The 115,343-nt window shown below is 70.2% G+C and carries 99 protein-coding genes and 3 tRNA genes (2 of these 102 only partly in view); 32 read left to right on the top strand and 70 right to left on the bottom strand.

Features of this window, described 5'->3' with window-relative positions; genetic code table 11:
* The 10 genes from smc to recG all read right to left on the bottom strand — a co-directional run.
* Positions 1–656 carry the 5' portion of a chromosome segregation protein SMC gene (gene smc, locus ACUKCB_RS26555; RefSeq protein ID WP_473038261.1) on the bottom strand. 2,890 nt of this gene lie to the left of the window's left edge, so only the first 656 of its 3,546 coding nucleotides appear in the window; the start codon lies at positions 654–656; its stop codon lies off the left edge, out of view.
* A gap of 416 nt (positions 657–1,072) precedes the next feature.
* Positions 1,073–1,261, bottom strand: coding sequence for a hypothetical protein (locus ACUKCB_RS26550; RefSeq protein WP_191274288.1), 189 nt, complete (start codon positions 1,259–1,261; stop codon positions 1,073–1,075).
* A 363-nt stretch (positions 1,262–1,624) separates the two neighbouring features.
* Positions 1,625–1,912, bottom strand: a complete 288-nt coding sequence (locus ACUKCB_RS26545; protein ID WP_473038260.1) for an acylphosphatase — start codon at positions 1,910–1,912, stop codon at positions 1,625–1,627.
* A 144-nt stretch (positions 1,913–2,056) separates the two neighbouring features.
* A complete protein-coding gene (gene mutM, locus ACUKCB_RS26540) occupies positions 2,057–2,911 on the bottom strand; it encodes a bifunctional DNA-formamidopyrimidine glycosylase/DNA-(apurinic or apyrimidinic site) lyase (protein ID WP_473038259.1) in 855 nt (284 codons plus the stop codon).
* A 3-nt stretch (positions 2,912–2,914) separates the two neighbouring features.
* Positions 2,915–3,664 (bottom strand): ribonuclease III, encoded by a 750-nt coding sequence (gene rnc, locus ACUKCB_RS26535; RefSeq protein WP_473038257.1) that lies wholly within the window; start codon positions 3,662–3,664, stop codon positions 2,915–2,917.
* A gap of 353 nt (positions 3,665–4,017) precedes the next feature.
* Positions 4,018–4,194, bottom strand: coding sequence for a 50S ribosomal protein L32 (gene rpmF / locus ACUKCB_RS26530; RefSeq protein ID WP_013151268.1), 177 nt, complete (start codon positions 4,192–4,194; stop codon positions 4,018–4,020).
* Between the two features lie 134 nt (positions 4,195–4,328).
* Positions 4,329–4,874, bottom strand: coding sequence for a YceD family protein (locus ACUKCB_RS26525; RefSeq protein WP_473038256.1), 546 nt, complete (start codon positions 4,872–4,874; stop codon positions 4,329–4,331).
* Between the two features lie 244 nt (positions 4,875–5,118).
* On the bottom strand, positions 5,119–5,607 hold the full coding sequence (gene coaD, locus ACUKCB_RS26520) for a pantetheine-phosphate adenylyltransferase (RefSeq protein ID WP_473038255.1): 489 nt from the start codon (positions 5,605–5,607) through the stop codon (positions 5,119–5,121).
* Between the two features lie 215 nt (positions 5,608–5,822).
* On the bottom strand, positions 5,823–6,389 hold the full coding sequence (rsmD, locus tag ACUKCB_RS26515) for a 16S rRNA (guanine(966)-N(2))-methyltransferase RsmD (protein WP_473038254.1): 567 nt from the start codon (positions 6,387–6,389) through the stop codon (positions 5,823–5,825).
* Between the two features lie 19 nt (positions 6,390–6,408).
* Entirely contained in the window at positions 6,409–8,628 is a 2,220-nt protein-coding gene (gene recG, locus ACUKCB_RS26510) for an ATP-dependent DNA helicase RecG (RefSeq protein WP_473038253.1), read from the bottom strand.
* Positions 8,629–9,354: 726 nt separating this feature from the next.
* Between recG and rpmB the strand changes: the two genes are divergently transcribed.
* Complete coding sequence (rpmB, locus tag ACUKCB_RS26505; protein WP_073704548.1) at positions 9,355–9,540, top strand: 50S ribosomal protein L28; 186 nt, start codon at positions 9,355–9,357, stop codon at positions 9,538–9,540.
* 102 nt (positions 9,541–9,642) lie between these two features.
* On the opposite strand, the gene ACUKCB_RS26500 is transcribed toward rpmB, so the two are convergent.
* Together ACUKCB_RS26500 and ACUKCB_RS26495 are read right to left on the bottom strand one after the other, a co-directional pair.
* Positions 9,643–10,296, bottom strand: a complete 654-nt coding sequence (locus tag ACUKCB_RS26500; protein ID WP_473038252.1) for a cellulose binding domain-containing protein — start codon at positions 10,294–10,296, stop codon at positions 9,643–9,645.
* A 202-nt stretch (positions 10,297–10,498) separates the two neighbouring features.
* A complete protein-coding gene (locus ACUKCB_RS26495) occupies positions 10,499–11,494 on the bottom strand; it encodes a thiamine-phosphate kinase (RefSeq protein ID WP_473038251.1) in 996 nt (331 codons plus the stop codon).
* Between the two features lie 152 nt (positions 11,495–11,646).
* Between ACUKCB_RS26495 and ACUKCB_RS26490 the strand changes: the two genes are divergently transcribed.
* Positions 11,647–11,880, top strand: a complete 234-nt coding sequence (locus ACUKCB_RS26490) for an Lrp/AsnC family transcriptional regulator (protein ID WP_191274267.1) — start codon at positions 11,647–11,649, stop codon at positions 11,878–11,880.
* Between the two features lie 31 nt (positions 11,881–11,911).
* Complete coding sequence (locus ACUKCB_RS26485; RefSeq protein WP_473041151.1) at positions 11,912–12,373, top strand: DUF3515 domain-containing protein; 462 nt, start codon at positions 11,912–11,914, stop codon at positions 12,371–12,373.
* 121 nt (positions 12,374–12,494) lie between these two features.
* On the opposite strand, the gene ACUKCB_RS26480 is transcribed toward ACUKCB_RS26485, so the two are convergent.
* Entirely contained in the window at positions 12,495–13,262 is a 768-nt protein-coding gene (locus ACUKCB_RS26480) for a DUF3105 domain-containing protein (protein ID WP_473038250.1), read from the bottom strand.
* 90 nt (positions 13,263–13,352) lie between these two features.
* On the opposite strand from ACUKCB_RS26480, the gene ACUKCB_RS26475 reads away from it, so the two are divergent.
* The 6 genes from ACUKCB_RS26475 to ACUKCB_RS26450 all read left to right on the top strand — a co-directional run bounded on the left by ACUKCB_RS26475 (position 13,353) and on the right by ACUKCB_RS26450 (position 21,397).
* A complete protein-coding gene (locus ACUKCB_RS26475; protein WP_473038249.1) occupies positions 13,353–14,066 on the top strand; it encodes a DUF305 domain-containing protein in 714 nt (237 codons plus the stop codon).
* Between the two features lie 228 nt (positions 14,067–14,294).
* Positions 14,295–15,740 (top strand): cytochrome ubiquinol oxidase subunit I, encoded by a 1,446-nt coding sequence (locus ACUKCB_RS26470; protein ID WP_473038248.1) that lies wholly within the window; start codon positions 14,295–14,297, stop codon positions 15,738–15,740.
* Between the two features lie 12 nt (positions 15,741–15,752).
* Complete coding sequence (gene cydB, locus ACUKCB_RS26465; protein ID WP_473038247.1) at positions 15,753–16,793, top strand: cytochrome d ubiquinol oxidase subunit II; 1,041 nt, start codon at positions 15,753–15,755, stop codon at positions 16,791–16,793.
* Between the two features lie 204 nt (positions 16,794–16,997).
* Positions 16,998–18,749, top strand: coding sequence for a thiol reductant ABC exporter subunit CydD (gene cydD, locus ACUKCB_RS26460; protein WP_473038246.1), 1,752 nt, complete (start codon positions 16,998–17,000; stop codon positions 18,747–18,749).
* A complete protein-coding gene (cydC, locus tag ACUKCB_RS26455) occupies positions 18,746–20,542 on the top strand; it encodes a thiol reductant ABC exporter subunit CydC (protein ID WP_473038245.1) in 1,797 nt (598 codons plus the stop codon). Before cydD ends, cydC begins: the two co-directional genes overlap by 4 nt.
* Before the next feature lie 9 nt (positions 20,543–20,551).
* Positions 20,552–21,397 carry an EI24 domain-containing protein gene (locus ACUKCB_RS26450; protein WP_473038244.1) on the top strand — a complete coding sequence of 282 codons (846 nt, stop codon included), beginning with the start codon at positions 20,552–20,554 and terminating at the stop codon, positions 21,395–21,397.
* 82 nt (positions 21,398–21,479) lie between these two features.
* On the opposite strand, the gene ACUKCB_RS26445 is transcribed toward ACUKCB_RS26450, so the two are convergent.
* Genes ACUKCB_RS26445 through ACUKCB_RS26430 form a run of 4 tightly spaced genes read right to left on the bottom strand, consistent with a single transcriptional unit; the run spans position 21,480 to position 25,767 of the window.
* Positions 21,480–22,601: a D-alanine--D-alanine ligase family protein gene (locus ACUKCB_RS26445; RefSeq protein ID WP_473038243.1), complete on the bottom strand. Its 1,122-nt coding sequence runs from the start codon at positions 22,599–22,601 to the stop codon at positions 21,480–21,482.
* Positions 22,602–22,661: 60 nt separating this feature from the next.
* A complete protein-coding gene (locus ACUKCB_RS26440) occupies positions 22,662–23,879 on the bottom strand; it encodes a trans-sulfuration enzyme family protein (protein WP_473038241.1) in 1,218 nt (405 codons plus the stop codon).
* A gap of 11 nt (positions 23,880–23,890) precedes the next feature.
* Positions 23,891–24,946, bottom strand: a complete 1,056-nt coding sequence (locus tag ACUKCB_RS26435; protein WP_473038240.1) for an NAD(P)H-dependent glycerol-3-phosphate dehydrogenase — start codon at positions 24,944–24,946, stop codon at positions 23,891–23,893.
* On the bottom strand, positions 24,943–25,767 hold the full coding sequence (locus tag ACUKCB_RS26430; RefSeq protein ID WP_473038239.1) for a lysophospholipid acyltransferase family protein: 825 nt from the start codon (positions 25,765–25,767) through the stop codon (positions 24,943–24,945). Before ACUKCB_RS26430 ends, ACUKCB_RS26435 begins: the two co-directional genes overlap by 4 nt.
* Before the next feature lie 207 nt (positions 25,768–25,974).
* Between ACUKCB_RS26430 and cofC the strand changes: the two genes are divergently transcribed.
* Positions 25,975–26,661: a 2-phospho-L-lactate guanylyltransferase gene (gene cofC, locus ACUKCB_RS26425; protein ID WP_473038238.1), complete on the top strand. Its 687-nt coding sequence runs from the start codon at positions 25,975–25,977 to the stop codon at positions 26,659–26,661.
* A gap of 144 nt (positions 26,662–26,805) precedes the next feature.
* Here the strand turns inward: cofC and ACUKCB_RS26420 are convergent, their stop codons facing one another.
* From ACUKCB_RS26420 to leuC, 3 genes are all read right to left on the bottom strand, one after another.
* The gene (locus tag ACUKCB_RS26420; RefSeq protein ID WP_014910144.1) at positions 26,806–27,087 is read right to left on the bottom strand and encodes an HU family DNA-binding protein; all 282 of its coding nucleotides are present in this window, start codon (positions 27,085–27,087) and stop codon (positions 26,806–26,808) included.
* Positions 27,088–27,436: 349 nt separating this feature from the next.
* Positions 27,437–28,027 (bottom strand): 3-isopropylmalate dehydratase small subunit, encoded by a 591-nt coding sequence (gene leuD / locus ACUKCB_RS26415; protein ID WP_473038237.1) that lies wholly within the window; start codon positions 28,025–28,027, stop codon positions 27,437–27,439.
* Between the two features lie 28 nt (positions 28,028–28,055).
* A complete protein-coding gene (gene leuC, locus ACUKCB_RS26410) occupies positions 28,056–29,462 on the bottom strand; it encodes a 3-isopropylmalate dehydratase large subunit (RefSeq protein WP_473038236.1) in 1,407 nt (468 codons plus the stop codon).
* A 177-nt stretch (positions 29,463–29,639) separates the two neighbouring features.
* On the opposite strand from leuC, the gene ACUKCB_RS26405 reads away from it, so the two are divergent.
* The 6 genes from ACUKCB_RS26405 to ACUKCB_RS26380 all read left to right on the top strand — a co-directional run bounded on the left by ACUKCB_RS26405 (position 29,640) and on the right by ACUKCB_RS26380 (position 35,995).
* Positions 29,640–30,326: an IclR family transcriptional regulator gene (locus tag ACUKCB_RS26405; protein ID WP_308428452.1), complete on the top strand. Its 687-nt coding sequence runs from the start codon at positions 29,640–29,642 to the stop codon at positions 30,324–30,326.
* Between the two features lie 186 nt (positions 30,327–30,512).
* Complete coding sequence (locus ACUKCB_RS26400) at positions 30,513–31,388, top strand: M24 family metallopeptidase (RefSeq protein WP_473038235.1); 876 nt, start codon at positions 30,513–30,515, stop codon at positions 31,386–31,388.
* Positions 31,385–33,118 carry an SDR family oxidoreductase gene (locus ACUKCB_RS26395; protein WP_473038234.1) on the top strand — a complete coding sequence of 578 codons (1,734 nt, stop codon included), beginning with the start codon at positions 31,385–31,387 and terminating at the stop codon, positions 33,116–33,118. Before ACUKCB_RS26400 ends, ACUKCB_RS26395 begins: the two co-directional genes overlap by 4 nt.
* A 59-nt stretch (positions 33,119–33,177) precedes the next feature.
* Entirely contained in the window at positions 33,178–34,125 is a 948-nt protein-coding gene (locus tag ACUKCB_RS26390) for a metal-dependent hydrolase (RefSeq protein ID WP_473038233.1), read from the top strand.
* The gene (locus ACUKCB_RS26385; RefSeq protein WP_473038232.1) at positions 34,122–35,222 is read left to right on the top strand and encodes a PDR/VanB family oxidoreductase; all 1,101 of its coding nucleotides are present in this window, start codon (positions 34,122–34,124) and stop codon (positions 35,220–35,222) included. Before ACUKCB_RS26390 ends, ACUKCB_RS26385 begins: the two co-directional genes overlap by 4 nt.
* 170 nt (positions 35,223–35,392) lie before the next feature.
* Entirely contained in the window at positions 35,393–35,995 is a 603-nt protein-coding gene (locus ACUKCB_RS26380) for a TetR/AcrR family transcriptional regulator (protein ID WP_473038231.1), read from the top strand.
* A 215-nt stretch (positions 35,996–36,210) separates the two neighbouring features.
* On the opposite strand, the gene ACUKCB_RS26375 is transcribed toward ACUKCB_RS26380, so the two are convergent.
* From ACUKCB_RS26375 to ACUKCB_RS26350, 6 genes are all read right to left on the bottom strand, one after another.
* A tRNA-Glu gene (locus ACUKCB_RS26375) sits at positions 36,211–36,283 on the bottom strand.
* A gap of 127 nt (positions 36,284–36,410) precedes the next feature.
* A tRNA-Glu gene (locus ACUKCB_RS26370) sits at positions 36,411–36,486 on the bottom strand.
* Between the two features lie 49 nt (positions 36,487–36,535).
* Positions 36,536–36,607 (bottom strand) — tRNA-Gln (locus ACUKCB_RS26365).
* 133 nt (positions 36,608–36,740) lie between these two features.
* Entirely contained in the window at positions 36,741–38,189 is a 1,449-nt protein-coding gene (gltX, locus tag ACUKCB_RS26360; RefSeq protein ID WP_473038230.1) for a glutamate--tRNA ligase, read from the bottom strand.
* A 100-nt stretch (positions 38,190–38,289) separates the two neighbouring features.
* The gene (locus ACUKCB_RS26355) at positions 38,290–39,189 is read right to left on the bottom strand and encodes a GDSL-type esterase/lipase family protein (protein ID WP_473038229.1); all 900 of its coding nucleotides are present in this window, start codon (positions 39,187–39,189) and stop codon (positions 38,290–38,292) included.
* 86 nt (positions 39,190–39,275) lie between these two features.
* Complete coding sequence (locus ACUKCB_RS26350; RefSeq protein WP_473038228.1) at positions 39,276–40,076, bottom strand: fumarylacetoacetate hydrolase family protein; 801 nt, start codon at positions 40,074–40,076, stop codon at positions 39,276–39,278.
* A 510-nt stretch (positions 40,077–40,586) separates the two neighbouring features.
* Between ACUKCB_RS26350 and ACUKCB_RS26345 the strand changes: the two genes are divergently transcribed.
* Positions 40,587–41,381, top strand: coding sequence for a DUF3152 domain-containing protein (locus tag ACUKCB_RS26345; RefSeq protein WP_473041150.1), 795 nt, complete (start codon positions 40,587–40,589; stop codon positions 41,379–41,381).
* Positions 41,382–41,578: 197 nt separating this feature from the next.
* Positions 41,579–42,049, top strand: coding sequence for a Rieske (2Fe-2S) protein (locus ACUKCB_RS26340; protein ID WP_473038227.1), 471 nt, complete (start codon positions 41,579–41,581; stop codon positions 42,047–42,049).
* A 69-nt stretch (positions 42,050–42,118) separates the two neighbouring features.
* On the opposite strand, the gene ACUKCB_RS26335 is transcribed toward ACUKCB_RS26340, so the two are convergent.
* The 12 genes from ACUKCB_RS26335 to ACUKCB_RS26280 form a co-directional block, all read right to left on the bottom strand.
* Complete coding sequence (locus ACUKCB_RS26335) at positions 42,119–43,519, bottom strand: ABC transporter substrate-binding protein (RefSeq protein WP_473038226.1); 1,401 nt, start codon at positions 43,517–43,519, stop codon at positions 42,119–42,121.
* Between the two features lie 41 nt (positions 43,520–43,560).
* Positions 43,561–44,466: a carbohydrate ABC transporter permease gene (locus ACUKCB_RS26330; RefSeq protein WP_473041149.1), complete on the bottom strand. Its 906-nt coding sequence runs from the start codon at positions 44,464–44,466 to the stop codon at positions 43,561–43,563.
* Complete coding sequence (locus ACUKCB_RS26325; RefSeq protein ID WP_473041148.1) at positions 44,466–45,455, bottom strand: carbohydrate ABC transporter permease; 990 nt, start codon at positions 45,453–45,455, stop codon at positions 44,466–44,468. Before ACUKCB_RS26325 ends, ACUKCB_RS26330 begins: the two co-directional genes overlap by 1 nt.
* Before the next feature lie 319 nt (positions 45,456–45,774).
* On the bottom strand, positions 45,775–47,385 hold the full coding sequence (cimA, locus tag ACUKCB_RS26320) for a citramalate synthase (RefSeq protein ID WP_191274204.1): 1,611 nt from the start codon (positions 47,383–47,385) through the stop codon (positions 45,775–45,777).
* Positions 47,386–47,739: 354 nt separating this feature from the next.
* Positions 47,740–48,360, bottom strand: a complete 621-nt coding sequence (locus ACUKCB_RS26315) for a hypothetical protein (protein ID WP_473038225.1) — start codon at positions 48,358–48,360, stop codon at positions 47,740–47,742.
* A 153-nt stretch (positions 48,361–48,513) separates the two neighbouring features.
* A complete protein-coding gene (locus tag ACUKCB_RS26310; RefSeq protein WP_452547263.1) occupies positions 48,514–49,629 on the bottom strand; it encodes a branched-chain amino acid aminotransferase in 1,116 nt (371 codons plus the stop codon).
* A gap of 203 nt (positions 49,630–49,832) precedes the next feature.
* Positions 49,833–50,897, bottom strand: coding sequence for a 3-isopropylmalate dehydrogenase (locus ACUKCB_RS26305; protein ID WP_452547262.1), 1,065 nt, complete (start codon positions 50,895–50,897; stop codon positions 49,833–49,835).
* A 586-nt stretch (positions 50,898–51,483) separates the two neighbouring features.
* Entirely contained in the window at positions 51,484–53,121 is a 1,638-nt protein-coding gene (locus ACUKCB_RS26300; protein WP_473038224.1) for a glycosyltransferase family 2 protein, read from the bottom strand.
* A 15-nt stretch (positions 53,122–53,136) separates the two neighbouring features.
* The gene (locus ACUKCB_RS26295) at positions 53,137–54,729 is read right to left on the bottom strand and encodes a glycosyltransferase family A protein (RefSeq protein ID WP_473038223.1); all 1,593 of its coding nucleotides are present in this window, start codon (positions 54,727–54,729) and stop codon (positions 53,137–53,139) included.
* Positions 54,726–56,582 carry a glycosyltransferase gene (locus tag ACUKCB_RS26290; protein WP_473038222.1) on the bottom strand — a complete coding sequence of 619 codons (1,857 nt, stop codon included), beginning with the start codon at positions 56,580–56,582 and terminating at the stop codon, positions 54,726–54,728. Before ACUKCB_RS26290 ends, ACUKCB_RS26295 begins: the two co-directional genes overlap by 4 nt.
* The gene (locus ACUKCB_RS26285; RefSeq protein WP_473038221.1) at positions 56,579–58,426 is read right to left on the bottom strand and encodes a glycosyltransferase family 2 protein; all 1,848 of its coding nucleotides are present in this window, start codon (positions 58,424–58,426) and stop codon (positions 56,579–56,581) included. Before ACUKCB_RS26285 ends, ACUKCB_RS26290 begins: the two co-directional genes overlap by 4 nt.
* Positions 58,426–58,803, bottom strand: coding sequence for a hypothetical protein (locus ACUKCB_RS26280; RefSeq protein ID WP_473038220.1), 378 nt, complete (start codon positions 58,801–58,803; stop codon positions 58,426–58,428). The genes ACUKCB_RS26285 and ACUKCB_RS26280 overlap by 1 nt, the downstream gene beginning before the upstream one ends.
* Positions 58,804–58,847: 44 nt before the next feature.
* Here ACUKCB_RS26280 and ACUKCB_RS26275 point away from each other — a divergent pair, with 44 nt between their 5' ends.
* Positions 58,848–59,075: a hypothetical protein gene (locus ACUKCB_RS26275; protein ID WP_473038219.1), complete on the top strand. Its 228-nt coding sequence runs from the start codon at positions 58,848–58,850 to the stop codon at positions 59,073–59,075.
* A gap of 140 nt (positions 59,076–59,215) precedes the next feature.
* On the opposite strand, the gene serA is transcribed toward ACUKCB_RS26275, so the two are convergent.
* The 7 genes from serA to gatB all read right to left on the bottom strand — a co-directional run bounded on the left by serA (position 59,216) and on the right by gatB (position 70,794).
* Positions 59,216–60,805, bottom strand: a complete 1,590-nt coding sequence (gene serA / locus ACUKCB_RS26270; protein WP_473038218.1) for a phosphoglycerate dehydrogenase — start codon at positions 60,803–60,805, stop codon at positions 59,216–59,218.
* 631 nt (positions 60,806–61,436) lie between these two features.
* Entirely contained in the window at positions 61,437–62,432 is a 996-nt protein-coding gene (ilvC, locus tag ACUKCB_RS26265) for a ketol-acid reductoisomerase (protein WP_473038217.1), read from the bottom strand.
* A 109-nt stretch (positions 62,433–62,541) separates the two neighbouring features.
* On the bottom strand, positions 62,542–63,066 hold the full coding sequence (gene ilvN / locus ACUKCB_RS26260) for an acetolactate synthase small subunit (RefSeq protein ID WP_473038215.1): 525 nt from the start codon (positions 63,064–63,066) through the stop codon (positions 62,542–62,544).
* Between the two features lie 17 nt (positions 63,067–63,083).
* The gene (locus tag ACUKCB_RS26255; RefSeq protein ID WP_473038214.1) at positions 63,084–64,844 is read right to left on the bottom strand and encodes an acetolactate synthase large subunit; all 1,761 of its coding nucleotides are present in this window, start codon (positions 64,842–64,844) and stop codon (positions 63,084–63,086) included.
* Positions 64,845–65,248: 404 nt separating this feature from the next.
* Complete coding sequence (locus tag ACUKCB_RS26250; protein WP_473038213.1) at positions 65,249–66,160, bottom strand: hypothetical protein; 912 nt, start codon at positions 66,158–66,160, stop codon at positions 65,249–65,251.
* Positions 66,161–66,233: 73 nt separating this feature from the next.
* The gene (locus tag ACUKCB_RS26245) at positions 66,234–68,939 is read right to left on the bottom strand and encodes a putative bifunctional diguanylate cyclase/phosphodiesterase (RefSeq protein ID WP_473038212.1); all 2,706 of its coding nucleotides are present in this window, start codon (positions 68,937–68,939) and stop codon (positions 66,234–66,236) included.
* Between the two features lie 361 nt (positions 68,940–69,300).
* Positions 69,301–70,794 carry an Asp-tRNA(Asn)/Glu-tRNA(Gln) amidotransferase subunit GatB gene (gatB, locus tag ACUKCB_RS26240; protein ID WP_473041147.1) on the bottom strand — a complete coding sequence of 498 codons (1,494 nt, stop codon included), beginning with the start codon at positions 70,792–70,794 and terminating at the stop codon, positions 69,301–69,303.
* A gap of 300 nt (positions 70,795–71,094) precedes the next feature.
* Between gatB and ACUKCB_RS26235 the strand changes: the two genes are divergently transcribed.
* The 3 genes from ACUKCB_RS26235 to ACUKCB_RS26225 all read left to right on the top strand — a co-directional run bounded on the left by ACUKCB_RS26235 (position 71,095) and on the right by ACUKCB_RS26225 (position 75,457).
* Positions 71,095–72,267 carry a thioester domain-containing protein gene (locus ACUKCB_RS26235; protein WP_473038211.1) on the top strand — a complete coding sequence of 391 codons (1,173 nt, stop codon included), beginning with the start codon at positions 71,095–71,097 and terminating at the stop codon, positions 72,265–72,267.
* Between the two features lie 396 nt (positions 72,268–72,663).
* Positions 72,664–73,893 carry a thioester domain-containing protein gene (locus tag ACUKCB_RS26230; RefSeq protein WP_473038210.1) on the top strand — a complete coding sequence of 410 codons (1,230 nt, stop codon included), beginning with the start codon at positions 72,664–72,666 and terminating at the stop codon, positions 73,891–73,893.
* Positions 73,894–74,233: 340 nt separating this feature from the next.
* Positions 74,234–75,457 (top strand): thioester domain-containing protein, encoded by a 1,224-nt coding sequence (locus tag ACUKCB_RS26225; protein ID WP_473038209.1) that lies wholly within the window; start codon positions 74,234–74,236, stop codon positions 75,455–75,457.
* Between the two features lie 297 nt (positions 75,458–75,754).
* On the opposite strand, the gene gatA is transcribed toward ACUKCB_RS26225, so the two are convergent.
* The 4 genes from gatA to ACUKCB_RS26205 all read right to left on the bottom strand — a co-directional run bounded on the left by gatA (position 75,755) and on the right by ACUKCB_RS26205 (position 78,320).
* A complete protein-coding gene (gene gatA, locus ACUKCB_RS26220) occupies positions 75,755–77,251 on the bottom strand; it encodes an Asp-tRNA(Asn)/Glu-tRNA(Gln) amidotransferase subunit GatA (RefSeq protein WP_473038208.1) in 1,497 nt (498 codons plus the stop codon).
* A complete protein-coding gene (gene gatC, locus ACUKCB_RS26215) occupies positions 77,252–77,551 on the bottom strand; it encodes an Asp-tRNA(Asn)/Glu-tRNA(Gln) amidotransferase subunit GatC (protein WP_191274162.1) in 300 nt (99 codons plus the stop codon).
* Between the two features lie 149 nt (positions 77,552–77,700).
* Positions 77,701–77,925, bottom strand: a complete 225-nt coding sequence (locus ACUKCB_RS26210; protein WP_473038207.1) for a helix-turn-helix transcriptional regulator — start codon at positions 77,923–77,925, stop codon at positions 77,701–77,703.
* Entirely contained in the window at positions 77,922–78,320 is a 399-nt protein-coding gene (locus ACUKCB_RS26205) for a hypothetical protein (protein WP_473038206.1), read from the bottom strand. Before ACUKCB_RS26205 ends, ACUKCB_RS26210 begins: the two co-directional genes overlap by 4 nt.
* A gap of 375 nt (positions 78,321–78,695) precedes the next feature.
* Here ACUKCB_RS26205 and ACUKCB_RS26200 point away from each other — a divergent pair, with 375 nt between their 5' ends.
* Positions 78,696–79,637: a hypothetical protein gene (locus ACUKCB_RS26200; RefSeq protein WP_473038205.1), complete on the top strand. Its 942-nt coding sequence runs from the start codon at positions 78,696–78,698 to the stop codon at positions 79,635–79,637.
* Positions 79,638–79,754: 117 nt separating this feature from the next.
* On the opposite strand, the gene ACUKCB_RS26195 is transcribed toward ACUKCB_RS26200, so the two are convergent.
* The 6 genes from ACUKCB_RS26195 to mnmA form a co-directional block, all read right to left on the bottom strand.
* On the bottom strand, positions 79,755–81,791 hold the full coding sequence (locus tag ACUKCB_RS26195) for a putative bifunctional diguanylate cyclase/phosphodiesterase (protein ID WP_473041146.1): 2,037 nt from the start codon (positions 81,789–81,791) through the stop codon (positions 79,755–79,757).
* A gap of 177 nt (positions 81,792–81,968) precedes the next feature.
* Entirely contained in the window at positions 81,969–84,218 is a 2,250-nt protein-coding gene (gene ligA, locus ACUKCB_RS26190) for an NAD-dependent DNA ligase LigA (RefSeq protein WP_473038204.1), read from the bottom strand.
* A 59-nt stretch (positions 84,219–84,277) separates the two neighbouring features.
* Positions 84,278–85,387 carry a methionine synthase gene (locus ACUKCB_RS26185; RefSeq protein ID WP_473038203.1) on the bottom strand — a complete coding sequence of 370 codons (1,110 nt, stop codon included), beginning with the start codon at positions 85,385–85,387 and terminating at the stop codon, positions 84,278–84,280.
* 68 nt (positions 85,388–85,455) lie between these two features.
* Entirely contained in the window at positions 85,456–86,106 is a 651-nt protein-coding gene (locus ACUKCB_RS26180; RefSeq protein ID WP_473038202.1) for an HAD family hydrolase, read from the bottom strand.
* A 9-nt stretch (positions 86,107–86,115) separates the two neighbouring features.
* A complete protein-coding gene (locus tag ACUKCB_RS26175) occupies positions 86,116–86,703 on the bottom strand; it encodes a DedA family protein (protein WP_473038201.1) in 588 nt (195 codons plus the stop codon).
* Between the two features lie 116 nt (positions 86,704–86,819).
* Positions 86,820–87,941: a tRNA 2-thiouridine(34) synthase MnmA gene (gene mnmA / locus ACUKCB_RS26170; protein ID WP_473038200.1), complete on the bottom strand. Its 1,122-nt coding sequence runs from the start codon at positions 87,939–87,941 to the stop codon at positions 86,820–86,822.
* 125 nt (positions 87,942–88,066) lie between these two features.
* Here mnmA and ACUKCB_RS26165 point away from each other — a divergent pair, with 125 nt between their 5' ends.
* The 3 genes from ACUKCB_RS26165 (at position 88,067) to ACUKCB_RS26155 (ending at position 93,170) form a co-directional block, all read left to right on the top strand.
* Entirely contained in the window at positions 88,067–89,251 is a 1,185-nt protein-coding gene (locus ACUKCB_RS26165) for a DUF695 domain-containing protein (protein WP_473038199.1), read from the top strand.
* A gap of 134 nt (positions 89,252–89,385) precedes the next feature.
* Positions 89,386–90,429 carry a hypothetical protein gene (locus ACUKCB_RS26160; protein ID WP_473038198.1) on the top strand — a complete coding sequence of 348 codons (1,044 nt, stop codon included), beginning with the start codon at positions 89,386–89,388 and terminating at the stop codon, positions 90,427–90,429.
* A gap of 380 nt (positions 90,430–90,809) precedes the next feature.
* Positions 90,810–93,170, top strand: a complete 2,361-nt coding sequence (locus ACUKCB_RS26155; RefSeq protein WP_473038197.1) for a tetratricopeptide repeat protein — start codon at positions 90,810–90,812, stop codon at positions 93,168–93,170.
* A gap of 125 nt (positions 93,171–93,295) precedes the next feature.
* On the opposite strand, the gene ACUKCB_RS26150 is transcribed toward ACUKCB_RS26155, so the two are convergent.
* From ACUKCB_RS26150 to ACUKCB_RS26110, 9 genes are all read right to left on the bottom strand, one after another.
* Complete coding sequence (locus ACUKCB_RS26150) at positions 93,296–93,613, bottom strand: hypothetical protein (RefSeq protein ID WP_473038196.1); 318 nt, start codon at positions 93,611–93,613, stop codon at positions 93,296–93,298.
* A gap of 154 nt (positions 93,614–93,767) precedes the next feature.
* Complete coding sequence (locus ACUKCB_RS26145) at positions 93,768–94,862, bottom strand: hypothetical protein (RefSeq protein ID WP_473038195.1); 1,095 nt, start codon at positions 94,860–94,862, stop codon at positions 93,768–93,770.
* Between the two features lie 176 nt (positions 94,863–95,038).
* The gene (locus ACUKCB_RS26140) at positions 95,039–96,454 is read right to left on the bottom strand and encodes a type IV secretory system conjugative DNA transfer family protein (RefSeq protein WP_473038194.1); all 1,416 of its coding nucleotides are present in this window, start codon (positions 96,452–96,454) and stop codon (positions 95,039–95,041) included.
* 13 nt (positions 96,455–96,467) lie between these two features.
* The gene (locus tag ACUKCB_RS26135; protein WP_473038193.1) at positions 96,468–97,658 is read right to left on the bottom strand and encodes a M48 family metalloprotease; all 1,191 of its coding nucleotides are present in this window, start codon (positions 97,656–97,658) and stop codon (positions 96,468–96,470) included.
* A 450-nt stretch (positions 97,659–98,108) separates the two neighbouring features.
* Positions 98,109–98,705 carry a DUF4913 domain-containing protein gene (locus tag ACUKCB_RS26130; RefSeq protein ID WP_473038192.1) on the bottom strand — a complete coding sequence of 199 codons (597 nt, stop codon included), beginning with the start codon at positions 98,703–98,705 and terminating at the stop codon, positions 98,109–98,111.
* 5 nt (positions 98,706–98,710) lie between these two features.
* Entirely contained in the window at positions 98,711–99,934 is a 1,224-nt protein-coding gene (locus tag ACUKCB_RS26125) for a zeta toxin family protein (protein ID WP_473038191.1), read from the bottom strand.
* 41 nt (positions 99,935–99,975) lie between these two features.
* Positions 99,976–100,293 (bottom strand): hypothetical protein, encoded by a 318-nt coding sequence (locus ACUKCB_RS26120; protein ID WP_473038190.1) that lies wholly within the window; start codon positions 100,291–100,293, stop codon positions 99,976–99,978.
* A gap of 661 nt (positions 100,294–100,954) precedes the next feature.
* The gene (locus tag ACUKCB_RS26115; RefSeq protein WP_473038189.1) at positions 100,955–101,461 is read right to left on the bottom strand and encodes a hypothetical protein; all 507 of its coding nucleotides are present in this window, start codon (positions 101,459–101,461) and stop codon (positions 100,955–100,957) included.
* The gene (locus ACUKCB_RS26110) at positions 101,458–101,646 is read right to left on the bottom strand and encodes a hypothetical protein (RefSeq protein WP_452547234.1); all 189 of its coding nucleotides are present in this window, start codon (positions 101,644–101,646) and stop codon (positions 101,458–101,460) included. The genes ACUKCB_RS26115 and ACUKCB_RS26110 overlap by 4 nt, the downstream gene beginning before the upstream one ends.
* A gap of 173 nt (positions 101,647–101,819) precedes the next feature.
* Between ACUKCB_RS26110 and ACUKCB_RS26105 the strand changes: the two genes are divergently transcribed.
* Positions 101,820–102,086, top strand: a complete 267-nt coding sequence (locus ACUKCB_RS26105; RefSeq protein ID WP_473038188.1) for a GntR family transcriptional regulator — start codon at positions 101,820–101,822, stop codon at positions 102,084–102,086.
* Between the two features lie 138 nt (positions 102,087–102,224).
* Here the strand turns inward: ACUKCB_RS26105 and ACUKCB_RS26100 are convergent, their stop codons facing one another.
* Positions 102,225–103,157, bottom strand: coding sequence for an ion transporter (locus tag ACUKCB_RS26100; RefSeq protein ID WP_473038187.1), 933 nt, complete (start codon positions 103,155–103,157; stop codon positions 102,225–102,227).
* A 515-nt stretch (positions 103,158–103,672) separates the two neighbouring features.
* Between ACUKCB_RS26100 and ACUKCB_RS26095 the strand changes: the two genes are divergently transcribed.
* Positions 103,673–104,224, top strand: a complete 552-nt coding sequence (locus ACUKCB_RS26095; protein WP_452547231.1) for a thymidine kinase — start codon at positions 103,673–103,675, stop codon at positions 104,222–104,224.
* A gap of 35 nt (positions 104,225–104,259) precedes the next feature.
* Here ACUKCB_RS26095 and ACUKCB_RS26090 read toward each other — a convergent pair whose 3' ends face one another.
* Genes ACUKCB_RS26090 through ACUKCB_RS26075 form a run of 4 tightly spaced genes read right to left on the bottom strand, consistent with a single transcriptional unit; the run spans position 104,260 to position 109,276 of the window.
* Positions 104,260–105,054 carry a hypothetical protein gene (locus ACUKCB_RS26090; protein ID WP_473038186.1) on the bottom strand — a complete coding sequence of 265 codons (795 nt, stop codon included), beginning with the start codon at positions 105,052–105,054 and terminating at the stop codon, positions 104,260–104,262.
* Between the two features lie 2 nt (positions 105,055–105,056).
* On the bottom strand, positions 105,057–106,229 hold the full coding sequence (locus ACUKCB_RS26085; RefSeq protein WP_473038184.1) for a C40 family peptidase: 1,173 nt from the start codon (positions 106,227–106,229) through the stop codon (positions 105,057–105,059).
* A 4-nt stretch (positions 106,230–106,233) separates the two neighbouring features.
* Positions 106,234–106,902 carry a hypothetical protein gene (locus ACUKCB_RS26080; protein WP_473038183.1) on the bottom strand — a complete coding sequence of 223 codons (669 nt, stop codon included), beginning with the start codon at positions 106,900–106,902 and terminating at the stop codon, positions 106,234–106,236.
* 40 nt (positions 106,903–106,942) lie between these two features.
* Positions 106,943–109,276: a TrbL/VirB6 family protein gene (locus tag ACUKCB_RS26075; RefSeq protein WP_473038182.1), complete on the bottom strand. Its 2,334-nt coding sequence runs from the start codon at positions 109,274–109,276 to the stop codon at positions 106,943–106,945.
* A gap of 724 nt (positions 109,277–110,000) precedes the next feature.
* Here ACUKCB_RS26075 and ACUKCB_RS26070 point away from each other — a divergent pair.
* From ACUKCB_RS26070 to ACUKCB_RS26055, 4 genes are all read left to right on the top strand, one after another.
* Positions 110,001–111,308 (top strand): hypothetical protein, encoded by a 1,308-nt coding sequence (locus ACUKCB_RS26070; RefSeq protein WP_473038181.1) that lies wholly within the window; start codon positions 110,001–110,003, stop codon positions 111,306–111,308.
* A 211-nt stretch (positions 111,309–111,519) separates the two neighbouring features.
* Complete coding sequence (locus ACUKCB_RS26065; RefSeq protein ID WP_473038179.1) at positions 111,520–112,026, top strand: VOC family protein; 507 nt, start codon at positions 111,520–111,522, stop codon at positions 112,024–112,026.
* A gap of 245 nt (positions 112,027–112,271) precedes the next feature.
* Positions 112,272–113,114, top strand: a complete 843-nt coding sequence (locus ACUKCB_RS26060; RefSeq protein ID WP_473038178.1) for a MerR family transcriptional regulator — start codon at positions 112,272–112,274, stop codon at positions 113,112–113,114.
* 210 nt (positions 113,115–113,324) lie between these two features.
* Positions 113,325–115,109 (top strand): protein kinase domain-containing protein, encoded by a 1,785-nt coding sequence (locus ACUKCB_RS26055; RefSeq protein WP_473038177.1) that lies wholly within the window; start codon positions 113,325–113,327, stop codon positions 115,107–115,109.
* A gap of 2 nt (positions 115,110–115,111) precedes the next feature.
* Here ACUKCB_RS26055 and ACUKCB_RS26050 read toward each other — a convergent pair whose 3' ends face one another.
* A protein-coding gene (locus ACUKCB_RS26050; RefSeq protein WP_473038176.1) for a hypothetical protein crosses the window boundary here: on the bottom strand, positions 115,112–115,343 show its final stretch. The gene runs 842 nt beyond the window's last position; only the last 232 of its 1,074 coding nucleotides appear in the window; its start codon lies off the right edge, out of view — the gene reads right to left on this strand; it ends in the stop codon at positions 115,112–115,114.

The raw sequence follows: 115,343 nt of genomic DNA, 5'->3' as shown, positions 1-115,343 counted from the left end.
TGGATGACGGCGGCTCTGCGGGCGAGTTCGGCCTGCCGGCCCAGGGGCTTGAGCTGGCGGCGCAGTTCGGCGGTGAGGTCGGTGACGCGGTCCAGGTTGCCCTGCATCGCGTTGAGCTTGCGGATCGCCTTCTCTTTGCGTTTGCGGTGCTTGAGGATGCCCGCCGCCTCCTCGATGAGGGCGCGGCGTTCCTCGGGCCCGGCGTGCAGGACGGTGTCCAACTGGCCCTGGCCGACGATGACGTGCATCTCGCGGCCGATGCCGGAGTCGCTGAGCAGGTCCTGGATGTCGAGCAGTCGGCAGGTGTCGCCGTTGATCGCGTACTCCGAGCCGCCGTTGCGGAACATCGTCCGCCTGATGGTGACCTCGGTGTAGTCGATCGGCAGGGCGCCGTCGGTGTTGTCGATGGTGAGGTTGACCTCGGCGCGGCCCAGCGCCTGGCGGGTGGAGGTGCCCGCGAAGATCACGTCCTCCATCTTGCCGCCGCGCAGGGACTTGGCCCCCTGTTCGCCCATCACCCAGGACAGGGCGTCGACGACGTTGGACTTGCCCGAGCCGTTGGGCCCCACCACACAGGTGATCCCGGGCTCGAAGCGCAGGGTGGTGGCCGACGCGAACGACTTGAAGCCGCGTAGCGTCAGATTCTTCAGGTACACCCGCGCCTCCCACGTCGGTCACCGTTCCTGCCACGGGCGGTCGCCACGGGGCCGACAACAAGGGTGCCACGAAGCGGTGACCGAGGGGCGGTGTTGGGAAGACCCGGGGCCGATGACCTGCACCACCGTCGGCCGGAGGCGAGCAGAGGCCCGGCGGGACTGAAGGAGGGGGGATATCCGGCGGACACGGAGGGTTGCGCAGGGGCCCGCCGGGTACAACGGTAAAGAAGCCGTAAGGGAAAGGAAAAGCGTACGGCGGATTTCCACTGGTTCCCGGTCCGCGACGACCGGGTTTCGTCAGTGATCCGGCCAGGGACGCCTGTGATGCGTTCGGCGTCCCCGTCAGTGGATCATCAGCGGATCAACGGTGTCGTGTACGGGCCACATCCCGCGACCCCACGACGGTGAAACGGAAATCAGGCGAGCGCGGGCTCGCGGTCGGTCGCGCCAGCGACGTCGGTGACGGCCATGCTGAGCTGGTCGTTCTGGGCCTGAAGACGGCTGATCTCGTCCTCAAGGTCGCGTACCCGCTTCTGGAGACGTCGCATCTCCGAGACCATACGCGGGTCGGAGCCGCCAACGTGGCCAAACAGAGCCTTCGCCATGGTGTGGGTCCTCCACAGTGAGTGACCAGTAGTGATGCGCGCGTACGTGACCCGTGTCCCTGCCGGTCCCACCTGCCGTGGGCCGACCACACGGGCAGAAGATGCGCGATGTATCTTCCAGAGTCTCACTCTGCGCGCCACTGGTCAAGATTGGATTACAACGGTCCGTAACGACCACAGCCCAGACGAAAACGCCCAGGGCATGTGGTATCGCACGGTACGAACATGATCCACCCCCGGCGGAGCCGGTACGCAGAGCCCGGAAACGGCTTGCGCGGTGGTCCGTGTGTCGCGGCGCCCGGCTACCGCTCGGCCGCGCCGCCCCACGGTCGATGCTCGGACCGCGTTACCCTTCCAGCATACTCACCGTTCGACGAAACCGTCGAAGGAACCCCCCGCCGGAGACCAGCGTTCGACCACGGAGTCCACCCGCCCGGGGGTTTCTCCGCTTCTCAGGTGCCCCAGGAGCCTCTCGCAGCCCTCCTTGGGCCCTTCCGCGACGACCTCGACCCGGCCGTCGTCCAGGTTGGTGGCGGCTCCGGTCAGACCCGACTCCAATCCCCGAGACCGCACCCACCAGCGGAAACCCACGCCCTGGACCCGTCCGCGCACCCACGCGGTCAACCGGACGGGCTCTTCCTCTTTCCTCACGGCCCCGAACTCTCCCTTACTTCACGGAGACACTTTCCTCACCGACACGCCCCGAAAGCCCTTTCGGGCACACGGTCGGACATATCGACCACTCCCGCGGGCCTCTCCGCCGGTCTGGGACCCGGGCCCGCAGGAACGCCCGCCTCAGGGACGCGGGCGCGGAGCCCGCTGGCAGCTCGGGCAGCTGAACGACGAACGGTTCATGAAGGCCTCGCGCACGATCGGTGTGCCGCAGCGCCCGCAGGGCCGGTCCCGCCGCCCGTAGGCGTTGAGCCCGCGTTCGAAGTACCCGCTCTCCCCGTTGACGTTGACGTACAGCCCGTCGAAGGTGGTGCCGCCCACCTCCAGGGCCTCGGTCATCACGTCGCTGACGTGGCCGAGCAGTTCCCTGGCCTGGTCGTTGGTCAGCCCCCGGGTGGACCGGGCCCAGTGCAGCCGCGCCCGCCAGAGCGCCTCGTCCGCGTAGATGTTACCCACGCCGCTGATCAGCGACTGGTCGAGCAGGGCCCGCTTGACCTCGGTCCGCTTGGCTCGCAGCGCCCGGACGAACGCCTCCGGGACGAAACCGGGGTCCAACGGGTCCAGGGCGATGTGGTCCACCGACGAGGGCACCTCGGCGTGCTCCCCCGCGTGGTCCACCAACAGGTGACCGAAGGTGCGCTGGTCGACGAAGCGCAGTTCGTTGCCGTCTGCCAGGGGCAGGCGCACTCGCAGGTGCCTCTCGTCCGGCTTGCCCTGCGGCTGCACCAGCATCTGCCCGCTCATCCCCAGATGGGCGAGGAGCATGTCACCGCTGTCCAGGACGAGCCACATGTACTTGCCCCGGCGACGGACCGCGGTGGGGATCTGGCCGGTCAGGCGTCCGGCGAAGTCGGCGGGGCCCGGCACGTGCCGGCGGACCGAACGCGGGTGCAGCACCTCGACGGGACCGATCCGCCGTCCCACCGCGTGCTCGCTGAGGCCGCGTCGGACGACCTCCACCTCGGGGAGCTCCGGCATTCCTCAGCCCTGCCCCTGGCCGGGGGCCTTGCCCTTGGCCTTCTCGGCGGCGTCCGCACGGGCGCGGATGGCCTTCCAGGCGGACTCGGCGGCCTGCTGTTCGGCCTCCTTCTTGCTGCGGCCCTCACCCAGGCCGTAGCTCTCCCCCGCCACCCGGACGGTGGCACGGAAGGTCTTCTGGTGGTCGGGGCCGCTCTCGTCGACGTGGTACTCGGGCACACCGAGCATCTGGGCGGCGGTGAGCTCCTGGAGGGAGGTCTTCCAGTCCAGCCCGGCGCCCAGCCCGGAGGCGGTGGCGATGAGCGGGTCGAAGAGGCGGTGCACGAACTCCGAGGCCACGTCGAGGCCGCGGTCCAGGTAGACCGCGCCGATGATGGCTTCGAGGGTGTCCGCGAGGATCGAGGACTTGTCCCGGCCCCCGGTACCCTCCTCACCCCGGCCGAGCCGGATGTAGGTGCCGATGCCCAGCCCCCGCGCGACGTCGGCGAGGGCACGCATGTTGACCACGGCGGCGCGCAGCTTGGCGAGTTGGCCCTCGGGCAGGTCCGGGTGCTTGCGGAAGAGGGTGTCGGTGACCACCAGGCCGAGCACGGAGTCGCCGAGGAACTCCAGGCGCTCGTTGGTGGGCAGACCGCCCTTCTCGTAGGCGTAGGAGCGGTGGGTCAGGGCTCGGAGCAGGATCTTGGGGTCGACCTCGACCCCGATCGCCTGATGGAACGACTTGGCTTCGGAGACGGAGAGTTGGCTGGCCACGCGAGTTCGCTTCCCTGTCGGGCGTGCCGGTGCGCGGCACGCGGAGGTGGAGGGGTCTCCGGTCCGGCCAGGACGCTCGAAAACGAGGTGATCGTCGCGGGAGCGGTCGCTCCCCCGGCGGCCACCACGATCTCGGGAGTCCGTACGGAACCCGGATCACCGGTGTTGGGGTGCCCCGGGAAGGTTTGTTCCCAGGGTTTTCCAGATCACTCTACAAAGCTCCGGGGCCGGGGGTCCCCGAGACAGCCCCTCCCCCTGACAGCGCTGCGGGGCGGACCCCTCAGTGGGTTCCGCCCCGATGCGCCTCGGGAGTACTGGATCGGATGCTGGACCCGAAGCCTGTCATCCGCGGGTTAGGCCGGGTTGGTGACCTGGCGGTTGTTGTAGGTGCCGCAGGTCGGGCACGCGATGTGGGGCTGCTTCGGGTCACGGCAGCGCGGGCAGTTGACCAGCACCGGGCGCGACGCCTTCCACTGGGAACGGCGGGTCCGGGTGTTGCTCCGCGACATCTTCCGCTTCGGGACGGCCACTTCAATCCTCCTGGGTCACCCCCGCGCGGTCGCGGGAGGTCGCTTATCTGGTCACCCCGCGCGCTGTGGCGGGGAGGGTGTGCTCCGGTCGTCAACGGTGCCCGGCGGGCACCGCGCGCGATCGGTTCACGAGCTCACTGCTGTTCGGGATCCTCCGCGATCGAGCGGAGCGCTTCCCAACGCGGGTCGACACCGTCGCCGTGACCGTGGTCGGGCCCGGCGTCGGCGAGTTTGACCCCGCACTCGGCGCACAGGCCGGGGCAGTCCGGGCCGCACAGCGGTGAGAGTGGGAGCGCGAGCACGACGGCGTCTCGGATTACCGGTCCGAGGTCGAGCAGATCGCCCTCTAGATAGTAGTCCTCATCCTCGTCGCCCGCGTCCTCGTCACTTCCGCCGCCCTCTTCCTCGTCGGCGGCGTAGCGGTACAGCTCCTGGAAGTCGGCCTCCAGCTCCTCGCTCAGGGGGTCGAGACAGCGGGAGCACTCCGCGTTGAGCCGCCCGTGGGCGGTTCCGGTGACGAGGACACCCTCCATCACCGCCTCCAGGCGCAGGTCCAGCTCGATCTCCTGCCCCTTGGGCACGCCGGCCATCGCCGTCTCGAACGCCTCGGGGACGGTCACGATTCGGTTGACGGTCCGCATCGACCCCGGCTGGCGGCCCAGCTGGCGGGTGTCGACCACGTACGGGTCGCGGGCATCTAGACGAGACAGAGTGATCGCGCTTTCAGAAGAGTTAACGGGTGCCGGGCACGCGGGCTCCGACGCGCTCGGCGTCGGTTGTCGCGGTGGTGCTGACCGGCCTGAGCGCACGCCGAAGACCGGCGACACCCATGGTCAAACCCAGATTCTACCTACCATGTCCCCGACCACCCAAATCAGCCCCCGAGGAGGGCTGCGCGGAGGCCGCCGGCGGGGCCGTCGACCCCTACCCCTGGTGGCGTTCGGCGTACTTCTCCCTGAGGCGGCCCTGGACGTAGGGCGTGACCAGACTGGAGACGTCGCCTCGGTGCTGGGCGATCTCGCGGACCAGGCTGGAGGACAGGAAGGAGTACTGGGGGTTGGCGGTCATGAAGACGGTCTCCACGCCGGAGAGCTGGTAGTTCATCTGCGCGATCTGGAGTTCGTAGTCGAAGTCGCTGACGGAGCGCAGGCTGCGGACGATCGTCTCGATGCCGTTCTCCCGACAGAAGTCGACGAGGAGCCCGTCGAACTCGCTGACCCGGACGTTGCCGAGCCCCGCGGTGCCCTCGGTGAGCATGTCGATCTTCTCGGGGACGGTGAAGAGCCCCCGCTTGTTGACGTTGTTGAGTACGGCGGCGATGACCTCGTCGTACTGTTTGGCGGCTCGTCCGATGATGTCGATGTGACCGTGGGTGACCGGGTCGAAGGAACCCGGACAGACGACTCGGCGCACGGTGGATCGCCCCTCTCAAGAACTACTCTCGGGTACCGCGATCGTAGGGGTTCACCCGTACACCAATTCGGGCAACACCCGCTTAGTGTTCTTTCCCCGGACAATTGTGTCTGTACTCACACCCAGGACGACCAGGGCCGGGTCGTCGCCACGGCACGCGCGGGTCGTCCGAACCTTCCCGCACAAAACACCGGAAACGCCCCTACCGCCGCTTCCTACCCGGCGGTGCGGGCGTACCAGAGGATCGCCTCGCCGTACCTGCGACTGCGGTCGGGCTCGATCCCCTCGGGCCAGACCGGTTCGGCACCGCGCTTGGAGCGCTCCACCACGAGGACCGCGTCCTCGGCCAGCCACCCGGGTCCGACCAGGGCGGACAACACCGAGGAGACCTCCTCGTCGGTGACCGCGTAGGGCGGGTCGGCCACCACCAGGTCGTAGGGGGCGCCGGGGTTCGCGCGCGCGAGGACCCGCTCCACCCGGTCCGCGGCCAGTTCGGCCCCCGGCAGCCGGAGAGTGGCGATGTTCTCCTTCACCACCCGGGCGGCCCTGCGGTCGGCCTCCACCAGCAGGGCGTGCGAAGCCCCGCGCGACAGGGCCTCCAGGCCGATCGCCCCGGACCCGGCGTAGAGGTCCATGACCCGGAGCCCGTCGAGGGAGCCGAGGTCGGACTGGACGGAGGCGAACAGGGCCTCGCGGGCCCGGTCGCTGGTGGGTCGGGTGGTACGGCCGTCTGGGGCGGAGATGCGCCGTCCGCCCGCGGCCCCGGCGATGATGCGGGTCATGGCACAACGGTAGTGCGGTTCAGGTCTTGTCGAGGTACTCCGCCCGCTCCTCGGGCAGCAGCGCGGCCAGCGCGTCGGCCAGGGGCGGGTGGCCCTTCAGCTCCGGGTCCCGGGCGACGAGGCGGGTGGCCTCCTCCCGGGCCCGGCCGATGAGCTCCTCGTCCCGGACCAGGGTGAGCATCCGCAGGCTCGAACGCGCCCCGGACTGCGCGTCGCCGAGCACGTCGCCCTCGCGGCGCATCTCCAGGTCGGCACGGGACAGTTCGAACCCGTCCGTGGTCGAGGCCACCGCGGCCAGCCGCTCGCGTGCGGGGGTCCCCTCCTCGGACTCGGTGACCAGCAGGCAGAGCCCGGGCAGCCGGCCCCGGCCGACCCGGCCGCGCAGCTGGTGCAGCTGCGAGATACCGAACCGGTCGGCGTCCATGACGGCCATGACCGTGGCATTGGGTACGTCCACGCCGACCTCGATGACCGTGGTGGAGACCACCACGTCGGTCCGCCCGGACGAGAGGCGGCGCATCACCGCCTCCTTGTCGTCCGGAGCCATCCGACCGTGCAGGGCCTCCACCCGCACGTCGGCCAGCGGGCCCTCCTTCAACCGGGCGAGCACCTCCAGCACCGCGAGCGGCGGGCGGGCCCCGGGCGGCGGCTCCTCCGGCGGAGCGTCGACCTCGTCACCGGCCTCTCCCCCGCCGGAGCCCTCGGAACCGTCGCCGATCCGCGGGCAGACCACGAACGCCTGGCGGCCCTGGCCCACCTCCTCCCGGATCCGCTCCCAGGCACGGGTGAGGAAGTGCGGTTTCTCGCTGGTGGGGACGATGTGGGTGGCGACGGGGGCACGCCCCGCGGGCAACTGGGTGAGGGAGACCACGTCCAGGTCCCCGTAGACCGTCATGGCGACCGTCCGCGGGATGGGTGTGGCGGTCATCACCAGTACGTGCGGCCGGCCGTTCCGGGCCTTCTCCCGCAGGGCGTCGCGCTGCTCCACCCCGAAGCGGTGCTGTTCGTCCACCACCACCAGGCCCAGGTCGGCGAAGGACACGTGCTCCTGGAGCAGGGCGTGGGTGCCCACCACGATCCCGGCCTGGCCGGAGGCGGACTCCAGCAGGGCCTCCCTGCGGGCCGCGGTGTTCATGGAACCGGTGAGCAGGGCGATACGGGTGGCGTTCTCGGCGCCGTCGAGCTGCCCGGCGCGGCCGAGCGCGCCGAGCATCGCGCTGATGGAGCGGTGGTGCTGCTGGGCGAGGACCTCGGTGGGGGCGAGCATGACGGCCTGGCCACCGGAATCCACCACCCGCAGCATCGCGCGCAGGGCCACCAGGGTCTTTCCCGCGCCCACGTCCCCCTGGAGCAGGCAGTGCATGGGGTGGGTGGCGTCGAGCCGTTCCGCCAGCCGATCGCCGACCTCGCGCTGGCCCTCGGTGAGGGTGAAGGGGAGCTGGGAGTCGAAGGCGTCGAGGAGGCCGCCGTCCGCGCCGGGGCGGGGGGTCGCGGGCAGCTCCCCGGCCTGCCGGCGGCGCTGGGCGAGGGCGAGCTGCAGGACGAAGGCCTCGTCCCACTTCAGGCGGCGCCGGGCGGTGCCGACCTCGGCCCACTCCGCGGGCCGGTGGATCCTGCGGAGCGCCTCGTGCACGCCGAGCAGCCCCTGGTCCGCGCGCAGCTCCGGAGGCAGGGGGTCGGGGATGTCCACGGCGTAGTCCAGGGCGACCCCGACCGAGCGGGCGATCGTGGCGGAGTCCAGGCCCTTGACCGCCGGGTAGACGGGGATGAGCTCGTTCGCGTAGGCGCGGGCGGCCTCGCCCTCGAGGCCGTCGTCGTCGAGGAGCACGTACTCGGGGTGGTCGAGCTGTCGGCGCCCCTTGAAGGTGGAGACCCGTCCGGAGAACATGGCCAGCCGCCCGGGGACCAGGGTGTTCTGGTGGTGGGAGCCCCGGTTGAAGAAGGTCAGGTGCAGGCGGGCGGTACCGTCGGTGACGGTGGCCTCCATCATGTCCATCCGTCGGCGCCCCTGACGGGCGGGGATGGTGCGCCGCCTGGCGTCCAGCACCTTGGCCTGCACGGTGACGTCCTCCCCCTCCCTCAGGAGGGCGAGGTCGGTGAGTTCGCCCCTGCGGTCGTAGCGGCGCGGGTAGTAGCGCAGCAGGTCGCCGAGGGTGTGCAGATCGAGTTTGTCGGCGAGTGCCTTCGCCGTCCTGCCGCCGAGTGGTCCCTTGCGCAGCGGCTCGTCCCAGGTGCTCACTGTGGTTCCCGTCCTGGCCTCGTGCATCGGTCTACGCCACGTTAGACCTCCGGTGCGACGTCCGGGGCCGAACCGGGACTGGCAACCGCCCCTCCCGGCAGGGGCGGTGGACTGTTCGCCGTTGAGTGTGCACGGGTGTGCGTGCGCGTGAACGGATCCGGCTGCGACGGTGATTTTGCGGGCGCCACACCGATGTAGTTACTATGTGTATGCGATCTGAGACGCCGGGTTTGGTGTCAGTGTTCGGGCCCCCTTGCCGCCAGCGCGATGGTCTGGGGCCTCCCGCACACCTGCGACCACGCCCACACGGCCGGATCGTGAGGAAACCGGCCTCCGGAAACGGACCACACAGGATGTGTGTCGCCGAACCGGGACCTGAGTACGCCGGGGATCCAGTGCGCCCAGGACCGTTCGGGGCGTGCGACTGAACGGGACCAATCCCGTCCAGTCCGCAGGAACGGTATACTCGTCAGAGTTCATCGCGTTTTCGCCATGCCTGCGTGGCTGATCTCGATGCTCCGGTGGGTGCGCGAGGCTTCGGCCGCACCGCGTTCCACCGTTGCGCGTACGGGTGCCTCCCAGTGGTCTGATTCCACCTTCGGGCATGTCTGCGTGTACTCTTCCACGGTTGGCGTCCTCGCCAGCCTGCCCGCCCGGCCTCTTCTGGTCGGATGACCTCTCGCGTGCGGCGACGTGCGCGATCCCGAGCACTTGAATGGAGTTACCGTGGCTTCCGTCTGCGACGTCTGCGGCAAGGGACCAGGGTTCGGTAACAGTGTTTCCCACTCGCACCGTCGCACCCGCCGCCGCTGGAACCCCAACATCCAGACCGTTCGCACCCGCGTGGGCGGCACGCCCAAGCGTGTGAACGCGTGCACCTCGTGCATCAAGGCTGGCAAGGTGGCCCGCTAGGGTCTCCCCCGCTGTCTTCGAAGAGCCCTCCGACTCCGGTCGGGGGGCCTTCTTCGTGTTTCCGGCCCCCTCTTCCACTCTTCCGCGGTGAGTGGGCCCCGCTCACAGCCGGCAGACGTGCCCGTTGAGGGAGCACCGGACGGGGCTCTGGGCGAGACCGACCGCGTCGAAGGTGAGAGAGGCCGAGGCTCCGGGTTCGAGTTGGCCCCCGACCCCGGACGGTCGGGCCAGGATCCCGTCCTCCAGGGGTTCCCAGTCAGCGTCGCGGACCTCGGTGACCTCGGCGGACTCGAAGGCCAGCGCCAGCTCCCACGTCTCGAGCCGGGTCTGTGAGGTGTTGGTGACGGTGACGCGGCCGGTGAAGCCGACCGAGGTCGTCTCCAGCACCTGGTAGACGACGGTGGTGGGTTCGGTCCCGGCCTGGACCTGCGGCCCGTCGCCGCCCTCCTCGGCGGAGGTGTCCCCGCCCTCGGGCGCCGGGGAGGCGTCATGGCTGGGTTCGGCGCCGTCCTGGCGGCCGGGGGCCTCCGTCGCGCCGGGGGTGCCGCCGAACTGGAGGTAGATCTGTGTGGTGCTGTAACCGAACAGGAGCAGCCCGAGGATCACCCCGGAGATGATGAGGACGTTGAGCAGTCTCGGGGGTTCGACCCGTTTGGGGACCGTGCTCTCGATGAGTCCGCCGATCCGCCGCAGGGCGCCGGCGTTCTCCGGTTCGCTGCGGTGGGCTCCACGACGAGGGCCGTGCCGACTAGCCATGCCGCCCCATATGCCGCCTCCCGACGCCGCTCCGCTGGCCTTCCTGCGCTCTCACCCGTCGGCTCCCGGATCAGAGGTGGTTCCTCGTGCGGACCTTCGCGGTTCCGTTTTCCAACGAGGCCGGGCGGCCGCCCGGTAGGCAGAGCTGGCCGCGTTGGCAAAGCCTAGCGTGATCGCCAAACAGGACAAATCCAAACGGGACTCACTCCTGCCGGAAATGATCCCATCCACCGCGTTCGACCACGACCCCGTCCAGGGTGACCGGGTGCTCGGAACCCTCCTCCGCGTCCCGAGGTGCCTCCGCCACGACCCCCACCGCATGCCAGTGCTCCGGGAGCCCGGTCTCCGGCGGGAAGACGGCCGCGAGCGCGTGGTCCTCTCCGCCCGACACCATCAGACGGCGGGCGGCCGCCACAGCGTTCCCCGCCGGGGCGCCCAGCACACGGACGGCCTCCAGGAGAGCGGGCTCGGGGCGGAGCGCGTCCGACTCCAGGTCGACACGGACCCCGCTCGCCCGGCAGATGTGCCCCAGGTCCTGGGCCAGGCCGTCACTGATGTCGAGCATGGCGGTCGCGCCCAGCACGGCGGCCTCGGGGCCCGCGGCGTAGGGCGGGCTCGGCCTCCGGTGCTCGGACAGGCAGTCCGCGGGGCCGTCGATCCCCCGCTCCAGCAGGGCCAGCCCGGCGGCCGAGAGGCCGAGGTGCCCGGTGTAGGCGACCACGTCCCCCGCGCGGGCCCCGTCACGGCGTACCGGCGCGCGCCCCTCCAGGTCACCGAGGGCGGTGACGGCGATGGTCAGGGTGTCCGAACCCACCATGTCGCCGCCGACCACGGCTCCCCCGGCCAGCGCGCACTCCTCGCGCACCCCGGCGGTGAACTCCTCGGCCCAGGCCAGTGGAAGGTCGGCGGGCGCGGCGAAACCGATGAGCAGCCCGGTGGGACGGGCGCCCATGGCCACGACGTCGGCGTAGTTCTGCGCCACGGCGCGGTGCCCGACGTCCCGGGCGGTGGACCACTCCCGTCTGAAGTGGCGGCCCTCGACGAGGAGGTCCGTGGTCGCGACCGTGCGCCCGTCGGGTGCGGCCACGACCGCGGCATCGTCGCCGGGGCCGAGGATTACATCGTCCGTACTGGGGAATTGGCTCGTCACACGTGTGATCAGAGCGAACTCACCAAGTCCCCCAATGGTGCTCAACACAGAGATCAGGGTACGGTGACGCTCCGGCTCAAGTGGTCCGGACCCGGCGGTCAAGCCCCACGTTCGTCATCCGTTCGTCATCAGCTGTGCCCTTCGGCCGGGGATGCGTTCGCTCGACCTCACACCCGGCACAGCACGAAGGAGAAGACACCATGGTGCAGGCGTACATCCTGATCCAGACCGAGGTCGGCCAGGCGGCAGAGGTCGCGAACCGGATCCGGGGGATCGCGGGGGTCGAGGAGGCACACGACGTCACCGGTCCCTACGATGTGATCGTTCAGGCGAAGGCCGACGACATCGACGCTCTGGGGACTCTGGTGGTGGCCCGGATCCAGCGGCTGGAGGGCATCGACCGCACGCTCACCTGCCCCATCGTCAACATCTGAAGCCGACCGGTTCGATGGAGCGGGGTTGACTGTGCGCAAGCGCTACTTCGGGGCGGCTCTGGCCGTCGCCCTGGTGACGGCCGGCTGCGGCGACCAGACCGTGCGGATACAACCGCCGGAGCCGGACGAGCGGACCGCCGAGGTCTGCGCCGCGCTGGTCGCCGACCTCCCGGACACCCTGCTCGACGCCGAACGCGCGAGTGTGCGGCCCGACTCGGAGCTCACGGCCGCCTGGGGCGACCCGCCCATCGGACTGCGGTGCGGTGTGCCCCGCCCCGCCTCCCTGCAGATGGACTCGGTTCTGCAGGAGGTCAACGGTGTGGCGTGGTTCTCCCCGCCCGAGGACGCCCCCTCCCTGCACACGGTGGTGGAGCGCGAGGCCTACGTCGAACTCACCGTGCCGCCCTCCTACGGTCCACCCGCGGCCGTGCTCGCCGAGGTGAGCGAACTGGTCGACGAGCACCTGGAGGAGCGCGCCGACAGCGGCCGGTGACCCCGCCGGATGCTCTTCCGCGCCCCGGACGGACGTGCGGGGCCGGAGGCGGTTCTCCGCCTCCGGCCCCGCTTCCGCGGCCCCGGGGACGCCGGGAGGAAGCGGGCCGGACGCCCCGCGCCTACTCCTGGTCCCCGGTTCCGGTGTCCTCGTCGTCGTCAGCGCCCTCGGAGCCGGAGTCCTCGTTCCCGGCCTCCTCGCTGTCCATTTCCGCGCCCTCAAGGGCCTCGGCGTCCTCACCCTGTTCGGCGATCTGGGCCTCGATCTCGGGAGCGGTCTCCTGGATGGCCCCCGAGCAGGCGGCGCCCGGCTCGGGAACGTCGCTGCCGCGCTCGTAGAACCGCACGTAGCGGGCGAGTTCCTCGTCGTCGGCGCTCTGAGCGGTGATCTGGCGACCCCAACTGGAGGCCACGATCGGCGCGGGCATCTCCCCGTCGTAGGGGCTGATGACCAGGTAGTCGCCGGGGTTGTAGAAGCCCTCCAGCGCCTCCACCTCCTCCTCGGGCAGCTCCGGGTCGTAGGTGATCCAGACCGCGCCGTGCTCCAGGGCGTGGACCGCGAACTCCGGCATCAGCGTGTCCGCGTAGACACCGCAGTTCTGCCAGCTACTCCAGTGCTGGCCGCCGACCGGCGGGGACTGGGCGTAGTCGACGCGCTGTCCCGTCTGGACGTGGTTGTACTCGTCGATGGCGTACTCCTGCACGCCCTGGATGTTGCGGGAGCGGAACTCCATGAAGATCGCGGTTCCCAGAAGACCCAGGACCGCGGCGGCGGCTACGCTGATCCCGGTGATCTTGAGGGCTTTGGCGCGACGTTCCTTCTTCCGCTGCTCCTCGCGCAGCGCGGCGGCGCGAGCGCGGCGCTCCTCCGCCTTCGACTTCTTGGCCACTGGGTCTCCTGGGGATGGATGTGGTCGAATAGGACTTTCCTACCCTCTACTTTGGCACCAGAGTTGTGCGATTTGACCAAGGTGGTTCCGATGGGGCATGTGACCGGCCCGGCGTCCGCGGACGCCGACGGCACCGAAGAAGCATCGAACGGGGACGGGCCGGACGGCCCCGAGGAGTCCTCCCCGGGCGGTGGGGGCGCCGCCGCGCGGGAGCGCACCGTCCCCCTCTGGATGGCCGCGACCCTGGTCGTGCTGGCACTGGTCGGCGGCTTCCTCGTGGGCCGGCCGTCCTATCCGCTCGACACCGGGGCCGACGCCGGTTTCCTGCGCGACATGAGCGCGCACCACGCCCAGGCCGTGGACATGTCGCTGATCATCATCGACAAAACCGAGGACGTCGAACTGCACACGGTGGCCACGGACATGGCCAGGACCCAGCAGGCCCAGATCGGGATGATGCAGGGCTGGCTGGCCGCGTGGGGGCTGAATTCGCGCTCGGCCGAACCCCCGATGGCCTGGATGGAGGGCCACGAGCACGGCGGCGGCGAGGGAGAGGTCCCCGAGACCATGCCGGGCCTGGCCACCAGCGAGCAACTCGTGGAGCTGAACGAGGCCGAGGGGGTGGAGGCCGAGGTGCTCTTCCTCGAACTGATGATCGCCCATCACATCGGCGGGGTCGAGATGGCCGAGGCCGAGGTGGACCTGGGCAACGAGGAACTCGTCACAAACCTCGCCCAGGGGATGATCGACGCCCAGCTGTCCGAGGTCGAGAACATGGAGCGCATGATCGAGCTCCGCGAGTAGGAGAGAAACGGCTCCACCTGCGAATACGTCGAATCTGACGCAGACGCGGCACCAAGGCGGCGCATCCCCGTTCCGGGGGTGCGCCGCTTTTGCGTGCGGGCCCCGGCGCAGGGACCACGCCGTCCGGACCCCCTCGGGCCGCCGGTACCCGGGGGGCGCCCTCCATTACGACGGCAAGTAGCACTACAGTTCGTAGTACTACCGGCAGTCGGTACCTGAGAGGCGGGCATGGAAGCTCTTGACCTGGCGAGGTGGCAGTTCGGGGTCACCACGATCTACCACTTCCTCTTCGTCCCCCTGACGATCGGCCTGTCCTTCATCGTGGCCGTGCTCCAGACCTTCTGGTACCGCACCGGACGGCACGAGTACCTCCAGGCCACCCAGTTCTTCGGCAAGCTGTTCCTGATCAACTTCGCCATGGGCGTGGTCACCGGAATCGTGCAGGAATTCCAGTTCGGTATGAACTGGAGCGAGTACTCACGCTTCGTCGGCGACGTCTTCGGGGCGCCCCTGGCCATGGAGGCCCTCCTGGCCTTCTTCCTGGAGTCCACCTTCATCGGGCTGTGGATCTTCGGCTGGCACCGGCTTCCACGCGGCATCCACCTGGCCTGCATCTGGGTGGTCGCTGTCGGCACCAACCTGTCGGCCTACTTCATCCTGGCCGCCAACGCCTGGATGCGCCGCCCGGTGGGCTACGACGTCAACCCCGAGACCGGCCGCGCCGAGCTCAACGACATCTGGGCCGTACTCAGCAACGACCAGGCCTGGTCCACCTACCTGCACACCGTCTCCGCCGCCTTCGTCACCGCCGGGCTCTTCGTGGTGGCGGTCAGCGCCTACAAGCTGTGGCGCAACACCAGGCACGACGACACCGGCGAGGCCGGCGTCACCCCGCCCGGACGGGACTTCGCACTGTTCCGCTCCACCCTCAGGACCGGCCTGGTCATCACCCTGGCCGCCGGGGCCCTCACCGTCTTCTCCGGCGACCACCAGGCCAAGCTCGCCGCCGAGTACGAGCCCATGAAGCTCGCCGCCGCCGAGGCCCTGTGGGACACCGAGGAGGGCGCCGCCTTCTCCGCCTTCGCCGTCGGCGACACCGAGGCGCGCCACAACCCCATCGACGTCACCGTCCCCAACGTCCTCAGCTTCCTGGCCACCGGCACCTTCGACGGCGAGGTGCACGGTATGAACAACCTCCAGGAGGCCTACGAGGAGTACTACGGACCTGGCGACTACATGCCCAACGTGTTCGTCGTGTACTGGTCCTTCCGGCTGATGATGGGGCTCGGGATGTTCGGGATCGCCGTCGCCGCCGTAGGCCTGTGGTGCACCCGCGGGCGCGGGCGGATGCCCAGGAGCCGGTGGTTCTACTACGCGGCCGTCGCCGCGCTGCCCGCCGCGCTGGCCGCCAACATCTTCGGATGGGTGCTCACCGAGATGGGCCGCCAGCCCTGGACGGTCCACGGCGAGCTGCTCACCGCCGCCAGCGTCTCCCCCGGGGTCGGCCTCGGAACGGTCGCCATGAGCCTGGGCCTGTTCACCGCCGTGTACGGGCTGCTGTTCGTCGTCGAGGTCGGCCTGCTCTGGAAGTACATCAAGAAGGGGCCCGCACACGTCGTTCCCGACCTGGAGAACGACGAGGACGAGTCCCGGATCCCGCACTTCAGCTACTAGGAGCCAACGACCATGGAACTGGCCGTCATCTGGTTCGCCGCCATCGCCGTCCTGTGGACCGGCTTCTTCCTCCTGGAGGGGTTCGACTTCGGGGTCGGGGTCCTCATGCCCTTCATGGGCAGGCGCCACTCCGTGGACCGCCGCGTGGCCATCAACGCCATCGGGCCGGTCTGGGACGCCAACGAGGTGTGGATGATCACCGCCGTCGGCGCCATGTTCGCCGCGTTCCCCGCCTGGTACGCGTCCGTGTTCAGCGGGTTCTACGTGCCGGTCTTCCTCGTCCTGATCGCGCTCATCGTGCGCGGGGTGGCGTTCGAGTACCGCCACAAGCGCGACAGCGACCGGTGGCGGGACTGGTGGGACCGGGCGATCTTCTTCGGCAGCGCCGTGCCCGCCTTCCTGTGGGGACTGATCTTCGCCAACCTCGTCCGGGGCGTGGCCATGGACGCCGACCACATCGTCACCGCGTCCCCGCTCGACCTGCTCAACCCGTACGCCCTGCTCGGCGGGGTGACCACCCTGGCGCTGTTCACCCTGCACGGTGCCGTCTTCCTGACCCTCAAGACCGACGGGCCGGTCCGGGTCCGCGCACGGAGGGCCGCCCTGGGCGCCGCCTGCGTCGCGGTCCCCGCCGTGACCGCCTTCCTGCTGTGGACCCAGTCCGCGCACGGCGTCCCGTGGACCCTGCCGCTCGCCCTGACCGCCGTCGCGACCCTGGTGGGCGGGGTCGCGGCGGCCCGCTTCCGCCGTGAGGGGTGGTCCTTCCTCGCCACCGCGGCGACCATCGTGCTCACGTTCGCCACGCTGCTCGGTTCGCTGTTCCCGAACGTGCTCCCGTCCACCACCGACCCGGCGTTCAGCCTGACCGTCGCCAACGCCTCCTCGGCGGACTACACGCTCACCCTGATGACCTGGGTCGCGGTGGTGTTCCTGCCACTGGTGCTGGGCTATCAGGGCTGGAGCTACTGGGTGTTTCGGCAGCGGGTCACCGGTGCACAGATCACCCGCTCCACCGTCACCACGGTCGGGGAGGAGCAGGAGCGGGCCGCCTGAACCCGCTCCCGTCTCCGGGACCCGTGCCCCCTGCCTCCCGAATCGCCCCGGGAGACGGGGGGTACGGCGTTCCCGACGGGCTCCCCGGGATACTGGGCCGACCCGCACCGTGTCCCGTGTCCCCCGCATCCGCCACGCCGGAGCCCCCTTCGGAACCGAACCCCGAGGGCCCGGTCGAGTCCCGACGCCACGAGGTACCCGCACATGAAACCGCTCGATCCGCGCCTGGTGCGCACCGCAGACGCGGTCCGGACACACCTGGCCGTCACCGTCCTCAGCGGCGTGCTGATCACCGGCCTGATCCTCACCCAGGCCTGGCTGCTCGCCCGGGTCATCACCGGGGCGTGGGCCGGGGAGGGCATGGACGCCCTCGGCTGGATGATCGCCGCGGTGGCCGCCGTCGCCCTCGCCCGCGCCCTGCTGTCCTACCTCGCCGAGGCCTCGGCACTGCACAGCGCCGCCCGCACCAAGTCGCAGCTGCGTCGCAGGCTGGTCGCGCACGTGACCGGTTCGGGCAAGGTGTGGTTGGCCGAGGGCGGCGACCGCGAGGACGGGGCGCCCAGGGCCGGTGAACTCGTCACCCTGGCCACCCGCGGCCTGGACGCCCTCGACGAGTACTTCTCCCGCTACCTGCCCCAGCTGGTACTGGCGTGCATCGTGCCGTTCGCGGTGCTGGCGGTGGTCTTCTGGGCGGACTGGATCTCCGGGATCGTCATCCTGGTGACCCTGCCGCTCATCCCGATCTTCATGGCACTGATCGGGATGCACACCCAGCAGCGCACCGAACGCCAGTGGCGACTGCTGAGCCGACTCGGCGGGCACTTCCTCGACGTCGTGGAGGGGCTGCCGACCCTGGCGGTCTTCCGCCGGGCCAAGGCACAGGCCGCCATCATCCGCGGGGTCGGCGAGGACCACCGCAAGGCGACCATGGGCACGCTGCGGATCGCGTTCCTGTCGGCCTTCGCCCTGGAACTGCTCGCCACCCTGGCGGTGGCGCTGGTCGCCGTCGAGGTGGGTCTGCGCCTGCTGGGCGGGCACATGGACTACCAGACCGCCCTCCTGGTGCTGATCCTCGCACCCGAGGCCTACCTGCCGCTGCGCGAAGTGGGTGCGCGCTTCCACGCGAGCATGGAGGGCGTGGCCGCAGCCGACCAGGTCTTCACCGAGCTGGACCGCGGACGGGACACGGCCGGGCCCGGCGGGACGGGGGACGAGGCGGCCGGTCGGGCCCCGGCCCCGACCGGTGTCCCCTCCCCCGCCGCGGCGGGCGACATCCGGTTCGAGGGGGTCGGCCTGCTCTACCCGGGCCGCGACGTCCCCGCCCTGTCCGGGCTGGACCTGACCGTGCGAGCCGGCGAACGCCTGCTGCTCACCGGGCCGAGCGGCTCCGGAAAGACCACCCTGCTCTCCCTGCTGCTGCGGCTCGGCGAACCCACCGAGGGCCGGATCAGCGTGCGGGCTCCCGGCGACGAGTGGACCCCCCTCGATCGGCTGCCCGCCGACGACTGGCGGCTCGGCATCGCCTGGGTACCGCAGCACCCCTACCTGTTCGACGTCTCCGTCGCCGACAACATCCGGCTGGGCGCCCCCGACACCGACATGGAGCGGGTCCGGGAGGCGGCACGGCTGGCCGAGGCGGACGAATTCGTGTCCGCTCTCCCCGACGGCTACGACACACTCCTGGGTGAGCGGGGTGCGCGGCTGTCCGCCGGACAGCGGCAGCGGATCGCTCTGGCCCGGGCGATGTGCCGGGACGCACCGCTGGTCCTGCTCGACGAACCCACCGCACACCTGGACCCGGAGAACGCGAAGGCGGTGCGCACCGCCGTGACCCGCCTGCTGGAGGGGCGCACCGCCGTGATCGTCGCCCACGACACCGGTTGGGCCGAGTCCGTGCTCGGGGAGAACCTGCGGACCGCCGCACTGCCGCTGCTGACCCGGGAGGCGCACCGATGAACGCCGCAACGACCGGGACCGGAGGGGACCCGACCGCCATGACCGGTGGGTTCGAGGTGGACGAGCGGGAGCGGCGCAAGGACCCGCTGCGCCGGATGATCGGGCTGGCCCGGCCCCGAGGGGGCCGGTTCGCGCTGGGTGTGCTGCTCGGCGCCGCCGCCACCGGCTCGGGTGTGGCCCTGCTCGGCGTCGCCGCCTGGATGCTGGCCACCGCCGCCGACCACCCCTCCATCACCGCGCTGAGCGTGGCGGTGGTCGCCACCCGTGCCCTGGGGGTCAGCAAGGGTGTGGCCCGTTACCTGGAGCGGCTGGTGACCCATGACGCCGCCTTCCGCACTCTCGCCGAGGTCCGGGTCCGGGTGTACGAGCGGCTGGCCGGGACCGAACCGTTCGGCCGCTTCCGCTCCGGCGACCTGGTGTCCCGTCTGGTCAACGACACCGAGGCCACCCTCGACCTGTTGGTGCGCGGGCTGGCCCCGCCGCTGGTGTCGGTGGTCACCGGCGGCGCGACCGTACTTTTCCTGACCGCGGTGTACGCGCCCGGCGGCCTGCTGCTCGCGGCAGGTCTGCTGCTCGCCGGGTTCGCGGTACCGCTGGCCGCGGCCGCCCTGGGCACCGGGCCGGGCCGCCGGGAGGCCGTGGCGCGCGGCAGGCTCTCCACCACCCTGGTCGACACCCTCCAGGGCGCACCGGACCTGGTCGCCTACGGTGCCATGGAACGCCAGGTGGCCCGGGTGTACGAGGCCGACACCGAACTCACCCGGGTGGCGGCGCGCGACGCCGCGACCCTGGGGCTGAGCGCCGGGGCGAACGCGCTCATCACCGGCCTGACCGTGTGGGGCGCGCTGTTCCTGGGCGTGCTCGCCGTGTCCGGGGGCTCGATCGGCCCGACCGCGCTGGCGGTCCTGGTGCTGACCACCCTCGCCGCCTTCGAGATCGTCGCCCCGCTGCCCGCCGTCGCGGCCAGGCTGGGGGCGATCCGGGCCGGCGGGGAGCGGTTGTTCGGGGTGCTGGACACCCCTGCGTCGGTGTCGGCGCCCGCCCGGTCCGGCCTGGAGATCGACCCGGAGGCCGACACCACGGTGCGGATCCGCGACCTTCGGGTGCGGTACGGGCCCGAGGAGCCGTGGGCACTGGACGGGGTGGACCTGGAGATCCCCGCCGGGGCGACCGTCGCGGTGGTCGGGCCGAGCGGTGCGGGCAAGAGCACGCTCGCCTCGGTCCTGCTGCGCTTCCGCGACCCGGACGGCGGCCGGGTGGAGATCGGCGGCACCGACGTCACCGACCACCCGGCCGACGAGGTACGGCGTGTGGTGTCCGGGGTTCCGCAGGACCCGCACGTGTTCGCGTCCACGCTCCGGGAGAACCTGCGGTTGGCCAGGCCGGGGGCCGGGGACGACGAGCTGTGGGCGGCGCTGCGCAGGGCACGGCTGGCCGGGGAGGTCGAGGCGATGCCCAGGGGCCTGGACACCCAGGTGGGTTCGCACGGCCTGGGGCTGAGCGGCGGGATGCGGCAGCGGCTGGCGCTGGCCAGGGCGGTGCTGGCGGGGCCGCGCGTGCTGGTGCTGGACGAGCCGACCGCGCACCTGGACCCGGACACGCGCGACGAGGTGGTCGCCGACCTGCTCGCCGCCGCCCGGGGGTTCTCCACCCTGCTCATCACCCACGACCTCACCGGCCTGGACCGGGTGGACCGGATCTACGTGGTCCGTGAGGGGAGGGTGCTGCAGTCGGGGACGTACGAGGAGCTCATCACGGAGGCCGGGTGGTTCCGCTCGGTCTCCGAGCGCTAGGGTTCGCCCGTGAGCGCTGTGAATGAGGTCTTCGGTGGTTTCGGTGTCCTGCTGCGCGGTCTGGGCATCGTGCTGCGCAAACCGCGCCTGTTCCTGTTGGGTGCGCTGCCCGCGCTGATCACGTCGCTGCTGTTCCTGGCGGCGCTGATCACCCTGGCCGTGAACCTGGCGGACCTGGTGACGTGGGCGACGCCGTTCGCCCGGGACTGGGACACCATCTGGCAGGAGCTGCTGCGCGGCGCCCTGTCCGTGGCGCTGCTTGCCGGGTCGGTCCTGGTCATGGTGGTGACGTTCACGACGGTGACCCTGGCCCTGGGCGCGCCGATCTACGACAGGATCGCCGAACTGGTCGAGCAGGAGCTCGGCGGTGCGCCCGAGGCCCCGGAGGAGACGCTGACGGCCTCGCTGATCCGGGCGGTGCGCCAGTCGGTGGTGATCGTGCTGGCCTCACTGACAGTGACGGTCTGCGCGTTCCTGATCGGGCTCGTCCCGCTGGTCGGCTGGATAGCCGGCCCCGTACTGACCGCGGTGCTGGGCGGCTGGCTGCTGGGGATCGAGCTGACCGCACCCGCTTTCGACCGGCGTGGTCTGCTGCGTATCCGCGACCGCCGCCACTCCATGGGCACCCGCCGTATGCGGACGCTGGGCTTCGCGGTCCCGACCTACTTCCTGCTGGCGATCCCGTTCGTGGCGGTGGCGGTGTTCCCGGCGGCGACGGCGGGCGGCACCATCCTCGCCCGGGAGCTGCTCCCCGGGCCCCCCGAGGGGCACCAGCCGCCCCAGGGACACCTCCACCCGGGCCAGGCGCCTCCGTGGGGACCCCAGGGGCCGCCTCCGGCTCCACCGCGGGCCTAGGGGCCCGCAGCGCCCGCGTCGAGGGGCGGACGACCGCGTGGTCGTCCGCCCCTCGTCGGTTCGGTGGTGCCGGTTTCGCCGGTCAGCGCAGTCCGGGATCGCGGCGCAGGGCGGTGGTGATCATCCGCTCCACGAGCGTCGCGTAGTCCACTCCGGTGGCACCCCACATCTGCGGGAAGGCCGAGGCCGGGGTGAAGCCGGGCATCGTGTTCAGCTCGTTGACGAGGATCCGGCCGTCCTCGGTGTAGAAGAAGTCCACCCGGGCCAGGCCCTCGCAGCCCATGGCCTCGAACACGTCGGCGGCCATCCTCCGCAGCCGCCCGGTGGCCTCCTCCGGGATCTCGGCCGGGATGGTGAGGCTGCTCGTGGACAGGTACTTGGCCTCGAAGTCGTAGAAGTCGAAGCCCTCCGCCACGTGCACCTCGGCGGGCAGGGAGACATCGGGGGTGCCGCCGTCCTCCGCCTCCAGGACTCCGCACTCGATCTCGCGGCCCACGACCTGCGCCTCGACCAGGACCTTGGGGTCGTGCTCGCGGGCGGCCTCGACCGCGGCGATCACGGCATCGGTGTCGGAGGAGTCCTTCACCCTGCTGATGCCGACGCTGCTCCCGGCGCGGGCGGGCTTGACGAACACCGTGGCGCCCAGCTCCGCGACGTCGTCCAACAGCCTCTTGCGCTCGTTGCGCCAGGTGCGCTCGGTGATGGCGACGAAGTCGCTGGTGGGAATACCGTTGCCGACCAGGAGGGCCTTCATGAAGATCTTGTCCATGGCCGCGGCGCTGGAGAAGACCCCGGCGCCCGCGTAGCGCACGCCCATCATCTCGAACAGGCCCTGGATGGTGCCGTCCTCGCCGAAGGGACCGTGCAGCAGCGGCAGCACGACGTCCACCTCGGCCAGGCGCCGGGGGCCCTGCTCCGGGGCCACGGTCATGAGCTGGCCGGCCGAGTCGAAGGGAAGCACCAGGTGGGTGCCGTCCTCGGAGACGGTCGGCAGGGCCTTGGTCGCCGCGTCGATGCGCAGGCTCTCGGGGTCACCCGAGGTCAGTACCCAGTTGCCGGTGGGGGTGATCCCGACCGGAACGACCTCGTAACGGTCCTGGTCGATGACGGACAGGACGCTGCCCGCGGTGACGCAGGAGATCTCGTGTTCGGAACTGCGTCCGCCGAATACGACGGCGACCCGAATCTTGCGCTGCTCGGACATGCTGCCTGACCCTATCTCGCCTACTGATGGAACCGGTACGGGGCGAAAAACACCCGTGTGTCACTTTCTCCCGTCGAGCGCCGCGAGGGCGTCGTCGATGAGGTCCCGGGGGTCCTCCAGACCGACGGAGAACCGTACCGCGCCCGGGGAGATGCCCGCGGCCGCCAGTTCGGCGTCGTCCATGTTCCGGTGCGAGGTGGAGGCCACGTGCCCGGCCAGCGTGTGCGTGCCCCCGAGGGAGGCGGCGATGGTGGCCACCCTGAGCCGGTCGGCGAAGGCCATGCCCTCGTCGACGCCACCACGCGGGTGGACGGTGACGACCGCTCCGTAGCGTCCCTGGTCGAAGAGCTTGCCCGCGAGCTCGTGCTCCGGGTGCGAGGCCAGCGACGGGTGGTCGACCCGCTCCACGAGGGGGTGTTCCGCCAGGGCCGCGGCGAAGGCCGCCGCGGTCTCGCACTGGCGCTGGACGCGCAGCGGCAGCGTCTCCAGGCCGCGGTGCAGCAGGTAGGCCTCGTCCGGGGCCAGGCACGGGCCCAGGTCGATCCGGGCCGAGCGGATTCGGTCGATCAGGTCGGGAGAGGCCACCGCCACACCGCCGGTGGTGTCGCTGTGCCCGCCCAGGTACTTGGTGGCGGAGTGCACCACGACGTCGGCGCCGAACTCCAGGGGGCGGCAGACCGCCGGGGAGGCGAACGTGGAGTCCACGACCAGGGCGGCGCCCGCCTCCCGGGAGATCTGCGCCAGCCCGGGCAGGTCCGACACGGTCATGGCGGGGTTGGACAGCGTCTCGGTGAAGACCACGCGGGTCTGTGGGCCGACCGCGGCGCGCACCGCGTCCAGGTCGGTGATGTCCACGAAGTCGGTGCGCACACCGAACCGGCGCATCAGCCGGTCCAGCAGCGAGTACGTGTTGCCGTAGATGGAACGGGAGGCCACCACGTGCGCTCCGGCCTCGGTGAGCGCCAGCAGCACGGTGCTGATCGCGGCCATACCGGAGGCGAAGGACTGGCCGCGCACCCGGTCCGGGAGCCCCGCACCCTCCAGTGCCGCGACCGCGTCCGCGAAGGCGTCCACGGTTGGGCTGTCGATACGGGCGTAGGAGTAGCCGTTCCGGGCGCCGGCCAGTACGTCCGCGAACCCCTGGGAGGTGTCGAAGGCGTAGGTGGTGGACCGGTGGACGGGCATCCGCATGGGGCGTTCGGCGGGAACCGGCGCCTCCGGGAGGGAGACCGCCCTGGTGTGCTCGCCCGCGCTCCCGGGACCAGGTGTGTGTGACATCGTGCTCGCTCTCAGACCCCGTAGCGCTCCGGCTTGGTGCTGCGTGACATGAACGCCACCAGCGCCTGGGCCGGGCTCAGGTCGTGGTGCATCATCTTGACGACGGACTCGGTGATCGGCATGTCGACCCCGTTGGCCCACCCGAGTTCGAGGATCGACTCGGAGGACTTGACCCCCTCGGCCGTCTGCTTGGTCTCCGCGACGACCTGTTCGAGAGTCTTGCCCGCGCCCAGTTTCTCACCGAAGGTCCGGTTCCGCGACAGCGGGGAGGAGCATGTCGCCACGAGGTCACCCATCCCGGCCAGGCCGGACAGGGTGTGCTCGTCCGCACCGAGGGTGACCGCGAGGCGGGTCGTCTCGGCCAGTCCGCGGGTGATCAGCGAGGCCTTGGTGTTGTCGCCGAAGCCCATGCCCTCGGCCACGCCGACCGCCAGGCCGATCACGTTCTTCATCGCGCCGCCGATCTCCACCCCCACGAGGTCGGTGCTGGTGTAGGGGCGGAAGTACGCCGACCGGAAGAGGTCCTGGAGCAGGACCGCGGTCTCCTCGTGCGGGCAGGCCACCACGGCGGTGGCCGGCTGGCGCTCGGCGATCTCCCGGGCCAGGTTGGGCCCGGACACCACGGCGATCCGCTCCTCGGGGAAGTCCAGGACCTCACCGACGACCTGGCTCATCCGCATGAGGCTGCCCAGCTCGACGCCCTTCATGAGGCTGACGACCACCGCGTCGGAGGGGATGTGGGGGCGCCAGGCCGCCAGGTTCTCCCGCAGGGACTGCGAGGGGACCGCGAGCACCACGACCCGGGCGCCGGACAGCGCCTCGGCCGGGTCCGTGGTGGCGCGCAGCCCCTTGTTGAGCGTGACCCCCGGGAAGTAGTCCGGGTTCTCCGAACTCTCGTTGATCGCGTCGACCACCGAGGCGCGGCGGCCCCACAGGACCACCTCGGTCCCGTGTCCCTCCGCGGTTCGCAGGTCCGCCGCGTCAGCGACGATGTTGGCGAACGTGGTCCCCCAGGACCCGCTGCCCAGTACCGCGACCTTCACTTCAGCGCCCATCTGGTCGGTCATGCCCCCGTGTTGTTCTTCCCGTTGTCGCCTTCGGTCCCGGCGTTCTCCGGCCGACCGTCCTGCTCCTCCAGGGCGCGCTCGGACCGCTTGGCCTCCGCGGCCTGCTGGCGGGCCCTCTTGAGGTCGAAGGGCTCGGCGGGCGGCTGCTCGCCGCGGATCCCGGCCTGGAGGGCGGTGATGTCGGCCATGATCGCCTTGGTCGCGTCCTCCAGGACGGTCGCGGTGAGCGGCTGGTCCCGGAAGGCGGACAGGTCCACCGGCGGGCCCGCGCTGAACTGGATCCGCTTGCGCGGGAAGAGGCTGGGCTTCTTGGACCCGTAGGGCAGGAGGTTCTGCTCGCCCCAGTGCGCGACCGGGACGACCGGCACCCCGGTGGTCAGGGCCAGCCGCGCCACACCGTTCTTGGCGGTCATCGGCCAGAGCTCGGGGTCACGGGTGCAGGTGCCCTCGGGGTAGAAGATCACCGAGGAGCCGTCCTGGGTGAGCGCCTTCTCGGCCTCGCCCAGCGCCTTGACCGCGTCGGCGCTGCCGCGTTTGATCGGGATCTGCCCGGTACTCCTGGCCACCGAACGGACCACGGGGATCTTCATGACCGCGTCCTTCATCGTGAAGGTCGGCCAGCGGCGCGCTCCGATGTAGAGGAAGTGCGCGACGGTCAGGGGGTCGGTCACCGACAGGTGGTTCGCCGCGATGATGACCCCGCCCTGGGCGGGCACGTTCTCCGTGCCCTTCCACTCGGGCTTGGTCACCATCCACAGGACGAACCGGACGATCCGGGACACGATCCACTGGACCCATCGCGATTCTCGTTGCTTGGCCACGGGACTCCTCACTTCTCGCTCCCGGCCCGGTCGGGACCACGGAAGCACAACCGACTCAGTTTAGGGTGCACTCCGCACGTGCGCTGATGCGCCGGGGGTGCGCCCGGGGCGGCCCCGGTCCGCCACACCCAGGGCGCCCGCGCCGCGCCGTACCCCGAACGCCTACCCTCGTCACTGTCGTCGCCGTATCAACGTCCCGGGGGAACCGTGACCGGCTTTGGAGAGCGCGGAGGGGCTTCGCGCGTCGGGGCGCGCTGGTCCCTGATCGTCCCAGTCAAGCACCTCGGTCTGGCCAAGACGCGACTGGCCCGGGCCGCCGGGGACCACCGGGAGGACCTGGCGCTCGCGATCGCCTGCGACACGGTGGCCGCCGCACGCTCCTGCGCGGCCGTGGGGGCGGTGTTCGCGGTGACCGACGACCCGCGCGCCCGAGCCGCGCTGTCGGACCTGGGCGCGGTGGTCGTCGGCGGCGAGCCGGGCGGCGGGCTGAACCCCGCCCTGGAGCACGGCGCGCGTGCCGCGCTCGGCCGGCTGCCGGGCTTCGGGGTGTGCGCGCTCTCGGCGGACCTGCCCGCACTGCGCCCGGCCGAACTGGCGAAGGTGCTGACGGCCGCCTCCGCCCACGGCCGGTCCTTCCTGCCGGACTCCCCGGGGGTGGGGACCACCCTGCTCGCCGCGACCCCCGGGCAGCGGCTCGACCCGGCCTTCGAGGGGGCCTCACGCGCCCGTCATCTGGCCGCTGGGGCCCGCGAACTGGTACTCCCCGGCGTGGAGTCGGTCCGCCGGGACGTGGACACTCCTGAGGATCTGACGGCCGCCCTGGCCCTCGGGGTGGGCCCGCGGACGCGGGAGCTCCTGGGGCGGGCGCCGGTGTGCGCCCGGTCCGCCCCCTGAACCCGTCCGTCGCGGGCGACCCCGTGCCCGCGGTCGCGGTCCGTCCGGGCGGGTCCGCCCCCCCGGCCCCGGACAGCACTCCGCCCGGGCTCCCTTGTGGGGAACCCGGGCGGAGTACGGCCTGCCCGCCTGGCGGCGGAGAGGCTACTTCTTGTCGCCGTTGACCAGAGCCTTGAAATCAGCGCCAGCGCGGAACTTCGGAACGAAGCTCGCGGGGACGTTGATGGTGGCGCCAGTGGCGGGGTTGCGCGCGGTGCGAGCCGCACGCTCGGACTTCTCGAAAACGCCGAAGCCCGTGATGGCGACCTTGTCGCCCGACGCCACGGTGGCCTGAATGGTCTCAAGCACAGCGTTGACCGCTTCGGTCGCGGTCTTCTTGTCTCCGAGACGGTCGGAGATCGCGTCGATCAGGTCACGCTTGTTCATAAGGTTCCTCCGGTTCCCCCTTGCTCGCACGAAATTAGGGGAAGCAGAGGCCCTTACACAAATACAAACGCCCGTGGACAAGGCGTGTCGGGCCCCTCCCGACCTGCAAGGTCACGCTCCGCAACGACCGGAGAGCAAGGGGCGGGTGCGGCAACCCAGTCCCTTTTGACCCCTTCTGTGAGCCTCAAAAGCCTACGTATAACCGGATTCCGGGCGTTGGACACGCCGTGCTTAAGGGCACAAAGACCGTAAGCGAACGCTCACGTCAAGTAAAGGTAAAATTATTCGGGATCGAGGGTGCGCTGTGTCACAACGACCCTCGATCCCGCTTCGGATCGGCGTTCCGGGGCTAGAGCGTGACCGGCTTCCAGGGCTCCCGGGTCGTCTCGAACGCACCGATCTCGTCCGTGTGACGGAGCGTCAGGGCGATGTCGTCCAGACCCTCCAGAAGCCGCCAACGGGTGTAGTCGTCCAGCTCGAACGGCTCCTGCACGCCCGGGGCGCGAACCTCGCGGTTGACCAGGTCCACCGTCACCTCGGTGGCGGGGTCGGCCTCGACCGCGTCCCAGATCCGGTCGATGACCTCCTGCGGCAGCAGAACGGTCAACAGGCCACCCTTGAGCGAGTTACCGCGGAAGATGTCGGCGAAGCGCGAGGACAGCACGGTCTTGAAGCCGTAGTTCTGCAGCGCCCACACGGCGTGCTCACGGGAGGAACCGGTACCGAAGTCCGGCCCGGCCACCAGCACGGACGCACCCTCGTACTCGGGGCGGTTGAGCACGAAGTCCGGGTCGGACTTGCGCCACTCGGCGAACAGGCCGTCCTCGAACCCGGTGCGGCTGACCCGCTTCAGGTAGACGGCGGGGATGATCTGGTCGGTGTCGACGTTGCTGGCGCGCAGCGGGACGGCCCGACCGGTGTGGACGTCGAACTTCTCCATGGGAGGACTCTCCTGACGGGGTCGGGGACTACTGGGCGTCCAGGTCGGCGGGCGAGGACAGGGTGCCGCGCACGGCGGTCGCGGCGGCGACCTGGGGCGAGACCAGGTGGGTGCGGCCGCCCCGGCCCTGGCGGCCCTCGAAGTTGCGGTTGGAGGTGGAGGCGCTGCGCTCACCGGGCTTGAGCTGGTCCGGGTTCATCCCCAGGCACATCGAGCAGCCGGCCTCGCGCCACTCGGCTCCGGCGTCCAGGAAGACCTGGCCCAGGCCTTCCTGGTTGGCCTGCTCCTTGACCCGCATGGAGCCGGGCACCACGAGCATCCGCACGCCGTCGGCGACCCTTCGGCCGCGGATGATCTCTGCGGCGGTGCGCAGGTCCTCGATCCGGCCGTTGGTGCACGAGCCGAGGAAGACCGTGTCCACCCGCACCTCGCGCATCGGCGTCCCGGCCTTCAGGTCCATGTACTTCAGGGCCTTCTCCGCGGCGGCCCGCGCGGAGGGGTCCTCGTAGGAGGCGGGGTCGGGCACCTCGGCGTCCAGCGGCACGCCCTGGCCGGGGTTGGTCCCCCAGGTGACGAACGGGCTGAGCTCGTCCGCGTCCAGGACGACCTCGGCGTCGAACTCGGCGCCCTCGTCGGTGCGCAGGCTCTTCCAGTGCTCGACCGCGGCGTCGAAGTCGGCGCCCTGCGGGGCGTGCGGGCGGCCCTGGACGTAGTCGAAGGTGGTCTGGTCCGGGGCGATCATCCCGGCGCGGGCACCCGCCTCGATGGACATGTTGCACACCGTCATGCGGGCCTCCATGGACAGGGCCTCGATGGCCTCGCCCCGGTACTCGATGACGTAGCCCTGGCCGCCGCCGGTGCCGATCTTGGCGATCACGGCGAGGATGATGTCCTTGGCGGACACACCCGGCTGGAGCGTGCCGTTGACCGTGACGGCCATGGTCCTGAACGGCTGCATCGGGAGTGTCTGGGTGGCCAGCACGTGCTCGACCTGGCTGGTGCCGATACCGAAGGCCAGGGCGCCGAACGCGCCGTGGGTGCTGGTATGACTGTCACCACAGACGACGGTCATGCCGGGCTGGGTGAGGCCGAGCTGGGGGCCGACCACGTGCACGACGCCCTGGTCGATGTCGCCCATGGGGTGCAGGCGGACGCCGAAGTCGGAGCAGTTCTTGCGCAGCGTCTCGACCTGTTTGCGGGAGACGGGGTCGGCGATGGGGGCCAGCAGGTCCGCCGTGGGGACGTTGTGGTCCTCGGTGGCGATGGTCAGGTCCGGACGGCGCACGGAGCGACCCGCCAGGCGCAGGCCCTCGAAGGCCTGCGGGCTGGTCACCTCGTGGACGAGGTGGAGGTCGATGTAGAGCAGGTCCGGCTCGCCGTCGGCACGTCGGACGACGTGCTCCTCCCAGACCTTCTCGGCCATCGTGCGTGCCATGGGCGATCGCCTCTCTCGTGTCTCGCGTCTCGGGCTCGTCTCGTGTGGTCAGCTCGTGCGGACCGCCGGCCTCGCGCACGGATGCGCGGTCGACTTGCATTCCATATTTCGAGACGGCAATATCAAGCCATGGACAACTCTAGCTCATCCAGCGGTGTCGGTGTCCTGGACAAGACGATGTCCGTCCTCGACGCCCTGGAGTCGGGGCCCGCGTCACTGGCCCAGCTGGTCCAGATCACCGGTCTGGCCCGCCCCACAGCCCACCGACTCGCCGTCGCCCTGGAGCGGCACCGCATGGTCACCAGGGACAGTCAGGGCCGGTTCGTACTCGGACCGCGCCTGGGCGAACTGTCGATAGCCACCGGCGAGGACCGGCTGCTCGCCGTGGCCTCCCCGGTCCTCGTCCAACTGCGCGACCTGACCGGCGAGAGCGCCCAGCTCTACCGCCGCCAGGGCGACCTGCGCGTGTGCGTGGCCGCGTCCGAGCGCAGCAGCGGCCTGCGCGACACCGTTCCCGTGGGCAGCGAACTGCCGATGAACGCGGGCTCTGCCGCCCAGGTACTGCTCGCCTGGGAGGACTCCGACCGCATCCGCCGCTCCCTGGTGGGCGCCCGCTTCACCGCGGCCAGCCTCGCCCAGGTGCGCCGCCGCCGCTGGGCCCAGAGCGTCGCCGAACGCGAGCAGGGGGTCGCCTCGGTCTCCGCCCCCGTGTCCGGCCCCGGCGGGCGGGTGATCGCCGCGGTGTCCGTCTCCGGCCCCATAGAGCGGCTCACCCGCTCCCCCGGCCGCATGCACTCGCAGGCCGTGGTGTCCGCCGCCGAGAAGATCAGCGAGTCCCTGCACACCTACGAGGGCGCACACTGACCCACCCGCCCCACCCGACCCGCCGATCCCCGATGCTCCTGCACGGAGGGCGGCACCCCACCACGGGGTGCCGCCCTCCGTGTCGTTTCCGTGCCGGATACCCGCCGCAAAGCACCCCGGACCGGCCCCCGTGAAAACCCGACCCCGACCGTGGACACTTACTGACAGCTTGTCTAACATGACAACATGTCTCACAAGAAAGTGACCGGAGACACATCCTCCGGGGCTGAGCTCGACGCCTTCCGTGAGCTCCAACAGCTCGCCTACCAGGCCGCCGACGACGTGGCCGCCACCCTCGAACCCGGCGTGACCGAACGCGAGGCCGCCCGGCGCATCCGCGAACACCTGGAGGCGCGCGGGGTCCAGGACTGGTTCCACACCCCTTTCGCGTGGTTCGGCGACCGCACCGCCTTCCGCAACTTCCGCGTCCCCCTCCAGTTCTTCCCGACCGGACGCAGGCTGGAGGAGGGCATGCCCTTCATCCTCGACTGCGCGCCGGTACGCGACGGCTACGTCGCCGACATCGGCTACTCCGGATACCTCGGCGAGAACCCCCTGCACGACCGCCTGATGGACGACCTGCGGGCACACCGAGGCCTCATCGTGGAGAAGGTGCGCGAGGGCCACACCCTCCAGGACGTCTACCGCGCGGTCGACGCCCTCATCCGTGAACAGGGCTATGACAACCGGCACCGGGTCTACCCCGGACGGGTGATCGCCCACCAGGTCGGCAGGGTCGAGTCCCGTCTGCCCAGGGCGATCGTCGCGGGCTTCGGGATCCGCTCCCTGCAGACCCTGTTCGGCGACCTCCTCGTCGAGCGCATGCACCACCGCTCCCCCCTGTGGGCGGACGGCGACATCTCCGCCCACCCCGCCACCCCCGGCCTGTGGGCGGTGGAACCCCACATCGGCTTCCGCGACATGGGGGTGAAGTTCGAGGAGATCCTCGTCGTCACCTCCGATGACGCCCACTGGCTCGACGAGGACCTGCCCCACGTGCGCCGCTGGGGAACCCGCTCCCCGGTCGGCGTCGGCACCAGCGAGGAGACCGCGACCGCATGACCACCGGACCACACCGCTACGTGACCGCCACCGACGGCCAGCGCCTGGCCGTCTACTCCGCCGGCGACAGGGCCGGGCCCACCCTCGTCCTCGTGCACGGCTACCCGGACAACGCCACCGTCTGGGACGCCCTCGTCGGCGAGCTCTCCGCCGACCACCACGTGGTCACCTACGACGTCCGGGGCGCCGGACGCTCCACCGCCCCCGAGGACCGCTCCGGCTACCTGCTGGGCCAACTCGCCGATGACCTGCGCACGGTCGCGGACGCCGTCAGCCCGGACCGGCCCGTGCACCTGGTCGCCCACGACTGGGGCTCCATCCAGACCTGGCACGCCGTCACCGAACCGGGGCACGCCCACCGCTTCGCCTCCTTCACCTCGGTCTCCGGGCCCGACCTGGACCACGCCGGGCACTGGCTCCGCAAGGCCCCCGACGGCCTCCGCAACGTCCTGCGCCAGGCCGTCCGCTCCAGCTACATCGGTTTCTTCGGCACCCCCGGCCTGCCCGAGGCCGCCTGGCTCACCGGGATCGGCGGCGCCGCCTTGGCCGGCCTGGAACGCATCGGCGGCGGCCACCGCGTGCCCGCCCGGCGCGCCACCCGCGACTACCTCAACGGGCTCTCCCTGTACCGCGCCAACATGTTCCGCCGCTTCACCCGGCCCGCCGGGCGCCGCACCGGCGTTCCGGTCCAGGTCCTGGCCCCCACCCACGACGCGTTCATGGTCGACCAGGTCCAGTCCAACGCCGGGCGCTGGGCGGACGACTTCCGCTTCCACCGCTTCCAGGGCGGCCACTGGTCCCTGCGCTCACGGCCCGGCCCCGTCGCCCGCCGCGTCCGCGCCCTCGTCGGGGAGATCGAGTCCGGCGCCCCGCGACCGGTCCGCAACCTCACCGCGCAACAGGCCCGACGCCACGGCGGCGCCTTCGCCGGACAGGTCGCCGTGATCACCGGGGCCGGCAGCGGCATCGGCCGGTGTCTGGCCTTCGAGCTCGCCGAACGAGGGGCGCGGATCGTCGCGGTGGACATCGACGCGCCCGCCGCCGAGCGCACCGCCGAACTCTGCGCCATGATCACACCCGGTGCCCGCGCCCAGCGGGTGGACGTCACCGACGCCGCCGCCGTGGACGGGCTCGCCGCGTGGGTGCGCGAGGAGTACGGAGTCCCCGACATGGTCGTCAACAACGCCGGGATCGGCGTGGCAGGCCCCTTCCTGGAGGCCACCACCGAGGACCTGGAACGGGTCGTCGACGTCAACCTGTGGGGCGTCGTCAACGGCGTCCGCGCCTTCGCCCCGATGATGGTCGAGAGCGGAGGCGGCGGCCGGATCGTCAACACGGCCTCCGCCGCGTCCTTCCTGCCCTCCCGCCTGTACGGCGCCTACTCGGCCACCAAGGCCGCCGTGCTGGGGCTGAGCCGCTCCCTGCGCGGAGAGCTCGCCGGGAGGGGCGTCAGCGTCACCGCGGTCTGCCCGGGCCTGATCAACACCGGGATCATCGCCAACGCCCGTGTCTCCGGCCTGGGCGAGGTGTCCGGCACCAAGGACAGACTCAACCGGCTGTACCGGCTGCGCGGCTACACCCCGGAGAAGGCGGCCCGGCGGATCGCCGACGCCCTCGAGTCCGCCCCAGAGATCGTTCCGGTGACCAGCGAGGCGCACATCGGCCTGGCCCTGTCCCGGCTCTCCCCCGCCGCGATCCGCGGCTACGCCCGCCTCGCCCCGCCCCTGTGACACCCCTCACCCCGGGCACCCCCCGCCCCACCCCCTCGCTCCCATCCAGGAGGCCGACCATGAGCAGCGACCACTCCCCCGTCCCCGGACCCGCCGTGGACGAACCCGACCGCCTCGTCCTACACGCCCGCGACGTCCAGTTCGACTGGAGCACGCTGGACCTGCACTGGATCCCGAACGAACCCTTCGCCACCCACGTCATCAACGTGCTGCACCTGCTGCTGCCCGAGGGTGAACGCTGGTTCGTGGAGGTCTTCAAGCAGGCCGTCCCGTACGTCACCGACGACGAACTCCGCGAACAGGTCCTCGGCTTCATCGGCCAGGAGGCCGTACACGCGGAGGCGCACGCGGGAGTCCTCGACCACATGGACGCGCACGGATTGGACCCACGCCCCTACGTGGAACAGATCGCCTGGCTGTTCCGCGTGGTGCTCGGCGACCGCGAACTCTCCGGCGCCCGCGAGTTCGCCTGGCTGCGGATGCGGCTCGCGGTCATCGCCGGGATCGAGCACTACACGGCCGTCCTGGGCCAGTGGGTGCTGGACGCCGACCGGCTCGACGAGGCCGGCACCGACCCCACCATGCTGGACCTGCTGCGCTGGCACGGCGCCGAGGAGGTCGAGCACCGCGCGGTCGCCTACGACCTGTACACGCATCTGGACGGCGGGTACCCGCGCCGCGCCCTCGCGATGGGGGTGGCCGCCGTGGCCCTGGCGTCCCTGTGGGTGCGCGGGGTCCGGTTCCTCATAGCCAACGACCCCTATCTGAAGGGCAGGATCGGGGGCCGCCGCCCCAGGGTCTCCTGGGCGCTCCGGGACGGGAGGCGGGGGCTCGTCCCGCACCTGGGCCGCCTGGCCCGGGCCGTCCCCGAGTACCTGCGCCGCAGGTACCACCCCTCGCACCACGGCTCCACCAGCCAGGCCGTCGCCTACCTGGCGGTCTCCCCCGCCGCGCGGGCCGCCGAGGCCGCCGAGCAGGAGGCCGCCCGGCAGGAGGGCCCCCGGTGACCGGCGGGAGCGAAGGGGTCAGGCACAGCGCCGAGTACTACGCGAACCCGCGTCCCCCGGTCGCCCTGTTCGGCCGCGGCGGTCAGCCGGACCGGTTCATGCTGGCCCTGGAGGGGCTGGCGGCGCGGCTCGAACCGCTCACCTCGCGGTGGCGGCCGGGCCACCCGTCCCCGGAGCCCGCAGGCGACCTGGCGGTCCGGGTCGCCACCGTGGAACACCCCGCGCCGGACGTCGCGGCCCTCACCCTCGTCCCCGCCGTCCCCGGCACCGTGCTTCCCCCCTGGCAGCCCGGCCACCACGTGGACGTGGTGCTGGGCGGCGGCGTGGTGCGGCAGTACTCGCTCACCGGCGACCCGGCGGACCGGTCCGGCTACCGGATCGCGGTCCGCCGGATCGAGGGCGGCACCGGATCGAGGCTGGTGCACGGACTCGCCGCGGGGGACACGGTCGGGCTGCGCGGGCCGCGCAACGCCTTCCCCTTCTCCCGGGCCGACCGGTACCTGTTCGTGGCGGGCGGCATCGGGATCACACCCATCCTGCCGATGGTCCGGGCCGCGCATGCCGCGGGCCGACAGTTCCGGCTCGTCTACACCGGCCGCGACCGGGAGAGCATGCCGTTCCGGGACGAGCTCCCCGAGGACGCGGACGTGTTCGTGCGCCCCGACGACGAGTACGGGGTCCCGGACGCCGACGAGCTCCTCACCGGGTTCACCCCGGGCACGGCCGTGTACGTGTGCGGCCCGGCACCGCTGATCAACGCCCTCCGGAGGCGGGTCCCCGGGGGGACCCCGTTCTTCTCCGAACGCTTCTCCCCGGCCCCCGTCGTGGACGGCCGCAGGTTCGAGGTGCAACTGGGCCGCTCCGGCCCGGTGCTCACCGTGCCGGAGGACGAGTCGGTACTGGACGTCGTGCGTCGGGTACGGCCGGAGACCGCCTACTCGTGCCGTCAGGGCTTCTGCGGCACCTGCCGAGTGGGCCTGCTGGCGGGCACCCCGGACCACCGCGACCGGCCCACCGGCGGCTCGCCGCGCGGCGGGGAGTTCGCCCTGTGCGTCTCCCGCGCCGAGGAGGACGAGCGGATCGTGCTGGACCTGTGAGCGCTTCCCCGAGGCGGTAGTTTCGGAGGAGGAACAGCCAGGAGCAGGCAGAGAGGGCTCGGGAGGTTACGACAACGGTGGTGTCCCACAGGGCCGACCGTCACCAGGCGCGGGTGACGGGTCCGGCGGTCCCGGCGCACCCGTCGGGAACCGGACGGCGGCCACGCCGCATGGCTCCGCACGAACGCCGCGAGGACCTGATCAGGACGGCGCTGCGCGTGTTCGCGCGGCGCCCGCCCGGTGACGTCACCCCGGAGGAGATCGCCGAGGAGGCCGACGTCTCCCGAGCCCTGGTCTACCGCTACTTCCCCAACATGGCGGAGTTGCGCAGGGCCGCGCTGGAGCAGGCCGTGTCCGAGCTCCTGCCGCGGCTGGCCCCGCCCGAGGACCTGCCCCCGCTGGAGCAGCTGCGGCTGGCCCTGCGTACCTTCGTCGACTTCGCGGACTCCTACTCGCCCTCCTACGCCGCCCTGCTGAACGGCGGCTCGATGGTGGCCACGGAGGAGACCGAAGCGGAGATCGACCGGGTCCGCCAGGGCGTGCGGAACCTGATTCTGCGGCGGGTGGGCGTCGAGGACCCCTCTCCCCGGCTGCTGATGGCCCTTCGCTGCTGGGTGGCGGCGGTGGAGACCGCGGTGATGTTCTGGCTGCGCGAGCGGGAGATGTCCCGCGACGAGCTGGCGGACTGGCTGCTCGACCAGCTGGTCGCCATGCTGGTCTCGGCGGGCGGGCCGAAGGAGGAATTGGACCGGCTGGTCGCCCAGACGGGCTGAGACCGGTGAGCGGGCCGAATTTTTCGCCGTGATCTTGCTACCAGGGGCAATTTCGGCGCCGAAGTTGCCCCTGGTAGCAAGATCACCGGGGTTTGGTCGGTTTCGGGCGCCACGGCCTCCCGAACCGGCCCCAGCGACATCCGAGGGCCCGCCGGCTCCTGGAAACGCAGAAGGCCCCACCCGGTTCGGGTGGGGCCTTCCTCACGTACTTCTCGTACCCCCGAGCGGATTCGAACCGCCGTTACCGCCTTGAGAGGGCGGCGTCCTAGGCCACTAGACGACGGGGGCCTGTTCGGTCAACAGAGGACCTTCGACCCGGGCCGGATCGCGAAACCGCGATACCCACCCGAACCGGACACCGGTGACATGCACCGGCCAGAAAGAAAGCTCCCACGGTGTGGAAGCGACTTCCCGTTGGTACCCCCGAGCGGATTCGAACCGCCGTTACCGCCTTGAGAGGGCGGCGTCCTAGGCCACTAGACGACGGGGGCGCACCTGGGTCGAAGACCCGTGCCGACCGTGGCGAACCACGGTCATGCGCTGGCCTACCAGGACTCGAACCTAGACTAACTGAACCAGAATCAGTCGTGCTGCCGATTACACCATAGGCCAATGCTTTCGGAGGACTTGGCAGCTCTTCGCTTCCCGGTCCCCCTCGGCGACGTGTTTAACTCTAGCGGACATTCTGAGTACTCGCGAACCGGAATCGGGGTGGCCGCGCCCACAGCCGGCCACCCCGACCGGGTCAGCCCTCGTCCGCGGCCTTCTCCTCGGCGCGCAGACGCTCCAGGGCGGCCTCCAGACGCGTCTGGACGCGTTCGCGGCCCAGCAGCTCCAGGGACTCGAACAGCGGTAGCCCCACGGTCCGCCCGGTGACGGCCACGCGCACCGGTGCCTGTGCCTTGCCGAGCTTCAGTCCGAGCGCGGCCCCGGTCTCCTCGGTGGCGTCCTTGAGGGAGTCCGCGGTCCACTCCAGTGCGGGGTCGGCGAAGCGCGCCAGGGCGGCCTCCACCATCTCCCTGCCGACGCCCGGCTTCATCGCCTTGCGCCAGCTCTTCTCGTCCTCCACCGGCTCCCGCAGGAACAGGAAGTCCACGTTCGGGACGATCTCGCTGAGCACCGCCACCCGGCTCTGGGCCAGCGGAGCCACGGCGGCGAAGACCGCGGGGTCGTAGTCGGCGGCGTCCCAGGGGGTGCCCTGGCCGGTCAGCCACGGCTGGCAGCGCTCGATGAAGTCCTCGACGCTCAACTGACGGATGTACTCGCCGTTGAAGGCCCGCAGCTTCTTCTCGTCGAAGAAGGCGCTGGAGCTGTTGACGTCCTGGATGCGGAACAGCGGCATCATCTCGGACCACGGCATGATCTCGCGGTCCTCGCCCGGCGCCCAGCCCAGCAGCATCAGGTAGTTGACCATCGCCTCGGCGAGGTAGCCCTCCTCCTGGTAGGACTCCAGGGCAACCTTGTCGCGGCGCTTGGACAGCTTCTTGCGCTGTTCGTTGACGATGACGGGCAGGTGCGCCCACACCGGCGGGGCCAGGTCCAGCGCCTCCCACAGCAGCTGCTGTTTGGGGGTGTTGGACAGGTGCTCCTCGCCGCGGATGACGTGGGTGATCCGCATCTCGACGTCGTCGAGCACGTTGGCCAGGACGAACAGCGGGGAGCCGTCGGCGCGGGCGATCACGAAGTCCTCGATCGAGGCGTGGTCGAACTCCACGTCGCCGCGGACCTGGTCGCGCACGACCGTGGGCCCGCCTTCGGGAACGCGGAAGCGCAGCGCGCGGCCCGGGCCCGGCTCCAGACCGCGGTCGCGGCAGAAGCCGTCATAGCCCAGGTTCGGGTTGTCGCGGCGCTCCTGCACCTGTTCGCGGGTGCAGTCGCAGTAGTAGGCGCGACCGGAGCGGTACAGCTCCTGGGCGGTCTCGCGGTGTTTGTCCACGTAGGCCGACTGGAAGTACGGGCCCTCGAAGTGCGGGTCGGCCTCGTCGATGCCGATCCAGGACATCGCGCGGATGATGCCGTCGGTCCACTCGGGACGGTTGCGGGCGGCGTCGGTGTCCTCGATGCGCAGGACCATGCGGCCCTCGGGCTGCTGTTGGGCCAGCGCCCAGTTGAAGAGCGCGGAGCGGGCGCCACCGACGTGGAACATGCCCGTGGGGGACGGGGCGAAGCGGGTACGAATCGGAGTCTCAGTCACGGACCCCAGGGTATCGGTGGCCCGGGATGACCTGTGGTAAGTCCCGGAGCGGGCGGGGGGTCAGCGGCGCCCGGGGCGACCCGGGCACCGGGACCGCCGGTCAGGTACTGGTCGGCAGCGGCCTCGGATAGGCCGGGCCCAGACCGAACTCGCGGGAGAGGGCGTCGGCGAAACCCGCGGCGATCTTCAGCTCCCCGCTGTCTGTGGGGTGGGTGCCGTCGTAGGTGTCCGAGGCGACGTCCCAGTCCTCGGCCCAGCCCAGGTCGAAGCTGACGACCGGGGACTGCTCCGTGGACATGTCCTCCGCCACGGTACGGAGCATCTCGTTGTACGCGTACACCCGCAGGGCGAAACCCTCGTCCTCGTCCGCCCGGGCGATGGGCAGCGCGCGGGCGAGGAGGATCCGGATCTCCGGGTTGGCCTCCCGGGCGCCCCCGACGTAGTCCCGCAGCAGCTGTTCCATCTCCTCGGCGGAGACCGGGAACAGCAGGTCGTTGAGGCCGATCATGGCGCACAGCACGTCCGGCCGGTGCGTCCGGACGTCATCCTCGATCGTGGTGGCGGCGTCGGCCAGGGTCCGGCCCCAGCGGGCGTTGTGGTCCTGGTCGAAGTCCGGGTCCCGGTAGTCGACCTCGTCAGGGTCGCCGTCATCGGGTTCACCGCCGGTGAGCTCAGGCGGGATGATCTGTTCGGGGGTGGCGGGCGAGGTGAAGGGCCCGACGAAGTCCAATCCCTCCACGTGGGGCTGAAGGTGGTTCCACAGGTGGAAGCGCCAGGTCCGGTCACCGTCGGAGCCGTGGGTCATGGAGTCCCCCGCCAGCATCACGCGTACCTGTGTCCGGCCGGTGTTCTCGGAGTCCGGGCCGGGATCTGCGGAGGGGCCCGGGGACGCCGGGTCGACCCTGGTGAACATCCACAGCCCGTACCCCACCAGTGCCAGGACCAGAGTGCACACGCCCGCGTAGAGAGCGGGTCGTGGGAGGCGGCTGAGTGCGGGCAACGGGTGGACCTTCCGTGGTGCGGTGTGGTGCGGGCCGGGCCCGGAACGGACCGTGCGCGGAAGCGCCCGCGCACGGTCGGCCGGGCTCAGTCCCGGGCGACCACCCTGTTGCGGATGGTGCCCAGGCGCTCCACGGTAACGGCGACCTCCTGGCCGACCTCGACGGGGCCCACACCGGCGGGTGTGCCGGTCAGGACCACGTCGCCCGGGAGCAGTGTCATGAAGGAGGTGACGTAGGAGATGATGCCCGGGATGTCGTGGAGGAACTGTGACGTACGCCCCTCCTGGCGCGTCTGGCCGTCCACGGTCGTGGTGACCGCCAGGTCCTGGGCCTCCTCGATGCTCAGGCCGGTGGTGATCCACGGCCCGATCGGGCAGAAGGAGTCGAAGCCCTTGGCCCGCGTCCACTGTTTGTCCGTCTTCTGGAGGTCGCGGGCGGTGACGTCGTTGGCCACCGTGTAGCCCAGGATCACGTCCTTGGCGCGCTCCCGGGGGACCTCGCGGCAGGGCCGGGAGATGACGATCGCCATCTCGCCCTCGAAGTCGACCCGCTCGGAGACCGAGGGGTAGAAGACCGGGTCGGCCGGCCCGGTGACCGCGGTGGACGGCTTGAGGAAGACGACCGGTTCGTCGGTGGACTCCCCCGTGATGTCCTTCATCTCCGCGACGTGGTCGGCGTAGTTCTTGCCGATGCACACCACCTTGGTGGGCAGGACCGGCGACAGCAGCCGCACGTCGGAGAGCTTGGCCCGCTCACCGGTCAGCTTGATGTCCCCCAACAGCGGGTGGCCCGTCAACCGCGCGACGAACTCCTCCCCGCTGTCCGTCTCCGTCTCGACCAGGCCGAAACCGACCTCGTCACCGGCCGCGAACCGTGCGATACGCACCTGATGCCTCCCAGCAGCCCTGCTTGACTCGCTCTTGCCGTGTGCAGCGTAACGGCGCGAAGGGCGCGACCGGACCCGGGCGGGGACGGCGCGCGGCCACCCACCGGGACGGGCCCGGGGCGCGACGGGGGGCCGGAGGGCCACGACAAACGCCCGAAGCCGGGACACACCCTCATTTCCCGGGGCGCCGCCTGGCCCGCCACGGGGGCGATCTCTGGCATGCTGGGGTTCGTTGCACCGAGCCCCCGGGAGCCGCCGTTCCGGGGGTAGGCGGCACCGCTCCCAGGTGAGCGGAGACACCGCCCAGGGTGACCGCCATGACATCCGGTCATCCCGTGGGGTCGCCTCCACCGGCCGCCCTGGCCGGAGCGGCCCCACGGCCGCCGGAAGGGGGCGGAGGCACAGCCTCCCGTACCCGGGCCGGCGGTACCACCGTCCACTGTCGAGAGGTTGAGCCTCGTGCCCGCTTCCGCTCCCCGCGCCAAGCACCGTCGGCGCCGCAGGTACCCCATGGGCCTCGCCCTGGGCCTGTGTCTGGTCTCGGGTGCCTCCGCCGTACTGATGGTCAGCGTGCCCGAAACCGACACCGCCCCGGGGTCCCCGGCGGAGACCTCGGCCACCGGCCCGGTCAGCGACGGGATCCCCGACGAGAGCGGTCGCGGACACCCCGCCACGGGGGAGGAGTCGGCCGCCGGGGCCGCCGCGGACCCGGGCAGCCCCTCCCCCAGTCCCTCGTCGGCGGAGGAGGAGACCCCGGTGCTGCTGCGCTCGGTGGAGGAGGAGGTCGACTCCGCCGACGGCGAGATCCGCGTGGTGGACGACGAGAGCGAGGTCATGGGCGAGGGCCCGCTGACCACCTTCGCGGTGGAGGTCGAGGAGGGGCTGCCCGGCGAGGACGAGGACTTCGTGGACGCCGTCGAGGAGATCCTGGGCGACCCCCGCAGCTGGGGCAACGACGGAGACCGGTCGTTCCAACGGGTGGACGGCGACGACGCCGACATCCGGGTCCTGCTCGCCGCTCCGGACACGGTCGACCGCATGTGCGCCCCGCTGAACACCAACGGGTTCGTCTCCTGCGCCAACGGCAACCGCGCCATCATCAACCAGAACCGCTGGGTGTCGGGGGTCGAGCACTTCGACGACGACCTGGAGACCTACCGGATCTACCTGATCAACCACGAGGTCGGCCACACCCTGGGCCACGGGCACGTGAACTGCCCCGGCGAGGGCGAGACCGCACCCGTGATGCAGCAGCAGACCCTGGACCTCCAGGGTTGCGAGGCCAACGGCTGGGTCCACCCCTAGGGTCCGGTCCGCCGCCGTGCCGTCACCGAGGTGGCCCCGGAGCGGACACGTCGGCGGATTTCCCGGACACGGGGGGTCTGCGCCGTGTTCCATGGAAACCGGCCCCTGTCGGACGGGGCCGTCCGCCGCCCGTGCGGGGCCCAGGTCCCCGCACGCGAGTCCGCCCCGCTCCGCGCCGGGCGAGAGAGTGAGGCCGCATGTGCGACTGCCGTGACACGCGTTCCGAGACCGTCCTGTCGGAGGTGACCCGGCGCTCCGTGTTCGGGGCCGCCGGGGGCGGGGCCCTGGTGGGGGTGGTCACCGCCTGCGGCGGAGGCGCCGACGGCGGGGCCGCGACGGACGGCGGGAACGACACCGGGGGCGGGGAAGCGGGCGACACCGAGGCGCCGGTCGCCGCCACAGACGAGGTCCCCGTGGGGGGCGGCACCATTCTCAGCGAGCACGAGGTGGTCCTCACCCAGCCCGAGGAGGGCATCTTCCGGGCCTTCTCCACCAGCTGCACCCACGAGGGCTGCCCGGTCGACCAGGTGGCCGACGGGCAGATCCAGTGCCCCTGCCACGGAAGCCGCTTCTCCGTCGAGGACGGATCCCCCGTCGAGGGCCCGGCGCAGAGCCCTCTGGAGGAGATCCCGATCCGGGTCGAGGGCGACGACATCCTCCTCGCCTGAACCGACGGACGGAGAGGGGGCCGCCGTGGAACACCACCGCGGCCCCGCGCACCGCCTGCCTCAGGTCGATCAGTCGCCCACCGACTCGTTGTACTCCCCGATGGTGCGGGCCACGCCGTCGGCCGCTTCGGACATGGCCTGCTCGGCGGGGACGTCACTGGTCAGGGCTTCCTCCCAGCCCTCCTCCGCGGCGACGCGGGCCTCGGACATCACGCCCATCATGCAGCCCGCGGTGTTCTCGTTGATCTCGGAGTCCGCAAGCTGGTCGGCCGCCACGGAGAACTGCGGGAACTCCTCGGCGCGCTCGGTGGCCTCCGGGCCGTCGTAGCCCTCGGTGTTGACCGCCAGGTACCCGGTCCCCGCGTGCCAGACCGACTGGGACTCGGGGGTCAGCAGGAACTGGACGAACTCCCAGGAGCCGCGGATCTCCTCGGGGGTGTGGCCCTCACCGTTGATCCACAGCGAGGCGCCGCCGATGATGGAGCCGCCCGGATCGTCCGCGCTGATCAGCGGGAAGTAGCCGGCTCCGACCTCGAAGTCGGACTGCTCGATGAACCCGCCCAGCGAACCGGTGGACTCCAGGGTCATCGCGGCGCGGCCGGAGGTGAACGCGGCCTGACCGTCGTCGGTGTTTCGGCCGATCTGGACCGCCAGGTCGTCCTCGATCATCTGCTCCCACCATTCGACGAGCTCGACGACCTTGGGGTCGTCGAAGAGCACCTCGGTGGCGCGGCCGTCACGGCCGTTGGCGTTGTCGCAGTACGGCACGGACGCGCGCGCCATGAACTGCTCGACGAACCACCCGTACACGGCGGCGCCGAACCCGTACTGGACCACGGTGCCGTCGTCGTCGGTGACGGTGAGCTGTTCGGCGGCCTCCCTGATCTCGTCGAGGTCGGCGGGCGGGGAGTCCGGGTCGAGCCCGGCCTCCTCGAAGGCGTCCCGGTTGACGTACATCAGCGGGGTGGAGTTGTTGAAGGGGAACGACCGCAGTTCGCCACCGACCGTGAAGTAGTTGAGCAGCGCCTCCTCGATGGGGGCGGTGTCGTAGCCGTCCTTGTCGACGAAGGACTGCGCGGGCACGGTCTGGGCGGAGTCGATCATGAACTGCGTGCCGAGGTCGTAGATCATGATCAGTTCGGCGGTCTCGCCCTGCTGGATGGCGGCGCGGTGACCGGCCAGGGCCTCGTCGTAGCCGCCCTGGAAGGATCCGGTGACCTGTACCCGGCCCTCGTTCCGGGAGTTGAACTCCTCGATCAACCCGTCCAGCACCTGGCCGTTGGTGGCGTCCATGCTGTGCCAGAACTCGACCTGGACCGCCTCGTCGAGGTTGTCCAGGACCTCCGGACCGGGGGCGGTGAGGTCTCCGCCGACGCCTTCGCCGTCACCGGAACAGGCGCTGAGGAGCAGGCCGAGGCCGGCGAGCAGCGCAGCGGCCCGAACACCGCGGCGTCTGGGGGATCGCTTCATGGTTTCTCGTCTCCACTAGGTGTCACTGGGTGTGTCGCGCCCTACTTGACCGCGCCGGCGGTGAGGCCCCGGACGATGAAGCGCTGCCCGAGGACCACGAGGGCGAGGGTGGGGATGACGGACAGGGCGGCGCCCGCGAGGACGAGGCCGGGGTTGGCCGCCTCGCCCACCTTGAGGCTGTTCAGACCGATCTGCAGGGTCTGCATCTCGGTGCTGCGGGTGATGATCAGCGGCCAGAAGTACATGTTCCAGCTGGTGATGAAGACGTACATGCCGACGGCGGTCAGGGCCGGCCTGCTCAACGGCAGCAGGATGGTCCACAGGAACCTGAGGTGTCCCATGCCGTCGATGCGCGCGGCGTCGTACAGCTCCCGGGGGAACTGTTTGAAGCTCTGGCGCAGCAGGAACGTGCCGAAGGCGTAGGCGAGGAAGGGCAGTACCAGTCCGGCGTAGGTGTCGCCCAGCCCCCACCCGGTGAGGGTGAGGTAGTTCGGGATGAAGGTCGCCTCGGCGGGGACCATCAGTGTGGACAGGAACAGTGCGAAGACGACCGCGCTGCCCCGGAAACGCAGGAACACGAACGCGTACGCGGCCAGCGCCGAGGTGAGCAACTGGCAGGCCGTGATGATCGCGGCCATGACCAGCGAGTTCGTGTACATGCGCAGGAGCGGGACCGCGTCGAGCGCGCCCTGGACGTTCTCCGGGTGGACGCCGGTGGGCAGCAGCCGGGGCGGGAAGGTGGACAGTTCCCCCGGTGCCATGAGGGTTCCCACGAACACGTAGTACACGGGGAACAGCACCGGGAGCAGGAGTGCCGCCAGGAGGGAGTACAGCAGGACCCGGCCGAGGACGGCTCCGGGACCGCGCCGGTGGCGCGTGCGGGCGCCCGGCTGCCGGGGGCGCACGGGTTGGTCGGCGGTGCCGCGGGCTGCGGCGGGCGTGCGGATCACGAGTAGTGCACCTTCCGCTCGACGGCGCCGAACTGGATCGCGGTGCACACCAGGACCACCAGCAGCAGGACGAGCGCCTGGGCGCTGGCGCGGCCGAAGTCGCTGGTTCCGTACGCGAAGGCGTCCTGGTAGATGGAGTAGACCAGGGTCGTCGTGGAACCGACCGGACCACCGGCGGTGAGGATGTGGATCTGCCCGAAGCTCTGGAGCGCGTTGATGGTGGAGATCACCACCAGGAAGAAGAGCTGGGGTCCGAGCAGCGGGACGGTGACGTTCCAGGCCAGACGCGGCCCGGTGGCCCCGTCGATACGGGCGGCCTCGTTGACCTCCCGGGGGATCGCACCGATTCCGGCGGCGAGCACCAGGACCCCGTACCCCAGGTTCATCCAGACCGTGGTGAGGGCGACCGACCACAGGGCCATCTCCTGGGAGGTCAGCCACGGGACCGGGTCCAGGCCCAGGCGGTACAGGACGCCGTTGAGCACGCTGTTCCCCGGGCTGTAGAAGACCGCGAAGATCACTGAGGCGCTGGCCACGGAGAACGCGAAGGGCAGTGCGAAGGCGCCGCGCAGGAACCTCTGGAGTGCCCCGCGGCCGCCGGCGGAGGACTCCGATCCGGTTCCTCCGACCAGGACTCCTTCCAGGAGGAGGACGATCGCGAGGGCACCGATGATCCCGGGGACGACGACGGCGAGGGTGAACACCAGTGTCGTGAGGAGGACCTGGGCGAACTCGGGCGAGGCCATCTCCGCGAAGTGGCTCAGGCCGACGAAGCGGTTGGGTTGACCGATGATGTCGTTGCCGTGCATCGACAGGTAGACGGTGCGCCCCAGCGGATAGACCAGGAAGAGCGCGAAGACCGCCACGGAGGGTCCGAGGAACCCCCAGGCGAGCAGGGTGTCCCGTCCGGGGCGGGCTCGTCGGGACCAGGACTCGGGGGATGACGGCGGTACGGAGCGGCGTCGGGCCACCCGGTCGGTGGTCACGCCGTTCCCCCCGCCCCGTCGGATGGTGGGTGAGGACACGCCCCGCAGTCTTCACGGGGCAGGTGACCTGCGGTTCGCGGTGAGGCGAACTGCGTGCCAACGCGGAGGCGCGTATCGGTTATGCCCCGCATCCGTCACCACCCGCACACAGACGACTCCAAAGTTCGCAGTATCGGGTGATCGGGGACACGCGCGCCATGGCCCCGTGGGCAGGACTGCCTTACTCACAGGCAACCCACAGTCGGGTGCTCCACAGACGGGACGCGGCCGCCCGATCCGCTGTCGGTCGGACGGCCGCGCGGCGGTACCGGGCCCGGGCTCAGCCCTGCGGGTAGCCCTGGCGCAGGAGCCCGTAGGTGATGGCCTGTTCCAGCGCGACCCAGGAGGCGTCGACGACGTTCGGCCCCACGCCCACGGTCGTCCACTCCTCGTTGCCGTCGCTGAAGCTGACCAGGATCCGGGTGATCGCGTTGGTGCCCGAGGAGCCTTCCAGGATGCGGACCTTGTAGTCGGTCAGCTCCAGTCCGGCCAGGGCCGTGTAGACGCTCTCCATCGAACTGCGCAGCGCCCGGTCCAGGGCGTTGACCGGACCGTTGCCCTCCGAGGTGGCAATGACCCGCTCGCCCTTGACCCGGAGCTTGACGGTGGCCTCGGAAAGGCTCTCGTAGTCGCTGGACAGGGGGCTGGTCCCGGCGGTCGGGCGGCGCTCGGTGATGACGCGCCAGGACTCGGTGTCGAAGTAGCGGACCGGTTCGCCGAGCTCCTCACGCAGCAGCAGCTCCAGGGAGGCGTCGGCCGCCTCGAAGCTGTAACCGGACAGTTCCAGGCCCTTGACCCGCTCCACGACCCGCCCGGACAGGGCCTTGTCGCCGGACAGGTCCAGCCCCAGCTCCTGGGCCTTGAGCTCGATCGAAGCGCGCCCGGCCATGTCGGAGACGAGCATCCGCATACGGTTGCCGACCAGTTCGGGGTCGGTGTGCTGGTAGAGGTCGGGGTCGACCTTGATGGCCGAGGCGTGCAGCCCCGCCTTGTGCGCGAAGGCCGACACCCCCACGTAGGGCTGGTGGGTGTCGGGGGCGAGGTTGACGATCTCGGCGATGGCGGTGGCCACGCGGGTCATCTCGGCCAGGCAGCCCTCGGGCAGGACCTCGTGGCCCCGCTTGAGGGTGAGCGCGCCGACCACGGAGAAGAGGTTGGCGTTGCCCACGCGCTCGCCGTAGCCGTTGGCGGTGCACTGGACGTGGGTGGCGCCCGCGTCCACCGCGGCCAGGGTGTTGGCGACCGCGCAGCCGGTGTCGTCCTGGGCGTGGATGCCCAGGCGGGCGCCGGTGGCCTCCAGCACCTCGGTGACCACCCGGGTGACGTCGGCGGGGAGCATGCCCCCGTTGGTGTCGCACAGGACGACCACGTCGGCGCCGGCGTCGGCGGCGGCCCGGACCACGGACAGGGCGTACTCGGGGTTGTGGTGGTAGCCGTCGAAGAAGTGCTCGCAGTCGACGAACACGCGCTGCCCGTGCTCGCACAGGTGCGAAACGGTGTCGGCGACCATGGCGAGGTTCTCGTCGAGGGTCGTGCGCAGGGCACGTTCGACGTGTCGGTCGTCGCTCTTGGCGACAAGAGTGACGACCGACGCGCCGCTGTCGCGCAGTGCGGCCACCTGGGGGTCGTCGGCGGCCCTCACACCGGCCCGGCGGGTCGCGCCGAAGGCGGTGAGTCGCGCGTGCTCCAGCGTGAGCTCTTGTGAAGCCCGCTGGAAGAACTCGGTGTCCTTGGGGTTGGCCCCGGGCCATCCGCCCTCGATGAACGCCACTCCGAAATCGTCGAGCAGCTTCGCGATGGCCAGCTTGTCGGAGACCCGGAGGTTGATCCCCTCGCGCTGGGCTCCGTCGCGCAGCGTGGTGTCGAAGACGTGGAAACTGTCGTTCCTCATGGGTGGAACTCCCGGTTGATGCTGTGTGTGGCGGGCCCGGCCAACAAAAAAGACCCCTCGTGGACACGAGAGGTCAGCGCGCTGGCAGGGTCCGGTTTCTTCCCTGCGGTACGCGGGAAGTCGTCAGCCAGCGCGCCCCAAAATAATGAGTACCTGGGACAGCATGCGGCCAGTGTGCCACACGGGCGGCGGAGAGACGCAGTTCGGGGCCCATATGTCTCACACTGCGAGATGAAAATTTCTTAGAACGGACAAAAGTGCAGCCCGGCACCCAGAAAGCGGTGCGGGCCGCCCAGTGGTTCCGGGCAGCCCTTCGTGCTTCGCGAGACGTGGGCCGGGGGCGGTTGTCAGGGGCTACCGGGCGTCAGGGGCCACTTCGTGGAACTCCGAGTAGTCGAACTCGGGCACCTGCACCACCACGTCGGCTTCCTCGGCCTCCCGTAGGGCGTCGAGCTCCTCCTGGGTGATCTGCGGTTCCATCGGCGGGCGCTCCTGCGGGGTGTTGAGCATCTCCTCCAGGATCTCCTCGCGGGGGTCGACCCACCCCGGGTCGCCCTCGGAGAGGGCTCCCGGGGCTCCTCCGCCGGTTTCAGGGGGCGTGGCGCCGCCCGAATCCTGTTGCCCTGAAGCCTGATCCGGGGTGTCCGCGGCGTGCTCGGCCGCCTGCTCGCCCTCGGCCTCCTCCTTGTGCTGGGGGTCCTCGGGCTCGGCGGTACCGGTCAGCGGGGTGGTACGGCGTTCGGAGGAACTCGCGTCCTCGTTCTCGGCCACGCTCCGGGCCGGGCCGGGCGGGGAGAGAGCGGCGGCCACCTCGGTGGCGGTGAAAGCCGCACCGCCCACCACCAGTCCGGCGGAGGCCACCAGGGCCACTCGGGCGGGCCAGGAGAAGGGTGTGCGGGGCGCGGTCTTCTCGTCCGCCGCGGAGGCGGCGGGTCCGTCGCTCCCGGGGACGGAGGAAGCGGTGGGTTCGGGCACGGAGGGCTCCTCGGGGGAAGGGGATGACGGGGTGCGGAGCGGGCCGGAGCAGGATATCCAGCGGGCAGGACACACGGAGGGCCGCCACCGGGTCTCGGTGGCGGCCCTTGCCGGGTCCTCGGCTCGCGTGGTTCCCAGAAGCCCGGTTTCGGGCTAGAAGCGGGTGATCCAGCCGTACTTGTCGCTGCGCAGGCCGGTCTGCAGGCCCACCAGCTCCTCGCGCAGGCGCATGGTGACCGGGCCGGGCTCGCCGTCACCGACGGTGAACTCGCCCTCGTCGCTCCTGACCCGGCCGACCGGGGTGATCACGGCCGCGGTGCCGCAGGCGAAGACCTCGGTCATCTCACCGGACTCGGCGGCCGCCTTCCACTCCTCGATCGACAGCGGCTTCTCCTCCGCCGGGATGCCCAGGTCGGGGGCGAGGGTCAGCAGCGACTCGCGGGTGATGCCCGGCAGCAGGGTGCCGGTCAGCGGGGGCGTGCGCAGGCGGGCGTTCTCCCCCTCGCCGAACACGAACCACAGGTTCATGCCGCCCATCTCCTCGACCCAGCGGTGCTCGCGGGCGTCGAGCCACACGACCTGGTCGCAGCCCTTCTCGACCGCCTGGGCCTGGGCGAGGAAGCTCGCGGCGTAGTTGCCCGCGAACTTCGCGGCCCCGGTGCCGCCCGGGGCGGCACGGGTGAAGTCCTTGGACAGCCAGACCGTCACCGGCTTGACGCCGCCGGAGAAGTAGGAGCCCACCGGCGAGGCGATGAGCAGGTAGACGTAGCTGCGCGAGGGGTTGTTGACCCCGAGGCCCACGTCGGTGGCGACCATGAACGGCCGCAGGTAGAGGCTGAAGTACTCCTTGGTCGGAACCCATTCCCCGTCGTGTTCGAGCAGGAGCTCGATCGACTTGAGGAAGAGTTCCTCGGGCAGCTCCGGCATGGCCATCCGGGCCGCGCTGCGGTTGAAGCGGGCCGCGTTGGCCTCCGGGCGGAACGAGGCCAGCGAGCCGTCGGGGTGGCGGTAGGCCTTGAGCCCCTCGAAGATCTCCTGGGCGTAGTGCAGGGAGGCCGTGGCCGGGTCCAGGCTCAGCGGACCGTACGGCTCCAGCTTGGCGTCGTGCCAGCCCTTGCCCTCCGTGTAACGGATGCTCACCATGTGGTCGGTGAACACCTGACCGAACCCGGGGTTCTCCAGCAGTGCCTCGCGCTCCTGCGGGGTCTTCCGCCGGTCGGAGAGCTGGATGTCGAACGTCAACCCAGTGGTGGTGGTGTTGTTGTTCATGTTGTCGGTGGTCCTCTCGGGTGCAACGGGTCGGCAGCGCCGCCGACCTGGGATCCAGTGTGTCGGAAGAGCGCCCCCGGTGCCAGACCGGAGCCGGACGGACAGCGGGCGCGCTGGAGTGTCTCCAGGCGCGCCCGATGGTGGTCACCGCCGGCTCCCGCCGTCGGCCGCGCCTCGAAGGGGCAGGGCCGACGGTGGTCGCGTCAGCCCTGCTCGGCTACTCGCGCGGCGAGGTCGTCGCCGATCTGGGAGGTGGAGCGGACCGCGCCGTCCTGGGCGCGGGTCTTCAGGTCCGCCGAGACCGCATCCTCGATACGGCGCGCGGCCTCGGGCACCCCCAGGTGGTCCAGCATGGTCGCGGCCGAGAGCACCGTGGCGGTCGGGTCCGCCTTGCCCTGGCCCGCGATGTCCGGAGCCGAACCGTGGACCGGCTCGAACATGCTGGGGAAGGTTTTGTCCGGGTTGATGTTACCGCTCGCGGCCAGGCCGATGCCTCCGGTGATGGCGGCGCCGATGTCGGTGATGATGTCGCCGAACAGGTTGTCGGTGACGACCACGTCGAAGCGGCCGGGCTGGTTGACGAAGAACATCGCGGCGGCGTCGACGTGGCAGTAGTCCACGCTGACCTGCGGGTACTCGGCCCCGACCTCCTTGACGGTGCGTTGCCACAGCTCGCCGGCGAAGGTGAGGACGTTGTCCTTGTGCACCAGGGTCAGCTTCTGGCGGGGGCGTTCCGCGGCCTTGGCGAAGGCGTAGCGGACCACGCGCTCGACACCGAAGCGGGTGTTCACGCTGTCCTGGGTGGCGATCTCGTGCGGGGTGCCCCTGCGCAGGACGCCGCCGGCGCCCGCGTAGGGGCCCTCGGTGCCCTCGCGCACGACCAGCATGTCGATGTCCTCGGGGGCCACGCCCGCCAGCGGGCTCTCCACCCCGGGGTAGAGGCGCACGGGGCGCAGGTTGACGTAGTGGTCGAAGTCGAACCGCAGGCGGAGCAGCAGGCCGCGCTCCAGGACCCCGCTGGGGACGGACGGGTCGCCGACCGCGCCCAGGAAGATCGCCTCGTGCCGGCGCAGTTCGGCGGCGACCGAGTCGGGCAGCGTCTCACCGGTGCGGTGCCAGAGCCTGGCGCCCAGTTCGTACTCGGTGGTCTCGATGGCCAGGTCGTACTGGGAGGACGCGGCCTCCAGCACCTTGAGGCCTTCGGCGACCACCTCGGAGCCGATCCCGTCACCGGGGATGACGGCCAGTTTCACGGTGCGCGCTGCCATACGGACTGCCTCTAACTCAGATGTGACCCCGCCATGACTTCTCAAATGGCGAGATCAGATGAACAGTAGGTGAGACAACTGTACCGGCCTCCGAGGACCGCCACCGCCGCCCCACCTCCCGTCCAGGACAAAGGGGCGCGAACCGCCCCCTAGTCGCGGCGGTTGATCGCGTCCTGGAGAGCGCGGGCGATCTCGTCCTCGGAGTCGGGCGTGGACGGGTACTCGATCATGTCGTACATGTGATCCTCCGGGTGCGGTACGTGACCGGCGGCGCGTACGAAACGGCCGCGGAGCTCAGGAAACGAGAGGCCAGACCACGGGGCCCGGTGGTCCCGGGCGGCGCGCTGGCCGCGTGGGCGGCGGTGGCCACGAAAGAGGACTACCCACCCCGGCGCGGGCCCGGTGGGGCCGGCGAAGCGGGAAACGGCGGCATCCGGCGGTGGAGCCGATGCCACTGACTCTTAGGACGACAGAATATCGGATGTCCAACTATCTGGCCAGGACATATCACATAGTGAGACTGATTTATGTTTCCTCAGTTCACAGCGGCGCAAACAAAGCGACTTAACGGACTAGTCGCCCGCGCTCACCTCCGCAGACCCCGCGTGCCGCTCCGGAGACCACAGAGCAGCAGCCACCCGCAGCGCCCCTGCGTCAGCGCCCGGATCCGCCGCTCCCACCTGTCGGACTCCTTCCGCCACCGCTCCGCGTCCCGCTCCGCCTTGCGCATCTTCCTGTGCCAGCCCTTCGGCGGCCTCTCCCCGTCCTCCTCGGCGGCGAGGACCTCGGAGCGGTCCAGCACGTGGACACCCCACAGTTCGGCCACGGCGGCGTCGCGATCCGCCGCGCCCGCTCCCAGGTGTCGTGCCCGGGCGAAGGCCGCCGTGCGCTCCAACCTCAGGGGGTGGGACCGTCCACCCGCACCCGGCACCCGGACGAGCCCGGCGCCCTCCCGGTCCGCCGCCCCCGTCAGGGCGCGCACCGCGCTCCGACTCGGGCGCACCCCGGGCGACAGCAGCAGCCTGAAGGGCACGTCCGGATCGGTCTCCGGCTCGGCCCCGGCGAAGACCACCCTCGGTTCGCACCGGTAGTTCTCGTGGATCAGCCGCACGTCCACCGCCGGATCGTCGATCGTGGCGTGCCGCCCCGGCACCACCAGCCGCCAGTCGCCCACCAGAGTGATCCGGATGTCGGCCACGTCACCGGCCAACAGCCCGTCCACTGTCTCGGTCACGTCGTCGAACCGGCGGCCGACCGTGTCGACCACCACGTCGACGAAGGGCACCTGCCAGGTCCGGCCGGGGGCCCTGCGGCGGGTGTACTGCCGGGGCAGCCGGTTCTCCACGAAGGGGCGCCGGTAGCGCGCCGCCTCCTCCCGGCGCCGCTCCGTCGTCGGCCGTCCCAGGTGCAGGCCGTGGGCCACGTGTTCGGGGACGAACACCGCGCCCCGTTGGGAGAGCCGGTACCCGAGCTCGCTGTCCTCCCCCATGACCAGGTCCGGCGACGTGCCGCCGGCGGCCTCGAACAGTTCTCGCGGCATCGAGGCCGTGGCCCCCGTGAACACCTCCCAGGCCCGGTGGCCCGCCGACCGAAGACCGTCGGTCCGCTCCAGCACCTCGGTGATCCACGCCATGTCGGCCGAGCCCTGGTCCAGGAGGTCGGCCGTCTCCGCCCGGCGCACGCGCTCGTACACCTCGGCGGGGGCGAGCCCGGTGCCCGGATCCTCGCTGTACACGACCCGGCCCATGACGACGAGGTAGTCGGCCAGGTGGTGCCAGCGCATCTGCGCCTCGACGTGTCGGCGACCGACGACCACGTCGGCGTCCAGCCGCAGCACGACCGGTGCCGTACAGGCCGCCACCCCCGTCCGCACCGCGTGCCCCGGCCCCCAACCCTCTTCCGGAGCGAGGACCAGGCGCGTGTGTTCGGGGCGGATCGGTGGCAGCCGCAGCGCCGGATCACTGCCGTCGTCCACCACCACGACCTCCATCAGGTCAGCCGGATAACTCTGCGCCGCCAACGACGCCAGGGTCAGATCCAGCTTCTCCTGCCCGCCGTAGGCCGGAATGACCACACTCACCGACAACTCGGGCCGCCACTCCCCCAACAGCGGCGGCTCCAACACCGAATAGTCGTTACGGCACAGCCTGGGTTGCCTGCCGGGCCCCATCCCCGTCGGCGCCCCGAAAACGGCCCCCGTGCCCCGTGCGTCCTTGCTCGCCATGCGCTGCCCCCGTCCTCAACCGATCATCCGGCGCAGGAGCCGGCCGGTGCGACTCCTGGTCAACCAGCGGAACCGGCCCTCCAGCCGTTCGGCCCGGGCCCGGTGCGCCTCGACCCTGGCCTGGGCCCGCTCCAACAGCACCCTCCAGTCCGGCGGGGGCTCCTCCACCTCTTCCTCCGGGGTGAACAGCACCGACTCGCCGTCGACCCAGTGCACCCCGAAGACCTCGTCCACCACGGCCTCCAGGTCGGCCTCCCCGGCCCCCAGCCGTCGGGCGCGGGCGAAGGCCGCCGTGCGCTCCAGCCGGGGCCCGCCCAGGTCGTCACCGGGCGCGGTGGCGCGTACCAGCCCCGCGTTCGCCTCGTCCGCCTTCGCGATCATCTGGCGCACCCCCTGCGGGGCCGGGGCCTGACCGGGAGCGAGCAGCAGCCGGAAGGGCACCTCCGGATCCGGTTCGGGATCGGCCTGCACGAACTCCACCCTCGGTTCGCACCGGTAGTTCTCGTGGAGGAGCCGTACGTGCACCGCCGGGTCGTCCAGGACCGCGTGCCGCCCGGGTGTCACCCGCCACCACTCGCCCACCAACCGGATCCGCAGGTCGCACACCTCACCGGTCAGCAGTGCGTCCACCGTCTCCGCCACCTCGTCGAACCGGGCCCGCGTGGCGTCGACCACCGCGTCGACCCGTGGCACCTGCCACTGCCGGCCCGGCAGGGCCCGGTGCTCCCCGATGAGGGGAAGCCTGGTCCCGACGAAGGGGCGGCGGAACCGGACTCCGTCCTCCCTGCGGCTCTCCATCTGCGGCAGGCCCAGGTGCCAGCTGCCGGCCTCCGTCTCGGGGACGAAGACCGCACCGTGCTGGGCGAACCGGTACCCCAGGTGGGTGTCCTCACCCAGAACCAGTTCGGCCGCGGCCCCACCGGACTCCTCGAAGAACGTGCGACGCACCGACCCGGTACCACCGATGAAGTAGCGGAACGCCGTGTGGCCGACGGTACGCAGACCCTTGGTCCGCCTGTAGGCGCGGCGCAGCCACTCCAGTTCCTCGCCCGGCCCATCGACCAGTGCCTCCGGCTCCCCCCGGCGCACCGCGTCGAGCACCCCGGCCGGTTCCAACTCCCCGAGCGTGTGGTCGACGCAGCGCAGATGGCCGGTGACGGCGAGGTAGTCGGCCAGATGGTGCCAGCGCATCTGCGCCTCGACGTGCTCCCGGAAGGCGATCATGTCCGCGTCGAAGAACAGCAGCACGTCGGCGTCGGAGACCGCGGCGCCGGAGTTCACCGCGTGTCCGCGCGCCCAGCCACCGGGCAGGCTCGGCACGATCCGGGTGTGCTCGGGGCGGATCGGTGGCAGCCGCAGCGCCGGATCACTGCCGTCGTCCACCACCACGACCTCCATCAGGTCAGCCGGATAACTCTGCGCCGCCAACGACGCCAGGGTCAGATCCAGCTTCTCCTGCCCGCCGTAGGCCGGAATGACCACGCCCACCGACAGCTCGGGCCGCCACTCCCCCAACAGCGGCGGCTCCAACACCGAATAGTCGTTACGGCGGATGAGCGGGCGCGGGGCGGACAGCGTCCGCACGGGGCCGCTCTGGACAAGCGTCATCGGTCGCTCCCCTGTGCTGTCGGGTCAGGTGTCGTCGTCTCCGGTGCCGTGGCGTCGGGTTCCGTGGTCGGCACGTCCCCGGGATCGGGCTCCAGCAGAGCGCTGGGCCGCCAGCCACGCCACTGGCGCTGGGGCTCCCGCAGGAAGTAGCCGGGCGCCTCGTGCCAGGTGTGGCCCGTTCTCCTGCGACGGATGACGCATCCCAGACCGTGGGTGCGGTAAATCGAACCACCCATGTCCCGTACGTCGTCGAGAAGGGCGTTGTCCTCACCGAGCCCCATCGGCCGGAAACCGCCGACCTCCTCCAGGACCGTGCGGTCGGTCAGCATCGCGGCGCCGGTCACGTGCCGGGCGAAGCGTTCGGAGGGGACCAGTCGCCGCACGGTGACGCCCAGCGGTTCCAGGTGGTGGTACTCCGTCGCACAACCGACCAGGTCGGCGCCGGAGTAGCGGCGGGCCAGCACCAGATCCGACAGGTGGTCGGGCCCGTACCAGTCGTCATCGTCCATCTTCGCCACCAACGCACCACTCGCCCGCGCGATCGCCCCGTTGAGCACCGAACCGAGAACCAGATCCTCACCCGGCTCCCACACCACGAGGGGGCGCCCGCTCCGCCGAAAGTCCGCGATCGCCTCCGCCACCCCCGGCGCGTCCGGCCCGAACCCGTGCAACGCCAGCACGACCTCCACGTCCACACCCCGCTGGCGGGCCACCTGCCGCAACGCGAACCCCACCATCTCCGGCCGCCGCGTACACAACACCACCGACACCGGAGGGTCCGGGGGCATCGGTGTGCCCCGCCGGAAGGAGAGACGACGGGCCCGCGCGTGCTGCCCGTGCAGCCGCAGCGCCGCCCGCCGCAACCGGATGCTGTGCTCCTCCCGCAGCAGTTCGTCGGCGAGTTCCTCCTCGCGCGACCAGGAGAGAAGGTCGTGGAGTTCCTCTCCCAGCGGCCGTGCCCACATCGGCGGTCGGGCGCTCACCAGGGGTATCCCCGCCGCGGCGAGTCCGGCCACCACCCGCACCGCAGCCACCGGCCCGCTGTGCCGACCCCACTCCACCCGCACCGCACGCAGATCACGCAGCGCAGCCACATCCACATCAGTCACAGCACCGTCATCCGGCACCCGCCAACGCACCCCACCGCCCACGGACAACACCCACCGGCCACCCCGCGAAACCAACCGCCCCACCTTGGGCTTCGCCGCCCTGGAGAACCCCACCGGATTCACCACCCGCTCATCCACCGCCGGAACATCCTCCACCGACAGACGGGGGGACACCACGGACCCGCTCACCGCTCCCGGCTCGCCCAGACACCGCCAGGACAGGGCGGCCACCGAACGGTCCTCCGTGTCGGACGGTGCGGGTTCCGCCGGGCTCCGAAGGCCCCCCACCAGCCCGCGTGCCAGCGCCGCCAGCACCTCGGCCGCCTCGACCGGGTCGGTGAAGGCGAACTCCCACAGCCAGCCCTCGTCCGGCAACCGGCGCGTCCGCGAGCCCAGCAGCCCCTCCCACTGCCCCAGGCCCGGCGGCGAGGGCAGGGGTGGGCCCTGGCGCGGCGCGGTTTCCAGTACGGCGACCGCGATTGCGGCTGCCTGAGGGAGCCCGCTGTTCAGGGGGACAGCCGCGCGCAGATCGGCCGGGGTCGCCGCGACGAGCACGACCAGGTCGACCGTCCGGCCCGGCCCACCGTCCGTCCCGGCTCCGCCCGGCCCCAGGTCCAGGGCCCGGACCCCGGCCGCCCGGGCCACCTCTTCGACGGCCCCGGCGGCGCCCTGCCCCACGTGGCCGACCAGGGCCGTCCGTGCTCCGTGCGCCCGCAGCGCCTCGACCAGCAGCGTCTCGATCACCGCACCGCCCCCACGGCACGGGCCCGCCCCTCGTCGAGTTCGGCCAGATCCGTCCAGGTACCGGCCGACCCGGTCGACGGCAGGTCCTCGGAGGCGGGTTCCAGCAGCGCGCTGGGCCGCCATCCCGGGAGCTGCTGCTGCCCGCACAGCCGTAGGAAGTAGCCCGCGTCGACACCCCAGGTGTGTCCGGACGCCTGGCGCCGGAGCACGTAGTTGCAGCCGTGCCCGCGGTGGATACGGCCGCCCATGCGCTGGATCGCCGCCAGCATCCGGGTGTCCTCGGCCGTGGGCACCGGCTGGAAGCCGCCCACCTCCTCCAGTGTCCGGCGGTCCGTCAGCAGGGTGCCCCCGGCGGACTTGTGATGGAGGGCCTCGGTGGTCCCGGCCAGGCGCACGGTCCGGTCGAGGGGTTCCAGGTAGACGAAGGAGGCGATGGTTCCGACCAGGTCGGCGCCGGAGTAGCGGCGGGCCAGCACCAGATCCGACAGGTGGTCGGGCCCGTACCAGTCGTCATCGTCCATCTTCGCCACCAACGCACCACTCGCCCGCGCGATCGCCCCGTTGAGCACCGAACCGAGAACCAGATCCTCACCCGGCTCCCACACCACGAGGGGGCGCCCGCTCCGCCGAAAGTCCGCGATCGCCTCCGCCACCCCCGGCGCGTCCGGCCCGAACCCGTGCAACGCCAGCACGACCTCCACGTCCACACCCCGCTGGCGGGCCACCTGCCGCAACGCGAACCCCACCATCTCCGGCCGCCGCGTACACAACACCACCGACACCGGAGGGTCCGGGGGCATCGGTGTGCCCCGCCGGAAGGAGAGACGACGGGCCCGCGCGTGCTGCCCGTGCAGCCGCAGCGCCGCCCGCCGCAACCGGATGCTGTGCTCCTCCCGCAGCTGCGGGTCAGCCATCCGCCGTTCCTCGGCGGAGGCGACGAGGTCCGACAGTTCCCCGCCCAGGCGCCGGGCCCATCCGGGCACCGGCCCGCTCACCAGGGGTATCCCCGCCGCGGCGAGTCCGGCCACCACCCGCACCGCAGCCACCGGCCCGCTGTGCCGACCCCACTCCACCCGCACCGCACGCAGATCACGCAGCGCAGCCACATCCACATCAGTCACAGCACCGTCATCCGGCACCCGCCAACGCACCCCACCGCCCACGGACAACACCCACCGGCCACCCCGCGAAACCAACCGCCCCACCTTGGGCTTCGCCGCCCTGGAGAACCCCACCGGATTCACCACCCGCTCATCCACCGCCGGAACATCCTCCACCGACAGGTCCAGCAGCGTGCCGCGCCCGGTCAACGCGCCGGGGCTGCCCAACCCCTCCCAGCTGGGTCCGGCGGCCACGGGAACGTCCGGGAACTCCTCTTGTGGCGCCGCCTGGTCCCGTCGGCCGCCCACCATTCCCTGGGCCACCGCCCGGAGGACCACCTGCACCTCCACCGGATCGGCGAAGGCGAAGGCGCACGACCACCCCCGGTCCGGCAGACGGTTCACCCTGAAGTCGAGCAGGCTCTCCCACTGCCCCAGCCCGGGGACCACCGGGAAGGGCGGTCCGCTGTGCGGGGCCGAGGCCGCGACCACCACCCTGACGTCGGTCGCCGACGGCAGGGTGCCGCTCAGGGGGACGGCCGCACGCAGATCCGCCGGGGTCGCCACGAGGACGGCGACACCCGTGACTGGATCCTCGAAGGTACGCCCGGCCGCGCTCCGCAGATCGACGACCTCGGTCCGCGGCTCCGGACGGGCGGGGCCCGCCGTACCCGCTCCGAGATGGCAGAGCAGGAGGTTCCCCGGCCCGCGGGCCCGGAGGGCCTCGGCCAGGGCCCCGTCCATCACGAGGCCGCCCGGGCGGGGACCGAAGCGCTCCCCATCACCTGGACGTCCGACACCCGTCCGCCGGGGTCCGTGCGCAGCTCGGCCACCGACTCGGCCACCGCGTCCAGCCGGTCGGCCAGGTCGTCGGCCCGGCCGAAGAGCTCGGCCCGGTTCTCGCCCGCGATCTCGGCGACCTCGCGCAGCTGCCGGTCGAAACCGCGGCGCAGCTGCCGCATCTGGACGCTGGTACGCCGGATCTGGACGGCCAGGAGCAGCACCAGCCCGCAGAGCACGGTCAGCAGCAGGAGCTGCGCCGCCGACCACACGTCGATCAGACGGTAGGCCAGCAGCAGGCCGAGCACCCCGGACACGGCGAGCACGGGAACGGTGGACAAAAGGACGTTACGCCGCCTCAGGAATCGCATTGCAAACCCCATCCATGTCGATGTGGGAACAGCGTTCCATCGAAATCGGGAACACGCTCACAGGACACGGGGAAGGCGTCGTTGTTTACCAATATCTGACCGGCCCTGGCCAGGCCAGTGCGACAACAGCGAAAGGATCGGACCCGGCAAAACGCATCGCATTCAATGCGATAAAAGCGAAAGTAGACCCTTTCCGAAAAGCGAAGAATCAGGAAAAACAAGACTTTTGCCGAAGGATCTGAAAATCCCGTGATCCCACGGCGCCACGGAGTCCGCCGACGACGTCACGGGCCGCCCGAAGGACGCGCACCGAACACACGGAGGCCCCGCACCCCACCGGCTGGTGCCGTGTGGGTCGCGGGGCCGTGCCTGTCGGAGGCTCCTAGTCCTCCAGGTCGATCTGACGGGCGATCTCCGCGTCGATCTCGGCGGAGATCGAACCGAGGATCTCGTCCGGCACCGCGGAGTCGACGGTCAGGGCGATCAGCGCCTTGCCGCCCTCCTGGTCCCGGATGACCTGCATTCCGGCGATGTTGACCTCGGCGTCGCCGAGCAGCGCGCCGACCTTGCCGACGATGCCCGGACGGTCCTCGTAGGAGAGGAAGACCATGTGCTCGTCGAGGCCGATCTCCATCGTGTAGTTGTTGATCTCCACCAGCTTCTCGGACTGGCGGGGGCCGGTCAGCGTACCCGACACGGACACGCGGGTCCCGTCGGACAGGACACCGCGCACGGAGATCAGGTTGCGCCAGTCGCTGCTGTCGTCGCTGGTGACCAGGTTGACCTCGACACCGCGCTCCTTGGCGAGCAGCGGCGCGTTCACGAAGGTCACGGTGTCCTCGACCACGTCGGTGAACACGCCCTTGAGCGCGGCCAGCTCCAGGACCTTGACGTCGTGCTGGGCGATCTCGCCGCGCACCTCGACGTCGATCCGGGCGGCGAGCGCACCGGCCAGCGAGGTGAACACCCGGCCGAGCTTCTCGGTCAGCGGCAGCCCCGGCTTGATCTCCTCCGCGACACCGGTGCCCTGCACGTTCACCGCGTCCGGAACGAACTCGCCCGACAGGGCCAGCTTCACCGACCGGGCCACCTGCGTGCCCGCTTTCTCCTGCGCCTCGGTGGTGCTCGCACCCAGGTGCGGGGCCACGACGACGTTCTCGAACTCGAACAGCGGGCTGTCCGTGGTGGGCTCCTTGGCGAACACGTCGATGCCCGCACCGGCCACCCGGCCGTCCTTGAGCGCCCGGTACAGCGCGTCCTCGTCGAGGATGCCGCCGCGTGCGGCGTTGATGACCCGAACCGAGGGCTTGACCTTGCTCAGCGCCTCGTCACCGATCAGGCCCAGGGTGTCCTTGTTCTTGGGCAGGTGGATGGTGATGAAGTCGCTTTGCTCCAACAGCTCGTCCAGCGTCACCATCTCGACGCCGATCTGCGCGGCGCGGGCGGGCTGCACGAACGGGTCGTAGGCAATGACCCTGGTACCGAAGGCCAGCAGGCGCTGGGCGACCAGGGCGCCGATCCGGCCGAGGCCGACGACACCGACGACCTTCTCGTAGAGTTCCACACCCGTGTACTTGGACCGCTTCCACTCACCGTTGATGAGGGCGTTGTGCGCGGGGGCGGTGTTGCGCGCGCTGGCGAGGAGGAGGTTGATGGCCTGCTCGGCGGCGCTGATGATGTTGGAGGTCGGGGCGTTGACGACCAGGACGCCGGCCTTGGTGGCGGCGTCGACGTCCACGTTGTCCAGGCCCACACCGGCACGGGCGACGACCTGGAGGCGGTTGGCCGCGGCGACCGCCTCCGCGTCGACCTGGGTGGCGCTGCGGACGATCAGGGCGTCGACGTCAGCCAGGGCCGGAAGCAGCTGGGACCGGTCGGCGCCGTCCACATGGCGGACCTCGAAGTCGTCTTCGAGGAGCGCGATTCCGGCGGGAGAGAGCTTTTCCGCGACGAGTACGACGGGTTTGGTCACAAAGGTTCCTTTACGGGTGGTATGACCCGTTCGCGCAGGTGGAGGCGCTGCCCGAACCGGGTCTGACGGCCGGTCAAAAGTCTACTAGCGGGGTAGGGAAGCCTGTCGGGCGGATCGGACGTAGCCGCCGCGCAAGAAGGGTCACCCTCCCCGCGAACGCCGTCGGGGCGGGGCACACGCCCCGCCCCGACGATTCTCCCACCGGCCTCGGCCGGTGGGGATGTTCCTGTCACCTCAGCCCACAGGGGGAGTGCCCCCGCTCACCTCAGCCGAAGAGGGTGTTCCTTTCCCCCTCGGCCGAAGAGGGCATTCCCGCCCTCTCAGCCACAGCAGGTGCGCCTTCCCACCCGCCTTCACCCCAGGGGGTGTTCTTTCGTTCGAGCGCCGGGGAGGGTTCTACAGGAGGAGTCAAGCCGCCAGCGAGGAACGAGCCAGGCGTAGACGAGTCCGAAGAATCCCTCCGCAAAGGCGCCGAACACGGGCCGAAGCGAAGCGGAGGCCCCAAGCAAGCAGGAACACGGTCCGAAGCGCCAGCGGAGGCCCCAAGCAAGCAGGAACACGGTCCGAAGCGCCAGCGGAGGACCCAAGCAAGCAGGAACACGGTCCGAAGCGCCAGCGGAGGACCAAAGAATTACGCCTTCAGCCAGCTCATCAGCGGACGCAGCTCGGCGCCCACCTTCTCGATCTGCTCGTTCTGCTCGGCCTCACGGCGCTTGGTGAAGGTCGGCTGACCGGCGTCGAACTCGTCCATGAGCTCCTTGGCGTAGCTGCCGTCCCGGATCTCGCCCAGGATCTTGCGCATCTCCTCGCGGGTCTGCTCGGTGATCAGGCGCGGACCGCGGGTGTAGCCGCCGTACTCGGCGTTGTCCGAGATGGACCAGTTCATCTTGGAGATGCCGCCCTCGTACATGAGGTCGACGATCAGCTTGAGCTCGTGCAGGCACTCGAAGTAGGCGATCTCCGGCTGGTAGCCCGCCTCGACCAGGGTGGCGAAACCGGCCTTGACCAGCTCCTCGGTGCCGCCGCACAGGACGACCTGCTCGCCGAAGAGGTCGGTCTCGGTCTCCTCGGTGAAGGTGGTCCTGATGACGCCGGCCTTGGTGCCGCCGATGCCCTTGGCCCACGACAGCGCCAGGTCCCAGGCCTGCCCGCTGGCGTCCTTCTCGACCGCGACCAGGCAGGGCACGCCGCGCCCGGCCTCGTACTGGCGACGGACCAGGTGGCCCGGGCCCTTGGGGGCGACCATGGCGACGTCGACACCCTCGGGGGCCTCGACGAGGCCGTAGCGGATGCTGAAGCCGTGGCCGAAGAAGAGGGCGTTGCCCGCTTCCAGGTTGGGCGCGATCTCCTGGGCGTACAGGTCGCGGTGGATGTGGTCGGGGACCAGGATCATGATGACGTCGGCCTCGCGGGTGGCCTCCGCGGGGGTGAGGACCCGCAGGCCCTCCTCCTCGGCCTTGGCGCGGCTCTTGGAGCCCTCGGCCAGACCGATCCGGACGTCCACGCCCGAGTCACGCAGCGACAGCGCGTGCGCGTGGCCCTGGCTGCCGTAACCGATCACGGCGACCTTCTTGCTCTGGATGAGCTCGAGGTCGGCGGCGTCGTCGTAGTACATCTGTGCTGCCACTTGGGGTTGCTCCTTGTTTCTCACGTTCTTCGGGGGCGGGGGGCGGGCCGTCCGGCCGTGTCCGGACAGCCTTTCAGTTCGGGCTCAGCTCGGTGCCGTTTCCGACACCTCAGGCGCTGCGGTCGACCGCCCGCAGGGAGCGGTCGGTGATCGAACGGGGTCCCCGTCCCAGGGCGACCAACCCTGACTTCACCAGTTCCCGGATACCGAAGGGTTCCAGGTTCTTGACCAGGGCATCGAGCTTCTCGGGGTCGCCGGTGGCCTCGATGACGACGACGTCCGGGCTGACGTCCACGACGTGCGCGCGGAAGAGCTCGGCCGTCTGAAGCACATGGGTGCGGCTCGACGCGTCGGCTTTGACCTTGACCAGGAGCAGCTCTCGCTGCACCGACGCGGTGGTGTCCATCTCCACGATCTTGACGACGTTGACCAGCTTGTTGAGCTGTTTGGTCACCTGCTCCAAGGGGTGGAGGTCGCAGTTGACCACGATCGTCATCCGGGACAGTCCGGTGTACTCAGTGGTGCTGACACTGAGCGAGTCGATATTGAACCCACGACGGGAGAAGAGGGCGGAGGCTCGGGTGAGGATGCCCGGAGTGTCCTCGACCAGAACGGAAAGCGTGTGACGGCTCATGGTGGTTCGGCCTTCTCCTAGTCCTGGTGTTCCCAGTTCGGCGCCATGTCGCGCGCGTACTGGATCTTGTCGTTGCTGACGCCGGGGCCGACCATGGGCCAGACCATGGCGTCGTGGTTCACGGTGAAGTCGACGACGACCGGGGCGTCGTTGATCGCCATGGCCTTCTCGATGGTCGCGTCGATGTCCTCGGGGCGCTCGCACCGCAGGCCGACGCAGCCGTACGCCTCGGCGAGCCGGACGAAGTCGGGGATGCGGACCTTCTCGTCCCTGGGCGAGGTCTGCAGGTCCGTGTTGGAGTAGCGGCCCTCGTAGAACAGGGTCTGCCACTGGCGGACCATGCCCAGGTTGCCGTTGTTGACCACCGCGACCTTGATCGGGATGCCCTCGATCGCGCAGGTGGCGAGCTCCTGGTTGGTCATCTGGAAGCAGCCGTCGCCGTCCACGGACCAGACCGTGCGGTCGGGGTCGCCGACCTTGGCGCCCAGGGCGGCCGGGACGGAGAAGCCCATGGTGCCGAGGCCGCCGGAGTTGACGAAGGAGCCGGGGCGCTCGTAGTCGATGAACTGCGCGGCCCACATCTGGTGCTGGCCGACGCCCGCGACGTAGGTGGCCTCGGGTCCGACGACCTGGCCGAGGCGCTGGATGACCGCCTGCGGGGACAGGCTGCCGTCGTCGGGGGTCTCGAAGCCCTTGGGGTAGCTGGTACGGAGCTGCTTGAGCCGGTGCCACCAGGCCTCGTAGTCGCCCTGGCGGCCCTTCTCCTGGTCGGAGCGGACGGCCACGACCAGGTCGGCGAGGACCTCACGGCAGTCGCCGACGATGGGCACGTCCGCGTGGCGGTTCTTGGAGATCTCGGCCGGGTCGATGTCGGCGTGGACGATCTTGGCGTCGGGGGCGAAGCTGTCCAGCCGGCCGGTGACGCGGTCGTCGAAGCGGGCGCCGAGGGCGACGATCAGGTCGGCCTGCTGGAGGGAGCCGACCGCGGCGACGTCGCCGTGCATTCCGGGCATGCCCACGTACTGCGGGTGGCTGTCCGGGAAGACGCCGCGGGCCATCAGCGTGGTGACGACGGGGACACCGGTGAGTTCGGCGAGGACGCGCAGTTCGGCTGCGGCCCCGGCGCGCAGGACGCCGCCACCGACGTAGAGGACCGGACGCTTGGCTTCGGCGATCATCCGGGCGGCCTCACGGACCTGCTTGCCGTGGGGCTTGGTGACCGGCCGGTAGCCGGGCAGTTCCAGGCGCTCGGGCCAGACGAAGTCGGTGACGTTCTGGAGGGCGTCCTTGGAGATGTCGACGAGCACCGGGCCGGGGCGGCCGCTGGAGGCGATGTGGAAGGCCTCAGCGATGGTGCGGGGGATGTCCCGGACGTCCTTGACCAGGAAGTTGTGCTTGGTGATCGGCATGGTGATGCCGCAGATGTCGGCTTCCTGGAAGGCGTCGGTGCCGATCATCGGGGAGGCGACCTGACCGGTGATGGCGACCATCGGAACCGAGTCCATGTGGGCGTCGGCCAGGGGCGTGACGAGGTTGGTGGCTCCGGGGCCGCTGGTGGCCATGCACACCCCGGGTCGGCCGGTGGCGTAGGCGTAGCCCTCGGCGGCGTGCCCGGCCCCCTGCTCGTGCCGCATGAGGATGTGGCGCACCTTGGCCGAGTCGTAGAGGGGGTCGTAGGCGGGGAGGATGGCGCCGCCGGGAATCCCGAAGACAGTGTCAACGCCGACGTGCTCCAGGGACCTGATCAGCGATTGGGCGCCGGTCATCTGCTCGGTCATCTCAAGATCCTTCAGCGAGGGTCCAGAGCGGTACAGCAGCTCTGGGGATGGTGGTTCCGGTTCTCGGCCTTGGTGCGGCAATAAAAAAACCCCCACCGCCCGGTGGCGGTTGAGGGGTGGCGCGCAGCAGAAGAAACTCAGTGGGCTGCGCGCCGACCAAGTACGAGAATCAGGGAGTTGCTCTGCACGTTGACAACATTGGCCGACAGAGCGGTGGCCCGTCAACCAGAACTTAATAATGTCTCACCATGTGAGACCAAAATGTCAGAATGCGGTGAGACCCTTCCAGAGAAGACCGCCCTGACCTGCACATACAGCAACAAGATCCTGGCTTCGTGTAACGCAGAACACGTTGCAGGGGTCTGACGTTTCATTCGTAAGCAGGACTTAACAGCTCATACCGGCTAGCCCTCGAAGAGTTCCTCGGCCCGCTCGATGTCGACGGACCTGCGCAACAAGGCGTCCAGCACAGCGATGTCGGTCGTACCGGTGATCCGTTCCCGAGCCGCCTCGGGTACGTCGATCCCCCGGGCCTCCAGGAACCCCAGAAGCGCCTCGACGCGTCCCTCGACGCGTCCCTCGACGCGTCCTTCCTCACGGCCCTTGGCCTCACCCTCACGGAAGGGGCGTCCGATCATCTCGGTCTTGAACTCGTAGTCCTTCAGCTTCATCAGCTTCTCCAAAGATCCGCGGGCCGTGGCCGACAGAGCCGCGATCACATAGTCAGAGTACAGCGAGGAGGACGAGTCATCGAGGCTTTTCAGGGCCATGAGCAGCGCATCCAGCGCTGCCTCGTCCTCGGTCGGGTTGTTGGCGAGACCCAGAACGGTCAGTATCGGCCGGGCGGCGGCCGCCTCCGGGTCCGTGACGGGCGTGAGGGTGTCCAGCGCCAGCACCAGTGGGCGTACCTCACCGCAGCCCAAGTCGATCGCCCCGGAGAAGTAGCTGGCCAGCCCCGAGGTGGGGGTGAGCACCAGGAGAACCACCGGACACTTCAGGCGGAGGCGGGTGTTGGCCACGTACGCGGGCCAACTGAGGAACTTGTGGTCGTCCCTGCCGTTCTGGGGTTCGACGATGATCCCCAGGACCGGAACCGGGTCCTCCCCCTTCTCCCAGGGGCGGGGCGGACGTTCGCAGACCACCACCGAGTCCGAGGTCAGGCAGTTGAGGGCCGTACTGGTGGCCTCGGCCGCGTCGCAGCGCACGCGGGTGTACTCCGGCAACGGCTTTCCAGTGATCTCCTTGAGGAGTTCGACCGCGGAACCCGGAACGTTGCGGATCAGGTCGAGAGGGAACTCGTGTTCGAGCGAAGGCATGCCGGAAAAGTAGCGAACGCACCATCATTCCCGCAGGTGAACGCCGCTATATCCGCATTGGCCCCGGATCGCCCTAGAGGTTCGCCCCGGCCTCGCCGCCGACGAGGGACTCCACACCGCTCGCGGGCATGGGGCGGGCGACCAGGAAGCCCTGGCCGTGGTCGCAGCCCATCACCCGGAGCTGCTCCAGCTGCTCGGGGCGCTCGATGCCCTCGGCGACCACCTGGACGCCCAAGTCGCGGCCGAGCTGGATGATCGTGTGCGTGAGCAGCGTGACCGTGTCATCGCGTCCCAGGTCGGCGATGAACGACGGGTCGATCTTGATGGCGTCCACGCTCAGCTCGCGCAGGTGCGCCAGGGAGGCGTACCCCATGCCGTAGTCGTCGATGGCCAGCCGCACACCCAGTTCACGCAGCTCCCCCAGGCGCTCCACCGAGTCCTCCTCGGCGTCGAGAAGGAGCTCCTCGTCGACCTCCAGGGTCAGCGCCCCCGCGGCCAGACCGGACTCGCCGAGCACGCCCTCGACCGTCTCCACGAACCGCGGCGACAGCACCTGCTTGACGGACAGGTTCACCGACAGGCCGATGTCCCAGTCCGAGACCCGCCACACGGCGACCTTCTCGCAGGCCTCCCGGAGGATCCACTCCCCCAGCGGCACGATCAGGCCCGACTCCTCGGCGGGGCCCAGGAACTCGTCCGGACCCACCGTCTCACCGTCGCGGTCCCAGCGCACCAGCGCCTCCACCGCCCGTACCTGGGAGGTCCCCAGGTCCACGATCGGCTGGTACTCCAGGTAGAACTCGCCGCCCGCCAGCGCCTCGCGCAGTCGGATCTGGAGTTCGAGCCGGGACACGACCATGTCGTGCATGTGTGCGGCGTAGACCTCCACGTTCCCGACCCCGCGCTCCTTGGCCCTGGTCATCGCCACGTCGGCGTTGCGCAGGAGTTCACCGCTGTCCGTGGCGGGTTCGGCGAAGGCCACCCCGATACTGGCGGTCAGCACGATGTCCCGGTCGGCCACCTGGAAGGGTTCGGAAGCGATCACCCGGCCCAGCCGCTCAGCCAGGTCCACCACCTGCTGGGCCCTGGGCACGTCCTCGACCAGAACCGCGAACTCGTCTCCGCCCCACCGCGCCAGGGTCGCGTTGGTGCCCAGCTCACCGCGCAGGCGCCGGGCGGCCTGGCCCAGCATGTGGTCACCGCGCACGTGGCCGGCGGAGTCGTTGACCGCCGTGAACCCGTCCAGGTCCAGGAAGATCACCGCCACGTCCCCCGGGGACTCCTCGCTGATCGCGCGGTGCGCGAGCACGTCACTGGCCCGTTCCTCCAGGTAGGCCCGGTTGGGCAGCCCGGTCACCCCGTCGTGGAAGGTCAGGTGCTGCACCTGGTCCTGCAGGGCGACCTGGGCGCTGATGTCACTGGTCGTGACCAGCAGCCGATCGGGTTCGCCCGGCTGCTCGTACAGGGAGACCGTCGAGGAGGTGTGCCGCCAGGTCCCGTCCGCGGCGCGCACCCGCAACCGCAGGTGTACCCCCTGGCTGGCGCGCTCGGTGAACAGGTCCGTGACGGCCTTGGTCCGCCCCAGGTCCTCGGGGTGGATAAGAGTGGTGACCGGAGCCGCGAGGACGTCTTCCAGCCGGTAGCCGAACGCTTCCGCAGTGCCCGGGCTCATGTAGTGGACGCCGCCGTCGCGGTCCAGTACCAGGATGACGTCGCCGCTGTTACGGGCGAGCTCGTTGAAGTGCCCCTCACGGTTGCGCACCATGCGGGCGAGCGTGGAGTTCTCCTCCAGCAACCCGATCACGCGCAGCAACAGGACCAGTACCGCGGTACCGGCGGCCAGCGGCAGCACCGGGGCGACGTCGGGCAGCCGCAGGGCCGAGACCGTGAGCACCAGCGTGGCCGCGAAGACCGCGCCCACGGCGGCGATCTCCGGGGCGAACCGGTACAGCCCGCGGCCGGTGATCCGGCGCGGGGCGGCGCCCGGCCGGTGCTCCACCAGCCAGGGCAGTGCGCCCAGCAGGCCGAAGCCGAGGAAGCGCACGGGCTGTTCGAGACCGCCCGCCACCGGTGGCCCGGTCAGGCGGGTCACCGCGCCGAGCATGTCCGATCCGGCGATGACGACGAGCGCGCCGATCGCGACGAGCACCGCGCGTCGGGTGCTGTGCGGGGACATGAAGACCAGCGGTATGAGCAGGCACAGCACCACGATGTCGGCGACCGGGTAGACCAGTGCGAAGCCGAGGAAGCCGGCCCCCTCGCCCAGCTCACGGTAGAACGGGGAGAACAGCAGGACCCACACCACCGAGAAGACCGCGGCGGCGCACACGTAGCTGTCGATGATGTGCCGTACGGCGGTACGCAGGCCCCCGGGCCAGGGGGCGAACCGGGTGAAGCCGATCACGAAGAGTGGCAGGGCCGCCAGCGCAAAAAGGTCACCCAGGGTGAGAGAGAGGACCGAGGATCCGCTGAACGACCGGGTCACGGCGTGAGTGAGACCACCCGCGCACCAGGCCAGCGCGGCCAGTCCGAGGAACCGCAGCGCCGCGGATCCGTCCGCCCCGTCCACGTGGGCGGCCCGGTCGGCACCGGTCCGCGCCCAGCGCCGCGAGGCGTACAGCAGGGATCCCCCAGCGGCTCCGGCGACCACTGCGGTGGGCCACTGCCCCATGGCGGCGGCCAGCGTGGACTCGCCCACCCGGACCAGGGTTCCCAGAAGGTAGACCAGGAAAAACGCACCCAACCCGAACAACCACAAGCGGCGTGCCCTCATACCCATCACTGGCCTCCCAGCGGGTGCGTCGCGAACCGCGCGGCCCTGGGCCGCCGTCGCGCTCTCTGCTCGAACATGGAGCACCCACCTCGTGATCACTCGAATCAGGACGCGGCGCCGTGCCGCACCGCGGGTTGCCGCCCAGGATTCTCGCGGGACCGGGACGAACGGCAGCAGGCGGATTCTGCCCGGACCGCCCACCCCCCGTGCGTGGACACCCTACGCAACCAAGGTCACACAGCGATTGAGGACCGGATGAGAGATGACGACAGAACCGTCACTCCGAGTGATCATCATGCGTTCAGGCATGGGAACGCCGCACCGCCAGGCGCCCCCCGGCTCGCGCCGGGGGGCGCCTGGCGGTGCGCTAGCCCGAAAGCTTCTCCAGAATGAGTTCCCGGGCGCGGCCGGCGTCGGCCTGCCCGCGGGTGGCCTTCATGACGGCGCCGACCAGGGCCCCGGCAGCGGCCACCTTGCCGCCCCGCACCTTGTCCGCGGCGTCGGGGTTGTTGGCGATGGCCTCGTCCACGGCGGCACCGAGGGCACCGTCGTCGCTGACGACCTTCAGACCGCGGGACTCCACGACGGCGTCGGGCTCACCCTCGCCGGCGAGGACACCCTCGACCACCTGGCGGGCCAGCTTGTTGGTGAGCGTGCCCTCGGCTACCAGGGCGATGACCCGGGCCACCTGGGCCGGGGTGATGGGCAGGGAGGCCAACTCGACCTCCTGCTCGGTGGCGCGGCGGGACAGCTCGTTCAGCCACAGCTTACGGGCCTCCGCCGAGGGCGCACCCTCGGCCACGGTCGCCTCGACCAGACCGATGGCGTCGGCGTTGACCAGGTCGCGCAGCTCGGTGTCGGAGAGGTTCCACTCGGCCTTGACCCGGGCGCGCTGGGCGGCGGGCAGCTCGGGCAGGGTGGCACGCAGCTCCTCGATCCACTCCTCGGACGGGGCGACCGGGACGAGGTCGGGGTCCGGGAAGTAGCGGTAGTCCTGGGCCTCTTCCTTGGAACGGCCGGAGGTGCTGCGGCCGAGGTTCTCCTGGAAGTGGCGGGTCTCCTGCACGACCCGCTCCCCGGCGTCGAGGACACCGGCCTGGCGCTCGATCTCCGAGCGCACGGCGCGCTCGACGGAGCGCAGGGAGTTGACGTTCTTGGTCTCGCTGCGGGTGCCCCACTCGTCGGCGCCGCGCTCGTTGATCGAGACGTTCACGTCGCAGCGCATGGAGCCCTCCTCCATGCGCACGTCGGAGATGCCGAGCGAGCGGACCAGGTCGCGCAGCTCGGCCGCGTAGGCGCGGGCGACCAGGGGCGCGAGGTCGTCGGTGCCGGTGATCGGCTTGGTGACGATCTCCAGCAGCGGGATGCCCGCGCGGTTGTAGTCGACGTTGGAGTGGCTGGCGCCGTGGATACGGCCGGTGGAGCCGCCGACGTGGGAGGACTTGCCGGTGTCCTCCTCCATGTGGACGCGCTCGATCTGCACACGGAACTCGCGGAGGCCGTCGGGTGTGTCGACGGTGACGTCGAGGTAGCCGTCGACGCAGATCGGCTCGTCGTACTGCGAGATCTGGTAGTTCTTCGGCATGTCCGGATAGAAGTAGTTCTTCCGGGCGAAACGCCCCCAGGGGGCGATGGAGCAGTTGAGCGCCAGGCCGAGCCGGATCGCGCCCTCCACGGCCTTCTCGTTCACCACCGGGAGGGAACCCGGGAAGGCGAGGCAGACCGGGCACACCTGGGTGTTGGGCTCGGCGCCGAACGCCGTGGGGCAGGGGCAGAACATCTTGGAGGCGGTACCCAGCTCGATGTGGGTCTCCAGCCCGAGCACGGGTTCGTACCTGGTCAGCGCCTGCTCATAGGCCACCGGGGTGGGGTCGCCACCGGTCTTGGCAGGGCTAGGAGTTACCGCGTGGGCCATCGCCGCAAACCCGTTTCCGTAGAGGACATACCTTCCAGGTCAGCCTACCGAGGCTGAGAGGCCCGCCGGCCCCGTTCCCGGGTGTGGCACACCTGACGGATGTTACGGCCAGTGCACGATTGGGCCGCTGTAGAGGTGTTCTACCGGTGCAGGAAGTGCCGGACCGTTAGTCTTGATTGCTCAGGAACACGATTTCGCCGGTAGGGGCTTCCGCCTCTTCCACCCATCGCACAGGAGCGCCCGAGCATGTCCGGCATACTGCGTCGGTGCGTCGCGCTGCTCACAGCCTCCGCACTGATCGGCTCACTGGCCTCAGCGCCGGCCGCAGCCGACGACTTCTCCCGAGTGGACCGCGACCCGGTCGCAGGCTCCCCCCTCGTACTCTCCGACGGGGCCGAGACCGACACGGCGCTGTTCAGCCTGCGCGTGGCCGACGAGGACTCGGTGCGTGCCTACGCGCTGGTCGTCGACGAGGAGCTGCGCCCGCGCACCGCCTACGTGGAGTCGGCGTGGGCCGACCGCCCGGGGTGGACCCGGGCCGGCGGTACCGCGGCCCCCGCGGACCGGGCCAACTGGATCGTGACCAACTCCTACCCCAACCTGGACCTGCCGGACCTGGCAACAGACTTCGGCTCGGCGGACCTGGAGGAGGCGCACGCCATCGCGGCGACCCAGGCCGCGCTGTGGAACGTGTTGGAGGGGGTGGAACTGGACCCGGACAACAACAACGAGGACGTTCTCGCCCTCTACACGCACCTGGTCGAGGGCAGTGCTGACGCCGAGGGCGGCGCTACCGCCCGTTCCCTGGAGGTTTCCCCGGCGCAGGTGGAGGTGGTCGCCCCCGAGGAGCCGCTGGGACCGCTGACGATCTCCACCCCGAGCGAGGCGCCCCTGCGGCTGTCCGTGAACGGGGCCCCGGCGTCATGGCTGGTCGACGCGGAGGGCCGGGAGGTCTCCGAGGCGTTCGACGGGGACCAGGTCTTCCTCGACGTGGACCCGTCGGTCCCGGCCGGAGTGGCCACCCTGCACGTGCGCGGCGACCGGGTTCCCCTGGAGGAGGGCCGCCTGTTCACCGGCAGGGAGGGCGTGCGGACACAACCGCTGATCACCGCGGAGGCGGGTTCGGCGACGAGTTCGACCACCGCGACGTTCACCTGGCGCCGCGAGGAGGCCGCCGAGGTCCCCGAGGTGACCGAGCCGGAGACGACCGAACCCGAGGTGCCCGAGGCGCGCGGCCGGACCTCGCCCGAACCCACGGTGGAAGGGGAGGTGACCACCCCGGAAACGGATGACCACAACAACTCCGCGGGCGGTCTGGCTTTCACCGGCACCTGGCTGTCCGGCCTGTTGGTTATCGCCGGAGCGTTGGTTGTATCTGGCCTGCTCATCCTGGTTCTGGGCCGTAAACGGCGCGACTGAACGCTTGCGAAGGACGCGTTGAAGCGCTTTCAGTTGCGCTCCAAAAGGGCACAATTTGGTCAATCTGTGAAGTGATTTTTTTCTGACCAGATCGCGGCATTTTTCGACGAAACGGGTTGGAAGCACCCACGGGGATCGCTAGTATCAGTCCAGCGTTGGCACCCACAGCGAGTAGCCCGTTCCCCTGGCACCCTGAGCCGTCCTGCGCGATCGAACCCACGTTTGCGCAGCGACGCTTCGAATGCCTCGTGGTGACCCATCGAAGACCGCAGAACACTCCATGCGGTACCGACCCCCGCAATCGCAGTGCTGTGGCCCTCGCTCTTGTTCCTCGGCTGCGCACAGCCGTGCGAACGAAAACCATCCGGTTACCCCTAGAACACACCGGGATACGACTTGAGTACTTTCTCCCTTCCCCGTACCGCCGGACGCGCTGGCTTCGCCGCCTCCGCCGCGGCGCTCCTCGCCCTCGGTCTGGCCGCTCCCGCGGCCGCCGACGAGGAGGTGGAGACCTACGAGGGTTCCGTCGAAGGCCAGTACATCGGCAACGCCGAAGAAGGCCCGACGGTCCACATGGACGGCGCCTCGGCCCCGACCAGTCTCTTCAATCTGCAGCTGAAGGACCAGGACACCGTCCTCACCACGTACTGCATCGACTTCCAGACCGACATCCGGTGGAAGGCCTGGTACAAGGAGGACGACTGGGCCAACTACCCGGGCAAGGGCGAGTTCGCCCAGCCCAGCAAGGTCCACTGGATCCTGCAGAACTCCTACCCGAACGTGAGCGCCGGCGACCTGGGCGCGGCCGCGGGTGTCGAGGGCCTGAGCGACGAGGACGCCCTGGCGGGCACCCAGGCCGCCATCTGGCACTTCAGCAACGACATGGGCCTCGGCGACGGCAACAGCGAGGCCGTCGAGAAGGTCTTCGCCTACCTGACCGAGAACGCCAAGGAGCTCCCGCAGACCGAGGAGCCCGAGGCCGCCCTGAGCATCACCCCGAACGAGGCCACCGGCGAGGCCGGCGGCACCGTGGGCGAGTTCGTCATCCAGACGAACGCCTCCGACATCCCGGTCATCCTGGGCGACGACCTCCCCGAGGGCGTCGAGCTGGTCGACGTCGAGACCGGCGAGGAAGTCGACTCCGTCAGCAACGGCGACACCGTGGGCTTCTCGGTCCCGGCCGACGCCGACGAGGGCCAGGCCTCCTTCAGCCTGGAAAGCACCTCGACGGTCGAGACCGGCCGCCTCTTCCAGGGCAAGGACCCGGACAAGCCCACCCAGACGCTGATCACCGCCGAGGGCGGCAGCACCACCGCCTCCGCCTCGGCCACCGCCTCCTGGACCGAGGGCCCGGGCGAGACCCCGCCCCCGACCGACGAGCCGTCCGAGACGGACGAGCCGTCGGACGAGCCCACCGAGCCGGAGGAGCCCACCGAGGAGCCGACCGAGCCGGGCGATGACAAGCCGACCCCGCCCAAGGACGACGAGCCGACCCTGCCGGTGACCGGTGGCGCGCTCGCCGGACTGGTAGCGGCCGGCGTGGCCGCCCTGGGCGCCGGCGGTGGAGCCATCTACCTGAGCCGCAAGCGCAAGGCAGCCGCCGGCGACAGCGAGACCGACGTCTAAGGGACCACCCCCAGACCGGTCCCGCCCAGCGGGCACTACCAGGGCCCGCCTCCGTGAAACCTCACGGAGGCGGGCCTCTGCCGTTTCCGGGAGCCGGCGCGCCCGCGCCCTGCGGCCCCGGGCAGGGAGGACACCGGAGACACGAACATCACCTCGGAGCAGACTTGGAGGCCACTGAACAAATCAGTAATATCGGTCAGGCACAAACCACTCCTGCTGTGCCATCGGACTCATCCGAGATCCGAAGCCGCTCCGGCCCCTCCCGAGCGTGCCCTCCTCCCTGCCCGCTGCCGCACTCCCCCAGGGCTGTGCGGCACAGCACACCACGACAGGACACGACGTGAAGCACTCCCCCATCACCCCCTCCGCGGGTCGCGCGGGTCTCGCACTCTCCGCCGCGGCCCTGCTGGCCTTCGGCATGGCCGCTCCGGCCGCTGCGGAGCCCGTGGAAACCTACGAGGGCTCCGTTCGCGCGCAGTACGTCGGAAGCCACGAGTCCGGCGAAACCGTCACGATGAACGTCGACACGGTCGGCACGAACCTCTTCAGGCTCCGCCTGGAGGACGGCAGCGAACTCATCACCTACTGCATCGACATCGAGACGGGCGTCCGTTCCTCCGCCTGGTACCAGGAGGGCGAATGGGCCAACTACCCGGGCAAGGGCGAGTTCGCCGAGCCCGGAAAGGTCCACTGGATCCTCCAGCACGGCTACCCGAACGTGAGCGCCGAGGACCTGGCTGAGGCCGCCAACGGCGCCAACGCGGCCCGGGTCACCGACGCCGAGGCGCTCGCCGCCACCCAGGCCGCCATCTGGCACTACAGCAACGGCGCCGACCTGAACCGCGGTCGCGGCAACGTCAAGGGGATCTACGACTACCTGGTCGAGAACGCCGAGGCCATGGCCCAGGAGCCCGCCCCGACCCTCAGCGTGACCCCGGACAGCGCCACCGGCCAGGCCGGTAACACGGTGGGTGAATTCGCCATCTCCACCAGCTCCGCCGAGGTGCCGATCGCTCTGGACGCCCCCGAGGGCGTCGAGCTGATCGACCTGTCCACCGGCGAACCGGTCGGCGAAACCGTCAACGACGGCGCCAAGGTCGGCTTCGCCGTCCCCGAGGACGCCGAGGCGGGCGAGGCCTCCTTCTCCCTGGAAACCACCGCCACCGTCCAGCAGGGCCGCCTGTTCAAGGGCGAGGACAGCCACAAGGCGACCCAGACGCTGATCACCGCCCAGGACAGCGAGGTAACCGTCGACGCGACCGCCTCCGTCGAGTGGTCCGAGGCCGACGAGCCCGCCCCGGAGCCGACCCCGGAGCCCACCCCGACGCCGGAGCCCGAGCCCACCCCGACCGACGAGCCGGACCCGAAGCCCACCCCGACCGGGGAGCCGGGCGATGACAAGCCGACCCCGCCCAAGGACGACGAGCCGACCCTGCCGGTGACCGGTGGCGCGCTCGCCGGACTGGTAGCGGCCGGCGTGGCCGCCCTGGGCGCCGGCGGTGGAGCCATCTACCTGAGCCGCAAGCGCAAGGCAGCCGCCGGCGACAGCGAGACCGACGTCTAAGGGACCACCCCCAGACCGGTCCCGCCCAGCGGGCACTACCAGGGCCCGCCTCCGTGAAACCTCACGGAGGCGGGCCTCTGCCGTTTCCGGTGGTTGGGAGCGGGAAACCCCGCTGGGGTAGAGGGGGCTGCGCGGGTGCTCCTTCAAACGGTCTGTGATTAGGCTTCAAGACCCCCCACACCACAACGGGTCTTGAACCCCAACCACAACCCCCAAACACGCGAAAGCCCCGCGCCCCCATCCGGGAGCGCGGGGCTTTCGGCGCTTACGTGCGCCGGGCCGCGTGTCCGACCACTGTCAGGCGACCGCGTACGGGCTGCGGGCGATCAGCGAACCGTCCCGCTCGGTCAGGGCGCGCTCGACGGCGGCCGCGACCCGGTAGGTGCGGTCATCGGCCAGCGGGGGCGCCATGATCTGGAAGCCGACCGGCAGGTCGTCCTCCGGGGCGAGGCCGCACGGCACCGACAGCGACGCGTTCCCGGCCAGGTTGGACGGGATGGTGCACAGGTCGGCCAGGTACATGGCCATCGGGTCCTCGGAGCGCTCGCCGATCGGGAACGCGGTGGTCGGTGTGGTCGGCGAGACCAGCACGTCCACGTTCTCGAAGGCGGCGTCGAAGTCGCGCTTGATCAGCGTGCGCACCTGCTGGGCGCTGCCGTAGTAGGCGTCGTAGTAACCGCTCGACAGGGCGTAGGTGCCCAGCATGATGCGGCGCTTGACCTCGGGGCCGAAGCCCTCGGCACGGGTGAGCGCCATGACCTCCTCGGCGCTGCGCGTGCCGTCGTCGCCGACACGCAGGCCGTAGCGCATGGCGTCGAAGCGGGCCAGGTTCGAGGAGGCCTCGCTGGGCGCGATGAGATAGTACGCCGACAGGGCGGCGTCGAAGCTCGGGCAGGACACCTCGACGACCTTGGCGCCCAGGGACTCCAGCAGCTCCACGGTCTCGCGAAAGCGCTGGCGCACGCCGGGCTGGAATCCGTCGCTGTCCAGTTCCTTGACCACGCCGACGCGCAGGCCCTCGACGTCTCCGAGGCGGGCGGCGTCCGCCACCGCGGGCACCGGAGCGTCGATGGAGGTGGAGTCGCGCGGGTCATGGCCGGAGAAGGCTTCGTGGAGCAGGGCGGCGTCCAGCACGTTGCGCGCGAACGGGCCCGGGGTGTCCAGGGAGGAGGCGAAGGCGATCATCCCGTAACGGGAGGAGCCGCCGTAGGTCGGCTTGCCGCCGACCAGGCCGCACACGGCGGCGGGCTGGCGGATGGAGCCGCCGGTGTCGGTGCCGGTGGCCAGGGGTGCCTCGAAGGCGGCCACGGCCGCGGAGGAGCCGCCGGAGGAGCCGCCGGGGATGCGTCCGGTGTCCCACGGGTTGCGGGTGAGGTGGTAGGCGGAGTTCTCCGTGGAGGAGCCCATCGCGAACTCGTCCATGTTGGTCTTGCCCAGGATGACCAACCCGGCCCCGCGCAGGCGCTCGGTGACGGTGGCGTCGTAGGGCGGCTGCCAGCCTTCGAGGATCTTGGAGGCGGCGGTGGTGGGCATGTCCTTGGTGGTGAACACGTCCTTGTGCGCGACCGGCACACCGGCGAGGGGGCCCAGGTCGGCACCGGCGGCGCGCTTGGCGTCCACCTCGCGGGCCTGGTCGAGGGCGGTCTCACGCCGCACGTGCAGGAAGGCGCCGATGTCGCCGTCGACCGACTCGATCCGGTCCAGGTAGGCGGTGGTGGCCTCCTCGGAGGAGACCTCACCCGCCTTGATGGCCGCGCCGAGGTCTGCGGCGCTGAGCCTGATGACGTCGCTCATCTACTCTTCCTCCCCAAGGATCCGCGGAACCCGGAAACGCTGGTCCTCCACCGCGGGGGCGCCGGCCAGGGCCTGCTCGGGGGTGAGGCCGGTCCTGGCCTCGTCGGGGCGGTAGACGTTGGTCAGCGGCAGGGCGTGCGAGCTCGGCGGGATGTCGCCCTGGGCGACCTCCTGCACCTTGGCCACGGCGGTGAGGATGTCACCGAGCTGGGCGGCGAGCGTGTCGAGCTCGCTCTCGTCGAGCGCCAGCCGCGACAACCGTGCGAGGTGCGCGACCTCATCGCGGGTGATGGCGGTCATCAGATGAGAACCGTTTCTTCGGCGGACGGATGATCAGCCCAATCCTATTGGCCCCAGCCCGGTCCGCGGGCCCGCTCCCCGTCACCTGAGGCCCATGACACCCGGTTCGCCGTCAATCCTGTTCAGGTCCCCGACCGAGTCGAGGCCCGCTAGTCGGGGCGGACGAGCTCGAGGTCCTCCGGGTCAGGGGTGAAGATCTCCTCGATCACCACGCCGAACACCGCTGACAGGCGCATCGCGACCTTCAACGTCGGTTCGTACCGGCCCTTCTCCAACGACACGATGGTCTGACGCGACACGTTGATCCGCTCCGCGAGCTCGGCCTGGCTCCACCGGCGTTCTGCACGCAGCACCGGCAGGCGATTGGCGATCACTCTGCCTCACCGCCCGGCTGGCGCCACACGAACACGGTGACCCACACCAGCCCCGCGGCGGCGGCAGGTACCGCGGCCGTCACCCGTGGCAGCCCGGCGAACGCCTCCAACAGCGCGTACCCGAGCCCCGCGACCACGACCACCAGCACCGTGACCATCGAGGCCCGCGCCGCGTCCTGACGTTCGACGCCCTCCGTGTCTCCGCGCAGCAGCGCCCGCACGGTCGTCGTGACCAGCACGACCAGTCCGAGGATCGCGACGACCGCCAGAACCCATCCCGTCCACGACGGCAGCGCGTCGAGCGCGTGCAACGCTCCGGCCACCACCGACGCAGCGAAGAACGCCACCGTCCCAGCGACGATCAGGACCCACTCACGCACACTTAATTTCGTCATACCCACGACTGTAAAGTGTGCTTGTCTATATGACAAGTACGCTTAACAAAAAGCCTGATGTGATGAGCGGCCTCCACTCGAGGCGGCGGGGAGGCGCACCCGTCCCCGCCCGGCGGGTACCCCGCTACAGGGCAGGACCGATCGCTAGACGGGGTACCGGTTCACGTGCGCCTCGGCCAGGGCCACACCGAGGAAGCGGAGGCGTTCGACCTCCCCGGTGGCGGCGTGAGCCGCTGGGGCGCGCGGAGCAATGTGTTACCGGTCGTGTACTTTTCGAATGCGATGGTCATCCTCGATCGCCCCCTGATCCCCGAGCCCCCTCCGGAACATTGATCGGAAGGAGCCGCGCCCGGCATTCGTGGGCGAAAAGACCTCATGAACCTCACTAAGACCCCCCAGGCCTTCGCCGTTTTCGGAGTCGTCACGAGTCTGGTGCTCACCAGCTGCTCCAACGGAAACGATTCGGACTCCCCTGCGAGCGCGGAGTCGTCCGGTACCGTTTTCGAGTTCCAGTCCGAGGGCGTCGAGCCCTCGAACGAGTTGGTCGTCCGCGTCCCCGACGATCTGCGCGAGGCAATGGGATCCGATGCGGAGGACCTCGCCGTCGACGAGATCCTGATCACCGCACGCGAGGTCGACGGCGTCGAATACTGCGCCGCGGACCTCGCCATCACGTACGGCACCGACGGTGCCGAACGGCTCCTCGAACCGAGCTCCGCCGAAGCCCGCAGAGCAGCGGAGGAGGAACGAATCATCGAGCAGATCAACGGGGCGTTGCCGGACGAGACCGTCTCGTCTATCGACGAGGCCATCGTGATTGTCGACGAGGTGATCGAGCGCGGCGTCGAAGAGGGCCGCAGCGAAAGCGACATACAGAAATCACTCTCGGTGTGGGCAGTGCCATTGTTGACCAGGGAAGTCGCCAGTCGATACGTGGATGGTGACACCGGGCAGACCATGATCGACCGCCACCTCGACTCCTTCGAAGAGCACGAGGAGCCGGAGGCCACCCGCCTGATCGGGGTGTTCGACCTCCCCAGCCCCAGTGACGGAGCCCGTCCCGTGTCGGACTTCGACGAGTCCGCACCGGAGTTCGGCTCCTACGTCAGCGACGACCTCTCCACCGTCGTCGCCGTCACCAGCGGCTGCGCCGCGTCGGCGAACGACCCGGACAACGCCATCGAGATGACACTGCCGGTCCCCGGCGAGGCGAGCGCCCAGCTTCAGCTCTCCGTGATGACCGATGGCACGATCGGAGTCACGGGCACGGTCGAGGGCTATGTGCGGGACGCAAACGGCTCGTGGATCTCCGACTGATCCGTACATCCGCACCGCACCACATCACGGCACCCCGGGAGGACCAGGCGCTCTCGGGGTGCCGTCGTCCCGACCTGCGACCAGACGCCCTCTTCACGATGAGGGCAGGACCGGTCGCTAGACCGGAGTACCGGTGTCGTGGGCGGACATCCAGGCGGGGACGTCGCGGGCCTTCATCGGCCGGGCCAGGTGGTGGCCCTGGGCGGCGTGGCAGCCGGTGTCGCGGGCGGCCTCGGCCAGGGCCCGGGTCTGTACGCCCTCGGCGGTGGTGCGCATGCCCAGGGCGTGGACCAGGGCGATGGCCCCGTGCACCACGGTGCGGCCGTTGGCGGTGCCGTCGACCAGGCGGGCGGTGAACGACCCGTGGATCTTCACCTCGTCCAGCGGCAGCCCGGCCAGCTGGGCGAGGGTGAAGTGGCCGGTGCCGAAGTCGTCCAGGGCCAGTCCCACGCCGAGGGAGCGCAGGCGTTCGACCGCCCCGGTGGTGGCGTCCAGGTCGGTGATGAGGGTCTGTTCGCTGATCTCCAGGACCAGCTGCTCGGGTGGGACGCCGTGCTCGCGCAGCGCCGCCGCGACGGTCTCGGGGAGTTCGGGGTCCAGGAGCTCTCGGACGCCCAGGTTGACCGCGACGGGAAGGGTGAGCCCCGCCTTCCGCCACTGGGCGAGGCGGGCCAGGGTGATGTCCAGGACCTGCCCGGTGAAGGCGCGGAACAGGTTGGAGTGCTCGATCACCGGCATGAACTCGTCGGGGGTGAGCAGGCCACGGTGCGGGTGGCGCCAGCGGGCCAGGGCCTCCAGGCCGATCGGCCGCTCGTCGGCCAGGGACACCTTGGGCTGGTAGTGCATCTCCAGGGCGCCGTCGGCCAGGCCCCTGCGCAGCTCGCTGTACATGCTGAGCCGTGCGGTGGAGTTGCGGTCCTTGCCGGGGTCGTAGCTCTCCACCCCGGTGCGGTCGGCCTTGGCGACGTACATGGCGACGTCGGCGCGCTGCATGAGGAGCTCGAAGTCGGGCGCGTCGTCGGGGTACAGGGCGATACCGGTGCTGACCTGGAGGTCGAAGTCCATGCCGTCCATCCGTACCGGTTCGGACAGCGCGCCCCGCAGGCGCAGGGCCACCTCGCGGGCGGACGCGGTGTCGCGCACCTGGGGCAGCAGGATCGCGAACTCGTCGCCGCCGAGCCGGGCCACCAGGTCGGCGGGGCGGACGCTGTGCGTGAGGCGACGGGCGAGGGTCTGCAGGAACCGGTCCCCGGTCGGGTGGCCGAGGGTGTCGTTGACCTCCTTGAACCGGTCCAGGTCGAGCAGGAGCAGACCGACCCGGGTGCCGCGCTGGTGCGCCTGGGCGACCTCCTGGCGGGCACGGACGGTGAGGAGTTTGCGGTTGGCCAGGCCGGTGAGTTCGTCGTGGTTGGCCTGGTGATCGCGTTTCACCGACAGCAGGGCGCTGGTGTAGAGGGCGCCGAGGGGGAAGGCGAACAGCGGGACGTAGAGCACCGAGTGGGTCATCGCGATGACGATGAGCGGGGACAGGCTGAGCAGGACCGTGTTCACGTAGACCTGCTGGCCCAGGCCCTTGAACATGACCTGCTGCAGGGGCACGCGCTCGTGCATGGCCACGGCGGACAGCACCAGGACCCGGTTGACCAGGAACGACGCCGCCCCGGCGAGGGCGATGGCGACGAGTTCTCCCCCGGCGGGCAGCCAGGGGGAGGTGACGATCCCGGGGAGTGTCAGGCGCAGCACCGCGTCGGCGGTTCCCAGGGTCAGGACGTACTGGGCGGCGTTGAAGGCGGTGCGGTGGGGCGCGTGGCGGCGGGCCGCCCCGGCGACGACGGTGGCGGCGCACTGCAGGAGGGCCGCGACGGGCAACCCGTAGAAGATGACCAGTGCGAAGGTGAAGGGCAGCGAAGTGGGCGCCCCGCTGCCGGGCGCCTGGCCGGGCATGGCGATCGGCCTCAGCTCGCCGAGGGTCACCATGCACAGCAGCACCCATACCAGGGGCTCCCCCGCCAGGTTGGCGAGCTGCTCGAGGCCGAGTTCGAGGCTGGAGAAGGCGAGCAGCGCCGCCCCGGCGGTGGTGGCGGCCGCCATGTAGAGCCAGAGCGGCGTCCCGACCCGGGGGCCGATGTCCCGGGTGCCGATGGGGTCCTTCATCAGAATCCTCATGACCGATATCCGAGATATGTCTGTGTCCATATCCGGAGCGTTGTTGCACAGCTTACGGGCTTTCGTCACCAACTGTCGCCCGACAGGAACTATCAGTTAACCCTCTTGTAAGCCGGAAAGGGCAGGGATCCGCCGGATCCCTGCCCGCGCGCCCGGACCGTCCCCCTACTCGGGCTCCTCCACGGGGTTGGTGCGGAGCTTCTCCGCGGCCTCCGGCCCCTGGGACAGCAGCACCCGGAACCCGGCCTCGTCAAGCACGGGGACGCCGAGCTTGACCGCCTTGTCGTACTTGGAACCGGGCGCGTCGCCGACCACCACGAAGCCGGTCTTCTTGGAGACCGACGCGGTGGAGCGGCCCCCGCACTCGGCGACGGCCTCCTTGGCGCCGTCCCGGGTGAACCCCTCCAGGGAACCGGTCACCACGACCGTGACGCCCTCCAGCACCCGCGACCCCGGCGCCTGCCCCTCGTCCTCCATTCGGACCCCGGCCGCCGCCCACTTGCGGACGATCTCGCTGTGCCAGTCCACCGCGAACCACTCGCGGATGGACGTGGCGATGGTCGGGCCGATCCCGTCCACCGACGCCAGCTCCTCCTCGGTGGCGCTGCGGATCGCCTCCATGGACCGGAAGTGGCGGGCCAGGTCCTCGGCGGCGCGCGGGCCGACGTGGCGGATGGACAGGGAGACCAGCACCCGCCACAGCGGCTTGCTCTTGGCCTCCTCCAGCTGCTCGAACAGCTTCTCGACGGTCTTCTTCGGCTCGCCCTTCATGTTGGCGAAGAAGGAGACGACCTTGGGTTCACCGGTCCTGGGATCGGTCTTGGGCTCGGTGGTGTCCGGGTCCAGGACGTGCGTGCGGATCGGCAGCAGCTGCTCGACGGTGAGGTCGAACAGGTCGCCCTCGTCCCTGAGCGGCGGCTCGGCGGGCTCCAGCGGCTGGGTGAGCGCGGTGGCCGCCACGTAGCCGAGCGCCTCGATGTCCAGGGCCTTGCGCCCGGCGATAAAGGCGATGCGTTCGCGCAGCTGACCGGGGCAGGAACGGGCGTTCGGGCAGCGCAGGTCGACGTCGCCCTCCTTCTGCTGGCCGAGTTCGGTGTCGCACTCGGGGCAGCGCTGCGGCATGACGAACTCGCGTTCGGAGCCGTCCCGCAGGTCCGTCACCGGGCCGACGATCTCGGGGATGACGTCGCCCGCCTTGCGCAGGACGACGGTGTCACCGATCAGCACCCCCTTGCGGGCGACCTCCTGCGCGTTGTGCAGGGTGGCGAACTCGACCTCCGAACCAGCCACCACGACCGGCTCCATCACGCCGTAGGGGGTGACCCGACCGGTGCGGCCCACGCCCACCTTGATGTCGACCAGCTTGGTGGTGACCTCCTCCGGCGGGTACTTGTACGCGATCGCCCACCGGGGCGCCCGGCTGGTGGAGCCCAGTCGGCGCTGGAGGGCGAAGTCGTCCACCTTGACGACGATGCCGTCGATCTCGTAGGCGGGGTCGTGTCGGTGCGCCTGGTAGTACGAGACGTACTCGCGGACCTCCTCCATGGTGGACACGACCCGGTAGCGGTCGCTGAGCGGCAGCCCCCACTCGCCGAGGAGCCGGTAGGTCTTCGACTGGCTGGTGAGTTTCACTTCCTCCGGCGCGCCCGCCGGGGCGTCGACACTCCACCCCCCTTCCGCCTCGCTGTACCCGGCGGGGACGTAGGCGCCGACCCCGTGCACGATCATCGACAGCGGCCGGGTCGCGGTGACCCTGGGGTCCTTCTGCCGCAGCGAGCCGGCTGCGGCGTTGCGCGGGTTGGCGAAGGGCGCGTGGCTGCCGTCCTCGGTGATGCGCCGGTTGAGTTCGGCGAAGTCCTCGACCGGCAGGAAGACCTCGCCGCGCACCTCCAGCAGTTCGGGGGCGGGCCGCACGCTCTCGTCGAGCTGTTCGGGGACCACGCCGATGGTGCGGACGTTGAGGGTGATGTCCTCACCGACCCGGCCGTCGCCCCTGGTCGCGGCCCGGATCAGGCGGCCCTTCTCATAGACCAGGTCCACGGCCAGACCGTCGATCTTGAGTTCGCACAGGTAGGCGTCGACGGGCACCTCGGCGGAGGCGCGGTCGGCCCAGGCATTCAGCTCCTCGGGGTCGAAGGCGTTGCCCAGGCTCTCCATCCGGACGAGGTGTTCGACCTCCGCGAAGTCGACGCTGATGGGCGCGCCGACCTTCTGGGTGGGCGAGTCCTGGCTGACCAGGATCGGATACCGGTCCTCGATGTCGCGCAGTTCGAGCATGAGCCGGTCGTACTCGGCGTCGGAGACGATCGGTCTGCCCAGGTAGTACCGGTAGCTGTGGTCGTCCAGCTCACGGCACAGCTCGGCGTGGCGGGCGCGTACCTCGTCGGGGACGGTGGTGTTGTCGGGCGCGCTCACAGCCTGCCTTTCATCGTTGCTTTCGCGGAGGGGCCTGTGGGGGTCCGGTGTGGAGGGGGCTACTTGCGGGGCTCGTCCCTCAGGACCCTCGCCCCGGCTCGGACGGCTTCGAGTGCCGCTCTGGCGTGCCGGGGTGAGGCCCCCGCCAGACCGCAGGTGGGTGTGGTGACCACCGCGGCCGACAGCAGGTCGGGGCTGAACCCCAGCCGGTTCCAGAGCTCGCGTACGGGGTCGACGATAGTCGCCGGGTCCGACATTCCGGGGACCTGAGCGGGCCCTGAGGGGCGGGTTCCGGCAGGGGACGCACCGGGTTCGGCGGCCGAGCCGGAGACGGGCGGGTCCGTGGCGGGGACGGTCCCCAGCAGGAAGCCGACGCCGTCCTCCACGGCGTCCCCCACCATCTCGTCGTGTGCCCGCTCCAACAGGAGCGCGTTCATGCTCAGGGCGCGGGCCCCGCTACGGCGCAGGAGGTCGATGGGAACCCCGGGCGCGCAGCAGTGCGCGGCGGGCACGGCCCCGGCCTCGGTGATCGCGGCGAAGAGCGTGCGCAGGACCGCCTCGACCTGGATCCGGTCCACGGCGGGCAGGACGCCGAGACCGCTGGCGGTGGGGAGGGAACCGAGCAGGACGGACGGCAGGGAGGGCTCGTCGATCTGCACGAGGAGCCGGGCCCCGGGGACGCGCCTGCGCACCTCGGCGATGTGCGCTAGGGCGCCCTCCAGGTGGGACTCGGCGAGGTCGCGGTGGGCGCCGGGGTCCGAGACCAGGCGCTGGCCGTTGCGGAGTTCGATCGAGGCGGCCAGGGTCCAGGGCCCGGCCAGTTGGATCTTGAGCGGCCCCTCGTAGGTGTGGGCGTGGTCGGTGAGGGCGTCGAGGTCGTAGGAGAGGAAGCTTCCGGCGCGGGCGAGGTCTCGGCCGGGGGTGTCCGCGACCCGCCAACCGGTGGGCTGGACCTCGACGGGTAGGTCGACGAGGAGGCCCGCGGTACGGCCGATCATGTCGGCACCCGCACCGCGGCCGGGGAGTTCCGGTAGGTGCGGCAGGTCGGGGAGCTCGCCGAGGACGGTACGCATCGCTTCGTCGGGGTCCTCCCCCGGCCAGGATCCGACACCGGTGGAGGACGCGACGGGCCAGGGGTAGGACTGCTGCTGTTGACTCACGTTGCCCAAGGTTAGAGCAACCGGGGACGGGCGGTGCTGCGGCCGACACGCGCCCGGGCGCCCCGCCCGGGCCCGGGTCAGGGTGTGCTGAGGACCAGGCCGTCGGGGCCGGTCTCCAGGGAGCACCGGGTGAGGTTGTCGACGACCTCGGTGGCGCCGAGCCCTTCGAGCTCGAAGCGCTCGTGGGAGGTGGCCACGGCCAGTACGTCGGCCCCGGCGGCCAGGCCCGCACGAATCCCCGCCGGGGCGTCCTCGACGACCAGGCAGCGGGCCGGGTCATGGCCGAGCCGGGCCGCGGCCCTGAAGTAGCCCTGCGGGTCGGGTTTGCCAACGGTGACGTCGTCGGCGGTGACGAGTACGCCGGGCACGGGCAGGCCCGCGGCCTCCAGACGGGCGGTCATGAGCCTGCGCGTCCCCGAGGTGACGGCGGCCCAGCGCGTGGCGGGCAGTGCGGCGAGGAGTTCGGCCGTGGCGGGGAGGGCGGTCACGCCGTCGAGGTCGGCGAGTTCGAGTTCCTCCAGCTCGGCGGTGGCCTCGGCCACCTGTTCGTCGGGTAGGAACATCGCGATGGTGTCCTCGGAGCGCCTGCCGTGGGAGACCTCCAGGATCTCGTCCGGGTCGGTGCCGTGGGCCTCGGCCCACAGGCGCCAGGTCCGTTCCACGGCACCGGTGGAGTCCACGAGTGTGCCGTCGATGTCGAACAGGACGGCGTCTACGGAGATGCGCATGGTCCCACGCTAGCGATTGGGACCCTCGGCGGTGATCCTGCCCGTGCCGCGGGTCCGGTCGGACGGCCCGGTTTCCGGCGCGGCCGCCGCCTCGGAAGCGATCGCGGCGGCTCCGGGCACGGCCCGGGGGCGGTGGGTCAGCCGGGCGCGCAGCACCAGGGCGCCGACGGCCAGCACGGCCGCCGCGATCACACCCGTCGCGGTCCACGGCGACCGGAGAAAGAGTTCCAGCCAGGTTCCGACCAGCCCGGCGATGACCGTGCCCCACAGGCCCGCCCAGGCCAGACCGCCGACGAACACGGCGGCGAAGTACCGGGGGAAGCGCATACGCACGGCCCCGGCGGAGAAGTTGATCGCCGTCTGCATGCCCACGGTGAAGAAGCTGAGCGTGACCACGGGCGCGCCATAGCGGTCGATGCGCCGTTTGGCGGCGTCCAGCTTCGGTCCGAGGCGCTCGCCCATGCGGCTGCGGGTGACACCGGCGCCCAGCCCCCGGCCGATCCAGTAGGTCGCCGGGGCCCGGAGCAGGATCACCACGAGCAGCGTGCAGTAGATGACCCAGAAGGGCTGACCCTCGAGAAACGCGAACTGCGGCATGGACCGGACCCCTTCAACACCTCGACCCCCCCAACTTTGCATTGCCTTACCTAACTTCGGCAAGGGGCGCGGGACGGAAAAGGCGTGTGGTGCGTCCTACCGCGACCGGTTCACCGTCACGCCGGAGCGCTGCGCGAACCCGCCGTGTCCGAAGCCGCCTCCCGCGAACGCGCGGTCGAGCGGATGGTCGCCGAGCCCAGCACCGTGTCACCGTCGTAGACCACCACGGCCTGGCCCGCGGCCACACCCTTGGCGGGCTCGGCCAGTCGGACCAGCAACTCCGGGCCGTCCTCGGCCTCGCGCTGCACGACCGTGGCCGGGTACACCTCGCCGTGCGCCCGCAGCTGGACGCGGCACTCGGTGGGCTCGGCGAGCGGCTCGCTGCCGCTCCACACCGGCCGGGTCCCCACGATCTCGTCCACCCGCAGCGACTCGCGCGGGCCCACCGTCACCGTGTTGTTCACCGGCTCGATGGAGAGCACGTAGCGCGGGTTCGGAGCGCCGCCCAGGCCCAGGCCCTTGCGCTGGCCGACCGTGAACGCGTGCGACCCCTTGTGGCTGCCGACCACGTTGCCGTCCTCGTCCTGGATCGGACCCGGCTTCTCGCCGAGCCGACTGTTCAGGAACCCCGCGGTGTCGCCGTCGGCGATGAAGCAGATGTCGTGGCTGTCCGGCTTGTCCGCCACCGAGAGCCCGCGCCGCTCCGCCTCCGCGCGCACCTCGTCCTTGGTGCAGTCCCCGAGCGGGAACATCGCGTGGGCGAGCTGTTCGGCGTTGAGCACACCCAGCACGTACGACTGGTCCTTGCCCTCGTCGACGCTGCGCACCAGGCGCCCGTCGAGCTTGCGGACGTGGTGGCCCGTGGCCACGGCGTCGAAGCCGAGCGCGACGGCGCGGTCGAGCACCGCCTCGAACTTGATCTTCTCATTGCAGCGCAGGCACGGGTTGGGGGTGTTGCCCGCCTCGTACTCGGCGACGAAGTCCTGGACCACCTCGCGGTCGAACTCCTCCGACATGTCCCACACGTAGAAGGGGATGCCGATGACGTCCGCGGCACGGCGGGCGTCGTGGGAGTCCTCCACGGTGCAGCAGCCCCGCGCACCGGTTCGGTAGGACTGTGGGTTCTTGGAGAGGGCCAGGTGAACGCCGGTGACGTCGTACCCCGCCTCGGCCACACGGGCCGCGGCTACCGCGGAATCGACCCCGCCGGACATGGCGGCCAGTACACGCAAAGTCATAACGCCCCCAGCCTATGCGCCCCGCGGAGGGCGGGGCCACGGCACGGTCCGCACGGGGGTGTGCTTTGGGACGCGCCCGGCCCCGGGGGGACGCGGTGGTCGTCCGGTTCTGCGAAAATCGGGGTATGGCTCTGTTCCGTCGTCGCCGCTCCGCCGGCTCCTCCGACTCCGCCGAATCCACGGCCGCCGTCACCGCGTTCTGGGACGCCTGGCCCGCCGTTCGCTCGGCCCTGGCCGACTCCGTCGAGTCCGGGACCCCCGCCCCCGCAGAGGTGTCCGAGCAGGTCTCCGCCCTGGTCAGGGAGATCCACCCCGACCTCGACTGGGAGGTGGGGCAGGCGCCCCGGCCCCAGGGCGGGCTGGACGAGTTGGACCTGTCCCCGGACGTCGACCCGGCCAAGCTCCTGGAGCAGCTCGCCGCCCTGGACGACCCGTCCGGGCTCACCGATGCGCCCTCCTACGCGATGACCCTGCGGCCCGGCCCCTCCGAGGAGGCGCGCATCCAGTCCGAGCGCTGGTTCCGGTCCGCCCCCGAGGACACCGAGTGGCGGTTCCTCCCGGTGCGCCCCGCCGACCACGAGCAGCTGGGCAGCACGGTGCGCTGGGACGACCACGAGCTGGACCTGTCCCACGTGTCGGTGTCGATGCGGGTCGACCAGGGCGCCGGCAAGATCGAGGTGGGCGTCTACCACCCCGACAACATGTTCCTGTCCGGTGAGGCCCGCCAGGGCGTGGCCGACCACGTCACGATGCTGGCGCTCGGCGAGGACGAGGTGGTGCGCTGGGTCGGGAAGGTGATGTCGCTGGACGAGCGGCCGCTGGACCCGCTCCCGCCGACCTCCATGCCCGCCGTCGCCAAGCAGATGGGCGACCTCCTCGGCGGGACCGACGGCTGGGTGACCCTGCACGGCAGGCTTCCGTTGCAGGGCCCGGTGGAGATCCTGCTCCGTCACCCGGTGACCCGCCGCGACCTGCCCGCGCTGTCCCTGTTCGTCCAGGTCCTGGTGCCCTACGCCGACGCCGACGCCGACCGGCTCCCCGAGGAGACCTCGGCGGCGGCCCTGTCCGACCTGGAGGCTCGGCTGTCCGGGATCCTCGGCGAGAACGGGGCGCTGTTCATGCAGCAGACCGCGGGCGGGCAGCGGATGTACGTCTACTACCTGGACCCGGACTCCGGTGTGCTCCCCGAGTTCGAGAACGAGCTGATGGACTGGCCCGAGGGGAAGGTGCAGCTGCGCACCCAGATGGACCCGAAGTGGCAGCAGTTCAACCTGGCCCGCCGCCCCTACGTGCGCAAACTGGGCCTCTAGTGCGGTGACCGCGGGGGCGACCGCCCCGGTCCGGGACCCGCCGACGGGTCAAGGTCGATTCGGCGGTTCGTGCATCTGGCGCCCAAGCGACAACAGGCGTAACGTGTCGTCCCCGCTCAGGAGGTTGGGGTCTGATGGACGGCGTGCTCCCGCGAACGCCCGCGGGCCGGCCCCGGGCAGCCGCGGCCGGCGCGATCCTCGTCCTGTGCCTGTTGGCCGCCCCACTGATGTCGCTGTTCCCCGTCGCTGTCTGGGACCTGACCCACACCCTGACCACGGACGGGGCCGGATACGAGTCGCTGCTGGTCGCGCCGGTGGCGGTCGGCGGCATCCTGCTGATGCTCCTCCTCTGCGCGTACTGGCTGAGGAGCGCCGGGGTGGCCCATCCGACCTCCTGCGCCTCCCTGGCGGTCGGGGTCTCGATGGCCACACCCGTGGTGATGGGTTTCCTGGCGCCCGCGTTCACCCCTCTGCCCGGCGGCCTCGTGGCGAACATCGCCGCGGTGAGCGCCCTGTTGTCGACCGCCGCGCTGGGCGTGTGCGTACTGTCCAGCCGCCCGGAGGGGCACCGCCAGCCCGGGGTTCTGCCGGGAGCGGCGGTGGCCGTCGCCGCACTGCTGGTACTGCCGTTGGCGTCCGAACACATGCGCGGCCGGTTCACCGAACAGCGGTCGCTCGCCCAGATCAACGGCTTCGAGTACACGATCGCCGTGCTGGACTCCCCGCGGTGGGTGCCGGTGCGGGTGCACGAGGTGCATGACGGCCTGCGGATGACCTACGTCCGCGACGGCGGAGCGGAGGGGGCGCCCGATGCCGAAGAACGTGGCGGGGCGGACCCGGGGTACGGGCCGGAACCGGAGGACGGCGAGGGGGCCACGGCCGTCCACGTGCTGAGCTGGACTCGGGAGCGGGCCGCCGAAGGGCTCCGCGACGACTGCGGGTTCCCCGAGGTGGAGTGCTCGCAGGAGGAGGGCCTGCTGGCCGTGTACCGGGACGCGGACGGCCGGGACGGCAGTGGCCCGAGCGAGGTTCGCACCAGGCTCGACGACGGGACCGTGGCGAGCGTGCACCCCGCCGGCTCCCTCCCCCCGAACCAGTTGTTCACCGTGGCTCGCTTCCTGCGCGCCGAACACCCCGGTGAGCGCAACACCCTGGTCGACACCGTCCTCCGGCGCTGATCCCGCTCCGGGCCCGGGCCCCGTGGCACTTGGCCGAAGCGTGTCGGCCCCGGTCATGCCAACCCCGGCCGCAGGGGCCCCTCAGCCGCCCCGGGCCGGAGCCCGCCGCCCGTGGACCGTTCGGCGTGGCCGGGGGCGCCCCCTCCGATCCCCCGCACGGGTCGGGAACGGATTCCCGGGGGTCTCGGACAACCCCGGAACCAACCTCGCAGCACTGACCTGGGATAGCGCAAACGATGGGGTTGACTCCCCTCTGTGATGGGAACTGGATCGTCCGAAACCCCTTTGCCCCCGGGGTTCCCGACACACGGTCGGGGCATACGACACGTAGGTGCGATGGGCGCGCGCGGCTCCCCCAGACCCCGGGAAGGGTGTGGCTGTTGAACTCTGGCCACGAACACGGCAACGGCACGACCGCGGACGGCAACCCCCTCGGTCCAGGCCCCAACCACTCGACCCCGAGGGGCACCCCCTCCCAGGAGGACGACTTCCACACCAGCCGAAACCCGGTGAACTGGCCGATCAGGGTGGGGTTGGTCCCGGAGCCCGCAGCACACCTGCGGCGACGCTCCCTCTCCGACGTCCTCGACGAGGCCCTCTCCTGTTTCGGCGGCCCCGCAGCGCACCAGGTCCTGTCCGGGGCCGGCGGTGTCGGCAAGACCCAGCTCGCCGCCCAGCACGCCCGTTCCCTGCGCGAACACCCCGATCCCAAACAGCGCCCGGAGGTCCTCGTCTGGGCGGACGCCGCCACCCGCGAGGGGGTGGTCTTCGCCTACGCCCAGGCCGCCCGCCAGCTCTTCGCCCGGGTCTCCGACGACGCCGAACTGGCCGCCGGGCAGTTCCTCGCCTGGCTGCACGAGCCCGTGGACGCCGAGGGCCACCGCTGGCTGGTGGTGTGGGACGACCTCACCGACCCGGCGGAGGTCGAGGACCTGTGGCCGCCACCGGGTACCGGCCACGGCCGGACGGTCGTCACCACCCGCCGTCACGACGGCACGCTCGACCCGCGCGGCCGGCGCCTGGTCACCGTGCACGGCTTCTCCGCCCCCGAGGCGCACGCTTACCTGCACGCCTCGCTGGTGGAGGCCGAGATCGAGCACACCGACGACGACCTCCGCTCCCTCACCGCCGACCTGGGCCACCTCCCCCTCGCCCTCGCCCAGGCCGTCGCGTACATGGCGGACCTGCAGCTCTCCCCCTCCGCCTACCTGGCGCTGTTCCACGAGCGCACGGCCGGGCTCGCCGACTCCTTCCCGCGCTGGGCCACCCGCTCCCCCGCTGCCGCCACCTGGGAGCTGGCCGTGGAGCGCGCCGACGCCCACCGCCCCGAGGGGGTGGCCCGCCCCCTCATGGGCCTGATCGCCCTCCTGGACTCCGCGGCCGCCCCCGAACAGGTCGTCGTCTCCCGGCCGGTCCGCAACTACCTGGGGCGCCGCACCTTCCCCGCGCGCACCCTGACCAGGCACGAGGTCCGGCTGGCGCTGGCCTCCCTGGAGCGCCTGAACCTGGTCACCCGGGACACCCCGCTTGTGATCGGCGCCCACCACCTCACCCAGCGCGCGGCCCGGGAACACACGCGCAGCCGCCCCACCCGGGAGGCGGTCCGCACCATCGCGGACGCGCTGGTGGACGTGTGGCCGGACACCGCGCGCGACTCGGCTCTGGGGCGCCGGCTGCGCTCGAACACGGCGGTGCTGCGCGAGCGGACCGCGGGCCGGGTCCGGGTGTGGAGCTGGCTGTGGGAGGAGGGCATCCACCCGGTGCTGTTCCGGGCGGGCCGCGGCCTGGACTCGTCCCGGCAGGTGGAGTGGGCAGTGACGTACTGGGAGGTGCTGGCGGAGGCGGTCGCGCACGCCCTGGACCCCGAGCACCCGGAACACCCCGGCCGGTCCGGGACACCCGTCAACGTCGACCCCCTGGCGTACTGGACCGGGGCGACCGGAGACCTGTCGCAGGCCCAGCGATTCTTCGAGGAACTGTACGAACGCCAGCTCCGGGTGCTCGGCCCGGATCACCTCGACACCCTGCGTACCCGGCACGGGCTGGCCTACCTTCGGTCCCGGGCGGGGGACACCGCCGGCGCGATCGTCCGGTACCGGCACCTGCTGTCGGACCTGGAGCGCGTGGTGGGCGCGGACCGGGTGGAGACCCTGAGCACCCGCGGCAACCTCGCGGTGTGCCGGGCCGAGGCCGGGGACCTGTCGGCGGCGGTCCAGGCATCCCAGGAACTCCTCGCCGACCAGCGCGCACACCTGGGCCCCGACCACCCGAACACCCTCAACACGCTGCACAACCTCGCCCACTGGCGCGGGGTCGCAGGGGACCCGGAGGGTGCGGTGGCGGGGCTCCGGGAGCTGGTCGCCGTCCAGGAGGACGTGCTGGGTCCGGAGCACCCGAGCACCCTGGTCAGCCGACACAACCTGGCCTGTTGGCGGGCCCGGGCCGACGACACCGGCGGCGCCGTCCGCGCGTTGGAGGACCTGGTGGAGGACCGCAGCCGGATCCAGGGTCCGGGGCACCCCGACACCCTCACCAGCCTGCGGCAGTTGGAGCGGCTGCGCCGGGAGTTCCGGGACCGCACGCGGAGCCGTCCCAGCGGGCGGGCCCCGGACGACAGCGGCGCCCGCGAGAGCGAGGCCCACGGGAACGGGAACGGCAACGGTGGAAACGGGGGTTCCCACGAGGTGGATCCCAACGATGAACCCACCGGCCCCCAGGCCCTCAACCAGTCCTGGGGTTAGGGGCGGGAGGAGGTGACAGGCCTCGGAATCGGCCGGCCGACACGGTTCGCCCTGCACGAGCGGGGCGGGCCGAGCGGGGCCCGCGTAAGTCCAGGAACCGAGGGGCCCGGCCAGGGGCCCGCGGTTCACCTGCCGTACTTGGCCTTGAGCTGGTGCGCCAGCTTCGGGTACTCCTCCAGGATCCGTTCCTGTTCGGCCACGGGCAGCAGGAAGACGGTCTTGGCCACCTCGCTGTGGTGGCGCCAGAGTTCGTCGAACTCGCTCCACTCCTGCGAACCGCGTTCCGCCCGGTACCGCAGCGACTGGTAGATGCGCCGAACCTCGGTCACGCACCCCTCGAGCCGTTCACGGCGCTGCAGCCTGGCGACGTGATCCCGGTATTTGCGGTCCCGGTCTCGCTGTCTGGGGGTCCGGCCGTCGTCCTCTTCGGGCTCAGCGCTCATCAGTGTCCGCTCTCTCAGGGGCAGGTGTTCAGGCGGGCGGTCTCTCGGGGCCCCTGGGGTTCGGGGCCCTTCTGATCTTCGCACCCCTGATGTTCTTATCCCGATTCCAGGGTTGGGAACAGAGAAAACCCGAGATCGAAGCCTGCGTGCGACCTCACGGCCGCCACTCGGGTCCGCCGTTCTCTCCCAGGGCCACACTGCCGCCGACCTCGACGTCCACGGTCACGGTGCGCGCCTGCTCGTCGAGGATCGCGTAGGTCACCGACGCCCTCCCCGGGTTGTCGGTGGTCACCTCGATGCTCGACCGACCCTCCCCCTGCACGGACCCCCTCGGGGTCAGGGACACCTCCGGCATACTCTCGATGTCCCACTCCGCGTCGCCCCGCAGCGGAAAGAAGTGTCCCGGGTCATGGTGCAGCGGGCACCGCACCGGCCTGAGCTCCGTGGTTTCCTCTGCGCAGGCGTTGATGTGATTGTGGATCTGTTCGAGGACCGCTTCCTCGGTATCGGCGCGGACGGCCCCGACGGGGAGGGCGAGCCTCGTGTCCTGGTCGGAGCGCACCGTCACCGTCTCGGAGGCCGGTTCGAACAACGGGTGCTCGTAGGTGACCGTGTAGGTACCGACCACCGCTGTCGCACGATTGGTCCCCCCGGTGACAAGCCCGGGGGCATCCGGCTCGAGAACCACCCCTCCGATGACCAGGGGACCGTTCGGCTCGTGGGGCAGCACGAGCCGACCGACCACCGCGAAGTACGAGTCCGGCAAAAGCTCCCAGTCCCGGATCCACCCCGTGTCCTCTCGGATCGTCCTCGCCGCGGCGAGCCAGCCGTCCTCCCCCTCTTCCTCTCCGAACCGGAGCTGGGTCGCGTACGGCCTGGGGGCGTTCCTCCCGTACTCCTCCCCCGGGTCGGGGTGCCAGGGGCCGGTCTCCTGTGCCTCGCCCAGAGTGATCTCCGGGAGCTCCCATCCTTCGGACAGGGTCTCGGAGGTGAGTAGACCGCGGTCGTCAGGTGCCCGGACCCCGGTGAACCACTCTTCATGCTCGTGGTCGAGATCCACCAGTCCGATCAGCTCTTCCGCGTCCCCTGACTCCAGGGCTGCCACAAGCTCCTCCACCGGTGCGCGCGGGTCGGTGGCCAAGGACGCGGGCACTCGGATCGCAGCAGCCACCACGAGCAGGAGCACCGCCCCGAGCACCACCCACCGCCGCGATCTGCGCGCCTCCGGTAGCCGCTCTCCGCACGCCACACAGAACAACGACTCCGCGCGTGCCGCGACCGCGCCGCACTCGGGGCAGAGCCTACGCGCACCCGGTCCCCGCCCCGGCAGACCCCATGACCGCCACAGCCCTCGTGGACCTCCTGGTCCCCGTGGCATGAGCGGCGCCCTCTCCGTTCTTTCCCGGATCCTCCCCGGAAGTCTTCTCATGACACCGGGGTATAGCCGCTGACCCGCCGGTACTCCTCGATCAACCCGGCTGGCCTGGTCTCCACGTGCAACGGCGGTTCCGACTGCCACCACAACCAGGCATGGCGTGGCGGCATCCGTTGGATGGCCTCCACCGGCAGCGCCGGACGGTAGACGTGGCTCAGCGAGTACTGCCGCGCCGGATCAGGGTTGATGACCGCAGACCGTCCCGGCACCCTCCCCGTCTCGGAGCCCACCACCGCTGACCGGTCAGGGAACGCGAACTCCCCTCCCCCGCCGTGCGTCGTGGCGTCCACCTGCCTCAGTTCTCCACCCCATGACGACACGTTGCGCAGGTCGGCCTCGTTGGACATCCCGCCGTAGATGATCTTGGCGGTCGTCGCGGTGAGGATCGCCTGCTGTTCGTCGTCCCCATACCGGGCACGCAGCTGGGCGAGCGACTGGGCGGCCCACAACGTGATCACGCCCCGGCCCCCGCCTTCGGAAACGAGAGCGGGCAGGCTCGGCAGTGGGGCGATGTTGGCGACCTCGTCCAACGCGAGCAGGAGCGGACTGCTCAACCGGCCGCCTTGGCGGGCAGCGACCTCGGCTGCCCGTTGGGCGATCGAGTCGACCAATCCGACGATCATCGGCGCCACCACGGCCTGGTAGTGGCTGGGCCCGACGATGAACAGGGTGGAGTTGGTGGCCAGGAAGTGGTCTATGTCCAGGTCAACAGCGGAGCAGGAGTCCAGGACCCTGGGTTCGGCGGTGGCGTCCAGGCAGTTGCGGGCCACCGAGTAGAACGAACCGCGCTCACGCTCCCCCAGCAGCCTCGTCGATTCGAGGTCGTCGGCCCATCCCGAGGCCGCGGTGGGTCGGTCCCGCAGGATCTGCGCGGGACGCCGTGTCTCCTGGGAGGCCAGCCACCGCCGCACCTCGCTCATGGGCGCCCCGGTCAGCGCGGCTGCGTGGAAGAGGGCACGCAGGATGAGCGCGGCCCCGCCCTGCCAGTGCTCTCCGTCACTCAGCCCGCCGACCGCACCGGTCATGCCCTGTACCCGCCGGAAACACACAGCAGGGTCCGCGCACCCGGCCAGCGGTGACCAGCGCATCGTGCCGAAGCCCTCGCTGTCGAAGGGGTCGTAGACGTACACCTTTCCTTCGGGCGCGGCGACCCGTCGGCGCCAGTCCCCGCAGAAGCGCAGAATGTCGCCGCGGGTGGTGGTGCTGACGGCCGGGCCCGACCAGTACAGGAGGGCGGGGATGATCACGCCCGAAGTCTTGCCGTAGCGGGGCGGGCCGACCACCCCCACGGAGTCGGCGGGCGCGGACCACACCCGCTTGTACCCGTCGGCGGGGTCCAGCCCCAGGTAGACACGGTTGCGTTCGGTGATCCGCACCGGGGGGAGCGGGGGGAGCGTGTCTGCCATGGTGTTCGTTCCTTCAGTCCTTGAGTAGCTGGGAGTCGGGGTGTTCGGCCGTGCCCAGCGGTGATCCCGGGCCGCCCCGGGCCGTTCCTGGGAGGTCGCTACGGAGGGCGCCCCGTTCCCCCGAGCCCTCCAGGAGTTCGAGCCTGAGTTCGGTGGGCGGGTGGGTGGCGAGGACGCTGTGGTCCCAGCCGTTGCGGGCGCCGTCGAAGCTTTCCCCGAGTCGGGTGAGCGCGGTGTACAGGCCGGGTCCGTAGCCTGCTCTGAGCGCCTCGGCGTCGGCACGGAGCTCGGTGCGCCGCCAGTGTCTGGCGCTGACCGGGATGACGATGATCCGGATCGTCACGGTGACACTCCACAACAGGACCCGGACGAGGGCGAGCAGGAGGGTCAGGTATACGGCGGAGGCCTGGGCCCGGTAGGTGATCTCGTGCAGCAGGAACAGCGGCCAGGCGATGCCGCGGTTCCAGGCGAGGCTGAGGGCGTCACCGTGTTTGTAGTGGGCGACCTCGTGGGCGAGGACTCCGGCGATCGCTTCGGTGTCGTAACCGAGCGCTTCGAGCAGCCCCCGGTTGACCACGATGTGGCGGATACCCGCGTGGGCGTTGGGTTCGCGGCTGTCGTCCATGAGCAGGGCGGGAACCCGGTCCACTCCCATCCGGGCGGCGGCGCGGGCGATCACCGGTTCCAGGAGTTCGGCCTCACGCCGGCTGGGGCGGCGCGCCCCGGTGATCCTGAACCGGGCGGCCTCGGCGATACGGCAGTAGAGGACGTAGACAGCGGCGATGGCCACCGCGGTGACGATCTGTCCGAGGGCGAGGCCGAGCGGATAACCGGGGCCGACGGCCCAGAGGGAGGTGAACGGCAGGAACAAGGAGAAGTAGATCATCTGCAGCGCCCCGTTGGCCGCTCCGATCAGCGCTCCGATCATCCCCCCGATCTGAGCCGCCGAGGTGGGGAGGAGGTCGGACATGCTGACGGGCATGGGCAGCACCCAGGCGAAGACCGCGTCGAACTGCCGCAGCACCCCGGGGCCGGCGATGCTGCCCGAGACCAGCCCTCCGATTCCGCCGAAGACCGCGCCGACGGCTCCGAGGAAGACGGCCAGGGGCACGTTGAACCATGCGGAGACGAGGGCGACCGCGTTCCCGATGAGGTTGTTGAGGGCCCCGGCCGGGCCACGCCTGGGCGGACGCTGCCGGGGCACACCGCCCTGCCCGGGCGTACTCGGCCGGGACGCGAAGCCTCGACGACTACCGGAGGACCCGGGCGAACCAGGATGCCCGTTCGTTCGTGGCGGCACCGGCGGACCGGCGGCCCCGCGCGGATCGGTGAACCGGGACGGCCTGCGTGACCTGTCCTCTTGGGGTGATGCGTGTTCTTCGGACGGCCAGGGCTGGCCCGCTACCCACGGTGGCACCCTCGAAGAACCGGGGTCAACGGGATCGGAGGCTGCTGGCTCCGTGTTCGCTGGTGTGGTCCGTGCCCGGAACGGCTCGGAGGAGTGGCCCGAGGTGTCGGGATCGTGTCCGCCGGGCCGGGGGCCGGAGCGGAGGAATCCACTGGGCGGTAGGGGCGGCGCGGTGTCACAGTCGGGGCACCGGACGTGGGTGGTGGACAGCCGCGCCCCGCACTGGTCGCAGTACATGGGGGACTCTCATCGGAGGGTGTCTGGTACCCGCGCCGGATCGACGAGGGGGATCGGAATGTGGTCGGGGTCGTGGCGGACGCTGGTGCAGTGGCCGAGTTCCCTCGCGAGCTCCCGCTCCAGCTGGGGCAGGTCCCGCTGCCACCAGGTGAGTGACAGGTGGGGGGTGTCGAGGCGCTCCCGGTAGGCGTGCTCCCAGCTCCGGCAGGTGTCCAGGAGCATCTGGACCACGGCGGGGTGCCGGTACCAGCAGGGGTGCAGGACGGCCGTGACGCGGGGGTGGTGGACGAGTACCCCGACCATCCAGTCCTGGAGGTCCTGTAACCGGGATCGCGCCTGTTCCGGGGCCATGTCGACCCACACCCAGCCGACGCTGTCGCTTCGGCTCTCGCCGCTCGAAGGCTGTGCCCGGTGTTGGGGTTGTCGTGCTCGGTCCTGGCCCTGGGCGGTTCGGTTCCCCTGGGTGAGGGCGAGGATCTCGTCAGCGAGCGCGTGTGTGTGGCGTTCCAGCCGATCGAGCCGGTCGAGAACGGTTCTGGTGCCCGGGGTGCTGTCGGGGGTGTCCGGGTTCGGGGTGTGGTCGGGGTTGGCGGATTCGTCGTCCATGGGGTTCACCGCTCGAACTCGAGGGCTTCACGATCAGCCCCGGGTTCGGGTTCGTCGCGTCTTCGGTCCCGGTCCTGTTCTGGCTGTTCCGCGCGGCTCTCTCGTGCTTCCCGTTCCTTCCGTGCTTCACGGATCCGTTGGAGTTTGGTGTCCAGGTCCTCGGAACCCGTGGGGAGGGGTTCGCTGTCCGTGGAGGATTCCGGAAACTGGTTCGGAACGGGTCGGTGGTCTCCCTGCCGTTGGTGGTCCGTGACCGGAGAGACTTCCGGGGGCTCAGTCCCAGGACGTTCCGGGCTCTGTTCCGCACTGGCTTGTGCCTGTCGGCGGAGTGCCTGGGCCAGGTCAGTGCCCGACCGCTCCGGAGGCTTCCGGCCCTCCGTGGCCTCTCGATGCCGGTCCTGTCTCGCTTTCGCGTCGTCCCGGGTGCTGGCCACCCGGTCCGAGATCGGTTCGGCCTCCCGGCCTGGACCTAATCGGTCCTCGTCGCTGAGGTAGGCGAAGCGGGAGTCGAAGTGTTCGATCTCAACCTGGGTGGGGGGCCGGGCACGTTCCGCAATGATGGCCTCACGCGCCCCCGGCGGATCAACCATCTGCCCGTCGGGGCCCCTGTGGTTCTCGTAGACGAGTTCGCCGTCCCGAGTGGTGACGTACATGGAGTCGACCAGCCCGCGCGATTCCAGGTGGTGGGCGACGTCCGGGATCTCGTCATAGAACCGGTCATGCGTCTCCTGCCCGACCCAGCGGCCGTGGCCTTCCCGGTCCCGCCCCTTCTGGTAACGGTCAGCGATGCCGAGTAGGCTGTTGGACTCGTGGGTCGCCACAAAGGCTGTGCTCGTGTGATAACCCTCTTCCACGAACCCTTTGACCCATCCTTCCGCCCAGTCCTTCCTCCCGAGCGGGTGGCTGGCGATGACGTCGTACTTCGTCTCACCAGCACGCAGGTGATCCATGTAGCGCCGGTGGGCATCGTCAGGGAGGTGTCGGTCCGCTACATCGTGCCCGTCGAACGCGTTCGCCCTGGCGATCTCGTCATAGCTCGGATGAATCCTGGCGTTGTCGTCCCCGTCGTAAAAAGCTGCGTGCTCCTTACCGAGTTCGTGCCACACGATCTCCTGAGTCGCAGTCTTTCCCGCTCCGGGTTGACCACCGATAATGACCGCTCTCGGTGGCTCTCCCTGGACCCGACCTGAGATCTGATCAGGTGTGATCTCCGCAAGTCTTTTCTGCACCAAAGATTCTTGCTGCTCAGCACTGAGAGACCAGTCCCGGATCACAGGTTGTGCTCGCTTCTCAAGCGTGCGACCAGCTTCGGGTACTCCTCCAAAATGCGGTCTTGTTCTTCCTCGCTCAGGTCATACAAGTTCTTGCCGACACGCATGTAGTGGTGCCACTGCCGATCGAACTCTTCCTTCTCCGATGAACCAGGTTCAGCTCGCTGGCTCAGCGAGTTGTAAACGCTCTTCACCATGCGCACGCACCGGTTGAGCTCCTCGTTGCGGTTGACCCTGGCAATGTGGTCCCGCTGTCTGCGGTCCCGATCGCGTTCCTTGGCTGTCCGCTCGCCCTCTTCTGGTGACTCACTGCTCATGGGGACTCCGATCTCCCGGGGGGACTCAGGGCATCGCTCCCGTTCCTATCCTGGTTTCGGGTGCCGGAACAGAAGAAGTTCGTCCAGTGGCCGGGAGTGGTCAACTCGACCGGCACTTCTCAGCGGACCCCAGAACGCCCCACAGGTGAGGTGCACGTTCGGCACAGGGCAGCCTCCGGGGAAGCCCGGGTGCCTGACGCCAGCCCCGCCGAACCGAAACCTCGTACGCCCACACTGTCTCCTCCGCCCAGACTGATCCCCAGGTCCAACGGCTAGCTCTCCAGAAGTGAGAGGTGCAGAGTCCCCGACGCTGCTGGCGGAGGCGGGAAACAGGACTCAGCAACGGGAGGCGTGGACGGAGCGAGGACTCAACCTGCGAGGGACAGGGCAAAGCCGCTAGCCATAAGCAGGCACGGCTCGGCCCCGCAGCCCTCCCATGGGTCGGCAGGCCCGGGCCGGGGTGCTACCCCTTCCCGTCAGCGGTGGGGCACGGGCACGTTCGACGAGCGTGTCCGGCATGAGTCGGGTGGGTGGCCCCGAGCCGGGGCCGCCCGCCCTCCGTGGTTTCGCCGCACCCGCCCCTGCGCCCGCGCTGCCGGGCGCTGTTGACGCGCGGTCGGCGGCTGCACGCGGGGAACGAGTACGGCGGTCATGGCGGTTACTACTCGCGGAGCCACGGTTCGGGGAGCGGGGACCGTTCGATGAGGGCCCGGTCCAGCCGTTCCCAGGCCCGGGCCGCCTCCCGGAGTGCCCGCCAGGCGACGACCACTCCCCCGACCTCCCGCAGGGCCTCGCTCACCGAGTCGTAGCACTGGGTGGCGTACTCGTAGGCGATACCGCGCCGCGACGGCGGCGGTGCGGGGCGTCGTGCCGCAAACCAAGCGCCCGGCAGCGGCTCACCGGACCTGATCCGGCGGTCGAGTTCGGAGAACAGCCGGTCGGCCCGTGCGAGGGTGCGGGTCGCGTGCGCCGACCGGCCCGGATGGTTGAGGATCCCCGTGATCTCCAAGACCAGCTCGTCGGTACGGCTGGCCACGACCATCTGAGGCCGGTTCGGTGCCCGGGTGGCGTAGGTGTCGGCGTTCGGAGTCCTGGTGGTCGGGATGTCAGTGGTCGAAGTTCCGGTAGCCGGAACCTGGACGTTCGGGGTGTGGGAGTGGGCATTCATGCACAGCACGTCCTCACGGCCTCGGGGAGGTTGTGGGCGTACCGGCGCACCCGCCGGGAACGGCGGCGGATCTCGGAGGCGAGCCCCCAGGCGTAACCGTAGGAGGAGGCGTGGAGGCCCCGCGTCGGGCGTGCGAGCCGTACGGGTACGGCGAGCACGGCGATGAGGGCAAGTAGGATCTGCATCGTCGTCCTGTCTGCTTCAGGTCGGCCATGGCCCCGGGGCGTGTTCCAGCACGTCGCCGGGGTTCCGCATGTTACGGATCCTTTACTGTACCTCACTGATCTTCAGTGGTCTATGGATAACCTCAAACTTCCCCGAATGACAGCTTTGAACCCCACTCCTCCAAGCTCGACACATGGACTTGCCCAGTGGATACACAGCGGACAGCGAGATCGATGACGAGGGCATGGACCCCGTGTGGCTGCAACTGGCCGCGATCCTCGTCGCGCGCATCGAAGCCGGTCAGTACCCGACGGGGAGGGCCATCCCCTCCCTGAACCAACTGCGCCAGGAGTTCGGGGTCGCACGCGGAACCATCGTCAAGGCCACGAACTATCTGGCAGAACTCGGGCGCGTACGCGCTGTTCACGGACGGGGTGTTTTCGTTCTCCCACAGGGTTGACACTTTTGCCCCACTTCAGGGCATGCGCGAACTCAGTCAACCGAAAAAAGTGGGGCGGATTCACGAGAATCCGCCCCACTCCACACCGTGGTTCCCCATAATCATTGGCGAGGGCAGGAACACCGCCCGTCGAGGGTTCTACTCCCCTCGACGGGCACCTGTGCCCTCCGCCCCGCTCTCACGAGCCCCCGAGTTCTCGCGCTGCCCGCTGCCGTCGCCGGAGACTTCAGCGGCTATGCCGTCCACACCCTGGAAAACGCCGTTTTCCTGAGCACGGAGCCGGTCCTCAAGTCGGCGCACCTGGTCGCTCAGTTGCCCGAGGTGCTCCATGACCGCGTGGTGCTGCACCAGCTCCAACTCCTGGTCCTCCTCCCAACGCCCTTCGTTGAACTCGCGCTCCATCGACGTGACGATCACACCGATCACCAGGTTCAGGATGATGAACGCGGTCAGGACGATGTACAGGACGAAGAAGAGCCAGCCGTACGGGTGCTGCTCCAGTACCGCCTCCGACACGTCGGGCCAGTTCTCCGTGGTCATCAGCAGGAACATCGTGTACAGAGAGGTCCCGAGGTCCCCGAAGAACTCCGGGACGTCCTCACCGAACAGTTGCTGCGCGAGGATCGCGGACGTGTAGACGACGATCAGCAGCAGCCCGATCACCGTGCCCATCCCCGGGACCGATTTGAAGAGCGCCCCGATGATCTGACGCATCTGCGGGACGGCGGTGACCACCCGCAGGATCCTGAGCACCCGCAGGACGCGCAGCACGGCGAAGGGCCCGGTCGCCGGAACCAGCGAAACCACGACCACCGCGAAATCGAACCAGTTCCACGCATCCTTCCAGAAACCCCCGCGCCAGGCGTACAGCTTCAGTGCCATCTCGACCACGAACAGGCCGACCACGACCCGCTCGGCCACAACGAGGTACGGAAGCGCGGAGCCCCCGTAGGTCGCCCATCCCAATATGGCGGCATTGACCAGAATCACGACAAGTATCGCGTTGGAGAACCAGCGACTCTCCACCAGTCGAGTGGCCTGATCACGCCGCAACGTCACTCCCCCTCGCATTCACGCCTTGAATGGGTACAAGGCACGCCCAAATATAGCGAAACATTTCTGGACATCCCAAAGAGTGCCATAAACCGCAGTGATTGACTTTCGGGCAGGCCCAGTACCCCCGCCAATTCTCCATCGTGCCGCCCCCGGTACGCCCGTGTCCGATTCCCACGGCGAGCCCGCCCAAACTGGTGGTATCGCCCGCAGAAGGCACGCCTGCGGACCCGCCCGAGGAGAAACGAACGGATCACCCGAACCGGCATCGCCCCGTGCGACTTCCCACACGCCCCCTGAGCCCCGGTTCCGGCCCGGCCCTATGTAGTGCCGACCGTTCCCCGGAGCCAGCCCGTCGTCCCCCGGAGAGGGCCGGGCCCGAGCCCCGGAGCCCGTGCCCGGGAAACCCCTTCACGCTGGTATCTTCTCTGCTGGCCTCGGCCGCGTTCAGCGGCTCCCGGTAGCTCCCCGAGAGTTCCCCCGAGGGCCGCCCCCACCCACCGCCCGCGACCGATGACGACCGAGGAAGAGTCATGGCGGAGTTGAAGTACTTCACCGGTTCGATGAACTCGGGCAAGAGCACGATGGCCCTCCAGGAACACCACTCACGCGGCGGCGAGGGTGTCCTGTACACGAAACAGGACCGCGCGGGCTCGGGGATCATCTCGTCCCGTCTGGGCCTGACCTCCCCCGCGATGGAGGTCGGCGACTCCCTGGACCTGTACGACGACATCGCCGACCGCAAGGCCCCCTACGTCATCTGCGACGAGGCCCAGTTCCTGTCGTACAAGCAGGTGGGGCAGTTGGCGGGGGTTGTCGACGGCATGGGCATCGACGTGTACTGCTACGGGATCCTGACCGACTTCCAGGGGCAGCTGTTCCCGGGGTCGAAGAGGCTGGTCGAGTTGGCCGACAGGATAGAGATTCTGCCGGTCTACGCGCGCTGTTGGTGCGGGAACCGGGCCACGCACAACGCCCGCGTGGTCGACGGGGTCATGATCTACAAGGGCGAGCAGGTGCACATCGGGGGCAACGAGTCATACACGACCCTGTGCCGCCACCACTTCATGGCAGGCGTGGCGTAAAACAGCAGCCAGCTACATGTCCGGCCAGGAAACACCTACTCACCATCGCCAGGAATCCAGTACGCAAAACCTTTTTTGAGAAAATTCGAGATCTTCCGGGCCTCGTTCAAAAATATACCCTCAGAGACCTGACCAGCAGCCTGATCGCCCCGGCCTTCAAAATGAATGCTATATACAGCACTTCTCGTCCGAAGCAGAGCCACATAGAGAGACTGCCCAGATTCACCAGTACCGTAGACTGAGTACGAATCTTCACCGAACGGCGACTCCACAACTGACTCAATGTTCTCAACAGCATCGGGGAGCTCAGACTTCAACTCCTCGAATCTCCCTGAGGCAATATCATTTCTATCCTCCCCAGACCCGGCGTCAATAACAGCCTCATAGGAGAAATAGAAGTCCCAGGGAGCCGAATTTCCCTCAGGCGTAATCTGCCACAAACATTCATCTTTCACGACCCGCAAGGCGCCATCCAAATCAATCTGACTTGAATCTGCGGTATCTACGTAATTCTCACCAGAGTCTTGGCGCATGGCCGTGATTGTAGTCAGCTCGTCGAGATTATCCCCACAGACATCCATCTGCCCCTCTTCGAGACTTGACCTCGGAGCTCCAATACCCTCCCTTGGAAGGCCACCTGAATCACCTTCAGTGGAAATTCCCGAAGACAAAGAACTAATGAACAGACTCAGAACACCGACGATTACGCCGAAAGCACCGAAGGCGGCGAGCGTTCCGCAACCGAAGACCGCCCCTGCGGCCTTCCAGCCATGCAGACCCTTCTTCACTGGTGCCCTGCGCTCCGGGTCTGCTTCTCTCGTGTCTGCCACGGTTAAGCCTGCGCCTCCAGCTGAGCCTTCACTTCGGGGTGCTCAAGCGGACGGGTGAAACCCACGATGTCCGCGCGATTGGGGTCATCGTACTCCCGCACGGCGATCGGCCCACAGTTGGTGCACCAGGCCTCGACCATCAGGCCGTCACCGATAACCATGGCCATATGACCGGGCCCCGGCGGTTCACCAGCACGGGTCACATCAAAGAAGACCAGGTCGCCGGGCTGTTCTTCACCCTGTGGAATCTCCGGGCCGAAATTCCACTGGTCCTGGGAAACCCGGGGCACCGTCACCCCGATGCTCTCGTAGGCCTTCATCGTCAACCCGGAGCAGTCATATCCGGCCGGTCCGGTGCCACCCCAGATATACGGCTTGCCTCGCTGGTCCAGGGCCCAGTCCACCACTGCCTGGGTCAGCTCGTCCGGGGCACGGCCGATCGGCACCCCTTGTTCATCCAGCTCGCAGAGCACCGCGGTCCGGATCGAGTCCGAGGTGTTGAAGTCCCCGCCGGCGTACCGCTCGGCCCACTCCATCACGTCGTCCACGTACCACCAGGCGTGGTTGTAACCGAAGATCGCCTGACGCACGTCGTCCGCGAGACCGTGCGCCAGCAGGTAGTCGGCAGCGGCCGGAATAGCGTCGGCCGGATCGTAGACGTTCACGATCCCGTCGCCGTTGCCGTCCACGCCGTAGCCCTCTTCCGGCCGCTCGTCCACCGGCTGGATCGGCTCCCCTCCCCAGCTGTTTCCGGCCGCCGAACCGTCGAGCGCACCGAACTGCATGGGTCCCGCCGCGCCCCAGTCGTTGTGCCCTTCCGTGATTCCCGGGCCCTCCCAGCGGCCGTGGTGCGACTCCACCTGACCCACCCCGGCCAGGATGTTCCAGGGGATCCCCCTGTCCTCCCCCACCTCCTGGTACAGCTCCAGGTAGTTCTCCGGGATGGTGTCCATGGCGTAAGCGCTGCTGTCCGGTTGGTCCGCGTCGGCGTTGGGTGCGCAGACCACACCGGAGGCCAGCCAGGAGCCCACCCGGGAGTTGTCGGTGATCGCGGGAATCACCATCAGGGTCAGAAAGACCAGGCCCCCCACCCCGACAGCGGCCAGTACGGCGACCCTGGTCAGACAGGAGCCGCTGCGCCCGTCGGGGGCGGGGGTGCGCAGAGCGGAGATCAAGGGGTCACTCCTCCCCGAACTGTCCGACGTCGGCGGGCTGGAAGTCGAAGACCGCCCAGGATCCGCCCTCCCGGACCACGGTGACGGCGAAGTCTCCCAGGTCCTCGTCGAACTCGGCGTCCCCGGTCTCGGTGATGGACTGGGCGGTGACCACGAAGGTGACGGAGTCACTGCCGAAGGTCCGGACCTCCTGGACCTCGGCACGCCCATCGGCGACCGCCTCCGCCTGGCTCATCTCCTCCCAGAAGGCCCCGGCCCGGTTCGCGTCGGAGAGCACCTCGGCGTACTCGTCGGTGGCCAGGACCTCCATCGAGGCGTAGTAGGTCTCGGGTTCCTGGGAGTAGTCGATGGTGCCGTAGGCCTCGGCGAAGGCCTGCGCGGTGGCCCCCGCCGCCTGGAACTCCGCCTCGCTGAACGGGAACCAGCCGAGGACGTCAAGGTCCTCCGCTCCTGTGGTCGGGATGGGGCTGGGCGGCACGGTGGCCAGCGCACCGGGCTCAGAGAGCGGTTCCGCCGCGCCTCGGGTCGCCCCCGGGTCACCGGGCGGGACGGTGCGTCCGTCCTCGTCGCTGCTGAATCCACCGAGGCCGAAGTAGAGCCCGAACCCGGCCAGGACTGCGATCAGGCCGATGACGACCATTCGCTGGGTGCGTTCGGGGAGAGGGTTGGGCATGGTGCTCGGTTGCCTTGTCGTCTGCTCGGTGACTCGGTCGCTAGTCGTCGTTCAGCCAGAAGGGGACGTCGCGCTTGCGGTCCCTGGTGGAGTTACCGCCCTCTCCCCAGAAGGGGGTGATGGGGGCGTCGTCCTTGCGCTTACCGGAACCGGTCAACCAACCGCCCTCTCCATCGCCACGCCTTCCGTGATCAGTGGGGGCAGGACGCGCGGGGCGCTGCGGGGCGGGACGGTCGCGCTTCTCCTTCGGACCTCCCCAGCGCGAGCGCCGGCTGCCCAGGTTCCCCTGGGCCGGGGTGTCCTCACGGCCGCCGAAAATGCCGCGTCCGGTACTGGGCTCAGGACGTTCGGCACTGGCCGCACGCGAACTGCCCGCCGCGCCACCGAACATGCCGCCGCCCGAACCGGAGCCGCCACTGTCACTACGGGTGGGGCTGCTGCCTCCCCCGTTGGTACCGAAGACCGAAGCCCAACCACTGTCGCCGGTTCCGGTGTAACCGCCGGTGGGCCTGGGCGGGATGGACCCGCTACCGCCGCCGCTGGTGTTGCCACCGCTCTTTCCGCTGAGGCTCGGAGCCTGGTCGGAGCTCCGATTGGCTCCGTTGGCTCGGCCCGCACCCGAGGTATTGGTTCGGCTGACGTTGAGCGGCGGAGCGGACTCGTTTTCACGGACACGCCCGTAACCAGCGACCCCCCGAGCACGAGTGCCATCTGCGCGGGCGCTCCCTCCCTCAGGAGCTTCTTCGACGCCTTCAACGGAACCTGCTGATACGCCCCCGCCCGCAGGGACCCCTGCGGCCGCGCCCGCGATCATCGCTCCACGGCGACGACCCCAGTTCTGGCCCTTGAGGTAGGCGACCGGCGGTAGAACCATCGAGCTCTTGTCCAGCGCCTGGCTCTGCGCGGCATCGCTGACGATCCGCGAAGTGAAGCTGTTCGCGTTAACCGAGGCGAAAAGATAGGCGAAGGTCTTCCGATAAATGAAGAGTGCCAGGGTGAAGAGGGCCAGCAGGATCATCTGCAAGCCCCAACCCAGAGTGGTTGACATGACGATGCCGTAGCTCATGACCAACAGAGCAATCAGTAGTACAACGAAGATCTGCTTTAGCAGGAAGCCGACCATCAGCTCGACCCACCGAAGCAAGACCATGCGGCCGTAACCCGGGTGGATACCGATGAGCAGGAACACCGGCGAGAGCATGAACAGCAGCATGAAGCCGATCTTCAGTACGATGAGCGCCACAGAGCCGGCGAGAATCAGCCCACCCGCGAAAATCGAGGCAAAGAGCGCCAGGGTCGCAACGCCCAATCGACTCCCTTGATCATCACCCGAGAAAAGAGGATAAACACCAGGAAAAGAGGATTCGACATTAGAAGCAATTTCTTCGTAAGACTCCTGCTTCTCAGTCATAAGAGCCTCTGGCTCTATTTCTCCATCGACAATTTGTTGCTGCTCAATTCGACTAATACCCTGAGCTGCTATCAGGTCCATAGCATGCTCTTGAGTGGCGATTTCGGCGATATCCCCGTTGCCAAACTGCCCAGCAACCCAAGGTTGACAAACCAAGCTCGACCACATCATGTCAGCGTTACGGCGCACCTGAAAATCTGACTCAGATTCCCAATCCGCCCGTTCTGGGGGCTCAGCTCCTGCTGGGCAAGATCCAGATCCACCACCATAAGGAACCTGTCCGACGACGCTGGTCACTAGCTGGGTTCCCGAGTTAACCAAAGTACTACCCAAACTCATCACCTGAGCTGGGTTAACGAGAATCCACATACCAATCGCTGTCGCGGCAACCATCCAGACGGAGGACTCAAGTGTGAGAGTCATTCTCTTGCGGATAAGCCCATACCATCCAAGCCAGATGGCTCCCAGGATCACGATTGTCGGAATGAGAGGGCGCCAGATACCCTCTCTCATTGCGACTACCACTTCTTCAACAGTTTCGGTGAAACTAGAGAGAAGCCCATCCGAAGTGGCAGCCTGATAGACAGTAATCGTCGACTGGTTGATGGTCTTGGAGAGATCCCAGGCAGAGTTCGTGATGGTCGCCTGGGCCCCCAGGCCCATTTTGTCGACACAGGACTCGGTAATCATGTGCCACTGTTGGCCAGCCGTCCCGTACTGGCCGTACATACTGGCGTCCGGCGGCATCCCGTCAGGAGATCCCTCGATGGCCGACTGGGACCGGGGTGGAACCAGCAGCCCGTCTGCGCCGCTTCCCGCGGACTCGGGCAGAGGCGCGGGGTTGCCCGAGCAGATCGGGTCAGCCTGCGCCGATGTCAGTGGTAGCAGGATGAAGGTGCTCAGCATCAGGAACGTCATCAGTAGTCGGCGCCAACCCCGCCGGTGGACGTGCTGATGCGTCATCTGCTGAGCTCCTGCGTCGTGGTTCGGGCGGGGAATCGGTTGCAGACACCAGGGCCCGGACCACGCACACACGCCACCGCACCATCCGGCGTGCGACCGCGCGCGGCCACAAGGCCCCCGCATGTCTTTACCCCATCCTCTATGGTGCGCCATCACCGGGTTGAGGGAAGGCCGCAACGCGATCGGTTTTCCGGTTGTCGCCCCAAGACTGACCGGAAGCAGGGGCACAAACCGGATAGTTCTTCCTGTTTACGCAGGTAACAGGCTTGAACGGGCGACCGGAACGCCCAAAAACCGCAAGGCCACAATTTGCTGTCCACATGCGGACTATGAGGCGCGTCACAGAACTTTTCACCTCGAAAAGTGGACATACAGCAAGCAAGTGGACTGGTACTCAGTCCCAAGTCTGCCTTCCGTGGTACCCGCAGACCCTATTGCTGGCGGGCCGAAACGGTTCGCCCTCCCGACCCTCCGCTCCGATGCCCTCCCGGAGGCATCCCGGCCGCCTCCCGGGGCGGTGCCCAGGAGGAAGTACTCCGCACCCTCACCTCCGGCTGCCCGCGAAACCGGGCGCACGGTTCGGGTGCGGACCGTACCGAACAGGCTCGGCCCCCGGAGCATCCCAGTTTCCAGAGCAAGAGCACGGGACCACCACGCCCCTCCGCCCGCCTTCCCGCACCTGCTCCCCCGCCCCCTTCCCGGATCCCGAACTCCCGGAGACGCCTTGTCCACCCACCAGAACGCCGACTCCCCCGGACCCCCAGAGCCGCTCGCCTTCGTCGCGCTCGGGGCACTGGCTCTCCTCCTGCCCTTCCTCGTCCTCCTCTTCGTCTTCATGCCGGCGTTCGTCCTCTCCTTCGTGCTCGCCTTCAAGTTCTCCGGGCCGGGCAGCTCCGAAGCGGTCCTCCCGATCGTTCTGGTGCTGGGCACAGCCGTCGTCGGGCTGGTGGTCCTGGCGGTCCTGCTGCCCTTCCTGCTGCGGCTCGCCGGATGGCCCCGACCGATGGGGACCAGCCTGCTACTGATGTTCGCGCTGTTGCCGGCACTGCTCCAGGCCCCTGCCCTGTCCATGTGGTTCGAGGGCGAACGCGGAGCAGCCCTGGGCGTGGAGATCGGCCCGGCCGAGCTGGAGATCTTCTCCCCGGGGATGCTCGGACCTGCGGGATACCTGCACCTGGCCGCGGTGGTCCTGGTCCTGTTCGCGGTGCGGTGGCGCGCCCGGGCGTCCCACGGGGCCGCAGAGCGCCGGGCGGGGTTCGGGTGGGCGTGCGCCGCGCTGGCGGTCGCCGTCCTGGTGTCGACCGCGTTCACCTTCGTCGACCTGCGGAACGACACCGCGCGGCGGATCCAGGAGTACACGGAGTCGATCGAGGGGTACCCGTACCCGCTCGCCGTACTCGACGCCCCCGGGTGGCGGCCCTGGCACCTGAAGTTCCACCACGAGCACAGCTCCTTCACCGCCGTGTACATCAACGACGACGACCTCCAACTGGAGTTGGCCACCCGGCCGGAGTACGACCCCCTGTACGAGTGCTCCGACCCCTCGGAGGGCGCGGGCCCCTCGGAGGGCACGGGTGATCACGGCAGCGGGAACTCCGACAGCCAGGAGTGCGATGAGAGCCGGGTCGAGGTGTCCGGGCTGAACGGCGGTGCCTCCGATTTCGAGGCCTTCGAGGCCCGGCTGGTCGTGTACGACCCCTACGAGGGATCTCCGGACATGGGCCACCCCGGTCTGCCTGAAGTCCGGGTGGACCTGCGGGGTGCGGGTTCTCCGGGCTACGCGGAGGCCGCAGCCGCGACGGAGGACGAGGGTTGGCCGGACTCGGGCCCCTGGAACGTGGGAGCTGACCCGGGCCCGGTGGCGATGCTGGCTCCCGCCGACAACCCCAGGGAGAGCTTCCTCCAGGGCGAGGTCGGGTTCGACATCCCCGCGTCGGAGATGCGGGAGGCAGCCGAGCACGTGCGCCTACTGGACCCCGGCGACATTGCGGCGGTGCGGGACCTGGCGGCCTCCGCCTACCTGGCCCAGTGACGCGGACCGGGGCCGGGACCGGGGGCCGGAACTGGCGGGAACAGGAGCGGAAGGACTGGGCCCGGACGGGCCTGCGGTAGGGCGGCGGCAGGGCCGGGCCCGGGCGGGACGGGGGGCAGGGACGCAGCGAAACCATTGCCCCGCCCGGCCCGCGTTCCCCCGCCCGGTTCCGGCTTGACCCTCACGCGGCGTGAGGCTCCACGATGACCGCATGAGCGAAAACTTTCCCGCATTCAGCATCAGCCCCGTCCCGGTACCAGGCCCCGACACCGCTCCCCCGGAACTGTTCCGGGGCATCTACGGCATGCCCGTGTTCCTGACCGTGCCGACCGGCGACCTGGAGGCCTCCAAAGCGTTCTGGACCGGCGGACTCGGCTTCTTCGACATCTTCTCCGTGCCCGGCCAGGTCGTCCACCTGCGCCGGTGGGCGTTCCAGGACGTCCTGCTGGTGCCGGGGGAACGCCCCGCCGAGGCGCCCGCGGTGAGCATCACCTTCTCCTGCGTGCTGAACCAGATCGACGGGATCGTGGCGGCGTGCGAGAGGGAGCTTCCCGGCTCCACCAGTGGGCCCCGGCAGATGCCGTGGAACACGGTGGACGTGGAGGTCACGACCCCGGAGAACACCCGAGTGATCATGACCGCCGCTCGCCCGTTCGACCCCGAGAGCACGGAGGCCCAGTTCCTCCGGGACTCGGGGATCGACGTCCCTGAGGGGTAGAAGGGGGGCACGGAGATGACGGTTGCCGGATGGTCTGTGTGCGGCTTGTGGGCAGCATGAGGTGGGCGGGACCTGAAGCTCCCCCGAATCCGAGTCAACCCGGTGGGGCGGGGTTGTGCCAGAGCCATGCTCCGGCCTGTGGACAACCCGCCTGCGGTGGCACGTCGGGCCTCCGGGGCGCGTCGAGCCCCAGTGCCAGATCAGGGCCCGGTGACACGTCGGCTCCCGGTGGCAGACTGGTCGGTGTGACCGACCGATCCCGCCGAGCCCGCTCAGCTCCCCCGGAGACCACTGCGGACCAGGGCCGGACGATGACCGTCGGCACGGTGGCCTCCCTCGTCGGGGTCACCGTCAGGACGCTGCACCACTGGGATGAGATCGGACTGGCCGGCCCCAGCGACCGCACCGCCGCCGGTTACCGGCTCTACACCTCCTCGGACGTCGCCCGCATCCACCGCGTGCTGGTCTACCGCGAACTCGGCGTCTCCCTCGAGGAGACCGCGCGGCTGCTGGAAGCGGACGCCGACGAGGCCACCGAGTCCCTGCTCCGGCGGCGCGACCAGCTGCGCGAACGCATCCGCAGGCTGGAGCGGATGGCGGACTCCCTGGACCGAATGGCCGAAGCCAGACAGGAGGGGATCCTGCTGTCGGCGGAGGAACAGGTCGAGATCTTCGGCGAGCACTGGCAGCCCGCCTGGGCGGCGGGGGCGCGTGAGCGGTGGGGCGACACCCGCCAGTGGGCCCAGTTCGCCGAGCGTGCCGCGGAGCGGACGGTCGAGGACTGGCAACGGATCTCGGAGAACGTCGAGGCGCTGAACGCGGACCTCGCCGAGGCCCTGCGGGCGGAAGTGGTGCCGGGAAGCGAGCGGGCGAACGCCCTGGCCGAACGGCACCGGGAATCGATGGCCGTCTACTTCGACTGCACACACTCCATGCAGGTGGTCCTGGGACGCATGAACGTGGACGAACCAGGGTTCAGGTCCCACTACGACGGCATCGAACCCGGTCTGGCGGTGTGGCTGAGCGAGGTCATCGACGCCAACGCGCGGGCGCACGGCGTGGACCCGGAGACGACGACCTGGGGGTGAGGCGACCTCCGGGCCGCAGCGCTGACCGCTATCGGTCACCCGTGGTTGGCTCCGAAGCCGCCCCAGCGGGCAGGTTTACAGTCGGAGTCCTGCTGGAACAGGTTCAAGAACGGCGGTTCCCCCTCGCTGTCGCCCCAGACGGCGGGCGGCCCCCTCCGGGCGTGACCGGCCCGGGCGGGCCCCTCGAACCGCCAGAAGGGAAGCCGCCCCATGCCGACCCCCGGCCACACCCGCATCGGCCGCTACGAACTGCGGAAGAGGCTGGGCGTCGGCGGGATGGGCACGGTCTGGCACGCCTGGGACCCCGCCCTGCGCCGGGACATCGCGGTCAAGGAGGTCCTCCTCCCCGACAACATGAGCCCGCAGGAGCGTGCCGAGGCACACGCCCGCACCATGCGCGAGGCCCAGGCGACCGCCCGGATCAGCCACAGCTCCGTCGTCACCGTCCACGACGTGCTCGAACACGAGTCGAGCCCGTGGATCGTGATGGAGCTGCTCGACGGAACCTCACTCCAGCACCGCCTCGACACCGTGGGGCCGATGCCGGTCGAACGGGTCGAGCAGGCGGCGCGTGCGCTGCTGGGCGGGTTGCGGGCCGCGCACGCGGCGGGGGTCGCGCACCGCGACGTCAAACCCGCCAACATCATGTCCACCAGCGACAACCGGACGGTGCTGACGGACTTCGGGATCGCGAACGTCGACGGGAGCACGGCGCTCACCCAGGCCGGTGTGTACATCGGTTCGCCCGAGTACATGGCGCCGGAGCGGTTCGAGGGCGCGCGGGCGCTGCCCGCCTCGGACCTGTGGAGTCTCGGGGTGACACTGTACGCGCTGTTGGAGGGGCGTTCGCCGTTCAAGCGGGACAGCATCACCGGCATGATCAGCGCGGTGCTGACCGACCCGATGCCGCCGCAGCTGACCCGGAACCAGGAGGCACGGGCCCCCGAGGGAGCGGCCCTGCGCGCGTTGATCGCGGCGCTGCTCACCCGGGACGTGGCGGCCCGGCCCGGCCCCCGGGCCGCCCTGGATCTGCTGGAGCGGGAACACCGGGCCGCGCAGCAGGATGTGCGGACGCACAGGGCGCCGCTGCCGCCGAGAGGCCCCCAGCAGCCCCAACCGCCGGGCGGACCACAGCAAACTCGGCCCCCGGGCGGACGCGGTCAGGCCCCGGCCGGCGTACCGCGGGTGTCGGGTGTGCACCGGCGGCCACCGAGCGGACCCCAGCAGCCCCAACCACCGAGCGGGCCACAGCAGCCCCAACCACCGAGCGGGCCACAGCGGCCTCAGCCTCCGAGCGGACCCCAGCGTCTCGTGTACCGGCAGGCGGTTCCCCCCGGGCCGACCGGCCCTGTTGCGGGCCCCGTAGCCGGGCCCACCGGTCGGTTCGCGGGTCCCGTTCCCGGGCAGACCCGCGGGTTCACGGGTCCCGTCCCTGGGCGGGGCGGGGCCAGCGGACCGGCACCCGGCGTCCCGATGCCCGGCGGACCGGTGCCGGTCCGGGCGGTCCCGGCCAACGCGGGCCTGCGGTTCCTGCACGGGGTCGGGCACACCGGGCCCCGCCCCGGGGCCGCGGCGGCTCCCGACCGCGGCCGCCCCGGCGGACCGGACACGGCCAAGCCCGCACCGCTGCTCACCGCCATGGTGATGCTGGGGCTCAACGCCCTCGCCCTGTTCGTGTTCACGGCCCTGGCCGCGGACCGGGCGAGCGAGGACGGGTCCGGCACCGGGTGGGGCAGCGTGGTGTTCCTGGGGCTGTGGGGGGTGGTTTCGGCCTTCGCCGCCTTCGGGCTGCTCACCCGGTCCCGGCTGGTGTACGCGCTGGTGGTGATCGTGCAGGGGATCGCGGCGGTCTCGCTGGCGATGAGCATGTTCACGGTGTTCATCCACACGCCGGAACTCATGGTGCTCTACGCGCTGATGCTGCTGTACACCCTGACCGTCGGCGGTCTCCTGCTCGTCCCCGCCTCCTCGCGCTCCTACTTCGGGCTGGGTTGACGTCAGCCCGGGCCCGTCGACGCAGGCCCGTCCGGGCCGAGGCCGGCGAGGCCGGTCACGGCGTCACGGACCCTGGCCCCGCTCTCCTCGCGGACCCGGCGGGCGGCCTCAGCGGTGTCGGCGAGCTCCGCGATCTCCGGGGAACGGACGGACAGCAGGGAGGCCTCGGCGCGCAGGTCGGCGTAGGCCGCGGTGGCGTCCAGGGCCTCCTGGCACTGCTCCCACTCGCGGTGC

It is taken from the genome of Nocardiopsis moroccensis (assembly GCF_055763695.1).
Note: the sequence above shows the minus strand (reverse complement) of the source record. Positions and strands in the feature narration are given on the sequence as shown.

Coding starts and splice junctions, on each gene's coding strand:
- leuC (WP_473038236.1), bottom strand. CDS start 29,462: ATGGCACGCACGATGGCCGAGAAGGTCTGGGAGGAGCACGTCGTCCGA.
- ACUKCB_RS26160 (WP_473038198.1), top strand. CDS start 89,386: ATGGACGGCGTGCTCCCGCGAACGCCCGCGGGCCGGCCCCGGGCAGCC.
- ACUKCB_RS26080 (WP_473038183.1), bottom strand. CDS start 106,902: ATGCCCAACCCTCTCCCCGAACGCACCCAGCGAATGGTCGTCATCGGC.
- ACUKCB_RS26110 (WP_452547234.1), bottom strand. CDS start 101,646: ATGCAGATCCTACTTGCCCTCATCGCCGTGCTCGCCGTACCCGTACGG.
- ACUKCB_RS26405 (WP_308428452.1), top strand. CDS start 29,640: ATGTCCGTCCTCGACGCCCTGGAGTCGGGGCCCGCGTCACTGGCCCAG.
- ACUKCB_RS26310 (WP_452547263.1), bottom strand. CDS start 49,629: ATGAACAACAACACCACCACCACTGGGTTGACGTTCGACATCCAGCTC.
- ACUKCB_RS26390 (WP_473038233.1), top strand. CDS start 33,178: ATGAGCAGCGACCACTCCCCCGTCCCCGGACCCGCCGTGGACGAACCC.
- mnmA (WP_473038200.1), bottom strand. CDS start 87,941: ATGACTTTGCGTGTACTGGCCGCCATGTCCGGCGGGGTCGATTCCGCG.
- ACUKCB_RS26400 (WP_473038235.1), top strand. CDS start 30,513: ATGTCTCACAAGAAAGTGACCGGAGACACATCCTCCGGGGCTGAGCTC.
- mutM (WP_473038259.1), bottom strand. CDS start 2,911: ATGCCGGAGCTCCCCGAGGTGGAGGTCGTCCGACGCGGCCTCAGCGAG.
- ACUKCB_RS26195 (WP_473041146.1), bottom strand. CDS start 81,791: ATGAAGGACCCCATCGGCACCCGGGACATCGGCCCCCGGGTCGGGACG.
- ACUKCB_RS26300 (WP_473038224.1), bottom strand. CDS start 53,121: ATGGCGAGCAAGGACGCACGGGGCACGGGGGCCGTTTTCGGGGCGCCG.
- ACUKCB_RS26435 (WP_473038240.1), bottom strand. CDS start 24,946: ATGACCGACCAGATGGGCGCTGAAGTGAAGGTCGCGGTACTGGGCAGC.
- ACUKCB_RS26245 (WP_473038212.1), bottom strand. CDS start 68,939: ATGGGTATGAGGGCACGCCGCTTGTGGTTGTTCGGGTTGGGTGCGTTT.
- ACUKCB_RS26105 (WP_473038188.1), top strand. CDS start 101,820: ATGGACTTGCCCAGTGGATACACAGCGGACAGCGAGATCGATGACGAG.
- ACUKCB_RS26115 (WP_473038189.1), bottom strand. CDS start 101,461: ATGAATGCCCACTCCCACACCCCGAACGTCCAGGTTCCGGCTACCGGA.
- ACUKCB_RS26340 (WP_473038227.1), top strand. CDS start 41,579: ATGTGCGACTGCCGTGACACGCGTTCCGAGACCGTCCTGTCGGAGGTG.
- ACUKCB_RS26420 (WP_014910144.1), bottom strand. CDS start 27,087: ATGAACAAGCGTGACCTGATCGACGCGATCTCCGACCGTCTCGGAGAC.
- ACUKCB_RS26380 (WP_473038231.1), top strand. CDS start 35,393: ATGGCTCCGCACGAACGCCGCGAGGACCTGATCAGGACGGCGCTGCGC.
- ACUKCB_RS26055 (WP_473038177.1), top strand. CDS start 113,325: ATGCCGACCCCCGGCCACACCCGCATCGGCCGCTACGAACTGCGGAAG.
- ACUKCB_RS26235 (WP_473038211.1), top strand. CDS start 71,095: ATGTCCGGCATACTGCGTCGGTGCGTCGCGCTGCTCACAGCCTCCGCA.
- ACUKCB_RS26295 (WP_473038223.1), bottom strand. CDS start 54,729: ATGACGCTTGTCCAGAGCGGCCCCGTGCGGACGCTGTCCGCCCCGCGC.
- ACUKCB_RS26345 (WP_473041150.1), top strand. CDS start 40,587: ATGGGCCTCGCCCTGGGCCTGTGTCTGGTCTCGGGTGCCTCCGCCGTA.
- ACUKCB_RS26100 (WP_473038187.1), bottom strand. CDS start 103,157: ATGCGAGGGGGAGTGACGTTGCGGCGTGATCAGGCCACTCGACTGGTG.
- ilvN (WP_473038215.1), bottom strand. CDS start 63,066: ATGAGCCGTCACACGCTTTCCGTTCTGGTCGAGGACACTCCGGGCATC.
- cimA (WP_191274204.1), bottom strand. CDS start 47,385: ATGAGGAACGACAGTTTCCACGTCTTCGACACCACGCTGCGCGACGGA.
- ACUKCB_RS26285 (WP_473038221.1), bottom strand. CDS start 58,426: ATGGACGGGGCCCTGGCCGAGGCCCTCCGGGCCCGCGGGCCGGGGAAC.
- ACUKCB_RS26065 (WP_473038179.1), top strand. CDS start 111,520: ATGAGCGAAAACTTTCCCGCATTCAGCATCAGCCCCGTCCCGGTACCA.
- ACUKCB_RS26305 (WP_452547262.1), bottom strand. CDS start 50,897: ATGGCAGCGCGCACCGTGAAACTGGCCGTCATCCCCGGTGACGGGATC.
- ACUKCB_RS26120 (WP_473038190.1), bottom strand. CDS start 100,293: ATGAGCAGTGAGTCACCAGAAGAGGGCGAGCGGACAGCCAAGGAACGC.
- ACUKCB_RS26475 (WP_473038249.1), top strand. CDS start 13,353: ATGGGGCATGTGACCGGCCCGGCGTCCGCGGACGCCGACGGCACCGAA.
- ACUKCB_RS26250 (WP_473038213.1), bottom strand. CDS start 66,160: ATGCCTTCGCTCGAACACGAGTTCCCTCTCGACCTGATCCGCAACGTT.
- gatC (WP_191274162.1), bottom strand. CDS start 77,551: ATGACCGCCATCACCCGCGATGAGGTCGCGCACCTCGCACGGTTGTCG.
- ACUKCB_RS26165 (WP_473038199.1), top strand. CDS start 88,067: ATGGCTCTGTTCCGTCGTCGCCGCTCCGCCGGCTCCTCCGACTCCGCC.
- ACUKCB_RS26140 (WP_473038194.1), bottom strand. CDS start 96,454: ATGGCAGACACGCTCCCCCCGCTCCCCCCGGTGCGGATCACCGAACGC.
- ACUKCB_RS26500 (WP_473038252.1), bottom strand. CDS start 10,296: ATGGCTAGTCGGCACGGCCCTCGTCGTGGAGCCCACCGCAGCGAACCG.
- ACUKCB_RS26200 (WP_473038205.1), top strand. CDS start 78,696: ATGAACCTCACTAAGACCCCCCAGGCCTTCGCCGTTTTCGGAGTCGTC.
- ACUKCB_RS26095 (WP_452547231.1), top strand. CDS start 103,673: ATGGCGGAGTTGAAGTACTTCACCGGTTCGATGAACTCGGGCAAGAGC.
- ACUKCB_RS26205 (WP_473038206.1), bottom strand. CDS start 78,320: ATGACGAAATTAAGTGTGCGTGAGTGGGTCCTGATCGTCGCTGGGACG.
- ACUKCB_RS26255 (WP_473038214.1), bottom strand. CDS start 64,844: ATGACCGAGCAGATGACCGGCGCCCAATCGCTGATCAGGTCCCTGGAG.
- ACUKCB_RS26550 (WP_191274288.1), bottom strand. CDS start 1,261: ATGGCGAAGGCTCTGTTTGGCCACGTTGGCGGCTCCGACCCGCGTATG.
- ACUKCB_RS26490 (WP_191274267.1), top strand. CDS start 11,647: ATGGTGCAGGCGTACATCCTGATCCAGACCGAGGTCGGCCAGGCGGCA.
- rsmD (WP_473038254.1), bottom strand. CDS start 6,389: ATGACCCGCATCATCGCCGGGGCCGCGGGCGGACGGCGCATCTCCGCC.
- ACUKCB_RS26130 (WP_473038192.1), bottom strand. CDS start 98,705: ATGGACGACGAATCCGCCAACCCCGACCACACCCCGAACCCGGACACC.
- ACUKCB_RS26275 (WP_473038219.1), top strand. CDS start 58,848: ATGTCGATGTGGGAACAGCGTTCCATCGAAATCGGGAACACGCTCACA.
- ACUKCB_RS26395 (WP_473038234.1), top strand. CDS start 31,385: ATGACCACCGGACCACACCGCTACGTGACCGCCACCGACGGCCAGCGC.
- ACUKCB_RS26440 (WP_473038241.1), bottom strand. CDS start 23,879: ATGTCACACACACCTGGTCCCGGGAGCGCGGGCGAGCACACCAGGGCG.
- ACUKCB_RS26175 (WP_473038201.1), bottom strand. CDS start 86,703: ATGCCGCAGTTCGCGTTTCTCGAGGGTCAGCCCTTCTGGGTCATCTAC.
- cydC (WP_473038245.1), top strand. CDS start 18,746: ATGAACGCCGCAACGACCGGGACCGGAGGGGACCCGACCGCCATGACC.
- ACUKCB_RS26470 (WP_473038248.1), top strand. CDS start 14,295: ATGGAAGCTCTTGACCTGGCGAGGTGGCAGTTCGGGGTCACCACGATC.
- gatA (WP_473038208.1), bottom strand. CDS start 77,251: ATGAGCGACGTCATCAGGCTCAGCGCCGCAGACCTCGGCGCGGCCATC.
- ACUKCB_RS26150 (WP_473038196.1), bottom strand. CDS start 93,613: ATGAGCGCTGAGCCCGAAGAGGACGACGGCCGGACCCCCAGACAGCGA.
- leuD (WP_473038237.1), bottom strand. CDS start 28,027: ATGGAGAAGTTCGACGTCCACACCGGTCGGGCCGTCCCGCTGCGCGCC.
- ACUKCB_RS26180 (WP_473038202.1), bottom strand. CDS start 86,106: ATGCGCATCTCCGTAGACGCCGTCCTGTTCGACATCGACGGCACACTC.
- ACUKCB_RS26335 (WP_473038226.1), bottom strand. CDS start 43,519: ATGAAGCGATCCCCCAGACGCCGCGGTGTTCGGGCCGCTGCGCTGCTC.
- cydB (WP_473038247.1), top strand. CDS start 15,753: ATGGAACTGGCCGTCATCTGGTTCGCCGCCATCGCCGTCCTGTGGACC.
- ACUKCB_RS26445 (WP_473038243.1), bottom strand. CDS start 22,601: ATGTCCGAGCAGCGCAAGATTCGGGTCGCCGTCGTATTCGGCGGACGC.
- cydD (WP_473038246.1), top strand. CDS start 16,998: ATGAAACCGCTCGATCCGCGCCTGGTGCGCACCGCAGACGCGGTCCGG.
- ACUKCB_RS26075 (WP_473038182.1), bottom strand. CDS start 109,276: ATGACGCATCAGCACGTCCACCGGCGGGGTTGGCGCCGACTACTGATG.